86 protein-coding genes, 3 tRNA genes, 1 other RNA gene, 4 pseudogenes, 1 riboswitch and 1 other annotated feature are annotated in these 97,300 nt (G+C 41.6%); of the genes and pseudogenes, 11 read left to right on the top strand and 83 right to left on the bottom strand.

Translation table 11 applies throughout. The features are described from left to right. Positions 1–240: 240 nt before the first annotated feature. From O3670_RS04215 to argF, 7 genes are all read right to left on the bottom strand, one after another. Positions 241–381 carry a FeoB-associated Cys-rich membrane protein gene (locus O3670_RS04215; RefSeq protein ID WP_175057472.1) on the bottom strand — a complete coding sequence of 47 codons (141 nt, stop codon included), beginning with the start codon at positions 379–381 and terminating at the stop codon, positions 241–243. Between the two features lie 17 nt (positions 382–398). Continuing rightward, on the bottom strand, positions 399–2,537 hold the full coding sequence (feoB, locus tag O3670_RS04220; protein ID WP_175057471.1) for a ferrous iron transport protein B: 2,139 nt from the start codon (positions 2,535–2,537) through the stop codon (positions 399–401). Further along, positions 2,534–3,010 (bottom strand): ferrous iron transport protein A, encoded by a 477-nt coding sequence (locus O3670_RS04225; protein ID WP_064523218.1) that lies wholly within the window; start codon positions 3,008–3,010, stop codon positions 2,534–2,536. Before O3670_RS04225 ends, feoB begins: the two co-directional genes overlap by 4 nt. A 171-nt stretch (positions 3,011–3,181) precedes the next feature. Then, positions 3,182–3,916 (bottom strand): amino acid ABC transporter ATP-binding protein, encoded by a 735-nt coding sequence (locus O3670_RS04230; RefSeq protein ID WP_037602114.1) that lies wholly within the window; start codon positions 3,914–3,916, stop codon positions 3,182–3,184. Beyond that, positions 3,916–4,596 carry an amino acid ABC transporter permease gene (locus tag O3670_RS04235; protein ID WP_002890385.1) on the bottom strand — a complete coding sequence of 227 codons (681 nt, stop codon included), beginning with the start codon at positions 4,594–4,596 and terminating at the stop codon, positions 3,916–3,918. The genes O3670_RS04230 and O3670_RS04235 overlap by 1 nt, the downstream gene beginning before the upstream one ends. Before the next feature lie 314 nt (positions 4,597–4,910). Then, positions 4,911–5,141, bottom strand: a complete 231-nt coding sequence (locus O3670_RS04240) for a DUF1797 family protein (RefSeq protein ID WP_002885970.1) — start codon at positions 5,139–5,141, stop codon at positions 4,911–4,913. A 68-nt stretch (positions 5,142–5,209) separates the two neighbouring features. Next, positions 5,210–6,190, bottom strand: coding sequence for an ornithine carbamoyltransferase (gene argF, locus O3670_RS04245; protein WP_021144495.1), 981 nt, complete (start codon positions 6,188–6,190; stop codon positions 5,210–5,212). 242 nt (positions 6,191–6,432) lie between these two features. Here argF and O3670_RS04250 point away from each other — a divergent pair, with 242 nt between their 5' ends. From O3670_RS04250 to O3670_RS04260, 3 genes are all read left to right on the top strand, one after another. Next, positions 6,433–8,703, top strand: a complete 2,271-nt coding sequence (locus O3670_RS04250) for an ATP-dependent Clp protease ATP-binding subunit (RefSeq protein ID WP_037602112.1) — start codon at positions 6,433–6,435, stop codon at positions 8,701–8,703. Positions 8,704–8,845: 142 nt separating this feature from the next. Next, positions 8,846–9,304, top strand: coding sequence for an NUDIX hydrolase (locus O3670_RS04255; RefSeq protein ID WP_037602110.1), 459 nt, complete (start codon positions 8,846–8,848; stop codon positions 9,302–9,304). A 9-nt stretch (positions 9,305–9,313) separates the two neighbouring features. After that, positions 9,314–9,616 (top strand): DUF1827 family protein, encoded by a 303-nt coding sequence (locus tag O3670_RS04260; protein WP_002885967.1) that lies wholly within the window; start codon positions 9,314–9,316, stop codon positions 9,614–9,616. A gap of 45 nt (positions 9,617–9,661) precedes the next feature. Here O3670_RS04260 and O3670_RS04265 read toward each other — a convergent pair whose 3' ends face one another. From O3670_RS04265 to parE, 13 genes and pseudogenes are all read right to left on the bottom strand, one after another. After that, the gene (locus O3670_RS04265; protein WP_037602108.1) at positions 9,662–10,624 is read right to left on the bottom strand and encodes a Gfo/Idh/MocA family protein; all 963 of its coding nucleotides are present in this window, start codon (positions 10,622–10,624) and stop codon (positions 9,662–9,664) included. Between the two features lie 79 nt (positions 10,625–10,703). Continuing rightward, the gene (locus tag O3670_RS04270; protein ID WP_037602105.1) at positions 10,704–11,387 is read right to left on the bottom strand and encodes a TVP38/TMEM64 family protein; all 684 of its coding nucleotides are present in this window, start codon (positions 11,385–11,387) and stop codon (positions 10,704–10,706) included. Positions 11,388–11,470: 83 nt separating this feature from the next. After that, positions 11,471–12,091, bottom strand: coding sequence for a DUF3862 domain-containing protein (locus tag O3670_RS04275; RefSeq protein WP_037602103.1), 621 nt, complete (start codon positions 12,089–12,091; stop codon positions 11,471–11,473). Between the two features lie 45 nt (positions 12,092–12,136). Then, positions 12,137–12,486: a transfer-messenger RNA gene (gene ssrA, locus O3670_RS04280) on the bottom strand. Positions 12,487–12,735: 249 nt separating this feature from the next. Continuing rightward, a tRNA-Arg gene (locus O3670_RS04285) sits at positions 12,736–12,807 on the bottom strand. Between the two features lie 69 nt (positions 12,808–12,876). Beyond that, positions 12,877–14,079: a 30S ribosomal protein S1 gene (gene rpsA, locus O3670_RS04290; RefSeq protein WP_003094841.1), complete on the bottom strand. Its 1,203-nt coding sequence runs from the start codon at positions 14,077–14,079 to the stop codon at positions 12,877–12,879. A 120-nt stretch (positions 14,080–14,199) separates the two neighbouring features. After that, a tRNA-Gln gene (locus O3670_RS04295) sits at positions 14,200–14,271 on the bottom strand. A 68-nt stretch (positions 14,272–14,339) separates the two neighbouring features. Further along, a tRNA-Tyr gene (locus tag O3670_RS04300) sits at positions 14,340–14,420 on the bottom strand. Positions 14,421–14,480: 60 nt separating this feature from the next. Beyond that, positions 14,481–14,711 (bottom strand): DUF2969 domain-containing protein, encoded by a 231-nt coding sequence (locus tag O3670_RS04305; protein ID WP_002890369.1) that lies wholly within the window; start codon positions 14,709–14,711, stop codon positions 14,481–14,483. 118 nt (positions 14,712–14,829) lie between these two features. Next, positions 14,830–15,861: pseudogene (locus tag O3670_RS04310) on the bottom strand (branched-chain amino acid aminotransferase); the annotation flags it as partial. 156 nt (positions 15,862–16,017) lie between these two features. Continuing rightward, a complete protein-coding gene (gene parC, locus O3670_RS04315) occupies positions 16,018–18,474 on the bottom strand; it encodes a DNA topoisomerase IV subunit A (RefSeq protein WP_021144501.1) in 2,457 nt (818 codons plus the stop codon). A gap of 618 nt (positions 18,475–19,092) precedes the next feature. Next, entirely contained in the window at positions 19,093–19,641 is a 549-nt protein-coding gene (locus O3670_RS04320; RefSeq protein WP_037602101.1) for a hypothetical protein, read from the bottom strand. Between the two features lie 155 nt (positions 19,642–19,796). Next, entirely contained in the window at positions 19,797–21,746 is a 1,950-nt protein-coding gene (parE, locus tag O3670_RS04325; RefSeq protein ID WP_013990942.1) for a DNA topoisomerase IV subunit B, read from the bottom strand. 137 nt (positions 21,747–21,883) lie between these two features. Here parE and plsY point away from each other — a divergent pair, with 137 nt between their 5' ends. Next, positions 21,884–22,525 (top strand): glycerol-3-phosphate 1-O-acyltransferase PlsY, encoded by a 642-nt coding sequence (plsY, locus tag O3670_RS04330; RefSeq protein ID WP_002886068.1) that lies wholly within the window; start codon positions 21,884–21,886, stop codon positions 22,523–22,525. 117 nt (positions 22,526–22,642) lie between these two features. Here the strand turns inward: plsY and O3670_RS04335 are convergent, their stop codons facing one another. The 9 genes and pseudogenes from O3670_RS04335 to O3670_RS04375 all read right to left on the bottom strand — a co-directional run bounded on the left by O3670_RS04335 (position 22,643) and on the right by O3670_RS04375 (position 29,429). Beyond that, a complete protein-coding gene (locus tag O3670_RS04335; RefSeq protein ID WP_002885939.1) occupies positions 22,643–23,020 on the bottom strand; it encodes a helix-hairpin-helix domain-containing protein in 378 nt (125 codons plus the stop codon). Positions 23,021–23,094: 74 nt separating this feature from the next. Then, a complete protein-coding gene (locus O3670_RS04340; protein ID WP_002886199.1) occupies positions 23,095–23,349 on the bottom strand; it encodes a DUF1912 family protein in 255 nt (84 codons plus the stop codon). 112 nt (positions 23,350–23,461) lie between these two features. Then, positions 23,462–24,412, bottom strand: coding sequence for a homocysteine S-methyltransferase (mmuM, locus tag O3670_RS04345; protein ID WP_070839780.1), 951 nt, complete (start codon positions 24,410–24,412; stop codon positions 23,462–23,464). A gap of 11 nt (positions 24,413–24,423) precedes the next feature. Further along, positions 24,424–25,799 (bottom strand): annotated as a pseudogene (locus tag O3670_RS04350) (amino acid permease). 129 nt (positions 25,800–25,928) lie between these two features. Then, on the bottom strand, positions 25,929–26,528 hold the full coding sequence (yihA, locus tag O3670_RS04355) for a ribosome biogenesis GTP-binding protein YihA/YsxC (RefSeq protein WP_002885996.1): 600 nt from the start codon (positions 26,526–26,528) through the stop codon (positions 25,929–25,931). Between the two features lie 9 nt (positions 26,529–26,537). Then, entirely contained in the window at positions 26,538–27,764 is a 1,227-nt protein-coding gene (gene clpX / locus O3670_RS04360; protein ID WP_073950797.1) for an ATP-dependent Clp protease ATP-binding subunit ClpX, read from the bottom strand. A gap of 17 nt (positions 27,765–27,781) precedes the next feature. Next, a complete protein-coding gene (locus tag O3670_RS04365; RefSeq protein WP_002886174.1) occupies positions 27,782–27,952 on the bottom strand; it encodes a hypothetical protein in 171 nt (56 codons plus the stop codon). A gap of 4 nt (positions 27,953–27,956) precedes the next feature. Next, positions 27,957–28,460, bottom strand: coding sequence for a dihydrofolate reductase (locus O3670_RS04370; protein WP_073687512.1), 504 nt, complete (start codon positions 28,458–28,460; stop codon positions 27,957–27,959). Positions 28,461–28,568: 108 nt separating this feature from the next. Beyond that, positions 28,569–29,429, bottom strand: coding sequence for a thymidylate synthase (locus tag O3670_RS04375; RefSeq protein WP_371595831.1), 861 nt, complete (start codon positions 29,427–29,429; stop codon positions 28,569–28,571). Between the two features lie 462 nt (positions 29,430–29,891). Here O3670_RS04375 and O3670_RS04380 point away from each other — a divergent pair, with 462 nt between their 5' ends. The 5 genes from O3670_RS04380 (at position 29,892) to O3670_RS04400 (ending at position 33,865) form a co-directional block, all read left to right on the top strand. Next, entirely contained in the window at positions 29,892–31,058 is a 1,167-nt protein-coding gene (locus O3670_RS04380) for a hydroxymethylglutaryl-CoA synthase (RefSeq protein WP_175061128.1), read from the top strand. Position 31,059: 1 nt separating this feature from the next. Further along, positions 31,060–32,331 (top strand): hydroxymethylglutaryl-CoA reductase, degradative, encoded by a 1,272-nt coding sequence (locus O3670_RS04385; protein ID WP_195968699.1) that lies wholly within the window; start codon positions 31,060–31,062, stop codon positions 32,329–32,331. A 168-nt stretch (positions 32,332–32,499) separates the two neighbouring features. Beyond that, positions 32,500–32,949: a DUF1836 domain-containing protein gene (locus tag O3670_RS04390; RefSeq protein ID WP_371595832.1), complete on the top strand. Its 450-nt coding sequence runs from the start codon at positions 32,500–32,502 to the stop codon at positions 32,947–32,949. Further along, positions 32,942–33,619: a PAQR family membrane homeostasis protein TrhA gene (gene trhA / locus O3670_RS04395; protein WP_201061101.1), complete on the top strand. Its 678-nt coding sequence runs from the start codon at positions 32,942–32,944 to the stop codon at positions 33,617–33,619. Before O3670_RS04390 ends, trhA begins: the two co-directional genes overlap by 8 nt. A 54-nt stretch (positions 33,620–33,673) precedes the next feature. Further along, the gene (locus O3670_RS04400) at positions 33,674–33,865 is read left to right on the top strand and encodes a PspC domain-containing protein (protein WP_002886147.1); all 192 of its coding nucleotides are present in this window, start codon (positions 33,674–33,676) and stop codon (positions 33,863–33,865) included. A 72-nt stretch (positions 33,866–33,937) separates the two neighbouring features. On the opposite strand, the gene O3670_RS04405 is transcribed toward O3670_RS04400, so the two are convergent. The 28 genes from O3670_RS04405 to O3670_RS04540 form a co-directional block, all read right to left on the bottom strand. Then, positions 33,938–34,996: a DUF3114 domain-containing protein gene (locus tag O3670_RS04405; RefSeq protein ID WP_073686449.1), complete on the bottom strand. Its 1,059-nt coding sequence runs from the start codon at positions 34,994–34,996 to the stop codon at positions 33,938–33,940. Positions 34,997–35,025: 29 nt separating this feature from the next. After that, positions 35,026–35,964, bottom strand: a complete 939-nt coding sequence (locus tag O3670_RS04410; RefSeq protein ID WP_371595833.1) for an alpha/beta fold hydrolase — start codon at positions 35,962–35,964, stop codon at positions 35,026–35,028. 48 nt (positions 35,965–36,012) lie between these two features. Next, positions 36,013–37,959, bottom strand: a complete 1,947-nt coding sequence (gene thrS, locus O3670_RS04415; protein WP_002890325.1) for a threonine--tRNA ligase — start codon at positions 37,957–37,959, stop codon at positions 36,013–36,015. Positions 37,960–38,003: 44 nt separating this feature from the next. After that, a complete protein-coding gene (locus tag O3670_RS04420; RefSeq protein ID WP_013990953.1) occupies positions 38,004–38,399 on the bottom strand; it encodes a hypothetical protein in 396 nt (131 codons plus the stop codon). Positions 38,400–38,857: 458 nt separating this feature from the next. Further along, entirely contained in the window at positions 38,858–40,180 is a 1,323-nt protein-coding gene (locus tag O3670_RS04425; RefSeq protein WP_013990954.1) for a glycosyltransferase family 4 protein, read from the bottom strand. After that, a complete protein-coding gene (locus tag O3670_RS04430) occupies positions 40,181–41,179 on the bottom strand; it encodes an LTA glycolipid anchor biosynthesis glycosyltransferase, IagA/BgsA family (RefSeq protein WP_004182965.1) in 999 nt (332 codons plus the stop codon). It abuts the gene before it with no gap. Between the two features lie 130 nt (positions 41,180–41,309). Continuing rightward, positions 41,310–44,336 carry a Spy0128 family protein gene (locus tag O3670_RS04435; protein WP_371595834.1) on the bottom strand — a complete coding sequence of 1,009 codons (3,027 nt, stop codon included), beginning with the start codon at positions 44,334–44,336 and terminating at the stop codon, positions 41,310–41,312. A gap of 392 nt (positions 44,337–44,728) precedes the next feature. Further along, entirely contained in the window at positions 44,729–45,421 is a 693-nt protein-coding gene (locus tag O3670_RS04440) for a 5'-methylthioadenosine/adenosylhomocysteine nucleosidase (protein WP_037602073.1), read from the bottom strand. Between the two features lie 66 nt (positions 45,422–45,487). Next, complete coding sequence (macP, locus tag O3670_RS04445; protein WP_037602071.1) at positions 45,488–45,748, bottom strand: cell wall synthase accessory phosphoprotein MacP; 261 nt, start codon at positions 45,746–45,748, stop codon at positions 45,488–45,490. Positions 45,749–45,751: 3 nt separating this feature from the next. Continuing rightward, complete coding sequence (locus O3670_RS04450) at positions 45,752–46,300, bottom strand: NUDIX domain-containing protein (RefSeq protein ID WP_037602068.1); 549 nt, start codon at positions 46,298–46,300, stop codon at positions 45,752–45,754. A gap of 75 nt (positions 46,301–46,375) precedes the next feature. Next, positions 46,376–47,758, bottom strand: a complete 1,383-nt coding sequence (gene glmU / locus O3670_RS04455; protein WP_037602066.1) for a bifunctional UDP-N-acetylglucosamine diphosphorylase/glucosamine-1-phosphate N-acetyltransferase GlmU — start codon at positions 47,756–47,758, stop codon at positions 46,376–46,378. A gap of 284 nt (positions 47,759–48,042) precedes the next feature. Further along, a complete protein-coding gene (mgtA, locus tag O3670_RS04460; RefSeq protein WP_037602064.1) occupies positions 48,043–50,703 on the bottom strand; it encodes a magnesium-translocating P-type ATPase in 2,661 nt (886 codons plus the stop codon). 224 nt (positions 50,704–50,927) lie between these two features. After that, a riboswitch (M-box (ykoK) riboswitch) is annotated at positions 50,928–51,083 on the bottom strand. A 455-nt stretch (positions 51,084–51,538) separates the two neighbouring features. Further along, positions 51,539–52,543, bottom strand: a complete 1,005-nt coding sequence (gene fni / locus O3670_RS04465; RefSeq protein WP_037602062.1) for a type 2 isopentenyl-diphosphate Delta-isomerase — start codon at positions 52,541–52,543, stop codon at positions 51,539–51,541. 48 nt (positions 52,544–52,591) lie between these two features. Next, complete coding sequence (locus tag O3670_RS04470) at positions 52,592–53,587, bottom strand: phosphomevalonate kinase (RefSeq protein WP_371595835.1); 996 nt, start codon at positions 53,585–53,587, stop codon at positions 52,592–52,594. Continuing rightward, positions 53,580–54,524: a diphosphomevalonate decarboxylase gene (gene mvaD / locus O3670_RS04475; protein ID WP_004182973.1), complete on the bottom strand. Its 945-nt coding sequence runs from the start codon at positions 54,522–54,524 to the stop codon at positions 53,580–53,582. The genes O3670_RS04470 and mvaD overlap by 8 nt, the downstream gene beginning before the upstream one ends. Then, entirely contained in the window at positions 54,506–55,384 is an 879-nt protein-coding gene (gene mvk / locus O3670_RS04480) for a mevalonate kinase (protein WP_037601538.1), read from the bottom strand. Before mvk ends, mvaD begins: the two co-directional genes overlap by 19 nt. Positions 55,385–55,625: 241 nt before the next feature. Further along, entirely contained in the window at positions 55,626–56,942 is a 1,317-nt protein-coding gene (locus tag O3670_RS04485; RefSeq protein WP_060972453.1) for an FAD-containing oxidoreductase, read from the bottom strand. Between the two features lie 141 nt (positions 56,943–57,083). Then, complete coding sequence (locus tag O3670_RS04490) at positions 57,084–57,884, bottom strand: alpha/beta fold hydrolase (RefSeq protein ID WP_155123835.1); 801 nt, start codon at positions 57,882–57,884, stop codon at positions 57,084–57,086. Between the two features lie 36 nt (positions 57,885–57,920). Next, the gene (locus O3670_RS04495) at positions 57,921–58,283 is read right to left on the bottom strand and encodes a hypothetical protein (RefSeq protein ID WP_195914466.1); all 363 of its coding nucleotides are present in this window, start codon (positions 58,281–58,283) and stop codon (positions 57,921–57,923) included. Positions 58,284–58,504: 221 nt separating this feature from the next. Beyond that, the gene (ald, locus tag O3670_RS04500; RefSeq protein WP_155123833.1) at positions 58,505–59,617 is read right to left on the bottom strand and encodes an alanine dehydrogenase; all 1,113 of its coding nucleotides are present in this window, start codon (positions 59,615–59,617) and stop codon (positions 58,505–58,507) included. A gap of 461 nt (positions 59,618–60,078) precedes the next feature. Beyond that, a complete protein-coding gene (locus O3670_RS04505; protein WP_371595836.1) occupies positions 60,079–61,224 on the bottom strand; it encodes an amidohydrolase in 1,146 nt (381 codons plus the stop codon). Between the two features lie 248 nt (positions 61,225–61,472). Continuing rightward, the gene (locus O3670_RS04510) at positions 61,473–62,192 is read right to left on the bottom strand and encodes a 16S rRNA pseudouridine(516) synthase (RefSeq protein ID WP_155211657.1); all 720 of its coding nucleotides are present in this window, start codon (positions 62,190–62,192) and stop codon (positions 61,473–61,475) included. 129 nt (positions 62,193–62,321) lie between these two features. Next, entirely contained in the window at positions 62,322–63,005 is a 684-nt protein-coding gene (locus O3670_RS04515) for a VIT1/CCC1 transporter family protein (protein ID WP_002890291.1), read from the bottom strand. A 90-nt stretch (positions 63,006–63,095) separates the two neighbouring features. Further along, on the bottom strand, positions 63,096–63,866 hold the full coding sequence (locus O3670_RS04520) for a nucleoside phosphorylase (RefSeq protein WP_070654931.1): 771 nt from the start codon (positions 63,864–63,866) through the stop codon (positions 63,096–63,098). 79 nt (positions 63,867–63,945) lie between these two features. Continuing rightward, a complete protein-coding gene (locus O3670_RS04525) occupies positions 63,946–64,440 on the bottom strand; it encodes a DUF6773 family protein (protein ID WP_014621324.1) in 495 nt (164 codons plus the stop codon). Positions 64,441–64,453: 13 nt separating this feature from the next. Further along, positions 64,454–64,651 (bottom strand): helix-turn-helix transcriptional regulator, encoded by a 198-nt coding sequence (locus O3670_RS04530; protein WP_002885991.1) that lies wholly within the window; start codon positions 64,649–64,651, stop codon positions 64,454–64,456. A 175-nt stretch (positions 64,652–64,826) separates the two neighbouring features. Further along, positions 64,827–65,810, bottom strand: coding sequence for an oxygen-dependent tRNA uridine(34) hydroxylase TrhO (gene trhO / locus O3670_RS04535; protein WP_195914462.1), 984 nt, complete (start codon positions 65,808–65,810; stop codon positions 64,827–64,829). A gap of 189 nt (positions 65,811–65,999) precedes the next feature. Further along, positions 66,000–66,701, bottom strand: a complete 702-nt coding sequence (locus tag O3670_RS04540) for a glucosamine-6-phosphate deaminase (protein ID WP_371595837.1) — start codon at positions 66,699–66,701, stop codon at positions 66,000–66,002. A gap of 152 nt (positions 66,702–66,853) precedes the next feature. Between O3670_RS04540 and queA the strand changes: the two genes are divergently transcribed. Further along, positions 66,854–67,897 carry a tRNA preQ1(34) S-adenosylmethionine ribosyltransferase-isomerase QueA gene (gene queA, locus O3670_RS04545; protein WP_060973333.1) on the top strand — a complete coding sequence of 348 codons (1,044 nt, stop codon included), beginning with the start codon at positions 66,854–66,856 and terminating at the stop codon, positions 67,895–67,897. Positions 67,898–67,994: 97 nt separating this feature from the next. Here the strand turns inward: queA and O3670_RS04550 are convergent, their stop codons facing one another. The 26 genes and pseudogenes from O3670_RS04550 to O3670_RS04675 form a co-directional block, all read right to left on the bottom strand. Next, positions 67,995–69,782, bottom strand: a complete 1,788-nt coding sequence (locus O3670_RS04550; protein ID WP_371595838.1) for an ABC transporter ATP-binding protein — start codon at positions 69,780–69,782, stop codon at positions 67,995–67,997. Positions 69,783–69,794: 12 nt separating this feature from the next. After that, positions 69,795–71,531, bottom strand: a complete 1,737-nt coding sequence (locus O3670_RS04555; RefSeq protein ID WP_371595839.1) for an ABC transporter ATP-binding protein — start codon at positions 71,529–71,531, stop codon at positions 69,795–69,797. Between the two features lie 197 nt (positions 71,532–71,728). After that, a pseudogene (locus O3670_RS04560) lies at positions 71,729–71,884 on the bottom strand (LysR family transcriptional regulator); the annotation flags it as partial. A gap of 9 nt (positions 71,885–71,893) precedes the next feature. Next, a complete protein-coding gene (locus O3670_RS04565; RefSeq protein ID WP_371595840.1) occupies positions 71,894–73,447 on the bottom strand; it encodes a BCCT family transporter in 1,554 nt (517 codons plus the stop codon). Between the two features lie 116 nt (positions 73,448–73,563). After that, positions 73,564–73,686, bottom strand: a complete 123-nt coding sequence (locus O3670_RS04570) for a hypothetical protein (RefSeq protein ID WP_002269975.1) — start codon at positions 73,684–73,686, stop codon at positions 73,564–73,566. Positions 73,687–73,884: 198 nt separating this feature from the next. Continuing rightward, complete coding sequence (gene rplL / locus O3670_RS04575; protein ID WP_004183006.1) at positions 73,885–74,253, bottom strand: 50S ribosomal protein L7/L12; 369 nt, start codon at positions 74,251–74,253, stop codon at positions 73,885–73,887. 74 nt (positions 74,254–74,327) lie between these two features. Then, complete coding sequence (gene rplJ / locus O3670_RS04580; protein ID WP_003095623.1) at positions 74,328–74,831, bottom strand: 50S ribosomal protein L10; 504 nt, start codon at positions 74,829–74,831, stop codon at positions 74,328–74,330. 31 nt (positions 74,832–74,862) lie between these two features. Then, positions 74,863–74,999 (bottom strand) — a sequence feature (ribosomal protein L10 leader region). Positions 75,000–75,121: 122 nt separating this feature from the next. Next, complete coding sequence (locus tag O3670_RS04585; protein WP_037602019.1) at positions 75,122–76,330, bottom strand: ABC transporter permease; 1,209 nt, start codon at positions 76,328–76,330, stop codon at positions 75,122–75,124. Positions 76,331–76,339: 9 nt separating this feature from the next. Continuing rightward, the gene (locus O3670_RS04590; protein WP_263426207.1) at positions 76,340–77,026 is read right to left on the bottom strand and encodes an ABC transporter ATP-binding protein; all 687 of its coding nucleotides are present in this window, start codon (positions 77,024–77,026) and stop codon (positions 76,340–76,342) included. A 10-nt stretch (positions 77,027–77,036) separates the two neighbouring features. Continuing rightward, complete coding sequence (locus tag O3670_RS04595; RefSeq protein ID WP_371595841.1) at positions 77,037–78,290, bottom strand: efflux RND transporter periplasmic adaptor subunit; 1,254 nt, start codon at positions 78,288–78,290, stop codon at positions 77,037–77,039. Between the two features lie 64 nt (positions 78,291–78,354). Beyond that, the gene (locus tag O3670_RS04600) at positions 78,355–79,110 is read right to left on the bottom strand and encodes a class I SAM-dependent methyltransferase (RefSeq protein WP_175062759.1); all 756 of its coding nucleotides are present in this window, start codon (positions 79,108–79,110) and stop codon (positions 78,355–78,357) included. A gap of 367 nt (positions 79,111–79,477) precedes the next feature. Next, positions 79,478–82,657 (bottom strand): carbamoyl-phosphate synthase large subunit, encoded by a 3,180-nt coding sequence (carB, locus tag O3670_RS04605; protein WP_371595842.1) that lies wholly within the window; start codon positions 82,655–82,657, stop codon positions 79,478–79,480. Between the two features lie 230 nt (positions 82,658–82,887). Continuing rightward, complete coding sequence (locus O3670_RS04610) at positions 82,888–83,976, bottom strand: carbamoyl phosphate synthase small subunit (RefSeq protein WP_002890257.1); 1,089 nt, start codon at positions 83,974–83,976, stop codon at positions 82,888–82,890. Positions 83,977–84,139: 163 nt separating this feature from the next. Beyond that, positions 84,140–85,066 (bottom strand): aspartate carbamoyltransferase catalytic subunit, encoded by a 927-nt coding sequence (locus O3670_RS04615; protein WP_175057447.1) that lies wholly within the window; start codon positions 85,064–85,066, stop codon positions 84,140–84,142. Between the two features lie 24 nt (positions 85,067–85,090). Next, positions 85,091–86,368 carry a uracil-xanthine permease family protein gene (locus O3670_RS04620; protein WP_048676126.1) on the bottom strand — a complete coding sequence of 426 codons (1,278 nt, stop codon included), beginning with the start codon at positions 86,366–86,368 and terminating at the stop codon, positions 85,091–85,093. A 532-nt stretch (positions 86,369–86,900) separates the two neighbouring features. Then, the gene (pyrR, locus tag O3670_RS04625; RefSeq protein WP_002890254.1) at positions 86,901–87,422 is read right to left on the bottom strand and encodes a bifunctional pyr operon transcriptional regulator/uracil phosphoribosyltransferase PyrR; all 522 of its coding nucleotides are present in this window, start codon (positions 87,420–87,422) and stop codon (positions 86,901–86,903) included. Between the two features lie 220 nt (positions 87,423–87,642). Beyond that, positions 87,643–88,533: an RluA family pseudouridine synthase gene (locus tag O3670_RS04630; RefSeq protein WP_002886027.1), complete on the bottom strand. Its 891-nt coding sequence runs from the start codon at positions 88,531–88,533 to the stop codon at positions 87,643–87,645. Beyond that, a complete protein-coding gene (lspA, locus tag O3670_RS04635; protein ID WP_037602007.1) occupies positions 88,517–88,978 on the bottom strand; it encodes a signal peptidase II in 462 nt (153 codons plus the stop codon). Before lspA ends, O3670_RS04630 begins: the two co-directional genes overlap by 17 nt. A gap of 8 nt (positions 88,979–88,986) precedes the next feature. After that, entirely contained in the window at positions 88,987–89,892 is a 906-nt protein-coding gene (locus tag O3670_RS04640; RefSeq protein ID WP_164332291.1) for a LysR family transcriptional regulator, read from the bottom strand. A gap of 115 nt (positions 89,893–90,007) precedes the next feature. Beyond that, positions 90,008–91,246, bottom strand: a complete 1,239-nt coding sequence (locus O3670_RS04645; RefSeq protein ID WP_371595843.1) for a CD20-like domain-containing protein — start codon at positions 91,244–91,246, stop codon at positions 90,008–90,010. Between the two features lie 327 nt (positions 91,247–91,573). Then, positions 91,574–92,152, bottom strand: a complete 579-nt coding sequence (locus tag O3670_RS04650; RefSeq protein ID WP_107373361.1) for a hypothetical protein — start codon at positions 92,150–92,152, stop codon at positions 91,574–91,576. Continuing rightward, a complete protein-coding gene (locus O3670_RS04655; protein WP_037602000.1) occupies positions 92,145–92,885 on the bottom strand; it encodes a hypothetical protein in 741 nt (246 codons plus the stop codon). Before O3670_RS04655 ends, O3670_RS04650 begins: the two co-directional genes overlap by 8 nt. Beyond that, positions 92,882–93,775 (bottom strand): ABC transporter ATP-binding protein, encoded by an 894-nt coding sequence (locus O3670_RS04660; RefSeq protein WP_038675501.1) that lies wholly within the window; start codon positions 93,773–93,775, stop codon positions 92,882–92,884. The genes O3670_RS04655 and O3670_RS04660 overlap by 4 nt, the downstream gene beginning before the upstream one ends. 76 nt (positions 93,776–93,851) lie before the next feature. Continuing rightward, positions 93,852–93,965 (bottom strand): annotated as a pseudogene (locus O3670_RS04665) (immunity protein YezG family protein); the annotation flags it as partial. A 79-nt stretch (positions 93,966–94,044) separates the two neighbouring features. Next, complete coding sequence (locus O3670_RS04670; protein ID WP_371595844.1) at positions 94,045–94,551, bottom strand: hypothetical protein; 507 nt, start codon at positions 94,549–94,551, stop codon at positions 94,045–94,047. 334 nt (positions 94,552–94,885) lie between these two features. Continuing rightward, entirely contained in the window at positions 94,886–96,256 is a 1,371-nt protein-coding gene (locus O3670_RS04675; RefSeq protein ID WP_371595845.1) for a sulfite exporter TauE/SafE family protein, read from the bottom strand. A gap of 287 nt (positions 96,257–96,543) precedes the next feature. On the opposite strand from O3670_RS04675, the gene O3670_RS04680 reads away from it, so the two are divergent. After that, the coding region (locus O3670_RS04680) for a peptidylprolyl isomerase (protein WP_155212875.1) at positions 96,544–97,300 on the top strand (757 nt) is incomplete at its 3' end.

A 97,300-nucleotide genomic window follows, 5' to 3' on the forward strand; every position in this document is an offset into this window, starting at 1 on the left:
CCATTTGACGTAGACCTGTCGCAAATTCTCCCCAAACATTGCCATCACACCAGGTCCCATGAATTAGGACAATCTCTCTGTTCAAAACCATTCCTTATACATCTCCCTTTTTTGTTAAAAATTTAGATTATTTATCTATCTTATAGTATCATACTTCCAACCTACATACCTTTATACATTTCTTACAATCGTAAGAAAATGGTCTCTTATTCATTTAAGAGACCATTTTTCTATATATTATTAGCGATTAGCCTTATACATTTCTTCCTTAACCGGACAAGAACACTCACAATCGCCACAAGAACCTTTTCCTTTGATATAGTGACGGATGCCAAGGCCAGCCAAAGCAAAAATAATGAAGGCAATGATAAACGTTGACATAACAATTCCTCCTAAACCTAAATATGGGCTTCTTGAAGATTATCCAAACTAATGATTTGATCCTTAATCTGACGTGGTTTACGAACCACAAAATAAATCATGGTCACTAACAGCAAGAAAGCAACAAAAGTCCAAATTGTCATTGACTTGCCGTATAGGATAACTTGGCCAAACTGATAAAGAATTAAACTCACACAATAAGCTAGGCCTGTTTGAAAACCGATAGCACCAACCGTCCATTTAAGATTGGCCATTTCACGCTTAATAGCTCCAATAGCTGCAAAACATGGGGCACAAAGTAAATTAAAGACTAAGAAGGAATAAGCTGCTAGGGAAGAATAATCTCCTCGTAAAGCCTCAGCTAAACCAGCTTCACTGCTATTATGATAGAGAATACCAAAGGTGGCAACAACAGTCTCCTTGGCAGCTAAGCCTGTAAGAGCCGCAACTGTTGCCTTCCAATTTCCAAATCCAAGCGGATCAAAAATCCAAGACAAACTCCTACCGAGAGTCGCCAAAATGCTGGCTTCCGTATCTACCGTATGTAGCGTAAAGTTGTAGTTAGACATAAACCAGATAAGAACCGTTAAACTGAAAATGATGGTTCCCGCACGTTTGACAAAACTCATAGCCTTACCAAAGGCATAGCGCAAAACTGACATGGCTTTAGGCCAATGGTAAGCAGGCAATTCCATTATAAACGGACTGGTTAGGCCACCCAAAAAACTCGTCTTTTTGAGGGCAATACCTGATAAGATAATGGTAGCCATCCCAATAAAATAAGTACTTGGTGCTACTAATGAGTTACTAGGGAAGAAAGCTCCAGCAATCAAGGCAATTATTTCCAACTTGGCCGAACAAGGCATGAAGGTTGCCGTCATAATGGTAATGCGACGGTCCCTTTCATTTTCAATAGTTCGACTAGACATAACCGCTGGAACCCCGCAACCTGTCGAAATCAGCATGGGAATAAAGGATTTTCCAGAAAGCCCAAAACGTCGGAAAATACGGTCCATAACAAAGGCAATACGACTCATATATCCAATGTCCTCAAGCACACCCAAACAGATAAAGAGCACAAAAATTTGAGGAAGGAATCCTAGTACTGTCCCAATCCCAGCGACGATACCATCAATAATCAAAGACTTAAGCCAGTCCTGAACTTGAAGAAAGTCAAGACCAGAAGTTACCAAATCTGGAACATACTTACCAAAAAGCACATCGTTAGCCCAGTCTGTCCACATGGTTCCAACAGTTTGGATAGATAAGAAATAAACCAAATACATAACTGCTGCGAAAATTGGTAAAGCCAAAATACGGTTGGTAACAATCCTATCAATCTTATCTGACAAGGTCAGGGCAAAATCTTCCGTATGACTTTGAGCCATCTGACAAACACGTTCAATAAAGGCATAACGCTCATTAATGACAATTGACTCCGCATCTTCTGTGAAAATTTCCTCAGTGATACGAATGATATCTTTGATTTCTTTTCGTTGGAATGGGGACAAGTCTAGCTCAGCCTCAACTAAAGCATCATGTTCAAAGAGTTTAATGGCATAAAAACGCGCAGACCTTTGTGGCACCGAATTTCCCAAGACTTCCAAAATTTGTGAGATGGCAGCTTCTAACTTATCGTCATAAATTGGAAAGGCAATGTCAGCAACTGTAGAGGTTGTCGTATGAGCTGCCTTCTTCACTGCCTGATCGACACCAGTTTGTTTGAGAGCACTAGTAGCTACTACTGGGACGCCTAGATGATAAGATAATTTATCAATATTTATCTGTTTTCCCTGAGCCTCCAAAACATCACTCATGTTAAGTGCTAAAGTGACTGGAATACCTGTCTCAATCAACTGCGTTGTCAGATAAAGGTTACGCTCCAAATTAGTCGCATCAACCACATTTAGAATACTTTCGGCCCTTTGGCTCAACAAATAGTCACGAGCTACCTTTTCTTCAGGGCTATAGGGTGACATTGAGTAAATCCCTGGTAAATCCTGGATTTCTAAATCCTTATTCTTTTTGACCAGACCACTTTTTCGTTCTACAGTAACACCCGGCCAGTTACCAACACGCTGATTGGTCCCTGTTATCAGGTTGAATAAACTGGTTTTACCACTATTAGGATTACCTATTAATGCAATTTCTGTCATTTTTCCTCTCCCTCGTCCAGCATGACCACACTAATCATTTGCGCTTCCGACTTGCGTAGGGTTAATTCATACCCTCTCAAGCTAATTTCTAGAGGATCTCCCAAAGGAGCTACCTTACGCAATAAGACCCGAGTACGCTTTGTAATTCCCATATCCATAAGACGCCGTTTGGTCTCATTTGCTGAAAAAATATCAGTAACGATAGCCGAACGTCCAACTGGTAATTCAGAAAGAGGTATCTTTTCCTGATCTTCCTCCGCAGGTGCCAAATCAATCTTATCTAGAATCGAAGCATCAAAGGCTAAGCGACTCCCCTTTACGATAATAATAGCACTGTTCTTGGTCTTAGTTACCACCTCAATCATTTCACCGGCAGCCAGCCCTAGGTTAGATAAGTGCAAAAGACTATCCTTAGGGAGGTTAATGCCAAGAATCCGGTAAGGCGTTTTTAAGGCCGCATCATATATGAGCATATTTCTTGACCTACTTTATTATTTTTGATATGGCATCATTATAGCATATTTATCCATTTTTTCCGCAATATTATCCTAAACAAGAATGATTCTAGAAAAGCAGAACACAAAAAGAAAAGGCCAGAAAAGTTCCAGCCTTCACAAACAATGTATACATACTTAATGAATATCTTACAAAACCTTACTCAAGAAATCCTTAGTACGATCTTCCTTAGTATTGTCGAAAATCTCTTGTGGTGTACCTTCTTCGACAATAACACCGCCATCCATAAAGATAACACGATCAGCCACCTCATAAGCAAAGCCCATTTCGTGGGTAACAATTGCCATTGTCATCCCTGATTTAGCAAGGTCCTGCATAACTGCAAGAACTTCACCAACCATTTCTGGATCAAGGGCTGATGTTGGTTCGTCAAACAAGAGAACGTCTGGATCCATAGCCAAACCACGTGCGATTGCAATACGTTGTTGCTGACCACCAGATAGACTTGTTGGGTAGGCATCTGCCTTATCTTTCAAGCCAACCTTTTCTAAAAGTTCCATAGCTTTCGCGTCTGCATCAGCTTTTGAAACACCCTTGGTTTTAATCGGTGACAAGGTGATATTTTCCTTAACTGTCATGTTAGGGAAGAGGTTAAACTGTTGGAAAACCATTCCCATTTTTTCACGCATTTTGAAAATATCGTTATTCTTATCTGTAATATCCACACCTTCAAAAGAAATAACGCCTTTTGTAGGTTTCTCAAGCAAGTTCATTGAGCGTAGGAAGGTTGATTTTCCTGATCCTGAAGGACCAATGATAACCACTACTTCACCCTTTTTAATATCTAGATCAATCCCTTTGAGAACTTCATTCTTACCAAAATACTTGTGAAGATTTTTAATCTCAATAATTGTTTCTGCCATTATTTACGTCCCTCCCCAAGTCGTTGTTCCATTTGTTTCAAGAGTGCCGTCATAGCTGTTGTTACAATCAAATAATAGAAGGCTGCGAACAAGAGCGGCGTCAAAGTCAAGTAGGTCGTTGTTGCAACAGTTTGTGCACCATTCCACAATTCCATAACCCCGATAGTTTGTAAGAGCGAACTATCCTTGATAATAGTGACAAACTCGTTACCTAAGGCAGGCAAGATATTTTTAATAGCTTGAGGCAAGACCACATAACGCATGGTATTCCATGGACGGATACCAAGTGAGTAGGCTGCTTCAATCTGACCTTTAGGAATAGACTCGATACCTGCACGTACGCTCTCAGAAATATAAGCACCACTGTTCAAAGAAAGGACGATAATACCCGGAACGATACGTGACAAATCAAGGTTTAAAATCCCAAACTGCACAGTTGGAAGGTTCATGTGGATGAGGTTAAAAGCAATCATAATCTGCACAACCATAGGAGTCCCACGGAAAACCCAAACATAAAGGCTTACTAGCCATTCCAAAGGTTTGATTCCAGAACGCTTGGCCAAGGATACCAAAACCCCGAGGATGGTTCCGAAGAAGACCACGCAGACCGAAATCATAATTGTTACTAAGACACCATAGTTAAAGTAAGACCAAAACTGCGGTAGAAATGAAAAATTCATCTAGATACTCCTTACTAATATTCTTCAATATTATATCAGAAGACTGTATAAAAATAAAGTATTTTCTTATAAATGCGATATTTCAGTATAAAAACTAAGTTATAGACATCGCTATCAAATCTCTCAAGCAAGACACCTCAAGTCCTCCTAAGATGACATCTTCCCAAAAGGTTTGTCAATGATTTCAAATACTGCCTATTTTGGTAACCCATACAAGCATTACCCGATGCTTTCATCCTGATAAAAATGCCTGAAACTATCGAGTTTCAGGCATTTTGAATTTTTGGAACCTTGTAAAGTCCCCAAATGATTTATTAGTAAAGCAAATCGTAGATTTCCATTGCAATCAAGTCGATGCTATCAAATGAATAAGATTCACGTGCTTCAACGTCACGCAATGTGAAAACTGGACCATTTTCAGGATCGTTGCTAAATGATACTTCGGCAACAACCACTCCTTCACGTTCAAAATTACGTTTCAAATTACCACCATCAGCCGCCATCATTTCAAGACGGTTAATGATTCTCACCAAATGTGATTCCATGTTATTTCTCCTATTAATTGTGTATTTCTTACTTATTTTATCACACTTATGGGAAAAATGGGGGAATTTTAAATATTTTTCAAGGAATTGTACATAATGGCCTTGATAGAATGCATACGATTCTCAGCTTCTTGGAAGATGATATCACTGTATTTTTGGAAGACTTGATCGGTGATTTCTAACTCTGCCAAACCGTATTTGTCATAGATTTCTTGCCCAATTTGAGTATTGAGATCATGAAAAGCTGGGAGACAGTGCATAACGATGACATCTGGATTTTCCGTCTTGGCAAGTAGGTCTGCATTAATTTGATAAGGCAGGAGTAAATCAATACGAGATTTAAAGTCTACTTCTTCACCCATAGATACCCAGACATCCGTATAAAGCATATCCACTCCCTTGACCTCTGAAATATCATCTGTAATGGTTAAATCGGCACCATTATTATGTTTCTGAGCTAGGGCTACAATCTCATCTTCGGGTTGCAGCACCTCTGGGGCAATAATCTTGACATTAACGCCTAAAATAGCCGAAGTGACCAAAAGTGAGTTGGCCATATTATTTCTACCATCTCCAATATAGGCGATGGTCAAACCTTCCAAACTACCAAAACGCTCCTTCAAAGTCATGAAATCCGCAATCATTTGCGTTGGATGCCAGGTATCCGTCAAACCATTCCAGACCGGAACACCTGAGTACTTAGCCAACTCTTCGACATCTTCTTGCTTAAAACCACGGTATTCGATTCCTTCAAACATAGAACCAAGCACCTTGGCTGTATCAACTACAGATTCTTTTTTACCTAACTGAATGTCTCCAGCACCAAGGTAGGTCACATTCATACCTAGGTCCTGACCAGCCACTGTAAAAGCTGAGCGAGTTCTGGTAGATGTTTTTTCAAAAATCAGGGCAATATTTAAGCCATCTAAATATTTATGCGGAATTCTTTCCTTCTTTAGCTGTTTAAATTTTATAGATAAATCGATTAACTCCTCAAGTTCCTGCTTGGTAAAGTCGATTTCTTTCAAAAATGATTTAGCTTGTGTCATAGGTATCTCTCTTTCGTTCTGAATAATATAAAAATATTATATAATATTTATACATTTTAGACAAGCGTTTTTGAATTAAAATTCAATGTTAGCACTCTTGTTAAGAGAGTGCCAAACCTAGATGCTTTTTACTTGCAATCTACCTTCCGCATGCTATAATGGAGTCATAGATTTGACCTTTTTTGACCAAGATTGTTTTCAATAAAGATCTTTCCCAATTCAGATAGAAAAGAGGTACTGATATGCTCTGTCAAAACTGTAACCTTAATGAAGCTAGTATTCATTTGTATACCAATGTAAATGGTAATCAGCAACAAGTTGACCTCTGTCAAAATTGTTATAAAATCATGAAATCCGATCCAGAGAACCCCCTCAATCAATTCAATCAAACAGGAGGTTCCAACTTCTTCGACGATTTCTTCAGCGACCTAAATAACTTCCGTTCTTCTAACGGCGATCTTCCCAATACACCTCCAACACAAGAAGGAGGTAACCGAGGAAACGGTGGCAATACACAGGGGCCAGGCCGTCCAGGAGGACCACGCCAACAAGCTCCTCAACAGCCACAAGGTCTTCTTGAAGAGTTCGGCATTAACATCACTGACATCGCTCGTCGTGGAGATATTGATCCTGTCATTGGTCGTGACGAGGAAATCATTCGTGTCATCGAAATCCTTAACCGCCGTACCAAGAACAACCCCGTCCTCATCGGTGAACCCGGTGTCGGTAAGACTGCTGTCGTTGAAGGCCTAGCTCAAAAAATTGTAGACGGTAGCGTGCCACAAAAACTCCAAGGCAAACAAGTCATCCGTCTTGATGTGGTCAGTCTGGTTCAAGGGACTGGTATCCGTGGCCAATTTGAAGAACGCATGCAAAAACTCATGGAAGAAATTCGTCAACGTCAGGATGTTATCCTATTTATTGATGAAATCCATGAAATTGTGGGAGCTGGTAATGCTGGTGATGGCAATATGGATGCTGGAAACATCCTAAAACCTGCCCTTGCTCGTGGAGAACTTCAACTGGTCGGAGCAACAACACTCAACGAATACCGCATCATCGAAAAAGATGCTGCCCTAGAGCGTCGTATGCAACCAGTTAAGGTTGACGAACCAACGGTTGAGGAAACCATCACTATTTTGCGTGGGATTCAGCCTAAATATCAAGACTACCACCACGTCAAATATACGGACGAAGCGATTACTGCAGCTGCAGAATTGTCCAACCGCTACATTCAAGACCGTTTCTTGCCAGACAAGGCCATCGACCTTCTCGATGAAGCAGGTTCTAAGATGAACTTGACCCTCAACTTTGTTGATCCTAAAGATATCGACAAACGTTTGATTGAGGCTGAAAACCTCAAGGCTCAAGCTACTCGTGACGAAGACTTTGAAAAAGCTGCCTATTTCCGTGATCAAATTGCCAAATACAAGGAAATGCAAAAACAAACCATCAAAGACCAAGATATGCCTGTCATCACAGAAAAACATATCGAAGCCATTGTGGAACAAAAAACCAATATTCCTGTCGGTGATTTGAAAGAAAAAGAACAATCACAACTTCTTAGTCTTGCTGATGATCTTAAATCACATGTTATCGGACAAGATGCTGCAGTTGATAAGATTGCTAAAGCTATCCGCCGTAATCGTGTTGGATTGGGTGCTCCAAACCGCCCAATTGGTAGCTTCCTCTTCGTAGGTCCTACAGGAGTTGGTAAAACTGAGCTCTCTAAACAATTGGCTATTGAACTCTTTGGTTCAGCTGACAGTATGATTCGTTTCGACATGTCAGAATACATGGAAAAACACGCTGTTGCTAAATTGGTTGGTGCTCCTCCAGGATATGTTGGTTACGACGAAGCTGGTCAGTTGACTGAAAAAGTTCGACGTAATCCTTATTCACTTATTCTTTTAGATGAGGTTGAAAAAGCTCACCCAGACGTTCTTCACATGTTCCTCCAAGTACTTGACGACGGTCGCTTGACTGATGGTCAAGGGCGCACTGTAAGCTTCAAGGATACCATCATCATCATGACATCAAATGCTGGTACTGGTAAAGTTGAAGCTAGCGTTGGCTTTGGAGCTACTCGTGAAAATCGTACCAATTCTGTTCTTAACCAACTTGGAGATTTCTTCAGTCCTGAATTCATGAACCGCTTTGACGGTATTATCGAATTCTCTGCCCTTAGCAAAGAAAATCTTCTTACTATCGTGGACCTCATGCTTGATAATGTCAACCAACGCTTGGCTAACAACGGTATCCACCTCAGTGTAACTGAGAAAGTTAAGGAAAAATTGGTTGACCTTGGTTACGATCCTAAGATGGGTGCTCGACCACTACGTCGTACCATCCAAGATCACATTGAAGATGCTATTACCGACTTCTACCTTGAAAATCCAAACGAAAAAGATCTCAAGGCAGTCATGACTTCAAAAGGCCACATTACCATTAAGTCTGCTAAAAAAGCCGATAAAGCTACTCAAAAAGCTGAGGCAACAAAAGAATCTGATTAAACAAATAAACCAAGTCATTACGACTTGGTTTATTTATCTTTTCATTTCCTATTTTCAAATTTATCCCTAATTCTGCCTAAATCAATAGGAAAATGAGCAAAATTTTAGTATAATATAGGCAAATAAACGTAAGGAGCAACTCATGAATCCAACATTTGGTGACAAGGTTGAGGGAGCTCATTATCAAACACGTTACGGTGTTTATGCTGTGATTCCTAACCAAGAAAAGACAAAGATTATTTTAGTCCAGGCTCCTAACGGAGCTTGGTTTCTCCCAGGTGGGGAAATCGAAGCAGGCGAGGATCACTATAGCGCACTAGAACGCGAGTTAATTGAAGAACTTGGGTTTATAGCCACTTTAGGCCAGTACTATGGCCAGGCTGATGAATACTTCTATTCAAGCCACCGTGACACTTACTATTACAATCCAGCCTATATTTATGAAGTTGTAGATTTTTCAAAAATTGGCAAACCTCTCGAAGATTTCAATAACCTGGCCTGGTTTCCAATTGATGAAGCCATTGCTAAACTTAAACGTGGCAGCCATAAATGGGGAATCGAACAATGGAAAGCAAACAACATAACAACTGGCAAATCTTAGGAGGAAACTATGAAACTCATTAATACGACCCGTACACACCAAGAACTCGTTCAAAACCAACTAGACAACACGGATGCCTTTCTCGTAGAGACCTACTCTGCTGGGAATACTGATGTTGTCTTTACACAAGCACCTAAGCATTATGAACTCTTGATTTCAAATAAACATCGTGCTGTTAAAGACAACGAATTAGAAGTTATCCGTGAATTCTTCCTCAAACGAAAAATCGACAAAGATATCGTTTTGATGGACAAACTTAGAACAGTACACACTGACAAATTGATTGAGATTTCATTCCCAACAACTGTATAAGACAGAACAAGCAATGGCTAACACCACTGCTTGTTTTTTAGTATGTCACAAAGCTTTCGAAGCTTGATCTAGAACTTCCATAACCTGACGACTATGTTCCAACTGCTGGGCAACACTGTCAAAATCCTTGGTCGCCATCATCTTTTCAAAAGCCACAAATTCATCATGCATACGATGTTGAGGACTATTGAGATTGGCGACTCTCTCTTTCTGACCATTGAGAGTGACTCCAATTTCAGGAAGACTGTTGGTTGCACCAAAAATAGTAATAGCTCCCTTATCCCCTTGAATAGTTGAACGAATCTCCGCACTACAGTCTTTAGCTCCAATGGCAACAGCCTTAAAGTTACCATAGTCCAAAACTAGAATTCCTGACGTATCCACTCCTCGCTCCACATTAGGTAGATATTCCACACGATTAGGCTTACCAAAAAGGCCAACAAGAAGGTGAATATTATAGATATTAAGATCTCTAAGTGCTCCCCCACCCATTTCAGAGTTGAAGACAGGAGCAATTTCCCCATGTTTGAAGGCATCGTAACGTGATGAATATTGGGAATAATTGATATTCACAATCTTAATATCCCCAATATCAGACAAGGCTTCCTTAATCGCTGTAAAATTAGCCAGATATTGATTGGTAATAGCCTCCATCAAGAGAAGCTTTTTTTCTTGAGCAAGCTTAGCTAGCTCTTCAAACTCTTCTAAATGAAGGGTGAAGGGTTTCTCACAGATAACATGCTTTCCGGCCAAAAGTGCTTTCTTAGCATAGTCATAGTGGGTATGATTGGGCGTTCCGACATAAATCGTATCAACTTCTGGATTAGACAAAATTAACTCATAATCACTAGTCGCCTGAGATAAGCCATATTGTTTAGCTAGGGCTTCTGCCTTATCGAGCGATCGTGGTGTCGACATTATAGCCTTCAGCTCAATTTCCTCAATAGTCGTTAACACAGGAAGGACCTCTGTCACAATCATTCCTGTCCCTAATAATGCAAGTTTCATCAACTTACCTCCTTAATTTCTAATCTCTCTTTACAATGAACCAAGACTATGGACAAACGCATGTGTGTTAAATTCTTCTTTAGTTACTTGAATGAAGCTCATTTTTTTCCTTCCTAAAATGGATAAAGTAAATGACGAGTGAGATAAAGAGCAAGATGGCAAGTACTGCCACTAATGGTATTCGAATCGGACGGATATTAAGCAACAAATCTCCACTAACTGCATAATCAATCGAGACTGGCGTCACTCCAATAAGGGTTGCCAAAATCCTCGTCCTTGTGGGTAAATTCATCTGAACACAAGCATAATTGACCAGAGCTGATGGTATAAAAGGAATAGAGAAGGCTAAAGAAATCCCAATAAAACGATGCTTAAAGTTTTCAATATAGTTTAGGAGTTTCTCCATACGTTTGGACTTCTCTGGCTTTTCAAGTCTTCTCAGAATTTCAAAACTAGTCAAATTTCCAAAAGTATTACCAATAATATTCATCGGAATCGCAAGCAAAGGGCCATAGAGTAGCCCAACAAAAATACAAAAAATAGAACTTGAAACTCCAGGAATAGCTGATGACAGAATCATAAGACTAATAAGGATAAGTGCATTTTGGAAATTAGCCTGCTTAAAAACTTCTCTTAAAAAGGCTTGATCATGCTTAGCGTTGATCCATTCCTTGATTAAGGGGATGAAGTTATTTAAAAGAGGCCATAAGAACACCAGTATTAAACCTGCTATCCCTATAAAAAATAGTCTTTTTTTGGTCATTACATCTCCACAATTTTAATCACTCCTTTTATTATAACAAAAAAAATGCCTTCATTGATTTAGAAAGGCATTTTTTACTGTGATTACTTGTTAATCAAATTTGCTTGTGACTTGTTTTCCAAGGCACCATTTTTAAAGTTAAGGGTAAGGCTACCTGTTTCACCCTTCTTAGCGACAAGGTTTGATGACCAAAGAGCCTGTGTCATTGTTGCATCTGAAGAGACAGCGATTGAATAAACATCCGGTGTGCCAAGCGTTTTGACAGCATCATCATAGCTAGTTCCATTTTTGAGGTTTTCATACATCTTCAGTGTGATTTTGGGATCACGGACGTAAGAAAAGTTTGAAATTGACTTAACGACAGTACTATTGTTAAAGAGTTTCACTGTAACCACAACATTGTCATACTGCCAATTATAAACATCAAGCTTAGCATCTCCTGCTTGCTCTTGACCAGTTGATGAGGGTTCACCAAACCAGCCCTTCAAGCTATCAAGATTTGAGCCTCCTGAGAATTCTTGAGAAGCATTTGCCATGGTGATTTTATCAAAGTTCTGGCGAACATTCCCATGCTTAACAGTTAAAATCTTTGAAGCCTCATTATCCAGAGATCCCTTCGACTCAGTTTTAGACGAAGATTTTCCACAAGCAGCTAGAGTAAAAAGTGAGAGACCTAAAACGGTCAAAGACAAAAGTTTTTTCATAATAAATTCCTATTTACACAAATAAAAGGCTGACGCCTCAAGTATTTATGGAGCCGGTGGGAGTCGAACCCACGTCCAAACACCTGCCAACATATTCGTCTACAACCATAGGTTATGTCTTTCTTTTAACAGATAGACGACACATAACTCAAGCCTTCTATCTGCGAGCCTATAAATCTCTTTTCAACCAGCTAGGCAATGGTCAAACGTAGCTTATAAATCAATAAAACCTCTAAACAAACATAAGCAATCTGCTAGAAGTCACGCGAGCAGGTGTTTAGGCTGCTACAGCGTAAGAATTAGTATTTTTTGCAGTTATATTTAACTGAGCGTTTACGTCGCCACACGAGTCGCAGAATATGCCTCATAATGCCTGTCGAATCCGTAACGACCCCAATATGAGATACTGAGTATTATAGCAAATTTTTTAATAAATTGCAAAAGATTAGCCAAACTCTCTCCCCAATAAATCAACTATGGAGAGGTTAATACGTTAGTTTTCTTTGATTTTAGGACAAGCTAAAAGCTTTTTTCTGTATGCTTGTCTTTTCCCTTTCAATGATAAAAGATTTTATGAAATACTTTCACTAAAACTTACCGACTAAAAAACGTTGAGAGAACTAATCTTTCAACGTTTTTCTTTTTGCACCCTAAGGGAATCGAACCCCTATCTCAAGAACCGGAATCTTACGTGATATCCATTACACTAAGGGTGCTAACAGTATACTATTATAGCATACTCTAAAATAGAAAAAAAGACATGTTTCCATGCCTCTTTTTTTATCTTACAATTCGATATCTCCGAAAAGATCCGCCATTGAGAATCCAGATTGAGTTTCTGGAAGTTCGTAATCACGTTTTTCTTGACGTTTTGGACGACGTGGACGTGATTGACGTTTTTCGTTGTTTTCACCTTCAGCGTTAGCTGGACGTTCTTCAAGAGCTTTGATAGAAAGTGATACACGTTCTGCATCAGCGTTTACTTCAAGAACTTTAACAGTAACGTCTTGACCTACTGAAAGAACATCTTTTGGATTTTCAACACGTTTGTGTGAAATTTGTGAGATGTGAACAAGTCCATCGATACCTGGCAATACTTCAACGAAAGCACCGAAGTCAGTCAAGCGTTTAACTTTACCTTCGATAACATCACCAGCAGCAAGTTTTTGTTCAACGCCATCCCATGGTCCAGGTGTTGTTGCTTTAAGTGAAAGTGATACACGTCCTGCTTCTTCGTCGATAGCAAGAACTTTAACTTCAACTTCATCACCTACAGATACAACTGATTTAGGTGAAACGTTACGTTCGTGAGACAATTCAGTCACGTGAACAAGTCCGTCAACACCACCAAGGTCGATGAAAGCACCGAAGCTTGTCAAACGAGCAACTTTACCAGTTACGATTGAACCAACTTCAAGTTTAGAGAAGACTTCTTTACGAGCTTCTGCAGCTTCTGCTTCAACAACTTCACGACGTGAAAGGATGAAACGGTTTTCAGCTGGATCAACTTCTTTAATTTTAGCGTCAAATTCTTGACCTACAAATTGTTCAGTGTTACGAACAAAACGAGTATCGATCATTGAAGCTGGAATAAATCCACGAAGACCTTCAAATTCAACAGAAAGTCCGCCTTTAACAGCGCGTGTTCCTTTAACAGTAACAACTTCTTCTTCACGACCAACAAGTTTATCCCAAGCTTTGCGAGCTTCCAAGCGTTTTTTAGATACAAGGTAAGTTACAGTATCAGTATCTTTACCAACAACTTGACGAAGAACAAGCACTTCAAGTGTTTCACCAACTTTAACAAGGTCTGCAACGTTTGCGTCACGGTCGTTTGTCAATTCACGACGTGTCAAAACACCTTCGATACCAGTTCCTTCGATAACAACATTTGCTTGATCATTATCTACTGAGATAACTTCAGCTGTTACAACGTCACCTGTGTTAACTTCGCTAACACTGTTTAGCAATTCTTCAAATTCGTTCATTCTAAAAAGATCCTCCAACAAGAGCCAGCCAATTCTGACCCTTGATAACAATATATTTTTAAAGGTACCCGCAAAGACAATGGTTAACATAGACGGTGCCAATGCACCCGATACCTTTTACTGGGGTAGCTGGATTCGAACCAACGCATGAGGGAGTCAAAGTCCCTTGCCTTACCGCTTGGCTATACCCCAATAGCAAAATGCTATAAAAAAACATCTAAGTACTTGATATCGACTATCCCGATTCAGTTTCTTAGACATGGAGAGAGAGGGATTCGAACCCCCGAACCCGAAGGAGCGGATTTACAGTCCGCCGCGTTTAGCCTCTTCGCTATCTCTCCTTAAGAACAAGAAATAGTATATCACAGTTTCTTGACCAAAGCAAGCCTTTACTTTGGATTTTAATGATTAAGATTGTACGATTCAATAATGGCAGCTACTGCATCATCCATTTTTTTGTGGAAACCTGCAACATTTTCCTTGTCAACAACGGCAAACTTACCATCAATTTCCACAATTTGTCCAATCACTTTCTTGCCAACAAGAAGTTCAAAACCTTCGATGGTTGCTTTGTTGACGACTACTTTAGCATCATTAATTTGGATTTCAATTTTTTTATCTTTTTTACTCATAGATTTATACCCGATCCTTGGCTCGAGCCATCCTTTCTTAATGTATCTTCTTAATTCTACCGAAAAAGAAAAAAGCTTGCAAGAGCAAGCCTTAAAATAATCGTTTATCTATTAGGAATTAGTCAACTTTGACAATCCATCCTTCTGGTGCTTCAACATCACCAAATTGGATACCTGTCAACTCATCATAAAGTTTACGTGTTACAGGACCTACTTCTGTTTCTGAGTAGAAGACATGGAAGTCATCACCATGTTGTACCCCACCAATTGGTGAGATAACGGCAGCTGTACCACAGGCACCTGCTTCGACAAATTTATCCAATTCAGAAATCTTAACATCACCTTGGATAGCTTTCATGCCAAAGCGATTTTCAGCCAAGTAAAGCAATGAGAACTTGGTGATAGATGGCAAGATAGATGGGCTGAGTGGTGTAACGAATTCGTTATCGGCTGTGATACCAAAGAAGTTTGCAGAACCCACTTCTTCAATCTTAGTGTGAGTTGCTGGATCAAGGTAGATCACATCTGAGAAGTTACGATCATGTGCAATCTTACCTGGCAACATACTTGCTGCGTAGTTACCACCCACCTTAGCAGCACCTGTACCATGTGGAGCAGCACGGTCATAATCATCTTGGATAAGGAAGTTTGTTGGAGCCAAACCACCTTTGAAGTAGTTACCTACTGGCATAGCAAAAATGGTAAAGATATACTCATCTGCTGGATGCACACCAATGATATCACCAACCCCAATCAACAATGGACGGAGATAAAGTGTTGCACCTGTACCATATGGTGGAACATATTCTTCATTTGCACGTACAACTTGTTTACATGCATCTACAAATTTGTCAACGGGAACTTGTGGCATCAAAAGACGATCCGCAGTACGTTGCAAACGTTTAGCATTTTCATCTGGACGGAACAATTGAATAGAGCCATCTTTAGTACGGTAAGCCTTGAGGCCTTCAAAAGCTTCTTGACCATAGTGAAGGGCTGGAGATGCTTCTGAAATATGCAAAGTCGCATCCTCAGTCAATTGCCCCTCATCCCATTTACCGTCTTTGTAATATGAGATATAACGGAATGGAAGTTTACTGTAATTAAATCCTAGATTTTCCCAGTCTAAATCAACTGTCATGTGTATATCCTCTTTTCTGTTACTATGTGCTTTCTAGTATAGTCCTTTTCATTGAAAATTTCAAGGTTATGTTGCAAAATTCTGACAATTCTTTTTAAAACACTTATTTTGCCCATCAAAGAAAAAAACTCTGCCCTCTAATAAGAGAACAAAGCTTTCTTATCTTTATCTTTCAATAATCTTGGCAGAAAAGACTTCTTTGTCTGCTAATCCTTCAATGAAGCTACCGTTGCTAGTACGGTCTGAAAGATTTAGAAGGGACAAGTCAACCTCTGCCGTTTCACCTGTTGTAGCTGTTACAAGCAAGGTCTGAGGAGTCTCTTCCACTGGTGTTGCTAGAAGATCTATCTCGCCACCAGCATTTTCCGTAAAGACTGGACCCGCAGTGAAGACACGGTGTGGTTTCGTCTTAAGCTCACGAAGAACTTGGAGACCTCGACCAGCTCGCTTAGCCTGTGGAATATCTGCTGTAGCTACACGTTTGAGACTAGCTCTTTGTGTCAGAAGGTAGAAACTTTGAGTATTTGCTACAAAAACAGCCTGAACGGTATCATCATCCTTAAGATTGATTGTCTTAACACCTGCTGCCTTGGCACCAACTACTGGCACTTCGTCCGCGTTAAAGCGAAGGGCATAACCCTTTTGAGTGATAATCATGATATCATCCAATTGAATTGGCGTAACCGTAACAATAAAATCACTATCATCCTTGAGTTTAGCGTATTTAACCGACTTAGACTTGTAGGTACGCCATGGCGTAAATTCCTTGCGTTCGAAACGTTTAATCTGACCCAGCTTGGTAGCTGCTAGGTAAGTACCTGTTTCAAAATCATCCAGGATTTCTGCGTAAAGCACTTCTTCATCCTTAGATAAATTGGTGATAGTTTGTGATAAATGCTCTCCCAAATCCTTCCAACGAATGTCTGGTAACTCATGGATTGGACGATAAATCACATTGGCCTGATTAGTGAAAATCAAGAGGTGTTGTGTCGTCTTAGCTTGCTGAACCAAAATCAAATCATCATCATCACGTTTTCCGACTTCGTCAATCGTTGAAGCATTGAAAGAACGTGGGCTTGTACGTTTGACATAACCACCACGAGTGATGCTGACATAGGTTTCTTCTTCAACAATCAAACTTGCAGTATCAATTTCAATGGTCTTGGTTTCTGCTTGCAACTCTGAACGACGGTCATTACCGAATTTCTTCTTAATGTCACGGAGTTCACGTTTCATGACATTAAACATGGTACGCTCATCACCAATGATAGCAGCCAAGGTCGCAATCTGCTCACGTAAATCAGCTTCCTCATTTTGGAGGGTGACGATATCCGTATTGGTCAAACGATAAAGTTGCAAGGTCACAATAGCTTCGGCTTGTTCTTCTGAAAAATCATAGCTGACCTTAAGATTTTCCTTAGCATCAGCCTTATTTTCAGAAGCTCGGATAAGAGCGATAACCTCATCCAAAATAGAAATAACACGGATCAAACCTTCGACAATATGAAGACGTTTTTCAGCTTTTTCCTTGTCAAATTTTGAACGAGCAACAATAATATCACGACGGTGGGCAATATAGCTAGATAAAATCTTTTGCAAGCCTACTTGACGTGGGGTGAAATTATCAATAGCCACCATGTTGAAATTGTAGTTGACCTGAAGATCCGTATATTTCAAAAGATAGTTAAGAATAGTTTGGCTGTCAGCATCCTTCTTAAGTTCAATAGCAATACGCAACCCAGTACGGTCAGACTCATCACGAACTTCTGCAATGCCTGGAACCTTGTTATTGACTCGAACATCATCGATTTTTTTAACAAGAACTGCCTTATTGACATCGTAAGGAATTTCAGTAACGATGATTTGTTCCTTGCCACCTTTGAGTTGTTCAATTTCAGTACGTGAGCGCACAACGACGCGGCCCTTACCAGTTTCGTAGGCCTTACGAATCTCATCCTTGCCCTGAATGATAGCCCCTGTTGGGAAATCTGGACCAGGCAAGAATTCCATCAATTTATCCAGTTTAGCAGATGGGTGATCAATCATGTAGACAACGGCATCGATGACCTCTGACAGATTATGCGGTGGAATATCTGTGGCATAACCAGCAGAAATCCCTGTAGCCCCATTAACCAAGAGGTTTGGAAAGGCGGCAGGTAATACGGTTGGTTCCTTCTCTGTATCATCAAAGTTCCAAGCCCAAGGAACGGTGTTTTTATCAATATCTTGAAGAAGGTAGCCAGCAATCTCTGACAAGCGCGCCTCTGTATAACGCATAGCCGCTGGTGGATCACCATCCATAGAACCGTTGTTACCGTGCATTTCAACTAAGATTTCACGATTCTTCCAGTCCTGGGACATACGCACCATGGCGTCATAAATGGAACTATCGCCATGTGGGTGAAAATTACCCATAATGTTACCCACCGACTTGGCAGATTTACGATAGCCCTTGTCATGGGTATTGCCATCCTTATTCATGGAATAAAGAATACGACGTTGAACGGGTTTCAAACCGTCACGAATGTCAGGAAGCGCACGCTCCTGAATAATGTATTTGGAGTAGCGTCCAAAACGCTCCCCCATGATGTCCTCAAGGGACATGTTTTGAATATTAGACATAAGATTTCTCTTTATTTTTTAGTTTAAGTAATGATTTGAAATAATGTGAAAGACAAATAGTAACTTTCCTACCTAACTGCCACGCTTCATAATGTCTTTCCTTGACTTTGCAACTGTAGAAGAATGGTTTTCACCTTCCTAATTTCTATTTCACCAACCACAAATTGAACGACTGTACTTATCACAATTAAAATGAAAAATACACAAGATAGTGTCAATGAAGTAGAAAGTTCCCCAAAGAATAAGATAAAGTTTAAGAGTGATAAACAAGTCATTAAAGAGGCGTTGATTACGAGAACAGTAGCTAGCGGTATACGAAACAATCTATAATGATAGATACTTTTGAAAAGTGATGTGATACTACACGCAACACTTAAAGGAGTAAAAACATACACATTATAGAAAGCAAATAACAAACCCGAATAGGTTCTATCTGAGAAGGGATTATCTATCAAAGATAGAAGGAAGGTTATCACAACTAGTATAGGCAGGGTTAAAAAGCGTGTTTTTATTGGTCTCTTTTTATAAACGCTTAAATAAGCTATTGCTCCCCCACAAACAGGAAAGACTACTTGAGAATAGTGAAGTAAAAAACTTAATACCTTAGATAACATAGGTCTACCTCACATTGTCTTTTCCTGACTCAACCATATAATCTTTATTTTTTTCGTTTTCCTTTCTCCCTATTATAGTTTGAGCAATACCACTTGCCGCTAGGAGGATAAAAATAAGGTACATGGATGAATTTGGGAGAAATTCCAAAGCCCCTTGTAAGAAAAGTAGGTTGAGGAAAGCCAGTAATGTGGCGAAAAAACTATTAATCGCTAATAAGATTGAATAATTGGTTTGAAAGCGTGTTAAATGTAGAAGACTCTTTATAAAAGCTATTAGTGAGAATGGTACATAAAACACTGAAAAGACCATCAGGTAGTAAAAAACAAATAATAAGCCTGAGTATGGACTACCCAAATAATAATAGAGGGGGTTATCCAGCACGAAGATTATGAGGGAGACTATAGATAAGAGAAAGAGGATCAAAAAGCGTGTTTTTATAGGACGTATACCATAAAAAAATAAGTATATAGCAGAAACAATAACCATAAGAATAATAGCCGGAATAGCTACATCTGCATGGTAAGCTAGGTAATCGATAACATTAAAATCCATTTTTCTACCTCCATTGATTTCTAGTCAATGACACTGCAAATAGTTAATAAACGATGTAGAAAATAATCAACTTGTTTCTTTATAATCCCAAGTTTCTATTGATTGTAAACGCTCTCCCTAGTTCTATCTTATTACATTCCCTTCTGGCCTGCAACCTAAAATGCGCCACTTTCTTCCAAGGTAAATTTAACGTTATCTTCAATCCATTGACGGCGTGGTGCTGCCTTATCTCCCATAAGAACAGAGACACGACGTTCGGCACGCGCTAGGTCGTCAATCGTCACTCGGATAAGGGTTCTTGTCTCTGGATCCATGGTTGTTTCCCAAAGCTGGTCAGCATTCATCTCACCAAGCCCCTTGTAACGTTGGAGAATAGCTCCACGACCAAATTTTTGACGAAGTTCCTCAAGTTCCCCATCCGTCCAAGCATATTCGACAACTTCCTTCTTGCCTTTCCCTTTAGACATCTTGTAAAGAGGAGGCAAAGCGATATAAACGTGTCCCGCTTCAACCAACGGACGCATATAACGATAGAAGAAAGTGAGCAAGAGGGTCTGGATGTGAGCCCCATCGGTATCGGCATCGGTCATGATGATAATCTTGTCGTAGTTAATATCGTCAAGGTTAAAATCAGCTCCAACACCTGCACCAATGGTGTAAATCATGGTATTGATCTCTTCATTTTTGAGAATGTCAGCCATTTTAGCTTTCTCAGTGTTTAGGACCTTACCTCGAAGAGGCAGGATAGCCTGGAATTTACGATCACGGCCTTGTTTGGCTGATCCACCGGCAGAATCCCCTTCGACTAGATAAAGTTCATTTTTCTTAGCATTTTTAGACTGGGCTGGCGTCAATTTTCCTGACAAAAGACCCTTGTCTTTTTTATTTTTCTTCCCGTTTCGACTGGCATCACGCGCTTTTCGGGCAGCTTCACGGGCATCACGAGCCTTGATAGCCTTACGCACCAAGTTAGAAGCTAAGTCCCCATTTTCCATAAGGAAGTAAGTCAAATGCTCTGAAACAATACTATCAACAATCGGACGAGCTAAAGGAGATCCCAGTTTGTCCTTGGTTTGTCCTTCAAACTGAAGGTGTTCTTCAGGAACCAAAAGCGAGATAACTGCTGATAATCCCTCACGGTAATCTGACCCTTCAAGGTTCTTATCCTTTTCTTTGAGAAGTCCCGTCTTACGCGCATAATCGTTAAGAGCCTTGGTAATGGCAGACTTGAAGCCTGTTTCGTGGGTGCCTCCGTCCTTAGTACGGACATTATTGACAAAGGAAAGGATATTGTCAGAGTAACCGTCATTATACTGAAGGGCTAATTCCAAGTGAAATTCTTGTTGATCTCCATCAATATAGATGACTGGTGTCAGCGTTTCCTTGTCCTCATTCAAGTAAGACACAAAGTCTTGAACCCCATTTTCATAGTGGAATTCTTCACGAACTTCTTCTTCGCCACGCAAGTCAGTCAATGTCATAGTGACATTCTTAAGAAGAAAGGCTGATTCTTTGAGACGCTCTGAGATAGTGTTAAATTTAAAGTCAGTTGTTGAAAAGATGCTCGCATCAGGCATAAAGGTAACTTTTGTACCTGTCTTAGACTTAGGCGCTTTACCAATCTTTTCAAGCCCTGTTACAGGGTGACCACCATTTTCAAAACGTTGGCGATAAACACTACCGTCACGGGTAATTTCTACCTCAAGCCAACTAGACAGCGCATTAACAACTGAGGAACCCACACCGTGAAGACCTCCAGAAGTCTTATAACCACCCTGTCCAAATTTACCACCAGCGTGGAGAACAGTGAAAATAACTTCAACTGTTGGTTTACCCATGGCATGCATACCTGTCGGCATCCCACGTCCAGAGTCAGAAACAGAAACGGAACCATCCTTATTTAGGGTAACAGCGATAACATCACCAAAACCAGAAAGAGCTTCATCGACCGCATTGTCGACAATCTCCCAAACGAGGTGGTGAAGTCCTGTTCCATCTGTTGAGCCAATGTACATTCCAGGGCGCTTGCGAACCGCATCCAACCCTTCTAGTACCTGAATGGCATCATCATTATAATTATTTACATTAATTTCTTTTTTAGCCAAGAGTGACCTCCAAAATTTTCATCCTTATTATTTTATAAGTTTTCAGAAGAATTTGCAAAAGAAATCAAGAAAGTCCAAAAGATATCTTAAGGCTGACTGACTTTGTCAATTACTAGGCTGTATGCTATAATTATCTCATGAAAATCTTATTGTTAATCCTAATCGCCTACTTGCTAGGTTCCATTCAGACCGGCCTCTGGATTGGGAAACTATTCTTCCATATCAATCTTCGTGAGCATGGCTCTGGAAATACTGGAACAACCAATACCTTTCGTGTTCTAGGTAAGACTGCTGGTACCATCACCTTCTTGGTGGATATGTTCAAGGGTACCTTGGCTGTTCTTCTTCCTATCTGGCTTGGTGTTACAGAGGTTTCACCTCTAGTCATTGGTTTCTTTGCCATTATCGGACATGTTTTTCCAATCTTTGCTGGATTTAAAGGTGGGAAGGCCGTTGCGACAAGTGCCGGGGTGCTTCTTGGTTTCGCCCCACTCTACTGTGTCTTCCTACTCTTGGTCTTTGCCCTAACACTCTATCTAACCAGCATGATCTCATTTTCTAGTGTCACTGCTGCAATTGTTGGACTGATTACCTTGGCTGTGTTTCCAGCCATCCACTTCTTGCTAGATGGCTATGACCTTATTTTCACTGGGGTCCTTACCATCATGGCTTTGATTATTATCTTCCGCCACACTGAAAATATGGGGCGAATCCGTAGGCATCAAGAAAACTTGGTACCTTTTGGACTTAATTTAACCAAACAAAATCCAAATAAATAATACAGATCTATCAACCACTAGCAAAAAGCTAGTGGTTTTCTTGTTCTCCTTATCAAACAATGCTTTCCAAGTCAAAGAATAAAGATCCGAAGTCTACACCTCGGATCTTTTTTAGGCTTAAGCTTTAAAGCTAACTCCATTTTCTTTCAATTTTTTAACTGTCGCAGGTCCGACACCCTTGAGGGCAAGAACTTCTTCTTCAGTCACAGTAGCAAAAGCCTCTGCTGAAGTCAAACCTTCATTGTAAAGAGTCTCTACAAGGTTTGAACGAAGGCCTTCAACTTCTGGAAGTTCTGCAAAAGCTTCAAGACTAAGGTCTTTAGCTGCTACTTCTTCCTTAGCAACTGTCTTAGTTTCAGCAACAGGTTGTGGTGCTACTGGTGGGACTGGTGGAACAGGCGCAACTGGTGGGACAGGGGCTTTAACATTATTGAAAAGTCCTTGTTTTTTCAAACGGTGTTTAAAAGCTTTCTTTTTATTTTTTACTTTAGCCATGTTTAGTATTCTCCTATTTTAATCGACGACACCTTTCCATAAAGTACTGTCGCCATTTTCTTTTTCATCCTCTATTAATAGTGACGTTCCCCGAACAAGCCATCTGGCATATCATGGAAACCTTTGCCAGCACGATAGTTGGCAAACTTGCCAATTAGGAAATTGTAAGCATCCAATTTGGCTTCATAACGGTAACTTGCATCACGTGCACGCTCATCGCCATCTTCTTCCCAGATTTTCTTGCTAGCGGCCAAGGCCGTTTCGTTTACTTTAACTTGGGTAACAACCCAGGCTTCGAAGTCTTTTAGAAATTCTTGTTCGTAGGTCATATTTTCCTCTTCATTTTAAAAACCAGCTTAACGCTGGCTTCATTTTCTACTAATAGTGTGTAGAGCTCATAGCCTTACAGTCTCCTATTATAACAAATAATTAGAAATTTGACTAGGTTCTAAACTCTGCATATAAGGCTTTAATGTCATTTGGACGTGTGCGGCAGCAACCACCTAAAATCTTAACCCCAAACTGATCATGCCAATCCTTGCTGTGTTCCACTAAGGTCAGAGCATCCTTATCCTTAGGTTTCCAAGTCTGCGTACTACCATCATAAACCTCACCTGAGTTGGGGTAAGTAATGAGGGCTTTTCCAGTATTTTTAAGAATAGCAAGAGCCTGATTATAGAGCAGAGGCGAACTACAGTTGATTCCTAGAGCCAAGATTTGGTCTGACTGGGAAACAAGCTGGGCAATCTCATCTAGAGAAGTCCCATCACTGATAGTGCCTGGTTCTTGGACTGTAAAACTGATATAAGCTTCTGCTTCTGGAAATTCTTCAGCCAGAAGTTCAATCAAAGCTTGTGCTTCCAGACGATTAGGAATGGTTTCCAAAGCCAACAAATCGACACCCTGATTTAGGAGAATTTGAATGCGAGGGCGATGAAACTCCTTAAGTTCCTTGATAGTTATCCGACCATAATCACCAGTGTACTCAGAACCATTGGCCAAATAGGCTGCGTAAGGACCGACATCACCAGAAATCAATGGATAAGGACGCTTAGCTTTCTCACTGTCATCCAAAGTTGCCCAGACCTTATCGCGTGCATTCTTTGCCAACTGAACTGTCAAGGCAATAATCTGCTCCGCTTCTTTCTCAGTAAGTCCAGCGTCTATCAAGCCTGGTAAGGTTGCCTGATAAGACGATGTGGTAATCAAATCAGACCCAGCAGCTACATAGGTTTCATGGATTTTTTGAATAACTTCTGGCTTGTCAAGCAGGTACTTGGCTGACCAGAGTTTCCCAGAAATATCATAACCCAAGCTCTCCATCTCTGTTCCCAGAGCCCCATGAAGAATGAGGGGAGATTTATTCTCTAAATAGTCTTTAAATATTGCCATGCAAGGCCTCCTTACCATTTCTTAAAACGAAGGTAGTGATAGAGGTAACAGAAAATCATGAAAGGAATACCGAAGTAAAGTCCCGCACGTTGTGAACTATCCCAAGCAATCCCATACACAGAAATGGCCAAGAGAACAATTGTGATATAAGGGAGGATTGGATTAAACGGTGTCTTATAGTCTAACTCGTCCTCAGAATGCTCTAGCTTCCACTGTTTACGGAAGTTGATTTGTGCCAAAGGAATGGAGAGCCAGACAATAACAACTGCAAAACCAGCGATTGATACCAGAGCTAGATAAACCGTAGCTGCAGCATAGATACTTGAAAAGAGAGTTAAAACTGCTCCGGCCATGGAAATCAAAAGGGCTGTCATTGGAATGCCATGCTTATTGATTTTCACTACTTTTTTATTGAGCATTCCCTCATTGGCCAAAGACCAAAGCATACGGCTTGACGCATAGAGTCCCGAATTCCCAGCAGAAAGAAAAGCTGTCAAGATTACAAAGTTCATGATGTCCGCCGCAAATGGAATCCCCATCTTGTCAAAGACATCAACGAAAGGTGCTGAGGATACCCCTGCTTCTTTCATGGGAAGAAGTGAAGCCAAGACCACAATAGTCAAGACAAAGAAAATCACCAAGCGTCCAACAGTTGTCTTAATAGCTCGTGGAACAGCCTCTTTAGGATTATCTGTTTCTCCAGCTGCAATACCGATTAACTCTGTTCCCGAAAAGGCGTAATTAACGTTCAACATGACTGACACCATGGCAAGACCTCCATTTGGAAAGAGGCCATTAGCCGTCAAATGCTTAAACATAATAGCTTCACGGTGCCCATCAAAGCTGACCAAACCAAACATAGCCCCCAGACCTAGGATGATGAAAACCAGAATAGCAATGACTTTTATTGACGAGAAGAAAGATTCCGCTTCCGCAAAAGACCTTACGCTCAGAGCATTAATTCCAAAAATCACCAAGGCAAAGAATGCCGCAAACATCCAAGCCGGAACTGATGGAAACCAACGTTGCATCAGCATGGCCGCACCCAGAAATTCTGTTCCCAAGGCTACCGTCCAACAAATCCAATAAAGCCAAGCTACCGTAAATCCGGTTCCCGGACTGATAAATTTAGTGGCATAGGTGTGAAAGGATCCCGTTCTGGCATAGCAACAGCTAGCTCACCTAATGAAAGCATGACTAAGTAAACAACGATAGCCCCCACAAGATAAGATAGTATCGCACCAAGAGGGCCTGCTTGAGCAATCGTATAGCCTGAGCTAAGAAAGAGACCGGTACCAATGACACCACCTAGCGAGAGCATAAAGAGGTGACGTGAGGTCATCTTCCGTTGAAACTGACCTTCATTTTCATAATTATGGTTTTCCATAGATTCCTCCAATAGATGTGATAAAACAAGCTTATCACAATATCATCCCCTTGGATAATAGGTGGAAACTATCAAAGAGATAGACAAAAACTATCGCAAGAAAAAAACTCGGATTTCTCCGAGCTCTTTTTATAATTCTGCTAAAATCGTATCCCATGCTTCATCATAACCGTCACGAGTGACAGATGAAAAGACGATGAAATGATCATTTTTATCGAAATTGAGTTTTTTCTTAATAATTGATTCGTGCTTATTCCATTTTCCGCGAGGAATCTTGTCAGCCTTAGTCGCTACAACGATGACCGGAATTTCATAATACTTGAGAAATTCATACATTTGGATATCGTCTTGAGTTGGTTCATGTCGGAGGTCAACCAAGCTAACAACGACACGAAGATTATCTCGAGTCACGAGGTACTCCTCAATCATTTTGCCCCATTTGGCACGTTCTTTTTTAGACACACGGGCATAACCGTAACCTGGCACATCCACAAAACGAAGCTTATCGTCAATATTGTAGAAATTAAGCAACTGAGTTTTCCCTGGTTTCCCAGAAGTACGTGCTAGGTTTTTACGACCAAGAAGTGTATTGATAAAGCTTGATTTACCAACATTCGAGCGTCCTGCTAGGGCAACCTCAGGGAGGTCATCTTGGGGATAGTGGCTCTTATTCGCCGCACTGAGCAAAATCTCAGCATTGTGCGTATTTAGGACTTGTTCTTCAGCCATAGAACCTCCTTATGCTGTTTCCAAAACTGGAGCAGCTGTGCCGTCAACGGCTTCTTTTGTAATACGAACCTTAGTCACATCTTCCTGACTCGGAATTTCAAACATGACATCCATCATGACTTCCTCAATGATAGAGCGAAGGCCACGCGCACCGGTCTTACGTTCAATTGCCTTACTTGCAATAGCTTCAAGAGCATCCTGGTCAAACTCCAGTTCAACCCCATCATAAGACAAGAGGGTTTGGTACTGTTTAACCAAGGCATTTCTAGGCTCTGTCAAGATACGAACCAAGTCGTCAACCGTTAACTGTTCAAGGGCCGCAAGGACTGGCAAACGTCCGATAAACTCAGGGATAAGACCGAATTTTTGAATATCTTCAGCCACAATTTCTTGCATGTATGATGAGTCATCATCAATTGCCTTATTATTTTGACCAAAACCAATGATTTTCTCACCAAGACGTTGCTTAACGATATCTTCGATACCATCAAAAGCACCACCAACGATAAAGAGAATATTCTTAGTATCAATTTGAATCATCTCTTGGTTAGGGTGTTTACGACCACCTTGAGGGGGAACGCTGGCTACTGTTCCTTCGATAATCTTCAAGAGGGCTTGTTGAACCCCTTCACCAGAAACGTCACGAGTGATTGATACATTTTCACCCTTTTTAGCAATCTTATCAATCTCGTCAACATAGATGATACCACGTTCCGCACGTTCGATATTGAAGTCTGCCGCTTGGATCAGTTTGAGGAGGATATTTTCCACGTCCTCACCCACATAACCTGCCTCTGTCAATGATGTTGCATCCGCAATCGCAAATGGAACATTCAAGCTACGAGCCAAGGTCTGAGCCAAGAAAGTCTTCCCTGAACCAGTTGGTCCAATCATGAGAATATTTGATTTTTGCAAATCCACTTCATTGTCTTCACGACTTTCTGTGAAATTGATACGTTTATAGTGATTGTAAACAGCTACCGCCAAGGCACGTTTGGCACGGTCCTGCCCCACGACATAGTTGTTCAAAATATCTAAAAGTTCTTTTGGCTTCGGAGTTTCAGCCAAGTCAGCCAAAACTTCTTCTGCCATTTCCTCACGAATGATTTCTTGTGACAAGGCCACACATTCGTTACAGATAAAGACGCCATTCCCAGCGATAATTTTCTTTACTTCTTCTTGGTTTTTGCCACAAAATGAACAATAAACCATTTCTTCATTACGATTTCCAGCCATTTATTCCTCACTCTTTTCTAAAATAGGGTGCCATAGAAGGCGTGAATAGTATTGACAAGGTTAGTAAAAGCATTTAAAAAGAGAAAAACTGCTAACCCATAACGTTTCTTGCGAAAGGCAGGAATGGCAGAGAGGACACAAAGCACTCCCAATAATGCAGTAAATAACCCAAAAACACTACGTTGCATGAACCTAGTCTCCTTCTTTTTCATAGCGACTTATGCTAAAGTCGTAGGCATTTTTATCATCCTTGACCACGCGGTCACGTGATACCTCTTTAAATGCCGTCATATCTAGTTGTGGAAAATACGTGTCTCCCTCTAAATCAGCCTCAATAGTTGTCTTGATGAGTGCATCATAATGTCCATCAAAAGCCTTGTAGACACCCGCACCACCAGCAATATAGAGGTCCTTATCTTGCTGTTCGAACCAAGCCAGAGCTTCCTCAACACTCGTAACGGTCGTCACACCCTCACAGTCGAAGTCCTTATCTCGTGTCAAAATCAAGGTTTCACGTCCTGGTAGGCAACGACGGTTCATGCCATCAAAGGTCACACGTCCCATGAGAATTGCTGAGCCCATGGTCGTTTTCTTGAAATGTGCCAGTTCAGCAGGCAAGTGCCAAGGCATGGTGTGATTCTTCCCAATAACATGGTTATGAGCTTCCGCCCAAATAGCAATGAGTTGTTTAGACACAGTATTTCCTTTTCTTTTTAAGTTTACAATCCATTCTAACAAAAAAAGAGAAAAAGAGCTTGGAAAAAACTTTGCCAGCTCTTTATGGGCTTAAATCATAAGCAATTATTAAATTGCTAAGTCAAATTTGAGTTGAGGTTTAACAGGCTCATAGTCAACCAATTCAAAATCTTCTGGTTTGATATCAAAGAAATTCGTTCCATCAGGAACATTGAGGACCAAGCGTGGTTGGCAATCAGACGGCTGACGCTTGAGGAGTTCTTCGGCTTGCTCAAATTGATTGTCATAAATATGGAGGTTGTTGATAAAATAAAAGAATTTACCAACTTTCCAACCAAAGTGCTTGGCAATCATCATCTGAAGGGCCACATACTGCATGGCATTAATATGATGAGCTACCAACATATCGTTAGAACGTTGCGTCAAAGTAGCATCCAAATAAATGTCCTCACCCACACGACGAACATCAAACATGGTTTGGAAGGCACAAGGCTGAAGTCCTGCTGTCTCCTCAAAGGCCTCGTAATCCCAAAGGGAGATGACATTACGGCGATTCCACGGATTGGCCTCCAACTGAGCCAACAAACGGTTAATAATATCGTGCTTCTTAACGACCGCCCCATAACGCTGACCAATCGAACGCTTGTCCCCATTATTGGCAGGTACGCCTTCAACTTCCCAGTCATTCCAATAATGCACATTATACTTGTCTTCAAGGACTTCTAGGCTATTTGACTGGTCTTGGTAAATCCAAAGCACTTCTTTGATAGCAGATTTGATAGCAATAGGACGAAGAGTGGTAATAGGAAACTCTCCCTTGCTCAAATCATATTCTGCAAAAGACCCTGTGATGTATTTGGAATTGGCTGTTGTGCCATCCTTGTATTTAGGACGTGCTTGCTCCGACCAAACACCCTCTTCCATGATCTTAGTGATATTTTCTTTAAATATAGTGTCTGCTTTTGTCATAATTTTCCTCTTTATTCAATTGAAAACAAAGTATTTTTTGAGACCTTCCCTAAGTGATTACGGACGTCTGCGAACTTCCAAGACTAATTTTTGAGCCTATGGTCTCAAAAATTCCGAGTGTCTGTAAACAAAACACTTTATTTACAGACACTTATCTCACAGCGGAAAGTCTCACTTAACGCTCGCAATGATTTCAATATATAACAACAATTTTACTTTTCTAACATAGCTAAAAAACTAGTAGAGTGCCACTTCAATTTTACCTTATTCTAGTGCAAATGAGAAATATAAGCTATGGCAATACCCAAAGTAAGTCGTTTAAAATCCCCTAGTTCCTATCAAAAAATGAGATATAACTAACTATCAAAGTTTTTTCAAGGCGAAAGCGCTCTTTTATGGTAAAATCACTATAGATTAGTATCTTCTGGATACGCTACAATGAAGAAAAAAAGGAAACATCATATGTCTATTGGAATTGATAAGATTGGTTTTGCGACCAGTCAATATGTTCTAAACATGGCTGATCTCGCTCTTGCCCGTGGGGCGGAGCCTGAAAAATTCAGCAAGGGGCTGATGCTTGATGCAACCAGTATTACGCCGATTACAGAAGATATCGTGACGCTTGCCTCTGATGCGGCGGCTGATATTTTAAATGACGACGATAAAAAAGCTATCGATATGGTCATCGTGGCTACTGAGTCTTCTATCGACCAGTCCAAGGCTGCTGCTGTCTATGTTCACAGCCTCTTAGGTATTCAACCTTTTGCCCGTTCTTTTGAAATGAAGGAAGCTTGTTACGCTGCAACAGCTGGGCTTAACTATGCGAAGTTGCATGTGGCAGCCCACCCAGATAGCAAGGTGTTGGTTATCGCTAGTGATATTGCCCGCTATGGTGTCGGATCTTCTGGGGAGTCAACTCAAGGAGCTGGTGCTGTAGCTATGCTAGTCAGTCAGAATCCACGTATTTTGGAGCTTGCTGATGATAATGTGGCACAAACTCGTGATGTCATGGACTTCTGGCGTCCAAACTACAGTTCAACGCCTTATGTTCAAGGCATCTATTCAACCAAACAGTACCTTGACAGTTTGAAGACAACTTGGGCAGCTTATCAAGAACGCCATCAGGCTGACTTTGCTGATTTTGCCGCTTTTTGTCTCCACCTTCCTTATCCTAAGTTAGCTCTTAAGGGACTTAACAAGATTATTCCAAAAGATTTGAATCCAGAGAACAAAGAGCGTCTGACAAACAACTTCGACGCTTCAATTACCTATAGTCGTCAAATTGGAAATATCTATACAGGGTCACTCTATCTTGGACTTCTTTCTTTACTTGAACAGTCGCAAGACCTTAAAGCCGGAGATAAGATCGGCTTCTTCTCTTACGGTTCTGGAGCTGTTTCTGAAATTTTCTCAGGACGTCTGGTTAAAGGTTACAAAGACCTGCTTCGTTCGGACCGCCTAGATACCTTTGCCAAGCGTCAACACTTGAGCGTTGCTGATTATGAAAAACTTTTCTATGAGGAGGCGCAGTTGGATGACACTGGTTCTACTCAATTCGCTGATTACCAAACCGGAGCTTTCCGTTTAGCTGAAATCTCTGAACACCAACGTATCTACAAAGGAAATTAATATGACTAAACTCTCTTGGACTGGTTTTTCCAAGAAGACACCGCAAGAACGTAAAGAGCATTTGAAAACGAATGCTCTTTTGTCACAGGAAAATCAAGATCTTCTGGATAAGGACCAACAACTTACCCTTGAAACAGCCAATCAAATGGCTGAAAATGTCATTGGTCGATTCACACTCCCCTTTGCCATTTGCCCAGATGTATTGGTAGATGGTGTGACTTATCAGGTTCCCATGGTTACCGAAGAACCTTCAGTTGTGGCTGCTGCTTCCTACGCTAGCAAGCTCATTAAGCGTTCTGGTGGTTTCACGACTACGATTCATGACCGTAAGATGATTGGACAAGTTGCCCTCTTTGACGTTCCTGATAAGGATGATGCTTCAAGAAAAATTCAAGCAGCCAGTCAGGACCTTATAGAGGTTGCCAAAGAGGCTCACCCTTCTATTGTTAAGCGTGGGGGTGGCCCTCGCAAGCTCTGGACTGAGACTAAAGGAGACTTCCTCATTGTCTATTTAGCCGTTGATACCCAAGAAGCCATGGGAGCCAATATGGTCAACACCATGATGGAAGCCCTGGTACCAGAATTGGAAAACCTGTCAGAAGGGCAAAGCCTCATGGCTATTCTCTCAAATCTAGCCACTGAGAGTCTTGTGACGGCGACTTGTCGTCTTAGCACGCGCTTCCTCAGTCGTAATAAGGAAGAGGCACATGACCTGGCTAAGAAAATGGAGATGGCCAGCCAACTGGCTCAGGTGGACCCCTACCGAGCTGCTACCCATAATAAGGGAATCTTCAATGGTATCGATGCCCTAGTTATCGCGACCGGAAATGATTGGCGAGCCGTTGAGGCCGGTAGCCATGCCTATGCAAGCAAGGATGGTAATTACCGTGGTCTGTCCACATGGACTTATGATCAGGAGACTCAGGAACTGGTAGGTGAATTAACCCTCCCCATGCCAATCGCAACCCGTGGCGGTTCTATCGGACTTAACCCTAGTGCTTCTATCGCCCATGACTTGCTTAATCACCCAGATGCCAAGACCCTAGCCAGTATCATCGTCTCTCTTGGTTTGGCACAAAATCTAGCTGCTCTCAAAGCTCTGACTTCAACAGGAATACAGGCAGGACATATGAAACTCCAAGCCAAATCTCTGGCCTTGTTAGCTGGAGCTAGTCCTGAAGAAATGCCTCAAGTTTTGGCTGAACTTCTCAAGGCCAAACATATGAACCAGGAAACTGCACAAGCCATTTTGGAGAAACTCAGAACTCCATAAAAATTGATTCTGAAGCAGTTAGAAAATTACTTGTTCTATCGTATAAAAACAAAGATGTTGGAAATGTTATCCCAACATCTTTTTCATATCTCACAAGTTCTGACTTGACTTGAATTTCTATAATGTTATAATCTAGTTATGAAAACTAGATAAAGAGGTTTTTATAACTTGACAACACAACAATACCCACTCTGGGAAGAATTACCAGAGATTGAACTCTATTTGGATCAGGTTTTGCTCTATGTCAATCAGGTCACCCAAAGTACTTTGGGACCAAACGACAAGGGGCTAACTGCCTCTATGGTCAATAATTATGTCAAACATGGCCATGTCGCAAAACCCATCAAAAAAAAATATAATGCTGCTCAGGTAGCTAGACTTATTATCATCACTAGTCTAAAGACCGTTTTTGAGATTTCTGAGATTGCTAAAACCTTGGAAATCCTACGAACAGATGCTGAAAGTCAAAAGACCTACTACAATGACTTTGTAGCCTGTATGAATGGTCAGTTTCCCCAAGAAGCTCCGCAAGTCATACTCTCAGCCTGTCAGACGCTTCAATGTTACCGAGCTACCCATCAACTTTTGAACGACCTTGAAGGAGGAAATAATGTCTAATACCGCTACTTTTAATGCTTCTCCCAACCTCAAACTCAGTAAAAAACTTAGCTTTGGTGAGGAAGTGGCCAACAGCGTAACACATGCCGTCGGCGCTGTGGCCATGCTAGTCTTACTGCCAATTACTGCTGTTCATGCCAACAACGGCTATGGTATGACTGCTGCTGTTGGGATGTCTGTTTTCGTTATCAGCCTATTCCTCATGTTTTTGAGTTCTGCCATCTATCACGCCATGGATTACAACTCACCCCACAAGATGGTTTTGAGAATTATCGACCATAGCATGATTTATATCGCCATTGCTGGAAGCTACACCCCTGTTGCCCTCTCACTGGTTGGCGGTTGGCTAGGCTATAGCATCATCATCCTCCAATGGGGAACAACAATTTTTGGAATTCTCTACAAAATTTTTGCTAAAAAAATCAATGAAAAGTTCTCCCTCTTCCTCTATCTGATGATGGGATGGTTGGTTATCTTCATTATCCCAGCTATCGTCACTAAGACTGGACCAGCCTTTTGGGGTCTCATGCTTGCTGGAGGATTGTCTTACACGATTGGTGCAGCTTTCTACGCTAAGAAAAAACCGTACTTCCATATGATTTGGCACCTCTTCATCATGTTGGCTTCAGCTCTTCAATATATGGGTATCGTCTATTTCATGCTTCCTTAAAGTCAAAGACATCAAGGTGTTATGGTATAATAAGGAAGTACGGAGGTAAATCATATGAAAAAAGAACTCAGAAGAGATCCAAACAACAAAATTATTGCCGGTGTTTGTTCTGGTATCGCTAAATATCTTGACATTGACCCTGTCATTATTCGCCTTATTTGGGCTGCAGCGATCTTCTTATTTGGAACAGGTTTTCTTTTCTACATCATTTGCTGGATTATTATCCCAGAAGAAAGCAAGTGGTAAGCTGTAATTGAATATACAAAAAGTGATACAGATCTAAATTCTTACCATTTAGGTCCATATCACTTTCTTTTTTTATTTTCTCAAGCGGAAAATCAAATAGCTGACGTTAACTAGGAGTAAAACACTCCAAAGAATAAGGAAAGGAATATTTCCTCGGACAGCATTGTGCCAAATACCTAGGGCGTATAAGGCCATAAATACTAGTGATCCTAGAACTGCTGTTCCTTTATTGTTTTGTGGTTGTTTAGACATATGAACCTCCTTTGATTGCTTTTTTTGAACCGGTTTAAAGCCATAAACCAGGGCAAGAAAAAGTCTGGCTTGGCGTTTGACATCATTTGCCAAAGACCTATGAGACTGGGCATAGATGCCTTTTGGATTGTAGAAAGATTTATCAAACTGTTCAGGTACTTGCTGTCCCCAACGTTTTTTCAATTTGTTGGGTGAACGATAGCCCCTAGTCATCCGATTACGAAAATCAGGGTCATGTGGTTGGACCGGCTCCACATCCAGTTGCCAGTGGCGTTTGAGATTACCATAGTTAAAACTAGCACCATTAACCACTCCACTTTCTGTCACCTGCTCCGCATCGACCTCATTGAGAAAATTTCCCTGACTATCCAAAATAAACTCGATCCGATTATAGAGAAGAATTTTTAGATTAACACTTGGAATCCCATCAGGATAAACCGCCTTGCCACCACAGATAGAAATCTTTTGGTGCAAACGTCCCTGATCAAACATGGTGAAAGGCTTCCATCTCAGATAGACAGCCAAAGCTTCTTTATCTGTCATCCCTGGCTTTTTATAATGCGTTCGCACATACTGTGCCTGTTGACTAGAAATCAGGTAACGTAGCTGATGGATTTGTCTCTCAATAGAGGCATTCTTAGACAAACTATCACCAGGAAAAGCCAGGTCTACCAATTTAACGACATCCTTCCATAAGGAATCATGCGGTGCCAAGTCAGGATCAAAATAAGATAAAAGGTGTTGGGTTTCTTCAAGCTCTCCCGATAAATCCTCTGGCATCCCTATATAAGCTAACAATAGCTTTAGTACTTGCAATGGTTGGCAGTCCCTTTTCCAGTCCTCCCATAAGTGTCGAAAGGCTTTTGAACCAATGAGCATCACATCTCTCCTCGATAATATATGTAAATTTAATCAGTCGTCTTTTTGATGAACTCCTCTATCTTTGCTGCTACCTCTTTGGTCGGATAGTGATAAAGATAATGCGGAGAATCATAAAAAGTCACTTCGATATTTTTCTGGTCCTTTGCAAAGCTAGTCGCATAATGCCGCCAGTCCTTCTGGCTAAAACCAGTACCCCCACCATTCGATACCATTAGTAAGGTTGGGATTTGCGAATCAATGCTAGAGGCAACCTTTTTAGCATTTTTCTTAACAGATAGGCTTTCATTTAACATAGCTTGTGACAGTATTTGACGATAAGCTATTCGTTGATAGAGGCGTCGATCACTGCTACTTAGATTTTCATTAGGCACATATAAGCGACTCGGTATATACCTTAAAAGACCTAATTGACTTCCCAAACGAGCCATACGTAAAATCTGGGAATGCATTCTCAATTGCGAATAACTCTCTGGTAGAGCCCAATCTAAGCCGATGACTGCCTGTATTTCACTTGGATATTTTTCTTGCCACAAAAGCGTTTCTAAGGAAGCCATCGAATGAGAAAGAATAATATAAGGACCTGATACTTGTGCCTTGGCTAGGGCTTGACGTGTCTCAGAAAGAACCTCAGACACCTCTCTGGACTTAGATGTGTCCTCACTATAACCATAGCCAGCTCTCTCTACAACGACTATCTTATACTGCTTAGAAAGCCCATCATACAAGTCTTTAAAATCTAGAATGGGAGAGGCCGTTCCAGCACCAGATAGAAAAACTAAGGTTTGTGGACCATTTCCCTTCACAAAGACGCTCATGTCATGGCCATTCACAGACACCATTTGCCCCATAGGGTTGAGAGAAGCCTTCTCTCTTTGTAAGTCCAATCTATGATAGATAAAGCTAGCCAGTAACAAGACTAGAACTGCTCCCATCAGAAATAAAAGTCTTTTCATAAAAACATGCATGGTTTATCCTACTAAAAAGTCAGTTAGCTTAGCTAACCGACCCTTTTTTTATTCGGCATCTGGGCGTGATTTGCGAGCGATATCAGCAAGGATATTTTCTACAAATTCTGACACAGCTTCTGTATGTGTTTGTTTTTGTCCATAACGACGAACGTTAACAGTTCCGTCTTCCATTTCCTTATCACCAACAATCAATTGATAAGGGATTTTTTGTGTTTGAGACGCACGAATCTTGTATTGCATTTTCTCGTTACGTTCATCCACTTCAACACGGATACCACGGTCACGAAGTTGTTTAGCAACTTCCCAAGCGTAATCTGTGTGGGCTTCGTTTGAAACTGGGATAACAGTTACTTGTTGAGGTGCCAACCAAGTTGGGAAGGCTCCTTTATAGTTTTCAATAAGGATAGCTGTAAAGCGTTCCATTGTTGAGATAACCCCACGGTGAATCATAACTGGACGGTGTTCTTCCCCATCAGCTCCGATGTATTTAAGGTCAAAGCGTTCTGGAAGCAAGAAGTCCAATTGGATAGTAGAAAGTGTTTCTTCATTACCAAGGGCAGTCTTCACTTGGATATCAAGTTTTGGACCGTAGAAGGCAGCTTCACCTTCTGCTTCAAAGTAGTCGAGTTCCATGTCATCCATGGCTGATTTCAACATGCTTTGAGCATTTTCCCACATTTCATCATTGTCAAAGTATTTGTGAGTATCTTTAGGGTCGCGGTATGACAAACGGAAACGATAGTCAGTCAAGTTGAAATCTTCGTAAACGTCGATAATCAATTGAAGCGTACGTTGGAACTCATCTTTGATTTGTTCAGGTGTTACGAAAGTATGACCGTCATTAAGTGACATTTCACGCACACGTTGAAGTCCTGTAAGGGCACCTGATTTTTCATAACGGTGCATCATACCAATTTCAGCGATACGGATAGGCAATTCGCGGTAAGAATGCACATGGTGTTTGTAAACTTCGATGTGGTGAGGACAGTTCATTGGACGAAGAACAAAGGCTTCACCATCTCCCATATCCATTGTTGGGAACATATCTTCACGGTAGTGATCCCAGTGACCTGAAGTCTTGTATAGCTCAACTGAGGCAATTGGTGGAGTGTAGACGTGTTGGTAGCCTGCTGCTACTTCCTTGTCCACGATGTAGCGTTCCAAGACACGACGGATTGTCGCACCGTTTGGCAACCAGAATGGAAGACCTTGACCAACCTCTTGAGAAATCATGAACAAATCAAGTTCTTTACCAAGTTTACGGTGGTCGCGTTCTTTAGCTTCTTCAAGGCGTTTAAGGTAAGCCTTGAGATCTTTTTTATCGAACCAAGCTGTACCGTAGATACGTTGCATCATAGCATTGTCGCTATTTCCACGCCAGTAAGCACCTGCAACATTCAAAAGGTGGAAGACTTGGATACGACCAGTTGATGGCACGTGTGGGCCACGGCAAAGGTCAACATACTCACCTTGACGGTAAATAGTCAAACCACCTTCGTCTTCTGAGTGTTCTTCAATCAATTCCAATTTATATGGGTCATTTTTGAAGATTTCACGCGCTTCGTCTTTAGTCACTTCTTCACGGATTGATGGGAAGTTTTCCTTAACGATTTTCTTCATTTCTTCTTCGATACGAGGAAGGTCTTCGTTAGAAATTTGACCAGCTTCATTGTCTGTATCGTAGTAGAAACCATCTTCGATCGCTGGACCAACACCCAAATGAATATCTGGGAAAAGGCGACGAGCTGCTTGGGCAAACAAGTGAGCCGCTGAGTGACGCAAGATTGGAAGGGCATCTTCGTGATCAGGTGTCACGATTTCGATGCTTCCATCTTCAGTGATCGCACGAGTTGTGTCAATCAATTTACCGTTAAATTTACCAGCAAGTGCTTTCTTAGCCAAAGAGTTGCTGATAGATTGTGCAATTTCAAAAGTTGTAACGCCAGATTCGAATTCACGAACAGCGCCATCTGGGAAAGTAATGTTAATCATAATTAAGATGTCAGAGCTCTAAAGGATGAGCCCCTTCTTCCTTTCTATTTAATGTTTTTGTTGTAATAGTTTGTTTCTAGGATGCTTTGCAATTCCGTCTTATGCCAACCCGCTCCAATCAATATCTTGTTGACATTAAAGTCTAGCTCCCTGCCATCATTTAGAAAAATGCGAAGTTTATAACCAATAAACAAGCGTTTTTTAAACTGATAAGACTTAATCGTCTCTTCAGGAAATTTGGCGATAATATCTCCTAATTTTCCTAAAAGAGTAAGAGAAATAATCAAAACCTCTGTTTCTGTAAAAACAATTAGGAAATACTCAAAAGTTGACCTACCGATTCTCCTAGTAGCATAGATAGCGTGCATGGTCTCAGCAAGACTAGCATCCACACCGTGGTCAATCAGGTAGGCCTTGATAGCTTCATATTTGAACCCCATAAAATTCTCCCTCAACTAAAAAGATAGTGTCACCCCGTTCTAAACAATCCTTTTAGTAATCAAAGAGAAAATATTCAGTCACAAAGTAAAGCTTTTCTATCTAAACTAGACATTCTAAAAATTGTAAAGCATACCAAACAATACAAAAAGCGACATCCTAAAAAGGACGTCGCAACGTGGTTCCACCTTAGTTCATGTACGACAAAAAACGAGTCTGTCCTACACCTCTGATTGGCTCTAACGTGGCCACCGTTTTATGTTTGCATAAAAAGTTAATCGAGTAGTCCCAATCATGTCCTCTGCGTGATTTCCAGCACCACACGCTCTCTGAAAGATTTCCCATGACTGATATGTCTCTATGCGTTATTATAGCATGAAACTGTAATTTTTCAAGCTAATTATCTCTTTTATTAATCAATTCTAAGATTTTATCTGACTAGGAAAATCTGGTAGCTTTCCTAATCCAAAAGTTTCGTGATATTTCTGATTTTCTTGACCTGTTTGGCTGATCCTTTAAGGATACGAACAGAGCCATTAACAGGCAAGGTAATAGCCTTAGTCGGCAAATAAGTTACCATACGCGTCAAGCGTTTCATGGTACTGTCTTCACCATTCAAGTCATTGTGGAAATCCTTAGAAATCGTAAGGTCCAAGTAATACTCATAGACACGTTTTCCGAAGTTTTCCGCAGAAATTTCATAAAGCTTGTCAGCCCACTTAGTTTCGTCTTTTTCTGGTGTTGCAATGGCAGCTTCCAAAATGGCCCCGGCTAAATCATTATCATGATAATAGAGCGTTCCAAACATCTGGTCTGTAATCACATTATCCAAATAAGGATTTCCGTGGGCAATGATAGGGGTACCGCTAGCCAAGGCTTCCAGATAGGTCAAGCCCTGAGTCTCACTGGTTGATGCCGAAATGAAGAAATCAGCAGACTTATAATAAAGTGCTGTCTCACTAGGCGCAATCATACCAGTGAAAACCACCTTGTCCTGAATACCAAGTTTTTTGGCTTGAGACTTAAGATCTGGTAGGTAAGGACCGTCACCAGCCACAACCAAACGCACCTTGTCGTCTTCCTCCAAAACAGAAGGGAGAGCAGCCAGTACAGCCTGGATGTTTTTCTCATAGGACACACGAGAAAGGCTCAACAACATAGTCTCATCAGAGGCGATACCAAGCTTAGTTCTCAAGTCCGTCACATCATCTTCAGTAATCTCTGGACGTTGGAACTTTTCAAGTTCAATTCCAGTTGGAATGACACGTTTTTCAGCTGCAACCTTGTACTTGAGCAAAAGGTCATAAACAATCTCACTCGGACAGATGACTCCATCTAAATCGCTCATAAAGCCACGAACAATGTACTTAACCATACTTGGACGGATAACCATACCTTTGGCAATATAGCGGACATAGTCTTCATACTGAGTATGGTAGGTATGCACAACAGGAATCCTAAGTTCGCGTGCAATGGCAATCCCTAGCAGACCTAATGAAAACTCTGTCTGCGTATGAATAATATCAAGCTTATATTGTTTAGCAATCTCTAGTGCCTTGGAAAAGCCACGATAAGCTACACGGCGATCCTTAAAAGCAAAGAAAGGCACACTCGGAATACGGACAATCTGCCAGTCTTCATAGCGGTCAACATCTCTATCAGTGGTGGTAAAGATAAAGACTGTATGTCCCATTTTTTCCAACTGCGTCTTCAGCGTGCGAATACTGGTCGCAACACCTGATACCTGTGGAAAATAGGTATCTGTAAACAATCCGATACGCATTTAAATCTCCAATACTTCTTTGTAGGCTTCAACAAGCTTTTGGGCGACATCATCAATCGAGCGACTTTCTGCAACCTTATAGCCTTCTTCACGTTTGTCCACTTTACCATCGATAATATCTTGCAAGGCTACTACAAATTCGTCCACGTTGTGCCCAAATGAGGCCGACTTGTCATCAACCCAACCTTCATAAACAGGAATATCACGCAAAACTACATGCTGGTGACTAGCAAAGGCTTCTAGCACCACAATCCCTTCAGTTTCCTCGTAAGATGGGAAAAAGAAGGCATTAGCACCACTCATAGCCCCCTGGAAGACGGCTCCCTTGAAATAACCTGGGAAGCTGACATTATCAGGATGCTTACCATTGACAATGTCTCGAATCTTCTTAGGAATCAACCATTTGCTGATGCTACCTAACCAAATAAAACGAACATGAGGCATCTTTTCGGCCACCTTGACGAAGTCTTCAATTCCCTTGCGTTGGAAATAAAGCCCCGCACAAATAACCACTGGCTGTCCTTCCTCGATACCAAAGTAGTCTCGGAAAACTTCTTCCTTACGTGGATCCTTACCGTATTTTTTCAAATCAATCCCATTTGAAACAGCAATGATTGGTGTGGTAACTCCGTAAGACTGAATCAATTTTTTGGAATACTCAGATGGCGTAATCACGTAATCGGCCTTTTGGTACATGTGGGCCAAATATTTTCCAAAAAGTGGGGCCAAAAGGTTAGAACCGATGAATGAATTCTCAAAGTCCTCACGTGTCGAATGACCATGCATGATGACCTTCTTGCCACGGCGTTTTGCAGCATGCAACAACATCAAGCTGCGTGGCCCATAAGTATTAATATGAACGACATCGTAATCACCCAAGATGTCCGTTGTATAGGGAATCCCCGCCAAGTCCAAGGCATGCATCTGATGGTGGAGAGCCCGTCCGATTCCTGATTTTTCAAGAACCGATTTTCCTTCAAGATAAAGTAGAACTTTCATACTCTTCATTATAGCTTAATTTAGTAGAAATTTCATCTTGCAGTTGGCTTTATCTTGATTTCTCATTTAATGAGATGGGTGGCCAAATACTAAAAAAGATCGAGAATACTCGATCTTTTAGGTCATCATCTTAAACGTCTTTACGGCGACGATGGCTATATGCTACACCCATGACTGCTGCCACTTCTGCTGCCACACCAAGGGCAAGCAAGGCAGTATCGTTAGCTTGACCAGTCTCTGGAAGTTGAGGTCCTGATTTCTCAGAGGATTGAACTGGCTTAGCTGGTTTTGGAGTCACCGGTGGAGTAGGCGGAGTTGGTGGTGTTGGCGGAACCACTGGTGGTTTAGGTGGGACACTTGGTGGTGTCGGTGGTGTTGGCGGTGTAGGAGGTTTTGGAGGAATGTAACTATTGTTAAATTCTGTATCCAAAGGAAGAAGGACAGCTGCTACAAGCAGATTTTCCTTTTCACCTACAGTCTTAGTAACGGTCACCTGGAACTTAGCCACCATGTTATCATAAACCACGTCAGCTTCATTGCCCTTGACTTCTTCAACAGTGTAGTAGTAAACACCTGGTTTGTCGTAGACAATATTTTCAAAACTAATGTTTCCTTGTGCATTATTGGTCACTGTTTGGATAACATTACCCTTGTCGTCCTTGAGGACGAAACTGAACTCACCATCTTTGAGGTTGCGACCTGTAAGAACCTTGGTCAATTCGAATTTGGCCTTAGCTGGTTGCACGTCTTTCACATAGTTATTGAAAACAGTATCTTTTGGATTAGCGACTGTTGATACCAAAGCATCACCATCTCGTGTCACTGTAATCCAGACAGTCGCTTTCATACCATCATAGATGATATCTTCGTTAGTTCCCTTAACTTCTTCAACAGTATAAGTGTAAGTTCCTGCCTTATCAAAGTGAAGTTCACTAAAGGCAACACGACCATCAGCTGTATTACCAACTGTTTCGACAATATGACCGGCACTATCTTTGAGAACAAATTGGAACTCATTAGCAGTCAAAGTTTGGTTGACACCTGCCTTAGTCAATTCCTTACTGAACTGAATAGCGGCTTTAGCTGGAGTCACAAACTTATTGTTAAAGATAGTGTCTTTAGGATTAACCACGGTTGAAACAAGGGCGTCGCCATCACGTGTTACCGTGATAGAAACAGCAGCTTTCATGCTGTCATAAACAATTGCATCATCCTTACCTGCAAGTTCTTCAACAGTGTAGTTGTAGGTACCAACCTTGTTAAAGGTCAACTCACTAAAGGCAACCTGACCGTCAGCTGTATTTCCAACAGTCTCAAGGACTTTTCCAAAACGGTCTTTAAGGACAAATTGGAATTGATCTGCTTTTAGATCTTGTTTAACGCCTGCCTTGGTCAATTCCTTACCAAATGCAATTTTGGCCTTGGCTGGTGTTACTAATTTATTGTTAAAGATAACGTCTTCTGGATAGACAACCTTGGCAACCAATTTAACTTGGTTATCTACAGTTTCACGAACAACCTGAATAGTGATATTGGCTTCGAGTTTGTCGTATACCACATCTTCGTCATTTCCTGGAACTTCAGTCACACGATAATGATAGACGCCTGGCTTGCTAAGTGAGAGATCTGAAAAGACAATTTTACCCTTGGCATCATTAGTGGTTTCCCCTAACTCAACAGGATTGGCACCATCAGTCACATCAAGGAGTTTGAATGTAAACTCTTTATCTTTGAGGTCTCTACCGGTCAATTCCTTCTCAAGTTCAAGATTGAAATGAGCGAGGTTATCCCCGATGGCATCTCCACGACCTCCAACCAAGCGAATGGTTGACTTGTAAGAATCAGAAACAACATCGGCATGAAGCTTAATGCGGTTGACAGGGTTGGTTGCTTCTTCAACAGGTTGTGTCAAACGGGTTTGATACCAAACATAAACCATGCGGTCTAACTGATTAAGTTTAAGCTCAAAATGGGTGTCGTCATAAGAGAAACTCTTAATCAGGTCCATAGCTGATCCCTTGTCAATCCAAGGATCTGCCGAATCAATGTAGCGGAGTTGCAAAGAACCGTCCACAAATCGTTGATTGTCAGACCAAGTGTCAATCAATCTCAAGTTGTTAAGAACACGACGTGAGTAGTTAAGACGCATCTGCCAATTCAAAAGCGTAGGATCATTCTTGTCTTGACTACCCCACTTAGAAATAACCTCTTGACCTGGAGGAGGTGACTGCACTTTACCCACTGAAACATGAATGATACGTCCCTCAAAATCAAGAGTGAGATGTTCCCCTTCATCTACTTCTTCAGAATAAAGGGTATCCAACTCCAAACTCATGAGCTTATTGTTGGGATGTGTTTGGAAATAGTTATTAAAGGTCGTTGTGACACGATTCTTCTCAGGATCAATTTGAGCCAGACCTACAATTTGATTGTCTGGATTATAGACATTGATATCGTAGCTAGTACGGAAACGCAACTGCTCAGGCAAATTAAAAATGACCTGATCCCCTTCATTGATAGTCATATCATCAGGGAAAGGAATATTGTGGTAGACAACCTTGCTAGTAGCGTACTTACTATTTCCGTTCGGAAATTCTATTTCCACATCAGGATTTTGAACAGTGATTTCAGTTCCTGTCTTTGTCACCTTGACATCCGCTGGGATCGGACGACTTAGGTTGGTAACCTTAAGTCCGAAATTATCAGACGAAGCGGAACTCGTATTGTTTGCTGCAGCGAGGTCGCTAGCGCTAGCTTCTCGTGTTTCATTGACTGTAACAGGTTTCTCACTGAGCCCCTCACTAGTCTTATCTTGTGATGAACTTGTTTGCTCAGAGCTTGCAACCGTTTGCTCTTGAAGCGCAACTTCACTAGAAACAGCAGTTACTAAGATAGCACTGGTACTTTCTGCTTGAACGGTAGGTTCAGCTGTCACTTCTTGACTTGAGGCACTAGTGCTTGTCCTTTGGCCCCCACCATCAGACTCACTGGCTTCCTCAAGTACACTCGTCGCTGGTTGGCCTTTAGGCTCTTCAGCTTGATCTGCTTTGGCGGTACTTACACCAAAAACTGCAGACGAAAGTAAGACCGAAGCAACGCCCACCGTAAACTTACGGATTGAGAAACGCTGCCTCGAATCACCGAATCGGTTATTCATGATTCTATCCTCCCATTTTTACAAATCTTAACATTTTTGCAACCCTTTTCATTCTGAATTATACACTATTTTCAGAACTTTGCAAGATAATTATTTACCCCTTTGGAGGTTTTGTAAAGCTTTCTAAGATATCAATAGATAGTGAAATTTTCAAACCCTTATATTATAAGCTTTCTTTCGGAGTCTCTCTTTTAATATTGTTTTTCTTTCTCATTTTATTGACATAATTTTAATTAAATTTCCGTCTGAAAAATGCTAAAATTCAGATTTTTTCTTTAAAAAATGAGAAGGTTTTCTTATTTAAAAGCAGAAAAAAACTGCCATTCTTAAAGGAATAACAGTCGTCTTTAAATTTATTAAGAAAATGAGCATAAACACTCATTTAAAGTATTTTAGGCAAGCTCTTTGAGAAACTCCACTAAGATAGCAGCTGATTGTTTCCCCGCCTGAATAATGAATTCGTCAAAAGTAATATTAGCGTCATGGGCTGCTGTATCACTCATAGCACGAACAACGATGAAAGATTTCTTGACACTGTGTGCAGCTTGAGCAATTGCTGCTCCCTCCATCTCTACAGCCAAGACTTCTGGAAAATGCCCCTTAATAATATCAATCTTGTCTTGACCTGCAATGAAGCTATCACCAGTCGCAATAAGACCAATTTTAGAGTCGATAGAGGCTTGAGCCAAAACCTTTTCAAAAGTCTCTACAAAGCTAGGGTCACTTTCAAAGTAGAGTGGTTGCATAGACATTTGCCCATAGTCATAGCCAAATGCTGTCAAGTCAACATCGTGATAGGCCAATTTTGATGCCACAACGACATCTCCAATTTTAAGTCCAGGTGCTACTGCTCCTGCAGAACCAGTGTTAATGAGGGCATCAACGCCAAAGTGGTCTGCCAAAACAGCCACAGACATGGCTGACATAACCTTACCAACACCTGATTGCACCAAAACGACGTCGTGTTTTCCCAAGCGTCCTGTGTAGTAGGTATTGCCAAGAACAGTTTCTTCAACCTTATTTTCCAATTGCTCCACTAGAAGCACTAACTCCTGCTCCATGGCAGCGATAATTCCAATTTTCATATAGTTCCTTTTCAGCTTGTAATCTTGTCTGAATCAGTAGACAGAGCTATCTGACTCATAGACTTATTAGAAATAAAAGACAGCAATGAAGAGAATAATCAAGAGGACGACAACCCAAAAGAGGATGCGATTAAGCTTGTGTTGGAATTGATTGCGTTTAGCATTCTCAATCCGACGGCTCTTGTAAGCAGAGGGCTGATAATTAGCTTCATAGTCCTCATCATAGAACTCTTGATCATAGTCCTCATAATAAGGATGTTCCTCTAAATCGATTTCCCCACGCTTAGCCTGCTCAATGACATCGTCAGTCAAAAGTGGCTTACTCATAACTTATTTTCCTCCAAAATGAAGTGCATAGTATTGGAGAGCGATGATGGTTTTAGCATCTTGAATTGCACCTGAAGCTACGAGTTCCATACATTCCGCATAAGTCAACTCATAGATTTCAAGAAACTCATCTTCGTCAAGTGGGCGTGGATTTTCAACAGGCTTGAGGTTTGTAGCCACATAGAGCTTGATTTTTTCATTACAGAAACCAATGGCTGTGTAAAACTCATGAATCAATTTAAGTTCACCCTTATACTGAGTCTCCTCTTCAAGTTCACGCGCTGCTGCAGCCATCTCTTCACCAGCTTCACCGACTTCCAGTTTACCCGCAGGAATCTCGTAAGAAACTGCCTCAATAGCCTTGCGGTATTGCTTGACGATGATGATTTTTCCTTCTGGGGTAACCGCTAAAACAGCTACTGCTCCCTTGTGAAAGATGAGTTCACGACCAGCTGTCTTACCGTCTGGCAAGAGGACTTCGTCTACTGCAACTTCAAAAATATGTCCCTTAAATTTTGACTCACGTTTAAGTGTTTTTTCTTCAAACTCCATGACTTGACTCCTTTAATCTATGACCCCAATCTAAATCATCTCTCCAATAGAAGTAAGACTTAGATAGGCTTAAGCCTACTTATGTTGGCTTGGGTGGTGAGGTTTCTTAATGGCATAGCCTTCTTTATTGACCTGACGGCCACGTCCAATGGCTACGCTGTCCGCTGGCACATCATCTGTAATAGTTGAACCAGCTGCTGTGAGGGCGTTATCCCCAATTTCAAGCGGTGCAATCAAGGTTGAATTGCTTCCGATAAAGACGTTGTTAGCAATTTGGGTCTTGAATTTATGTTGACCATCATAGTTAACGGTAATTGTTCCAGCACCAAAGTTAACGTCAGAACCAACTTCCGCATTACCAATGTAGGTCAAGTGACCAGCCTTAGTATTTTCACCGATGGTAGAACCCTTAACCTCGACGAAGTTACCGATATGAACGCCTTCTTTGAGAATTGAATCCGGACGAACATGGGCAAATGGACCAACAGTAACACCTTCTTCAACCACTGAGTGCTCAATCATAGAGTTAGTGATAACAGTATTGGCACCGATAGTTGAATCAACAATATAAGTCCCATTGGTAAGCACTGACTCTGCACCGACTTTAGTTTGCCCTTTAAGCGTAACATTGGCTTCAATGACAACGTCTGGCTCAATTTCCACATCCACATCGATATAAGTAGCGTTTGGATTTTGGAAAGTAACACCATTAACCATGTGAGCTTGGTTGATGCGACGACGCATAACATCTTCTGCCGTAGCCAAGGCAACACGGTCGTTAACCCCGAGACTTTCTTCAAAGTCACGAAGAGTGAAGGCACCTACTTTTTCACCATTCTCACGGAAAATAGAAATAACATCAGTCAAATAGTATTCCCCTTGAGCGTTGTTAGTGTTGATATTTTTAAGTGCTTCGAAGAGACGTTTATTGTCAAAGACATAAGTCCCTGTATTGATTTCTTTGACCTGTTGTTCGAATTCGTTGGCATCTTTTTGCTCAACAATCTTAGTCACTTCGCCATTTTCGTTACGGATAATACGACCATAACCAAACGGATTGTCCGCAGTTGCAGTCAAGATAGTGGCAACATTTTTGTGATTAACATGGAAATCAATAAGGTTTTTAAGGCTTTCACCGGTAATCAAAGGCGTGTCACCGGCGATAACAAGCGTTTGCCCTTCAAGTCCAGCCAACTCTTCTTCAGCCATCATTACTGCGTGACCAGTCCCCAACTGCTCAGTTTGCATAGTGAAGGCAGATTGACCGTCCAAAACCTCACGAACAAGCTCAGCCTTGTGACCAATAACAGTAACGTTTTTAGCTGGTTCGATAGCTGAAACTGCACGGAAGACATGCTCAAGCATAGTGATGCCTGAAACCTTGTGCAATACTTTTGGAAGATCTGATTTCATGCGAGTTCCTTTACCCGCAGCAAGGATAATAGCGTAATTACTCATTTTCTTTTTCCTTCTTAAGATTTATTTGTGATGGTTTCCTTCGAGGCGGTCTTAGCCTTGAGCCCCAAATCTCAGGACCTCAACCTCCCACTGGGATAGCCTACGAAAGAAAGGGGCCTTGAAAACATAGTCTCTCATTTCTTAGAAAAGATGTCCTCATAACAGACGTTTTTTAGGGCCTCTGATTATCTATAATCGCCCTATTATACCATAAATGAAAAGGTTTTGGCAGAATGAAAGGTAATGAAAAAAGAGCTGACGCTCTTTTTCTAAGAATAGTTATCCTATAACCATTCTTTGTATTTCTTAATATAGATATGCTTCACAAAGGTAACACTAAGCATATACAAAGTAATGATGATAAACAAGAGAATGAAATAGAGACCGTTTAGATGGCTGAGTTTTAAGAGACTAGCCAATGGACTGTATGGAAGAGAAGTCACAAAGAAAGCAGCAAATAAGGTTGTCACAACAACTGATAGTGCTGGGTGACTTTGAATAAATGGTAGTTTTGGTGAACGTAACATGTGGATAACCATGGTTTGAGACCACATAGATTCGATAAACCAACCTGTTTGGAAAATAATGATAAAGGCTGCTGCTTCTGGTGAACCATGAACATAGCCATGCCCCAAAATCATTGGCACAATGATGAAATAGAGCAAGATATATGTCAAAATATCAAATACGGACGAAATAGGTCCTATCCAAGCCATGAAACGCATGATTGATTTGGCTTCCCAGATATGTGGCTCTTTAAGAAATTCCTTGTCCACATTGTCAAATGGAAGGGCGATACAAGAGATATCATAGACAAGATTTAGGACAATCAAATGCACAGGTGCCATTGGTAGGAATGGTAAGAAAATGCTGGCAAAGAGGAGAGAAAAGATATTCCCGAAATTTGAAGAAACGGTCATCTTGATATATTTGGTCATATTAGCATAGACCTTCCGTCCTTCAACCAAACCTTTTTCCAAGACCATTAAATCCTTATCAAGCAAGATAACATCTGCAGTTTCTTTGGCGATATCAACAGCTGTATCCACAGAAATCCCCACATCTGACACCTTCATGGATGGGGCATCGTTGATACCATCACCCATATAGCCTACCTTATGCCCATTTTCCTTAAGGCTTAGGATAATTCGTGCCTTTTGGTCTGGGGATAACTTAGCAAAGACTGTTGTCGTTTCCACAGCCTTAGCCAAATCTTGATCTGACATGGTATCAAGATCACTTCCAAGTAGAATGTGCGTCACATCTAGACCAACTTTTTCACAGACAGCCTGTGTCACCTTATCATTGTCTCCAGTCAAAATTTTTGTGGTCACACCATATTCCGCCAAAGCCTTGATAGCAGGTGCTGCTGATGGTTTTGGTGGGTCAAGGAAGGCAAGATATCCCGTCAAAATCATATCACTTTCATCTTCGACACTAAAGACGTCATTTTCATTAAGCTGTGATTTGTAGCTAACACCGAGAACACGCAAACCTTGTTCATTCAACTGTGCAACTTCCGCAAGGACTTCCTCACGAACATCGTCAGTCAATGGGATAATGTCTCCCTTGTATTCCACATAGTTAGAAACAGAGAGCATTTCTTCAAGGGCACCTTTTGTCACCATGCTAACAAATCCATCAGTGTCTTGAACAATGACACTCATGCGACGACGTTCAAAATCAAAAGGTAGCTCATCAATCTTGTGGAAGGTCTGGTCAAGGTCACGAACGATGTCATGTTTCTTAGCTTCTCTTTCAGTTCGGCTAATAATGGCACGGTCCATAAGATTTTTTAAGCCAGTTTGGAAATAAGAATTAAGATAGGCTCTCCGAAGTACTGATAGGTCAAGGTCACCATGGATATCAAGAGGGTACTCAAGAACGATTTCATCCTGAGTCAGGGTTCCTGTCTTATCCGTACAAAGGATGTCGATAGCCCCTAGGTCTTGAATAGCATTAAGTTTTTTGATGACCACCTTTTCCTTGGCCATAATAATAGAACCCTTGGCAAGACTGGCTGTGATAATCATCGGCAACATTTCTGGGGTCAAACCGACTCCCACACTAAGGGCAAAGACGCCGGCTTCAAGCCAGTCCCCATCTGTTAAACCGTTAATCACAAAAACAACAGGAACCATAACTAACATGAGTCGAATCAAGAGCCAAGAAATGGAATTCATCTCACGTTCAAATGAAGTTGGTTCGTCATAAGTATTGATGGTCTGCTCAATTGCTCCCATCATGGTTTCATCACCAACAACTAAAACCAAGGCAGTTGCACGACCAGAGATAACATTAGTTCCCATGAAAGCAAGGCTCTCACTTTCAAGCAGGCTCTCTAGATTTTGACCATCTGCTTTAGCCAGACAAGCTTTTTCCACAGCATCGCTTTCACCTGTCAAGCCAGACTGTTGAACAAAGAAATCACGAGAATCTAGTAAGACCACATCAGCCGGAATCATATCTCCCGCACTTAGTTTGACCACATCTCCAACCACAATTTCATCAATTGGGATTTCTTGCTCACTGCCATCTCGAAGTATTGTTGCTGTATTGACAATCATGCGAGACAAATTACTGGCAGCCTTGTCGCTACGAAGTTCTTGAATAAAACGGATACCACCAGATATCAAAACTAGAGTGACAATGATGATAGAAGTCGTTGGGTCTTCTTCACCCGGTTTAGCAAGCCAGACATTGGTGATAAAGGAAACCAGAGCAATGACTAAGAGAATAACAGTAAAGGGATTGATGATAGATTCATAAATCTTTTTGATGATAGAATCCTCTTGTCCTTTAGTTATGACATTTTCCCCATAAAGGTCACGGTTTTCTTCTACTTGGTCTTCCTTCAAGCCATCCAAATGAGTCTTGTAGCGAGTAAGGGTTGTTTCAAGTGGCTCTTGAAGAGCAGCAATAAGTCTTTCTTTATTTGTTGACATTGGAATCTCCTTATTTAATCAGGAGCCAATCACTTATGGAGTCCCTAAGACACTAATCAGCGATTGACTGGTTAGGTACGGTTCGGGGTGATCGTCGATTAGTCTCATAGGTTTCTCCTTTCATTTTTTTACATAGTGGGTGGACCTCAGACAAAAGAAAAGAGTCCTACCCATATACAGGTAAGACTCTATAAACTCGAGGTTGATTTTTTAATAGATTCTGTCAAAAAATGGACCGTTCAAGCTTTAGCTCCGCAAGGCGATGAAATGAGCTTAGTCTTGACCTTGGCGATCAGGACTGTTGACCAACGAGTAGTGTCTCCACTGCTTTGCGGTAGTCATCCGTATCCTTGTGGTAGCCTCACCTACCGTATTTCACTGAAAATAATACTCCTAAGGCGGTAACTTGTCAAGGGGAAAAGTTACTTTTTTGCTTGAGTGGGTAATAAAAAAAGAGCTTCCGCTCTTTTTTGTAAGATATTCTTTTGTAAAATGGATTTTTTTAGACTTTCCTTAAGTGAGTAGGGACGTCAGCGAACTTCTTCGAAGCTCCATGACTAATTTTTGAGCCCCTTCACTTTTTAATTTCTAGGCTCAGGCTAAAACAGTTCCCCAAACTGTTTTACTCTCAAAAATTCCGAGTTCTAGAAATACTTGTATTTCTAGAACTTTTCTCACAGCGAAAAGTCTCGTTAAGTGCTCGCTAGAAACAAATCAAATCAAGAATGTTATTATTTATCCTTGACCGGTGTTAAAATGATGTCTCCATAATATCATCGCCTAGAGAAATTGTTTTATCATCTTTAAAAATTAAAAAAGAGCACTTGGATCTTTCCTACTTTCTTTGCTTGATATAAGTCCCTTGTAGCTTACCATGTAAGATGTAATCCACAGATTTGAGCTCATCAACAGTTCGACAATCAAGGGTACACATGATGAGACGAAGGTCGTCCTTCCAGCCATTAACGATAGCTACAACCTTATCCACAGGGTAACGTTCCACCAATTCAAGAACTGTTCGCGAGAGGCCAACGCCTTTTGCTCCAAGGACCAAGCATTTGACCATATCAAGTGGGTTTCGCACGCCACCTGAGGCTAGGATTTCCACAGCTTCACGAAGGTCTTGGGCTTGCAAGAGGGTCTGAACGGTGCTTTGTCCCCAGTCATTGAGGTAATCTCGGTTACCGCCTCTACTATTTTCAATATAGGCGAAGCTAGTCCCACCACGACCTGAGATATCCACAGTTTTGATGCCCTGAGACATGGCGTAACGAATGGTTTCCACATCCATACCAAAGCCGACCTCCTTAAGCACAAGAGGAACCTCTATTTTCTGTGCATAAGCCGCCACATTTTCCTTCCAGGTATGGAAAATACGCTCTCCCTCAGGCATGAGAAGCTCCTGCATAAGATTAACATGGAGCTGTAAAAAGACTGGGTTCATAGCTTCCACCGTCTTAATGCCCAGGTCCACAGACTTATCCACACCGATATTAGTTGCTAGGTCTAAGTCTGGAAACTCTTGGCGATAGTCAAAGGATTCTGGTGCTTCCCCCTTTAGAGCAGCACTGTAGGAACCCGTCACCATGAGAATACCTGTTCGACTGGCCACCTCAGCTAGTTTTCGATTGACAGCCCCACCCTTGGCAGAACCACCTGTCATGGCATTGATATAAAAGGGAAAATTCCAATCTCGTCCCGCAAAATGTGTGGACAAGTCAATCTGATCTAAATCATAAGTCGGTAGAGACTTGTGGATAAGTTCCATATCGTCAAAACTATTGTAGGGCGACTGGTACTTAAGGGCATAACGGATGTGATCGTCTTTACGATTTGTCATAGGTTATTTCTTTACTTTCTTGCGTGATAATGTCTACTTAGCTGACCCCTAAACCTCATACAAAAGCTCTATATCTTCCTGCTGCCAGCGATTAACTAGGCTATCTCGGCTAGCTTGGTCAAAGGCAAAGGCAATACCACAGTCACCACCACCTGCTCCAGAAGACTTAGCAATGGCATCTAGGCCTTGCTCAGCTTCTTTGAGTTTTTTCAGCTTGGCCACATAAATATCTGGACTAACTGATTCCAACTGGTCACTGACAGTTTGAAGGCTGCTCTTAAGTAAATTCTTATTTCCTGTTTCCAGTGCCTTGAGGGCATCTTGGACGGCAACTTCTGTTTCACTTAAATACTTGCTTGATATGCGAGATTTAGCCATTTTAACCATATCTTTTGAAATAGCAGCTTGCTTGGTCCACCCCACCAAAAAGTGAGCTTTGAGAACTGGCACTACAGGACTGATACGATAGCCCCAGTCTTTTTCCAAAAGCTCTGTTAGAGTTATTTGGTCTATAAGCTCTGCTATTTTTTCACGGTCAAAGGAACGATAGGAAATCAAATCCTCGTATACGATACAAGCTAAATCTCCCATAGAACCATTATCTCCCTGCTTGAGGAGGGTGTAACTAGCTAGCTTAAAGAGAATGTCTTTGGATAAGTCTTTCTGAAGGGCTGCTGCCAAGGCCTTGAGGGTCAATACCACAACAGAACCCGAAGAACCGATACCAAATTTAACCCCATCTCGTTCCAACTTTCCAGTGATGGAAAGGTCCAGAGCGGGTAACTTCTCACCACAAAAGGCCTCAAAAGTATTCAAGGCCTCTTGAATGAGGGCGTAATTTGCGTCTGGCTCACGGCCCACACTATAGTCAAACATATCTGAAGACAGCTGTGTGCTTGGTGCTTCCTTGACCTCTGCTGACATGAAAATAGGAATAAATTGGATTAGGGCTGTCTGCCCAGCTGTTAAGACTGAGTATTCTCCAGCAATGTAGAGTTTCCCACCTGTTTTTACTGTGACCTGATTGACCGACTGCTTAGGCATCTGGCAACTCCTTAGTGCGTGAAACAATGACCTGATAGTCCTTACTGAAGTGGTCTGCTAGGCGGTCTAGGTCTTCTTCCAGACAGAGCACCTTAACATTTGGTCCTGCATCCATAGTAAAGTAACACTGCTCACCAGAGGCACGGAGGGCCCTAACCTCGTCCATAGCCTGATATGAGGCTTCCGTTAAATATGAAAATGGTGGGTTAGCCGTGCTTGTGGTTTGGTGCATACGAAGGGCATTGGCTTCAGTGAGCTCACCCACCGCTTGGAAATCATTAGCCTTGAGGTAGTCTAACATATCCTTGTAATCCTGCTCAGACTGTTTAATCCACTCTGGGAAAGAGGTCGATGTTTCGGTGCACAATTTCATACCGTCCCGGCTTGATACAGGTTTCTTTTGATCTGTCAAAACCAGCATAATCATGGCCAATTTAAGGTCTGTTTCAACCGGGTAAACCTCACCACTATCCTTGTCCCAGGCTGTCAATGGTCCAAAGAAAGAACGTGATGATGAGCCTGAAGCAAACTTGGCAATTTGAGCTAATTCAGACTGCGTTTTTCCGACTTGGAAGAGCTCGTTAGCTGCTTTAACTAGGGCAGAAAGTCCTGAGGAACTTGAGGATAGACCCGCTGCTGTTGGCATGTTGTTCCAAGTTTCAATCTTGACATGTTGGTTTGGATTAGTACGGAAGAGATCTAAAACCTTGCTGGCCTTGGTTGTTTCTTTTTCCCCTTGGAGCTCATCATCGATATACATGACATCACCAGTCGCATCCTCAGGCAGAAAAGATAACTTGGTTTCCGTATACATATTTTCCAAAGTCAGTGAGATACTACTGGTTGAAGGAATCATACGCTCCGCATCCGCCTTACCCCAGTATTTGACAATAGCAATATTTGCGTACGATTTGACGCTTACAGGCTTTCTATCCACGTGTTTACGGCTCCTTTTTCTTGAAGTTTTTTAGCAATCGTTCGGGCTTGGTCTTTAGTACTTGTCAGGGCAATAATACAGCCACCAAGTCCTCCGCCTGACATCTTGGCTCCCAGTGCACCATGCTCCAGAGCAGTTACTACTAGAAGATCCGACAAATCACAAGACACCCCTAAAGATTTAAGGTGATTATGGGCTTGAGACATGAGCTGACCAAGAAGCTTTTGATCCTTGGCTTTGAGGGCACGTTCTGCCTTCTTACTTAATTCGCCCAGTTGGTTGAGATCTGACAAGGCATCTAAACCAATGGCTTCAACCTTTTCCACGGCCTCACGGGTATTTCCATGGATTCCCGTATCAGCAATGACCAGATAGGCACCTAAATTAACCTCGATTTCCCTGAAACCGATATTACGCGTAAAGCTAATGGCTTGGTCACTCAAGCAGGTCTTGGCATCTAAACCACTAGGTTTACTATGGGCAATGGTCTCCGCCTGATGAACTAGCATTTCCAAGGTCTCCTGGCTAAGCTCCTGATTAAAATAATCAAAGACCGCTCGAATTGCCGCAATGGCTACAGCCGCAGACGACCCCATACCACGCTTTTCAGGGACACTAGACTTAATAGCATAGCTGATAGGCTGATTCTTGATTTTCAGATAATTAAGAGCTGAAAAAATCGCCGTCGTCAAGGGATCTTGAGCCTTGAGCGTCAAAGGAGTCTTAGCCGCCTGAATCTGACAGACAACCTCAATATCCTTAAGAGGGAGGGCAAGGGCAGGATGACCATAAACGACCGAGTGCTCCCCCATCAAAATAATCTTACTGTGAGCCTTGCCCACTCCTACTTTCTTAGTCATAAATTACACACACTCACAGACGAATTTGCAGGCGAGTATCTTTCTAGATTTTTCATACAGATTCTAGTGGTGACTCAAGGTCAATCAAGCATTCAAAGGAGACAGAGAGCACCAATCTAAGGAATTTTCTTATAGCACTTCTATCTTATCATCAAAGCGCAAAAAAAGCGACATCTAACCTAGAGTGTCGCTTTGTATGGATGATATACTCACAAAAAAGAGCCTCTCGGCTCTTTTCATTTTAAATCGCAAACAAATCGTTTAGGTTCTCAGCCATAGTTGGGTGAGTAAAGATTTGTTTAGCCAAATCTGTATATGGAATGTGATGATTCATCGCTAGGGTAATTAGATTGATAATTTCATGAGATTCTTGACCAAAGAGGGTCACTCCCAAAATTTCCTTAGTTTCAGGATTTACCACAGCTTTGAAGGCACCACGCAAATCGCCATTAACATGACCACGAGGCATGCCAGCAACTGGAAGTTCCTTGACAGCAACTGGTCCACCTGCTGCTCTGGCTTGATCTTCAGTAAGACCAACTTGTGCCAAAGGTGGGTTGAGGAACATGGCAGTTGGAACTGCTCCACGTGTTTCAAGGTTATAGCTACCATCCCCTGTCAAGTAATTAAAGACAATACGGAAATCATCTAGTGAAATGTAAGTGAATTGGAGACCACCATTAACATCACCCACCGCAAAGACACCAGGAACACTTGTTTCTAAATGCTTATTAACCTGAATACCGCCACGTTCTGTCAAGGCAATATCTGTATTTTCCAAGTGAAGGGGTTCGATATTAGGCTTGCGTCCTGTCGCATAGAGGAGAGCATCAAAACGAAACTCACCTTTGTCAGTAACAACGACAACTTCATCACCGTCATTCTTAACTTCAGAAGTTTTAACACCTTGCTCAAAGACAATGCCGTCCTCTTCCATGTATTCCTTGGCCAACTTAGCAATAGATGGCTCCACACGTGGCAAGAAGCTAGTCGCAGCATCCAAGACAGTCACTTGGCTTCCCAAACGGTTAAAAAGGCCAGCAAATTCAAGACCGATATTACCACCACCTAGGACACCCAGACGTTTTGGCAAGGCTTCAAGGGTTTGAATACCAGTTGAATCGTAGACATGCTCAGTTGTTGTCAAGCCAGGAATAGGCAAGACATTAGATACAGCACCAGTATTGATAACAATAGTCTCAGCTGTAAGCTCTTGGCGGTCATCACCAGCCACTACTTCAATAACCTTATTTGACACAAAATGTGCCTCTGCATCAATGACATCAACGCCATTGTCTGCCAACATTTTATAATTCTTAGCATTAAGACGACCAGTCACTGCACCACGTTCCTTCATGGTGTCGTCAAATGACCAGCCCTTCTCAGCCGCAACAATCATAGTCTTGGTTGGGATACACGCAATATTAATGCAAGTACCACCATACATGGCTTTACTGCGCTCGATGACAGCAACTTTCTTACCAGCTGCATTCATCTTAGCAGCCAGAGTTTTACCGGCTTTACCGAAACCGATAACAATCAAATCATAGTTTAACATTTCTGTATCCTCCTATCTATTGCCATTCTATCATTTAATTTTTCAGACTGCACATATCTGAACTGAAAATAAAAAGAGGCTACAAGCTCCACTGTAACCCCTTTCTCATTCTATTTTAATAGATTTCCATAAGTCCACTACCTAAGTGTTTTCTCGCAGAAATTCTAATATCATTTTATTAAATTGCTTACTTTCAATAAAGGCTGCGTGCCCCAGTTTGCTAAATTCATAATAGGAAGCATTTGGAATGCCATTTGCCAGCTCCCTGGCGCCATCCACACCCAGAACTAAATCGTTTTTGGCTCCCAGAACAAGGGTCGGACAAGTGATTTTATCAAGCGAACTATAGCAATCAAAGGCTAGAATTGACTTGGCTAAACAGACAAAGCGATGGCGTTTTTCCTTGCTTACAGACTTCAAAAATAATCTGTTAATCACATATAATTTCTTTAAAACAGGTGACGAAAATGATTTACTCATGGAATCCATATTGAGCTTATCCATATCACCATTTTCTGCCATCTCTATCCACCCTCCTATGGTTTCTCTACTGATGGCATTATTGCGAGAGAGTGTCAGAGCTAATACTAGTTTCTTCACCTCTTGAGGATATTTGATAGCAAATAGCTGAGCAATCATGCCTCCCTGTGATATGCCTATGATAGAGGCATTAGCAATATGTAATTCTTGCAAGGACTGATAGAGGTCATCCGCCATATCCTCAATAGAAACGCCTTCTTCGATGTGGTCCCTTCTATCAAAAATATAGACCTTGTACTCCTTAGCGTATTGATAAAATAGTGAGTAAATAGTCAGGTTGGACATATCACCTAATCGTTGCAAACTTAATCCCGTAATGATAATAAGAGTTTTGTCTCCCTTACCAAAAGTGACATAATCTACACCTGGGTCCGACAAATGATTTCTTTGAATGGTAAACATTATCTACACACTTTCTATTGTAAGATTTAAGTAGTATCATGCGTCTGGGGCATTATTTGATGCCATGATGATAATACTTACCAAGACAACAAAGGTAACTTGCCAAAGAGTGAAGGCCATGAAATCCCCACCTTTAAAAATAAGTAGGTCACAAACTAAAATAGCCAATAGCACAGCATTTTTTCTAAAAAGTTGGTCACAATTTTTCCAAAAAGTTTCAAAAGAAATATTAGCTCCTATCTTACGAACAAGCCTCACATGATAAATAATCTCAACTAGAGATGCTACAGTTACTGTGGTTAGCAGTTTGGTCAAAGAGACATCCATACGAAAACCAAAATAAAAGACGACAAGCTGCGAGAAAACAATTGCTGTGATCACACGAATATGGTTGGCCACGATAAAACCTCCTAATGGCAAGCATTATAGATACTCATTACTCCCCTTAATATTTCTACTCATTATAGCATAAAATAAGACCAAAATTAGAAAAAATCCATCCTTTGCAACTACTCACCCCTCAACTAGCAAAAAAATGATTCACTTCTTGTCTCAGACCACAAAAAAAGAGCCAACCAAATCATGGTGCGACTCCTCTTTGTTTATGCTAAATAATCTATTTATGCCAATTCATCAATTGATGTATACTCTCTGTCTAAGCCCTTTGCAACCGGTTTGCTAGTAATATGACCTTGGTAGGTTGTAACCCCTTGACGAAGACCTTCGTCGTCGTTAATGGCTTTTCTGAATCCTTTTCCTGCAAGGGCTTCAATATAAGGCAATGTGACATTGGTAAGGGCAATGGTTGATGTACGTGCCACAGCTCCTGGGATATTGGCAACAGCATAGTGAAGGACACCATGTGTTTCATAAACAGGCTCATCGTGAGTAGTCACACGATCCGCAGTTTCAACAACCCCACCTTGGTCAACGGCAACGTCAACAATAACAGAACCTGGACGCATTTGTTTAACCATATCGTCTGTAACGAGTTTCGGCGCTTTTGCCCCTGGGATAAGAACTGCACCGATAACCACGTCAGCATCTCGGACACTCGCTTCAATATTGAGTGGATTTGACATAAGTGTTTGAATTTGGCTACCAAAGACCTCTTCAAGGACAGACAAACGTTTGGCACTGATATCAAGGATAGTCACTTGAGCCCCAAGTCCAAGGGCAATGCGGGCTGCATGTGTCCCTACGACACCACCCCCGATAATAGTTACTTTACCTTTAGGAACTCCAGGCACACCACCTAGGAGAACACCAGAGCCACCTTCTTGTTTGGTCAAGAAATGTGCACCGATTTGAACGGCCATACGTCCTGCTACTTCACTCATTGGAACCAAAAGTGGTAGGTGACCTTCTTGGCTACGTACTGTTTCATAGGCCACACCTGTTGTCTTAGCATTGACCATAGCATCTGCCAATTCTGGCGCTGCTGCCATGTGCAAGTAAGTAAAAAGTAAAAGGTCCTCACGAAGGAAGCCATATTCTTCAGCAAGTGGCTCCTTAACTTTAACAACAAGTTCTGCTGCCCATGCTTCTGCAGCAGTTGCAACGATTTTAGCACCTTGATTGGCATAATCTGCATCCGCAAAACCAGAGCCAAGGCCTGCATTTGTTTCGATTAACACGACATGTCCCTTAGCTACAAGACTTTGCACACCAGCAGGCGTTAGAGCCACACGGTTCTCGTTATTTTTGATTTCTTTTGGAATACCAATTAACATACGTTTCTCCTTATTCGGAAGTTATAAGGTCAACCATCAAAAAGATGACTTGACCACTTCCTATCTATTTTTGAAATGATAACGCTTTCATTTTATCTAAAAAACTCAAAAATAGCAAGTGAAAAATCTTCCCTCCCTTTCTAAGTCCTGAAATCTTGCTTCTAAAATACGACAAAAGAACCCAACCAATCGGCTGGGTTCTTAAGTGTAAACTAAATGATCAAAAGAATATTTTTCCTTAGGCACGTCCTCCTTTTCAATATCAAAAGTAGTACCAATTTAAAGTCCTTAAGCTTTATTTAAAACTCTTAACAAAATAATCAAAGAGTCCTTGGTCTTTTAAGAACTTATGTCCCAAGAGAAACTCAGCATGCCACTGAACACCTATAAATGGGGCGTCAGTGAAGCTCTCAACTCCCTAACAAGTTTTTCATTACTGGTAATACCGATTAAGGGAATGGTCATTTGCCTTTCTCCTTAAAATAGTCAAGTAGGAAAAGGGCGTTTTCCACATAGTAATTAACAGCTACTGGCAAGGCCTCATCTTTCACAAGGAAATCATCATGATGCCAGTCTGGTGCATTTTCTTCACCATTAGAGCCGATAAAGGCAAAGACTCCTGGTATTTCCTTTTGATAGGCCGCAAAGTCTTCGCCCCCTGTTGATGGCAAAGTTTCAATCACTTCTGCAAAGGCCTTAGAATTTTCAAAGATGAGTGGTGTGAGTGTCTGGTCATTGTAGGTCACGTAAGGTGAATTGCCCCAAGTAATGTCAACTTGAGCACCAAACTGGTCTGCTGTCGCCCGAACGACCTTTTCAAAGCGGGCAATGACATCTTCACGAACCTTAGGCTCAAAGGTACGAATCGTTCCTTCGAAAAAGCCCGCTGCTGGAAGAACATTCCAAGTATTTCCAACTTCGATATGAGTAACTGACAATACTGCTGATTCAAAGGGCGATACCGTACGAGCAACAATCTGTTGTAAATTGTTGATGATGGTCGTAGTGACCAAGACCGTATCCACACCCAAATCAGGACGGGCAGCATGGGACGAAACACCTTTAACATCAACCCTAAACTGCTCCACACCTGCCATGATAGCTCCCGAACGAAGACCAATCTGACCAGGTTTCAAGTGAGGATTATTGTGATAACCGATGATAGCTGACACACCGTCAAGACCACCCGCTTCAATGACCTGATAGGCCCCTTGGAAATTTTCCTCGGCCGGTTGGAAAATCAAGCGAACAGTCCCCTTAAGCTCGGCTTCTCTTTCTTTTAAAAGCTGAGCAGCTCCGAGAAGAGAGGTCTGGTGAAAATCATGACCACAAGCATGCATGGCCCCATTGTCGCTGGCATAAGGAAGTCCTGTCTTTTCCTTGATCGGTAGGGCATCAATATCAGCACGCAAAGCAATAATCGGATGACCTGACCCAATCTCAGCGATAAGTCCCGTCTTCAAGGGATAATTTAAAGGCTCAATACCTAGATTTCTCAAATAGCCTTTCAAAAAGACTGTCGTCTCGTGCTCCTCCTCAGAAACCTCTGGATGTTGGTGAATCTGATGACGTGTCTTTGCTAAATGATCGTAAAATGCTTCTGTCATAATGAACCTCCCTCTCTGATTAGACTTGGTCATTGCTCCTGACTTACTTCAGTTCTCAATCGAATTGATACCATCATACCACCAGAAACAAGGCTTGAGAAATTAAAAAAACTTATGGAATGCCATAAGTTTCACTTATACCCCTAGAAAAGACCGTCGTTATGGGCCTTACAGTATTAAGGGTCATGATAGAGGGAACCTATCATGAGATTGAAAGTTCCTATCGCACTTTAAACCACATAGGGCTACTAGCCAAGATAAGTACGTAAGATTGCTTTTTCCGCTTCCGTTAACGCCCGGTAGGAACCTACTACCATCCCTTCATTAAGCTTAAACTCTCCAAAAGAAATACGCTTAAGATAGGTTACCTTGACGCCATAAGCCAAAAACATCTTTTTCACTTGATGAAACTTGCCTTCCGAAATCGTAATTCTAGCACAGCTCTTGTCACTCGCAGAACTTAAAACTTCCAGCTGAGCTGATTGACAAACAGTACCATCCTCAAAGACAACACCGGATTCAAAAAATGCAGGTGCATCAGGCCCAAGAACATCATTGACCTCAACATAATAAGTCTTAGCCACATGATAACGTGGGTGAAGCATGGCAAATCCCAAGGGACCATTGTTAGTAATCAGCACCAAGCCTTCCGTATCTCTATCCAATCGGCCCACAGGATAAAGACCGTCTCTCTTATCTTCAGGCTTTATCAAATCAATGACTGTCTGGTGTTCCTTGTCCTTTCGAGCTGACACTACTCCTGCTGGTTTATTCATGAGATAGTAAACTTCTGGCGTATGCTCCAGTTCCTTACCAGAAACCGTGATGGTTTGAAGACTAGCATCCACATTAAGATTATCTCGATCCGCCAAGACACCGTCTACATAAACTTGACGACTACGAATGAGCTTCTTGACCTGATTGCGGGAACCAAAGCCTGCCTGTCCTAATAATTTGTCTAAACGCATAACCTTATTGTATCACGGATAGGCCTGGTCTAGCAGACTAAAAAAGGAGGACATAAGAAAGGTCTCAAAAGAACGCTCGATAAAACAAAAAGTCTACCTTAAAAGATAGACTTATTACATTATTAACACTTACACATTTACATGGAAGATATGCCCAACCAAGAAGGTCACAAGCATGGTCAAGAGTCCTACTGTCAAGTTACGCAACATCGCTTGTTTAACAGGTGCTTTTCCGAGCTTGGCACTGATATAACCAGTCAAGAGTAAGGTAAGGGCAACCACGACCACTGTTACAGGAATACGGTAAGGCTCTGGGAACAGCATGATAGCTAGGGCTGGTGGCAAGGAACCAACTGAAAAGGCCAGAAAACTAGATACAGCAGCATGCCATGGATTGGTAATTTCATCTAAATCCACCCCATATTTTTCCTCAACTAAGACCTTAATCGGATTCTTATTGAAGGCTTGATTAACCTTAACTTCAGCTGCCGTTTCACAATCCCCCTGACTGAGGAAGGTTTGATACAAACTCTCTCTAGCTGCCTCAGGAGAGCGGTCCAAGAGGGCTTGTTCCTTAGCGATAGCAGCTTCTTCAGTATCTTTTTGCGTTGACACACTGACATATTCGCCACCTGCCATCGAAAAGGCACCGGCAAAAATCGCTGACAAGGCAGAAATCAAGATGAACCAAATGTTAGATGTCGCACTGGCCACACCGATAACCACTCCTGCAATGGAAATGATGCCATCATTGGCACCCAAAACACCAGCTCTCAAAATATTTAAACGTTCTGCAAAATTCTTATCTTCCAATTTTCTTACTCCTTATTTAGAATGATTCTAAAAAGTATTATAACAGTTATTTAGAATGATTACAAATAAGAAGTTTAAAAAGTAGAATTTTTAAGGTTTACTCCAGTCACACGCAAACTCCAAAGCTAATAAAGCCACCTTATCTTTTTCATCTAAATCCTCATGACTAGATAAGGTTCGGATATCCCATTTTTCTTCAGAGAGGTGGTCTGCCGCATAGAAGAAATGGCAGAGCTCAAAGCCTCTATAAGCTGCTAAAGCTGCCACTGCTGAACATTCCATATCCACACAGATGGCTCCTGCTTCCTTTCGTCGCTTCATCTTGTCGATGGTTTCCCGGTACGGTGCATCTGTCGTCCACACTTTTCCTGACTGATAGGAAACCTTGTGGCTTTCCAGAAAGGCTTGGAAGATCGGAAGGGTTTTCTTGTTTACTTCCACTTCATCACTAGCTGGAAGATAGTGGTAACTGGTCCCCTCGTCGCGAAGAGCAGCTATTGGAATGATGATGGAGGTCGCTTCGATATCTCGATCTAAAACTCCACAGGTCCCAAAAAGAACGAGCTTTTCCATCCCAAATTGAATTAGGTCCTCAATAATCCCCACACAGGAAGATGCCCCAACGGGTGCATTAAAGGCACCAATCTGTTGGTCTCCAATAGTGATCCCATAGACCACGACTTCAAAATTAGCCATAGAGGTTCTTGCAATGACCTCATGGTCATAATTCTCAAGGAGGCGAGCAAAAGTTACTCTTGAAAAGCAAGAGATGACAACTTTGGGAAATCCTTCAATTGGTTCGTGTAAGTCTTGTGGATTGATAATCGCTTGTCTATTATCATCAAATTCAGTTAGTAGCATACGTGACCTCCTTAGGTTTTAGGACCCATTATAACACAAAAAAATCAGACCAAAAAGAACGGTCTGATTCTATCACTATTTATTCTTCATTCTCCAAATCGTCCAGCTGTTTTTCAAGACGTCTTCTCTCATATCTTCCCAGTGCTGTGAGAGCCCAATTCATAAAAAAGACAAAGGGAATATACAAAATATAAGTAAGTGGCCAAGCCATGAGATATCTAGGATCCAGGGGATTATTATGATAGACATTGTGGTTAAACTGATAGTTAGCTGACATTATCATAAGAGTGATAAGCGCAGTCACCAGTAAACAACCTAAGACTGTCATTCCGGAACCCCCAAATGTGTTAACACTAAGTCGTTCAGATCTATAAATAGACCAAATCCATGCTATAAACAATGGGAAGGCTAAGTAATTAGAGGTAATAACCCCCTTGTTAAAGAAGGAACTATAGACCAAGCACGCAAGCGTCCCAGCAATCATTATGTAAAAACATTCTGCACCAACTTTATTATTTAGAGCTTTTTCTCGTTCATCTGTAACTTTATTATTAACAAGCTTAAATTTCATCATCTTTACTTCCTTCCTAAATCTCCCAAAACAGTTGATCCAAAGTCCTGTCCAGTGTTTTGCAAATGGCAATGCATAAACCTAGGCTGGGATTGTACTTTCCAGCTTCAATCAAGCCTATGGTTTGTCTTGTTGCACCTACCGCTTCTGCCAAGTCACCCTGGGTCATATCATGCTCTGCTCGAGCTGCTTTTAAGCGTAAATTCTTTGCCACATGCCCTCTCCTTTTCATCTTATCTGATATTATCGTCGACATTGATTAGGTTCACCATCTGTTTTCATCTTAATTATACACTATATATTTCCATTTGCAATATATATCTGTTATTATTTTAGAAATAAATTGCAAAAAAAACCAAGATTTCTCTCAGCTTCTTAACTATTTAAACTTAAGCAGGTGTTACATCCAAGCTTTCACCAATAGCCGCAAGGCGTGAGACAACTTCTTCTTGGTTCAAACCATTTTCAGAGACATAACGGTTGCGTGGGTGAACACGACATTCATGTGAGCAGCCACGGAGGTATTTGTCTTCATTTTCCTCTGAAGCAAGGATACGACGGTTACAGAATGGGTTACCACAGTTGACATAGCGTTCGCAAGGCGTACCATCGAACCAATCCTTACCGACAACGACAGGATCTACATGGTTGATGTCAACGGCAATACGCTCGTCAAAGACATACATCTTACCATCCCAAAGCTCCCCTTGAACCTCTGGATCTTTTCCGTAAGTCGCGATACCACCATGCAATTGACCAACATCTTTGTAGCCTTCACGAACCATCCAACCTGAGAATTTCTCACAGCGGACACCACCAGTACAGTACACAACCACGCGCTTGTCCATGAACTCTTCTTTATGGTCGCGGACCCATTGTGGCAATTCACGGAAGTTGCGGATGTCTGGACGAATGGCTCCACGGAAGTGACCAAGGTCATACTCATAGTCATTACGTGTGTCAAGGACAACTGTGTCCTCATCTAAAAGGGCGTCTTTAAACTCTTTTGGTGACAAGTAAGCACCCGTTGTTTCAAGCGGATTGATGTCGCTGTCAAAGTTATCATCCTCTAAACCAAGGTGAACGATTTCCTTCTTGTAACGCACAAACATCTTCTTGAAGGCTTGCTCCTCTTCCTCATCAATCTTGAACCAAAGGTCTTCCATCCCTGGAAGGCTGTGAACGTAGTCCATGTATTTTTGAGTGGTTTCGTAGTCCCCAGAAACCGTTCCATTGATTCCCTCGTCAGCGACCAAGATGCGTCCTTTCAGACCGATTGACTTACAGAAAGCCAAGTGGTCAGCCGCAAATTGCTCAGCGTTTTCGATGGGAAGGTATTTATAATAAAGCAATACTCGAATAGGTTTTGCCATTGTATGTCCTCTTTCTTTATGAAATATCTATATCTGTTGTTTGATAGTCAAAGTCAACTTAACTATTATAGCGCTATCAAAGAGGGCCAGGCAATTGATTTGCTCGGAAGTGACTTTTCACAAAAGAAAAAGGTTGAGTGCCAAATGCCTCAACCTGAGTTTCCTAAGATTGTTTTTCAAAAGATAGCATTACAATTTCGCAGCAGCAGCCTCATCCAAGATGAGGGTCACGTCTGGATGATGTTGCAAGACACTGGCTGGGACTTCCTCTGTCACTGGCCCCTTAACCATCTTGAAAATGGCATCTGCCTTCTTGTCGCCATAGGCAAACAAAATGATCTTCTTGGCAGCCATAATGGAGGCAATCCCCATTGAAATAGCCTTTGTAGGGACTTGGTCTCGACTGGCAAAGAAACGGCTATTGGCTTCAATGGTGCTGTCCGTCAAGTCAACCACATGGGTTTGACTATCAAAAGACGTACCTGGCTCATTAAATCCAATATGCCCATTACTTCCGATACCTAAGATTTGCAAGTAAATGACATGTTGGGACAAGATGTCATCGTAATCCTTGGCCGCCTGTTCTAAATCTTCAGCCATGCCGTCAGGTAAGAAGCTCTCTTTAAATGGCTTAGCATCAAAGAGTTGAGCCTTCATAAAGGCATGGTAGCTCTGCTCATGGTCTGGTGCTAGTCCGACGTATTCATCCAAATTAACGCTGTAAAGTTCCGAAAAATCCACGTCACTCTCAACCATCTCTTGGTAAAGGGCGATAGGTGAACTACCTGTCGCCAATCCCAATGTCTGAGCACCCGCTGCAAGGCTCTCTTTAAGAAGATCAAAGGCAACTTGGCCTCCCTCAACTTGATTTTTAACTAAAATCTTTTTCATTCTATTCACCTCGATATTGGTATATACCATTTTTTCTTTATTATCTCTTTTTTTAACCTTTTTGTCAAGCGCTTTCACTCGACAAGTTTAATGACGGTCGTCCTATATCGTGCTATAATAAAAAGGCTGAACATTTTTAAACGAGGAAACCAATGAATACTAACGATTTTGATTTTGAACTACCAGAGGAACTAATTGCCCAAACCCCATTGGAACAACGTGATGCCTCTAAACTCTTAGTCATTGACCCTGTAACCAAGGAAATGACTGATACCCACTTTGACCACATCATCGACCAGCTTAACCCTGGCGATGCCTTGGTCATGAACAATACGCGCGTGCTTCCTGCCCGCCTCTACGGTGAAAAGCCTGATACCCACGGCCATGTGGAATTTCTCCTTTTGAAAAATACCCAAGGGGATCAATGGGAAGTTTTGGCTAAGCCTGCGAAACGCCTTAAAGTAGGCGCTAAGGTCAGTTTTGGTGATGGCCGTTTGACTGCCACTGTCACTGAGGAACTAGATCACGGTGGTCGAATCGTAGAATTTAGCTACGACGGTATCTTCCTTGAGGTATTGGAAAGTTTGGGCGAGATGCCATTGCCACCTTATATCCATGAAAAATTGGAAGACCGTGACCGTTACCAAACGGTCTATGCCAAGGAAAATGGCTCTGCCGCTGCACCAACAGCTGGTCTCCATTTCACACCTGAATTGCTTCAAAAGATTGAAGCCAAAGGCGTAAAATTGGTCTACCTCACCCTCCACGTTGGATTGGGAACCTTCCGACCTGTTTCTGTTGAGAATGTCGACGAACATGAGATGCACTCAGAGTTTTACACCCTCAGTCAAGACGCTGCCGATACCCTCAATAGCGTCAAAGCCGCTGGAGGCCGCATCATTGCAGTAGGAACTACTTCAATACGAACACTTGAGACAATCGGCAATAAATACGATGGTCAACTCCAAGCCGACTCAGGCTGGACCAATATCTTTATCAAACCAGGCTACCAATTTACAGTCGTAGACGCCTTCTCAACCAACTTCCACCTCCCAAAATCAACCTTGGTGATGTTGGTTTCAGCCTTTGCTGGTCGTGAATTCGTCCTTGATGCCTATAAACACGCCGTCCAAGAACGCTACCGCTTCTTCAGTTTCGGAGATGCCATGTTCGTCACACGACCTGCTGAGAAATAAATATTAATTTTGAGGCTTCTCTCACTGGGGAAGTCTCTTTTATTGCTCGTTAAAATCAGCAAAAATCCACCAGTTATGAACTGATGGATTATTTTGTTTATTTCTCTGCAAACTGGCTATTATACAAATCGTAATAGAAGCCTTTATCTGCAAGAAGGGATTCATGGTTCCCTTGTTCGATGATTTGACCATCTTTAAGGACCAAAATCTTGTCTGCCTCTTGGATAGTTGACAGACGGTGAGCAATGACAAAGCTTGTTCGACCCTGCATGAGAGTTTTCATGGCTTTTTGAATCAAGAGTTCCAAACGGGTATCAACTGATGAGGTTGCCTCGTCCAAAATCAAAATTTTCGGATCAGCCAAAAGCGCACGCGCAATGGTCAAAAGTTGCTTTTGTCCCAGTGAAATGTTACTTGATTCCTGGTTCATTTCCATGTTGTAACCGCCAGGTAGCGTACGGATAAAGTGGTCCACATTGGCAGCCTTAGCGGCTTCAACAATTTCTTCATCAGTTGCCTCAAGATTACCAAAACGAAGATTTTCCTTGATAGTTCCTTCAAAGAGCCAAGCATCCTGAAGCACCATACCAAACTGTTTACGATAATCCTGACGTGATAAGTTACGAATATCATGACCATCAACCGAGATAGAACCAGCCGTCACATCATAGAAACGCATGAGAAGATTGATAATCGTTGATTTTCCAGCACCAGTTGGGCCGACAATAGCGACCATTTCGCCAGGATTGACTTCAAGATTAAAGTCACGAATCAAAGGTTTATCAGCCACATACTGGAAGTCTACATGCTTAAAGCTAACCTGACCGGTCAAATCTCCTTCAAGCACTTCAGTAGCATCATTAGCCTCGTCTGGTTCATCCATCAGTTGGAAAATACGGTCCAAAGAAGACTTAGCACTCTGCAATTGTCCAGCTAACTGAGTCAAGTTCTGAATAGGTTGATTAATCTGCCAAACGTACTGAACAAAGGCCTGCATATTACCAATCGTCAAGCGACCAGCCAAAACTTGCAAACCACCTAGAACAGCGACAATGAGATAGGTCAAGTCAGATAAACCATTAAGTACAGGCATCATGAGGCCTGAAATGAAATTGGCCTTAAAACCTACCTTCTGAAGGTCTTCCGTAATCTCTTTAAAGTCGTCTAAAGATTTATCCTCACGGCCAAAAAGTTTAAGCACATTGAAACCAGTCAGATTTTCCTGAACAAAACCGTTAAGAGTACCTAGGGCATCAGCCTGCTGCTTAAAGTAAGGTTGAGACTTACTCATAATGAAGCGAGCACCAAAGAAAGTAATGGGAATAGTGACGACAACCACAGCTCCCAACTGAAGATTAAGGTAAAGCACTGTTCCAATAACTAAGACTAGAGTAAAGACGGCATTAACAATCTGCAAGAATGACTGCTGCAAGGCATTAGATACTGTCTCAACGTCACTAGTAAAGCGGCCCAAGAGGTCCCCAAACTGGTGCTTATCAAAGTATGACACTGAGGTACGATTGATTTTATCGGTCATCTCATTTCGCATATCTTGAACCGTTGCTTGCACAGCATTGGTCATAAAATAGTTGGAATAGTAAGAAGCCAACTCATAGATGAGACCACGCAAGAGATAAAAGACCAGAACTATACCAACATAGGAAACGTTGATATGGGCACCTTCCACACCCTTGACCATGTCCAGTGTATTTTTAGTCAGTTCCGTAATAGCTAATCCAATGACTACAGGTTCAAGGACACTCATGATGACACTAACAATTTTCAAGAAAATGGCTAGGTAAAGTGGGAAACGATAAGCCTGCAAGTATGACCAAAGACGGCCAAAACTTGAGGAATGATTTGTTTTCTTTTTATTATTCTTCATTTTGACCTCCTTCTAGTCTTCCGTAAGACTCTTTTGATTCAATTGTGAATTAGCAATTTCACGGTAAATCTCATTGCTTTCCATAAGCTCTTCATGACGGCCACGACCAACGATTTCACCTTCATCCAAAACAATGATTTGATCAGCATCCATGATAGTTCCCACACGTTGGGCTACAATCAGGACTGTCGCATCTTGAGTCACTTCTTTTAGACGACGGCGCAAGGTCGCATCAGTCTTGTAGTCCAAGGCAGAGAAGGAATCATCAAAGATATAAAGATCAGGACGTTTAACCACCGCACGTGCAATTGACAAACGCTGCTTCTGTCCACCAGAAAGGTTGCTACCACCCTCAGCCAAATGAGAATCATAGCGTTCTTCCTTACTTTCGATAAATTCCTTGGCTTGAGCCACATCAGTAGCTTGATTCAATTCTTCATGACTGGCATTTTCCTTACCATAACGGATATTTTCACCGATAGTCCCTGTAAAGAGTAGGGCTTTTTGTGGAATAAAGCCAATCTTACGACGAAGAGCCTTAAGATTGTAATCACGGACATCTACACCATCAACAAGAATGCGTCCAAGTGTTACATCATAAAAGCGTGGAATCAACTGTACAAGTGATGATTTTCCTGAACCCGTAGACCCAATAAAGGCAATGGTTTCACCAGGTTTTGCCTTGAAAGAAATGTTGTGTAGGACAGGACTTTCAGTTTCACCAGGATAGGCAAAGGTCACATTGTCAAACTCCAAATATCCCTTAGTCTCGGTTTCTGTCACGCCATCTTCATTTGGATTGATAGAAATCGGCATGTCCATAATTTCCTGCAGACGTTCACTAGATACCGCCGTACGAGGATACATGGTAAAGAGATTGGCTAGGAAAAGGAAGGACAATAGTGCATGGAAGCTGTACTCAATAAAGGCAACCAAGTCACCGATTGCTAAAGTCCCAGAACCTAATGGCTCAAGAGCAAACCAAACAATTGCCACAATCATGGCTATGATGATTTGCACAAAAAGTGGCTCGGTCAAACCAGTCAATTTGAAAAGTTTGTTTGAATTATCCGCATAGACAGCATTTTCAGAAGCGAACTTCTTCTCTTGAAAATCTTCTCTAGCAAAAGCACGGATGACACGAAGTCCAGTCAGATTTTCACGAGCATACTGGTTAATCTTGTCGAGAGTTGCCTGTTGTTTTTCAGAAAGCGGACGCGTTTTTACCGCCACATACCATACTACTACGGCTAGGAAAGGCAAGGAGATTGCCACAATCCAAGCCAAAGATGGACTTGTCGTCAAAATCAAAAAGACACTGGAAACCATCATCAAAGGAGTGATAACCCCTAGCTTAAGAACCTGATCCGCAAACTGCATAAGCACAAAAGCATCTGATGTAATACGAGTCACCAAAGAGGATACCCCAATCTGCTCATACTCGTGGTGGGAATACTCCTGAAGCTTAGCATAAATGTCATTACGCATGACTTGCACCATAGTAGTGGTCAACTTACCAACTGCATAGGACAGAAGTATACGACCAACAATCCCAGTCAAAACTACACCAAACATGACCCAAGCATAAGCGTAAAGCTTATCAACATCACCACGGTTTATTCCCTCATCAATCATTCTGGCAAGAACCGTCGGCAAACCCAAGTTAGCAATAACAAATAAAATGGCTGCCGTAAAATTCATTGCTAGCCACTTAGGATAACGTCTGAGATAAGACCAAATATAAGCCATAAATTTCTCCTTTTCTTTTTAGCATTTACCATGCCTTTAGGATTTTTATAGTTATTTACAACCACTAAAGCCATAAAAGACACAGAAAAAGGGCGTGACAAGCACGCACATCACCTACATTCTAACAAATGAAAATATTAAAAGCAATAGAAAAAACCAGAGCTGATGCCCTGGTTTTCTTTATTAAGCGACTTGATATGTTCACGGATAAAAAGAGGTTCACCAAGTTCCTGCTCCAAATCTTTTAACTGACGACTGAGTGTCGGCTAAGTAATCATCAGCTTCTCAGCTGCCTTGGAGATACTCCCCTCCTCAGCAATAGTAATAAAATAACGAAGCACTCTTAACTCCATGCCATCCTCCTAATTTTCCTCATAAGATTTAAACGGTTGATTCTTCTCAGGATATCGGTCTGGTGTAATGGCGAGTCCCATTTGCTCTTTTTCGTGATATAACTCTTTCATAAGCGACCACATCATCAACACTAGTACTATAGAAAATGGAAAAGCGACAATAATGAGCGTGTTTTGTAAAGCTGTCAATCCACCAGAAAACATGAGTGCAATAGCAATCAAGGCCAGCATGACACCCCAAATCACCTTTTTACGATTACTTGGATTTAGATTGCCATCTTCAGACAACATGGCCAAAACATAGGTGGCAGAATCCGCCGAGGTCACAAAGAAGGTTAAAACTAAAATAATTGCCAGGAGTGAAAGGACACTTCCCAGAGGATATTCATTAAAAGAGGCAAAAAGAATTTCTTCTGTGGCAAAACGTATCAAATTAACCCCCGAATCTTGTAGTGAAGTAGATAAGGTACCAAAAGCAGAAAACCAGATAAAACTAAGGACTGTTGGTGCCAAAAGCACTACTGTCAAAAATTCGCGAATAGTCCGACCTTTTGAGATACGGGCAATAAAGACGCCCACAAAAGGTGACCAGGAAATCCACCATGCCCAGTAAAAAATGGTCCATTGGTTAATCCAAGTCCGCTTGGTCTCATCAAAAGCCGCCGCCCGAAAACTCATACGGAAGAAGTTTTGAAAATAAAGGCCGATAGAGTCTGTCATGGTGTCAAATATCTTAACCGTTGGCCCCAAAACTATGACTCCAGCAAGCAAGACAATAGCTAAAATCAAGTTTGTATTAGATAGGATTTTAACACCCTTTCCTAAACCTGATAAGGCAGAAATAAGAAAAAGAATTGTCGCAATGATGATAATGATGACTTGCACAAGACTATTATTAGGAATACCAAAGACATAGGAGAGACCACCATTGATTTGTGAGGCACCAAAGCCGAGCGTTGTCGCTACCCCAATCACTGTCGCAATAATGGTGATGGTATCGATAATGGTTGCTATTGGTCCGTCCGCATATTTTCCAAAAAGAGGCTTAAAGACGACTGAGAGCTGATATTTCTCCCGTTTACGAAAGCCAAAATAAGCCAAAGACAATCCCACCAGGGCATAGACCGCCCAAGCATGAAATCCCCAGTGAAAAAAAGTAAAACGAAAAGCATCTGCGAGAGCATCCGCACTGCCTATTTCTGCATTGGGCGTCGAGATAGCAAAGTGACTCAAAGGCTCTGCTGCCCCATAAAAGACCAGACCAATCCCCATTCCAGCAGAAAACATCATAGCAATCCATGACGTCGTCGAATGCTCTGGCCGACTCGTGGGATTACCCAAGCGAATCTGCCCTATCGGACTTACAATTAAAAAGACACAAAAAATTAAAATCCCCGTAACCAATAACAAGTAAAACCAGCCAACACTAGTTGTTAAGAGATTTTTTAAGTAAAAACTAATATTTTGAAACTGCTGGGGAACAAAGAGCCCTAACAAGACTAAAATAAATATGATGACGAGTGAAAGCTGAAAAACTTTTGTTATTTTAGAATACTTCACCATTTTACCTCCTTATGTGTTCTTAGTTATAGAAAGTTTTTGAGAAAACTTAAAATTCTATATGGTTTCATTGTAACACAATTGTTTAATTTATACATATAACAACCGAATTCATCAAATCAGATTAAACCTGTTTGTTCCATTTCATTTACCAGTTGAGTTGCTTTTAGATTATCAACTCCCATGATGGTCATGATATGGCTCTTCACGATTTGACGTGATGACTGTTCTTCCTTTTGCATAATTACCTCCAAAACGCAAAAAAAGGGGTAGACAATCTAGTGTCTACCCCCCGAAAGTTTATTAAAACAAAAATCCTGCCAAAGAATTTTTGGCAGGAAACCAAATCAATTTATCAGTTTCTCATAATCGCTTATCGTAAAAAAAACCAGAGCTTATACCCTGGTTTTCTTTATTAAGCGACTTGAGTCGTTACCTTATTATTTAAGAGTAACTGAAGCTCCAGCTTCTTCAAGTTTAGCTTTGATTTCTTCAGCTTCAGCTGCAGCAACACCTTCTTTAATAACTGATGGTGCACCGTCAACGATAGCTTTAGCTTCTTTAAGACCTTCGCCTGTGATTTCACGTACAACTTTGATAACGCCAACTTTTTTGTCGCCTGCAGATGTCAATTCAACGTCGAATGAATCTTTAGCAGCACCAGCGTCAGCAGCACCAGCTGCAGCAGCAGCTACAGGAGCAGCAGCAGTTACGCCAAACTCTTCTTCGATAGCTTTTACAAGGTCGTTCAATTCAAGGATTGAAGCTTCTTTAATTTCAGCAATAATGTTTTCAATGTTCAATGCCATTGTGATTTCCTCCAAATGTGTTTTTTAATATAGTGTTTTAAACGTAGCTTAGGCTACGAGTTGTGAAGATGGGCTTATGCAGCACCGTCTTCTTTGCTTTCTGCAACCGCTTTGACAGCGTATGCAACATTGCGCACTGGCGCTTGAAGTACAGAAAGGAGCATAGAAAGCATACCTTCTTTGTTTGGAAGTGATGCAAGAGCGTTGATTTCTTCGACTGAAGTGAACGCACCGTCAACAACACCACCTTTGATTTCAAGAGCTTCTGCGTCTTTAGCAAATTCGCTAATAACTTTTGCTGGTGCGATAACATCTTCGTTTGAGAATGCTACTGCAGATGGACCAACAAAAAGTTCTTTAAGGTCTTCAAGACCTGCTTCTTCAGCTGCACGGCTCAAGATAGAGTTTTTGATAACTTTAAATTCAACGCCTGATTCACGAAGATTACGACGAAGAACTGTATCTTGGTCAACTGTAAGTCCACGAGAGTCAACAACAACGATAGATGCTGCTGCTTTCATTTTCTCAGCGACGATAGCAACCTGTTCAGCTTTCTTAGCAATAATAGCTTCACTCATTAGTAGTTTTACCTCCGTTTTTATTTTTGGGCTAGGCACAAAAAAATCGTACCTAAACCTAGACACGAAAGTACAATACGTTACAAAAAAATAGTTACGTTTTGTGCCTCGGTTGGATGTTTACGAGTCTTGCTCCCCAACTGTCTTAGGTCAGTTTTTTCAAACCTTATTTATAATATCATGACCTAAATCAGACGTCAAGAAAAAAATGCAATTTTTTTATTTTTTTCTCTATCTTTTTTCGAAGACCATAAAACCTCTCAAAATCTAAAGATTTCAAGAGGTTATTTCTAATCATACCTAAGGGCTTCGATAGGATCGAGTTTCGAAGCTTTATTAGCCGGTAGGAGGCCAAAGATAATCCCTACAGCTGCTGAGAAGGCTATGCTTCCCATGGCTACACCAAGAGAAACCGTCGCTTTAAGGTCCATGGCATTCCCAATTGGTCCAACAACTAGGGCTGCAAAGCCTAGCCCAATCAAACCTCCCAGAATAGTCAGAACCATCGACTCAATCAAAAACTGGGTCAAGATTTTACGACGTGTAGCACCTAAAGCCTTACGAAGACCAATCTCTCGTGTCCGCTCAGTTACCGAAACCAACATGATGTTCATAACACCGATTCCGCCAACTAATAATGAAATCCCAGCAATAGCTCCGACAACGGTGGTAATGGTTCCAAAGATCGTATTCACCTGATCTAGGGTCGAACTCATATCTGCCGCCTTATATTCTCCATTGTCATCTTGGGCCAACTGGGTCAAGCGTTTAGCAGCATCCTTAGCAACGCTACTACTATTTTTCACATCGGTCACATGGAAAAAAATCTGGCCAATAGCATCAGTGTTATTTTCAGCCGCTAACTGGGTATTGGCCACAAGAGCTGTTCCAATTTCACCATAGGCACCGATTGCTGTGTCTTTATTCTTATAAACACCAATCACACGATAATCATTGTTCCCAATAGTAACCACTTGGTTAAGGGCATCCCCATTCGTCTCAAAGAGTTTTTTAGCCACCATCTGATCAATGACAATAACTCGTGAAAAGTTTTTATAATCATTGTCTTGCAAGGAACGTCCTGTCAACATCTCTAACTTTTTAGCTTTAAAGTAGCCCTGACTGGCACCTGTGATATTAACATTCTTAACAGTCTTTTTTTGTAGGGAGATAGAGGAAGTTAGGCTGTTAGTCACAAAATAACTATCAATACCAGGCGTCTGCCTAGCCACTTGCTCCAACCAAACTTCTTTAACCGGTTTGGTAGGTTGTGCCAAATCTGCATAGGCAGGATCTAGCTCCTCACCCTTGGCTTCATAGTAGACTTGAACTGTATCCTTGTCACCAGTCACACTATCGGTAACACTCTGACGCATTCCATTTCCTAGCCCCATGATAAGTACTACCGCAGCAACACCAATGATGATTCCCAACATGGTCAGGAAGGACCTCATCTTGTGTGAACGGATAGAACTAAGAGCAAATTTCCAATTTTCCATTCTTACCTCCTAGTCAATCCGAACGCTATCAGTCGTGTCTTGAGTGATTTCACCATCACGAATGACAATCTTACGTCGGGCATAGTCTGCAATCTCTGGCTCATGAGTAACCATGATGATAGTCTTTCCTTCACGGTTCAGCTGGGTTAAGAGCTCCATAATCTGCATCCCTGTCTTGGTATCAAGAGCACCCGTAGGTTCATCCGCTAAAATGATTGCCGGATCGTTAGACAGTGCACGCGCGATGGCAACCCTCTGCTTCTGTCCACCAGACAACTCTGACGGTAGGTGATGGCTACGGTCTGACAAGCCGACTTTTTCCAAGAATTGTTGCGCCCTTTGTTTGCGTTCGCGTGGAGATTTCCCTGCATAAATCAAGGGAAGCTCTACGTTCTTTTGGGCACTTAACTTTGGCAAGAGAAAAAACTGTTGAAAGATAAAGCCAATCTGGTCATTTCTTACCTTGGCTAGGCGATTTTCAGAGAGTTCAGCCACATCCTCGCCCTCGAGTTGATAGGAACCTGTAGTCGGTTGATCAAGAAGACCGATAATATTCATAAGGGTTGATTTCCCTGATCCAGAAGGGCCCATGATTGCCACAAAGTCCCCTTCTTCTACCGATAAGTCAATCCCCTTAAGGACCTGCAAGGACTCTTGACCATTTTTGAAAGACTTGGTGATCCCCTTTAAAACCATAAGAGCTGGCTTAGTCACTAGACCTCACCTCTTCTCCACTAGTGTCTTTTGATTGTTTGCTATCAGCATCCGTCACATCTTTTAGGGTTTCGCCATCCTTAAAGGATTTATCTGCCTTGGTAATAACTTTTTGACCTTCTTTAAGTCCTGAAGCAATTTCCTGTTGCTTGGCATCCGCATTGCCAAGTTTGACCTTGACTTGCTTGATTTTCTGAGTTTCATCATCGTAAACCCAGACATAGTTGTCAGAGCCTTTCTTAGTCACAGCAGTTACAGGAACCAACAAGGCATCATCATCTTTTGTCACTTCAAGTGATACATTAAAACCTTGCTTCAGTTTTCCGATTGGACTGGTCAATTGAACCTTGTATTCATACTGAGAACCTGATTGACCTGAGTTGCCAGATGTCCCCGTTGACTGGTTAGCATTTTGCTTAGGATAATTGGAAACATAGCTGACCTTCCCTGTCCAAGTTTGGTCTGGGTATACTTTGGAAGTAATCTTGACCTTTTGCCCCACTGAAATATTTGGAATGTCATATTCTGTTAAGGTCCCTTGAATCTCAAATTGGCCTTCACTTGTCACATGAACTAGGGTTTGGCTCTCTTTTGAAGCAGGGTCCACAGAGTCCGCAACTTCTACGACTGTTCCATTAGCATCTGAAACAATCACTGTTTGGTTGAGAACATCTTGTGCCTTTTCTAGCTCTGATGCTGCATTGGCAATGGCATCATTATAATCTTGCAAAGTTTGGTAATTACTTGCCTCAGTTTGCTGACGCTGTTGAGGACTAACAGTAGTTGTCGAATCATCCTCATCCGAATCACTACTTGTTTGTGCTGAAGCCGCAGGAGCCGTCCCATACTGTTGGAAATAATTACGGTCACGAACTGCCTTATTGTAGGCACGACTAGCCGTATCATAAGCCGCTTGGGCTGAGGTGCTGTCGTATTGGACCAGTTGCTGACCTACACTAACTTCCTCACCCACAGAGACTGTCACAGTGGCATTGCGTCCAATGGTATTGTCAAAATAAACATACTGTTCCGACTGAGCCTTCACCATACCAGTCAGAAGGGTCGACGAGGCCAGCTGCCCCTTAGTTACCTTACTTGCTGTAGGGGACTCAGAAGCCTTATCATTCTTGCCACCACCTGCAAAAAGGTTAAAGCCTAGGACCAAAAGGACAAGGAAGCCAATTCCTCCAATGATCCAAACTCTTTTTCTATTTTTAAATAACTTTGGACTGATTTTCTTTCGCATATGTCTCTCTTTTCTTTTTTGTATCACATGGATAAAACAATTGTAATACTTTTAACTTTCAGTGTCAATGACCTTCGCTTACATCCATGACACCATAATGCAGCTTTTGATTGGGCCGAACCTGGCGCTCAAAACCAAGTTCTTCAAAAACGGTATCTCGAAAATGTGCCTTGATGATAATTTTTTCCCGTGCAACACGTTTAGCTTCTTTTAGCCATTCTTCTGTCAGACGGCTACCATTGGCCAGAGGCTTGATAGCCTCTAGATTTTCCGATTCCTTGATGATCTCTGAAAACATAGGATCGGCATAGATGATATCAAAGGAATTGTCAGCTTGAACCTTCAAAAAAGACAAGCTATCGCTCTTAATAGCTTTAATAGAACGCATGGCCTTTTCAAGCTGCTTGTCATCTGTCTGATACGTGGCCAGGCCTCGAGAAACCACCTGAAAAATCACATCTTGACTCTCAAGGGCTGTCACCCTATTTCCCGTTGCTGCCATCACTAGGCTATCAGAAGCCAGACCCATGGTCGTGTCAAGAATAGCCTTGGAAGACTTACCTAAAAGACTGACTAAAGCGTCATGGGGAGCCTTAATCCTGAGAGCGGCCGTATCTGGATGGAAGGTCAACTCACTAGCATCCGAATTGATAAAAGACAATCTGTCTTTATATAGGAGATAGAAAGGTCCAAAGCGCTCTAGACATTTTGCCAAGGACAACTTGCGACGAGGCTGGTAGTCAGCTCCTAGCTCGTGAGCTAATTCTTGGGCACGCGCAATCAAGGTCTCGTTTTCCCGTAAAGATGTCGTAATAATCATGTTTCTAGTATAGCAGAATTTAAGTAGTCTAAACCATGGTCTTAGCTTTCATTTTTAACTTTCTAGCTTACATTTGTGTAAGAAAAAAAACCAGCAAGGCTGAGATTCAGTACATAATTAAACTATTTTTAAATGTGAAATAGATTTTGCGAACCTAGTCAGGTTAGACCGAGACTTTTGGCAGTGATGAAAACGCCTGAAGCAAGTAGTCTCAGGCGTTCGGAAGTTTTGAGACGTTCGGTTCAAAACTTAGTCATGGAACTACGAAGAAGATCGCTGATGTCCGCCATCACCCAAGAAAAGTCTCAAAAGAAAACTGTGTCTTCAATAAAAAAAGTCCCAGCAATGCTGAGACTCAATATTATGATTAGATAGCTTCTGTTGTAAAGCTACGGCTTTCAAGCACACGCACCATGGCATCTGCTGTATCAAGCGCTGTGAAGAGTGGGATTCCTGCTTCAATAGCAGAGCTACGAATTGCTGCTCCATCTTCGTCATAAGTACGTTTGTTACCAACCGTATTGATAATAGCTTGCGCTTTACCTGTACGAACAAGGGCTGGAATGTCGTTGTCGTCATTTTCACCTAATTTGTTAACAAGCGTTGCGTGAACTCCATGTTCATTCAAGAACTTAGCTGTTCCTTCAGTTGCGTAGATACCGTAACCGATAGCATCGAAACGACGAGCCAAATCAAGGGCTTCTTCTTTCGTATCATCATGAATAGTAAAGATGACATTACCAAAGGTTGGCAAGTGGAGGTAAGAAGCTTCAAAGGCTTTATAGAGGGCTTTTTCAAGAGTCGCATCTGTCCCCATAACTTCACCAGTTGATTTCATTTCAGGTCCAAGGAGACTATCTACCTTAGCCAATTTTGTGAATGAGAAGACTGGTGCTTTAACATGGACATGATTGCTTTCTGGGTAAAGACCATCTTTGTAACCTTGTTCAGCCAATGATTTACCAAGAATCAAGTTTGTAGCAACTTGTGCCATTGGGATATCAGTCACTTTAGACAAGAATGGTACCGTACGGCTGGCACGTGGGTTGACCTCGATAACATAGACAGTTTCGTCCTTAATAACGAACTGAATGTTCATCATACCAATACAGTTAAGACCGATAGCCAAGCGTTTAGTGTAATCAGCGATAGTCTCTTGGATTTTCTTAGAGAGAGTTTGTGGAGGGTAAACTGCCATTGAGTCCCCTGAGTGAACCCCTGCACGTTCGATGTGTTCCATAATACCTGGAATCAAGACATCCTTACCATCAGAGATGGCATCCACTTCACACTCACGTCCAATGATATAGCTATCAACAAGGACTGGGTGGTCTGGACTTGCCTTAACGGCTGTACGCATGTAAGAACGAAGGTCATCTTCATTTTCAACGATTTCCATGGCACGTCCACCCAAAACGTATGATGGACGAACAAGAACTGGGAAGCCAATCTTACGAGCTGCTTCAACCGCTTCTTCTTCATTTGTCGCTGTTTGTCCTGGTGGTTGTGGGATATCAAGATCTTTAAGGGCTTGTTCAAAGAGGTCACGGTCTTCGGCACGGTCAAGGTCAGCAACCTGTGTACCCAAGATTTTCACACCAGCTTTAGACAATGGCTCTGCTAAGTTGATGGCTGTTTGACCACCAAACTGAACCACGACACCCTTAGGTTGTTCCAATTCGATAACGTTCATCACGTCTTCGAAGGTCAATGGTTCGAAGTAAAGTTTATCTGAAACTGAGAAGTCTGTTGAAACCGTCTCAGGGTTAGAGTTCATGATGATGGCTTCGTAACCTGCAGCCTGGATAGCTTTCACAGAGTGAACTGTCGCATAGTCGAACTCAACCCCTTGTCCAATACGGATAGGTCCTGAACCAAGAACGATGACAGATTCTTTATCAGATTTGATTGATTCATTTTCCCACTCGTAAGTTGAGTAGAAATATGGTGTTGATGACTCGAACTCAGCCGCACAGGTATCAACCATCTTGTAAACAGGAACAATGTTATTTTCCAAACGTGTCGCACGAACTTGGTCAGCTGTTTGATTCCAAAGATTAGCAATCTTACGATCAGAGAAACCGTTACGTTTAGCTTCTTTCAAAACATCAACATCGCCTACGTGAGTAGCCAATTCTTGTTCCAATTCGAAGATATGGAGCAATTTGTCGAGGAAGAAGATATCAATCTTAGTCAACTCTGACAATTCTTCAATAGTATAACCACGACGGATGGCTTCAGAAAGGTAGAAGAGACGGTCGTCTTGAGCTTTGACAATCTTTTCAACCAAGGCGTCGTCTGTGACGTCCGCAAGCTCAGGCATTTCATTGTGGTAAACACCGATTTCAAGTGAACGGCAGGCTTTAAGAAGTGACTCTTCGATGTTACGACCGATAGCCATAACTTCACCAGTTGCTTTCATTTGAGTACCAAGACGACGTTCCCCGTGTTCAAATTTATCAAATGGGAAACGCGGAATCTTAGCAACCACATAGTCAAGAGCTGGTTCAAACATGGCATAAGTTGTACCAGTGACTGGGTTAATCATTTCATCAAGTGTCAAACCAACAGCAATCTTGGCTGCCAATTTGGCGATTGGGTAACCAGTTGCTTTTGAGGCAAGGGCTGATGAACGAGACACACGTGGGTTTACTTCGATAACATAGTACTTGAAGCTATTAGGGTCAAGAGCCAACTGTACGTTACAACCACCCTCAATTTTAAGGGCACGAATAATCTTCAAGCTGGCATCACGAAGCATTTGGTTTTCAATATCTGACAAGGTTTGCGTTGGAGCAAATACAATTGAGTCCCCTGTGTGGATACCAACTGGGTCAAAGTTTTCCATGTTACATACCACAAGAGCATTGTCTGCGGCATCACGCATAACTTCGTATTCGATTTCTTTGAAACCAGCGATAGAACGTTCAATCAAACATTGGGTTACTGGTGACAATTTCAATCCATTTTCAGCGATTTCACGAAGTTCTTCTTCATTGGCACACATACCTCCACCAGTACCACCAAGGGTAAAGGCTGGACGAACGATAACTGGGTAGCCAATCTCTGACGCAAAGGCAACTGCTTCTTCAACCGTATTTACAATCTCTGATTCTGGAATTGGTTGTTCCAAATCTTCCATCAATTGTTTGAAGAGGTCACGGTCTTCGGCTTGGTCAATGGCAGACAATTTTGTTCCCAAAAGCTCTACTCCAAGCTCATCAAGAATGCCAGCTTTTGACAATTCCATTGCCATATTCAAACCAGTCTGTCCACCAAGAGTTGGCAAGAGAGCATCCGGACGCTCTTTACGAAGAATACGTGTGACAAACTCAAGCGTAATTGGTTCAATGTAAACCTTGTCTGCGATTTCTTTATCAGTCATGATAGTCGCAGGGTTAGAGTTAACAAGAACAACACTGTAGCCTTCTTCTTTCAAGGCCAAGCAGGCTTGCGTACCAGCGTAGTCGAACTCAGCAGCCTGACCAATGATGATAGGACCAGACCCGATAACCATAATTTTTTTAATATCAGAACGTTTAGGCATAATTTATGATACAAAGCCCGTTAAGGACCCAGTGAAAATAGGAAACGTGACGACGACGCCTAAGCATCTAGTCACCGTTTATCTTTTTCACACAGTCCTTAGGGCGTGTTCACTTCCGTGAACCTGTATCTTCTCCTTTCTATTTGACAACTCTCTGGTTGTCATTAAATAAGGTAGTAGACTGGGGCGAACAAGAGTCACACCCCACTATAGTCACTAGACAGTTGCAATTAACGACGTGCTTTTTCAGCTTGGAAAGCATCAATCAATTCCAAGAACTCATCGAAGAGATAGCTCGCATCGTGTGGACCAGGTGCTGCATCTGGGTGGAATTGCACTGAGAATGCAGGGAAGTCACGGTGACGAACACCTTCAACTGACTTATCGTTAATTTCTTCGTGTGTTACCATGAGGCAATCTGGAAGTGTCTCACGGTCAATGGCATAACCATGGTTTTGGCTGGTGAAGTCAACACGACCAGTCGCAATTTCACGAACCGCATGGTTAAATCCACGGTGACCAAACTTCATCTTGTAGGCCTTGGCACCATTCGCCAAACTAAACAACTGATGACCCATACAGATACCAAAAATTGGAATTTTGCCTTGAATGCCACGAATCATATCAAGTGCATACGGTACATCTTCAGGGTTACCTGGACCATTTGACAACATCACACCATCTGGATTAAGATGGAGAATTTCTTCAGCAGTGATATCATGTGGCACAACAGTCACGTTACAGTCACGTTTTGAAAACTCACGCAAGATAGAGTGCTTGAGACCAAAGTCAACCAAAACGATATTTTTACCAACACCTGGTGCTGGGTAGGCTGTCTTAGTTGATACCTGCTCAATATTGTTGGTTGGCAAAACAGTCGCACGCAATTGATCTTGCAAGTGCTCGATACTGTCACCAGGATTAGCCAAAGTCGCTTTCATGGTACCGTGTTGACGGATAATCTTAGTCAAGGCACGTGTATCAATACCAGAGATACCAGGGATGTTTTTTGCTTTCAAAAACTCATCCAAGGTCATTTGGTTACGCCAGTTGCTGGCACGACGGCTAGCCTCTGACACAACAACACCCTTGGTCGTTGGCTTAATTGACTCATAGTCGTCACGGTTAACACCGTAGTTACCAACAAGTGGATAAGTAAAAGTCAAAATTTGACCATTGTAAGACTGGTCTGTGATAGATTCTTGATAACCTGTCATACCAGTATTAAAGACGATTTCTCCCGTCACATCCACATCAGCACCGAAGGCCTGACCTTCAAAAATAGTGCCGTCTTCCAAAATAAGTAAACGTTTTGCCATTATAGTAAATTGTTCCTTTCACTAAGATACAAAGGGCGTTAAACATCTGAATGAAAATCAAACCTAACAAAGAAGCTCTAGCCTCTAGGAAGATTTGTCTCTTTTCAAAGATTTAGCCCATGTTCTTTTTCGTCTGATTCTCTCAGGAATCGGTTAACGTAGTTTACGCTTTGCCATTTAAAATAGCTTCAATAATTGCCATACGGACAAAGACCCCGTTTTGCATCTGAGCAACGATACGAGCCTTAGGCGCCTCAACCAGACTATCAGCAATCTCCACATCACGATTAACCGGAGCAGGATGCATGATAATCGCCTGATCAGCTAACTTGGCATAACGTTCTTCAGTCAAACCATAGAGAGCATGGTAGTCTTCTTTTGAAAATCCTTTATCGTCCCCATGACGTTCGTGCTGAACACGAAGCAACATGAGCACATCCAAGTCCTCAATGACGTCGTCAATAGCCACATGCTGACCATAGACATCGAACGCATTCGAGTACCACTCTGCAGGACCAGCAAAATAAAGCTGAGCACCCAAACGCTTGAGAATCTGCATATTGGACTTAGCGACACGCGAATGCGTAATGTCACCTGCAATACAAATCTTAAGATTTTCAAAGGTTCCGAACTCTTCGTAAATGGTCATCAAGTCAAGCAAACACTGACTTGGGTGTTGCCCTGAACCATCACCACCATTGACAATAGAGGTCTGAATAGTCCTACTATCAATCAACTGCTTGTAGTAATCGACTTCCGAGTGGCGAACCACACAGATGTCAACGCCCAAGGCAGACATGGTCAAAATGGTATCATAGAGGGTCTCACCCTTATTTACCGAGCTAGTTCCAGCATCGAACTCAATCACATCCAAGCCAAGTTTTTTCTCAGCCACTTCGAAGGACTTGTGTGTTCGTGTTGAATTTTCAAAAAAGAGATTGGCAGCGAAATACTGTCGATCCAGCTGGAAATCAGCTCTGCCATTTTTAAAATCTCCACCTCGACGAATCAGGCCCAAGACCTCTTCATTCGTGAGGGTTTCCATGGTCACCAAATGCTTCAGTGACACTTTTCCATCTGCAATCGCCATAGTTTTTCCTTTTAAATTGATTGACTAATCTTTGCTACCTTTTTTAGGATCTGGCAAAATTTGATAAAGCAAGATACCAAGAATGGTTGAGCTTGCCACACCCGTGATTTGAAGACCACCAAGGTCAATCATCAAACCACCGATACCAGATACCAAGATAACACTAGCAATCAAGAGATTCTTTTTATTATCAAAATCAATCTTATGTTCAACTAAAATTTTCAAACCGCTAGCAGCGATAACCCCAAAGAGGGCAATAGATAATCCCCCTAATACAGGAGTTGGAATAGAATGCAAGAGTGCTGATAACTTACCAATAAAGCTCATCAAGACCGCAATCACTGCTGCGCCCGCAATAACGTAAACTGAGTAGACCTTACTGAGGGCCATAACCCCAATATTTTCACCATAAGAAGTTACCGGAGGAGCTCCAAAGAAGCCAGCGATAATCTGTGCCAAACCATCACCAGTAAGGGTACGGTCAAGACCTGGATCTTTAAAGTAATCACGCTCAGTCAAACTGTTTAGAACCATGACGTGACCAAAGTGTTCAGTCATCGTCACAAAGGCAATCGGAGCCATGGTCAAAATCGCACTTGGATAGAGCTTGAAGCTATAATCCACAAATGGAATGTCAAAGTTTGGAACCTGAATCCAATGTGCCGCTGCTACCTCTGAGAAATTGATAAAGCTATGTCCTGTCAGCAAACCAAGAACCGCTGAGAAAATATAGCCCACAATTAAACCAAGTAAAATTGGGATAACACCGATAATCTTCTTGCCATACATGTTAAAGAGGATAACCGCAAAGAGGGTCACCATCGAAATCAAGAGAGCATAGATACTATAGCTTTTATTTAAAGTTGTTGCATCATTGACTGCATTAGCCGCAAGGTTCAAACCAATCACCATGATAATAGGGCCAACCACAATTGGTGGAAGGACCTTATCAATCCAGTCTTTACCCGCATACTTAACAATCAGAGCCACAAGCAAGTAAACCAAACCACCTGCCATGGCACCTTGAGCCACTGCCGCAATGCCATCAGTCTTCATAAGTGTCTGCATAGCCGCAATATAGGCAAAACTAGAGCCCATGTAAGCTGGAATTTTGTACTTGGTCACCGTCAAGTGAGCTAAAGTTCCCAAACCAGATGAGAAAAGAGCAATAGCGGGATCAATCCCAACCAAAATCGGCACAAGCACCGTCGCACCAAACATGGCAAACAAGTGCTGGAATGACAAACCAACCAATAAACCAGGTTTTGGCATATCATTCACATCATATTTTACGTTATTCACGATATCAAAGGACTCCTTAAAATAAGATACTAAGGGCGTATAAAGAGCAAAGTAAAATTAGGAAATCTGACGCCGAAGCTTTAGCTTCTAGGAAGATTTATCTATTTTACACAGCTCTTAGCCCGTGTTCAGTTAAATAAGATACAAAGGGACGTTTTGGCTAAGCCAAACATTTCTGTAGAAAAATAGGAAGTCGACAAGGCACTCCAAAGAGTGCTAGGAGACTTATCTTTTTCCTAAGAAATGAGTCCCGTGTTCAATTAATAAGATACAAAGCCCGTCTATAGCCTAAAGCAAAAATAGGAAATACGATGACGGAGCACCAGCTCCTAAGAGTATTTATCTTTTTTTGCACAAGGCTTAGGGCGTGTTCAATTAACAAGATACAAAGGGCGTATAAAGAGCAAAGTAAAATTAGGAAATCTGACGCCGAAGCTTTAGCTTCTAGGAAGATTTATCTATTTTACACAGCTCTTAGCCCGTGTTCAATTAACAAGATACAAAGGGCGTTTCACCCTATCTGTCAGCCAACTTAGCTTGGATCAATAATGTTGACGCTATCTTTGCCATCAACTTCTGTCACCAAAACTTCGATTTCTTCTGACTCACTTGTTGGGATATTTTTACCAACATAGTCCGCACGGATTGGCAATTCACGGTGACCACGGTCAACCAAGACAGCCAAACCAACACGCGCCGGACGCCCATGGCTAACGATATTGTCAATAGCTGCACGGATAGTACGACCTGTGTAAAGCACATCATCCACAAGGATAACATCCGTTCCATCAATTTCAATAGGGAAAACAGATGTGTCTTGTTCAGCCTTAACATCATCACGGAAAGCCTTAGTATCAAGCTCAATCAATGGCACATCAAGGTTTTCCAACTGTTTCAAGCGCTCTTGGATACGCTGAGCAATATAAACACCACGTGTCTTAATACCAGCCAAGACAATCTTGTCGAGATTTTTGTTACGCTCAATAATCTCATAAGTGATACGTGTAATGGCACGTTTCATGGTTACGTCATCGACGATCTCTTTTTTCTTCATAAAAAGAACCTTTCTAAATACAAAAAAATCCCCTCGAAAACAAGGAGATACACAAAAATATGAGTACAGTTCACCCGTACACTTCTCATGGCTCCTTGCCTGCCTCTCTGGACAGTGATTAAAGGACTTATTTAATTAGGTAAATTATAGCAAATTTCAGACTCTTTTACAAGAAAAAAACGGACGCCTCTCCCAAGAAAGACTATCCGTTTAATAACTGTTAAGCTTCTCTCAACTTCTCCAAGGTTTCCTTGAAAATAGCAGGTTCTTCCGCTGTAAATTCGACCAATTCTCCAGTCGTAGGATGCGTGAAACCAAGGGTCTTGGCATGTAGAAATTGGCCATGGCCCTTGAGTGTCTTACGTGGCCCATAAAGAGGATCTCCCGCCACCGGGTGACCGATATAAGCCATGTGCACACGAATCTGGTGCGTGCGACCTGTTTCCAGTTGCAACTCTACCAACGTATAGTTGCCAAAACGTTCAAGAACGGTAAATCGTGTAACTGCAGGTTTTCCTTTAGCTGTAACCGCCTGCTTCTTGCGGTCCTTGTCTGAGCGCCCAATCGGAGCCTCAATCACGCCTCGATCGTTAGGCAGATTGCCATGCACGATAGCCACATACTTACGAAGGGACTTCTTATCCTTAAGCTCCGCCGCCAAAGCATTGTGAGCCTTATCATTCTTAGCAATCATAAGAAGACCAGACGTGTCCTTGTCGATACGGTGGACAATTCCTGGACGAACCACACCATTGATAGACGAGAGGTCCTTGACATGATACATCAGGGCATTGACCAAGGTACCAGACGTGTGACCAGCTGAGGGATGGACCACCATTCCTTGAGGTTTGTTGACCACTGCCACATCCGCATCTTCGTAGATAATATCCAAAGGAATATCTTCAGCCTTGTATTCCAAGACCTCTTCTTCTGGTAATTCATAGGTGATGACATCACCCTCTTTAACCGCATACTTGGCCTTTGCCGACTTACCATTAACCAAGACTGTCCCAGCCTTGATTGCTTCATTGGCCTGACTACGTGACAATTCTGTCAAATCTGCCAAAGCCTTGTCCAGGCGGTTTCCCGCCTCTTTAATGATGACTTCCATTTTCCTCTTTCCATAAGATTAAAATCAAGAGCAACACGCCCACCGTTAGATAGGAGTCTGCCACGTTAAATATCGCAAAATCAATAAAATCAAGCTGAACCATATCAACCACGTAACCCAAGTGCAGACGGTCAATAAAGTTACCAATACCACCTGAGATAATCAAAACCAAAGATAGCACCAGCCAAAGACTCTTCTGATAATTCTTAACCAGATAAACCAGAGCCGCACCAATCACTAGAACCGTCAAAATCACAAAGAAATATTTCTGATCCTGTAAAATCGAAAAGGCAGCACCACGGTTCTGTAGATAAGTCAAGCTGAAAAGTCCAGGAATAGCCTTGATAACTTGGTTAAGGGCAATATTTGCCACAACCCAATGCTTAACCCACTGATCCAAACCAATCAGAGCTAGAATAGCCAAAGGAATCGCAACCTTACGCATAAATCCTCCTATGGTTTGTATGTATCAAAGTAGTCAAACATAACATTGACAAACTTGAGAGCACAAGACGACAAGTTAATCCCCTTACGACGGACATAAACCATCTTGTTATCCAAATTATCCTCAAGCGGAATCACCGTAATCCCATTCACACTTTGTGCATCCAAGAAGCCAGACCCCGTCGCATAAGCATCCGTACGTTCCAAGATACCGTTCAAAGTCGCACGGTCTGTCACGTTAAACATAAGAGACGAATCTGACGTATCCACAAAGTTCTCAGAATAGTAAAGGTACTCGTCCTTCTCCTGAGTGAAACGCACCGTAGGCAAGGCCGCCAAGTCCTCCATGACCAGACTTTCTTTTTTAGCCAGAGGATGCCCCTTACGGAGATAAATGTGCGTCTTAAACGGAATCAAATCAATAGCCTCAAGCCCAAGCTTGTCCATATTTTGCTGGATTCCCTTGCTATTTTGACGATTCAAATAGATAATCCCAATCTCACTGTGTCCCTTGGCTACCTCATCCAAAATCTGAATGGTCGTAGACTCAAAGACACGGAAATCCTTGTAATCAGGGTAACGCTCTGAAAAAGTCGTAATCAAAGGTGGCAAAAAGTCATAGTGCTGGCTGGCAATCGAATACTGGTTACCCTTTTCAGAAGCATTGAGATAGCGATTTTCAAAACTATCAAAACTGCGTACCACCTCAAGCGCACGCTCATAAAAGGTCATACCCTGACTGGTCAAGACAGCCCCCGTCGTTGTACGGGTGAAAATTTGAAAATTCAACTCCTGCTCCAAATCCTTGATAGCCACTGATAAGCTAGGCTGGCTCACAAAGAGCTTGCTGGCTGCCTCACGGAAGGTTCCGCTGTTGGCAATGGCTACGACATAACGTAGTTGTTGTATGTTCATCTGTGACACTTCTTTCTTGAAAAATCAATCAATTTTATTATACCAGATTTTATCCTCTTTTGTTGATACTAAAAAGCCCAGGCAACCCTGAGCTTGAATGACTAACAAAGTAGTCCTATTCGTCTGATTTATCTGTCAAGAAGTACTCGTTTTCACGTTTGTCATAGTCAAAGGTCAAACGAACAGTATCTACCTTACCACTTTCTGGATTATAATCACGGTAGCTAAGACTCACTGACTGAGTGAGATCGCCCTGTTCAGTTTGTGTCATTTCATGATAAGTGAAGCTAGCCTCTGGGTGTTTTTCAACCACTTCAGAAAGTCGTGTCCCCTTAAGCAAATCAGCTTGTGTACCTACAGACAACTTTTCATAGTCATCTTTTGTCCAGTTGCTATGATAGTCATCGACTTCTTTGACCTTATCATAGTCGAAGGTTGCTGAGGCAGATTTCAAAACATAGACACCGTCTTTTTTCTCAAAAGTCAAACGCACATAGTTGTTTCCATCTGTGTTTTCTTTTCTATAGGTGAGGTCTAGCAAATCTGGTTTATCTTTCTCGTAAGCATCACTATACTCGGCATCAGTCGCCTTACCGTGAGCGTCCAAGACCTCATCCAATGTCAAAGTACCAACCTTCAACTCCTTAAACTGATCCTCAGTCCAGTTAAACTTATAATTCTCGTCAATGTACTGATAAGCTCTGTTGCGACCGTCACTTTGGAACTGTTCAGCATGGTTCATGACATATTTCATCGCTTGATAACCTGCTCCAGCAAGCGAAGTCATGAAGAAGATGATTGACATGACTAGGGCAATAATAGATAGTGCCTTGCGTGTCGATTTCAGACTCAAAACCAAAGTCACAATAGCTAGAATGATAAGGAAGAAGGCAAGGAAAGTAAAGACAAAACCGATAGGAAGTGTCCAAGACAAAACGACAAATAGAATCCCCAAAACTAGGATAATAATTGGTAAAGCAATATTAACAAAAGCATTGTTCTTGGTTACTTTTGGTTTGTAATAAGGGTTTTCCAAAGGTATCTGACTTGTCTTTGGATCTTCTTTTTCTTGCTCTTTCTCCAGATTCAACTCAGGCATGTGATTAGGAGCTTCCTCCTCTAATGTCACCTGAACTTCGTCTAGTTGCGTATCTGCTACTGAGTCAGCAGACACCTCTTCAGTAGTTTCAGAGCTATCCACTTGCTGAGACTCAACCTGCTCAGACACTTGGGCACTTGGTTCCTCCGAAGCGATGACAAAGCCCTCTTTCTTAGCTTCCATAAACTCCTCAGGACTTGGTTTACGACCATTGACGTCCTCAAAGTGACGCACCCATTCTTCTCTAGTTGCCATAGCTGACTCCTTTATCTCTTTTTCTTTATTTTATCATACTTTAATCTGGTCTTAGGAAAATAAGGTCGGATATAAGAGAGAATTTTTTGAGACTGCCTGATGTGCTTTAGTGTCCAGCCATCTCATGAAAATGGACGAAAGACGAAAAAAAACTGTACCCTAAAGTTAGATTTTTCTGTCTAACTTTTGTGGTGCCATTCACTTCTAGTGAATTATAGTATTTTCACTGTCCACTGTAAGTGGGAGTATATCACCTTCACCGTCTCAGAGGATAGGAATTAAAAGAAGATTTCAATAGAAAAAGGACTCTGCATTGAAAAAGAATCCTTAATTTCTTATAATCCCATCAAATAATTTCTTCAAATTCCCAAAACTCACCACTGGAAAGACGAGTCCTGAGTAGAATAAGAGCACGGTGTTTAGAAAATCTACCAAGACTGAAATTCGTTGGAAGCGGATGGTCAGTCGAATCATGACAAGATAATAGCCGAGGAAAATCAGGAAACCAATCAGTACCACGAGCAGTCCTTGGAAACTGATGACCTTCAAAGAAAAGTGAGTTGGTAAACCCTGATGAATCAAAAGCAGAGCAATCCAGAAGATCAAAGACAACCAAACAAAGTAAACCACTGCTCGTTGCAGGTAAATTCTATACACTGATTGCAAAGCATACTGGGTGCCAAAAGATTGCCCAGACCGAATCTCGTACTCCAACTCTTCATTTCCCAAGGAAACCACATGGGTCAAGATAAAATAATAATAGAAATAGGACAACTGAAAGTCAGAATTTCCCCTCAAAAGGCTATAAAAACCAAGAATGAAAATGACGTGGTAGAGGGTGTCAAACAGGGTATCCGCCCAGCGTCTCCTGCGAAAGAGATAAAATCGCTTCACTTCATTATACATGGAACAAACTTCCCTTCTTTTTGGCATAGGTCAAACAAGTTTGAAAGCACAAGTAACCCAATAGCCAGTAAATCAAACCGTATCCCAGTAATAATAAAAGAACGAACCAACTTGGTTGGCGGATAAAACTCACCAAGAGATGAAAAGGCAAGAAACGAGTTAAAGTAGCAATCAAATGACTCGATTGTTCCTGAAAACCAACCAAAAAGAGAATCCCGTAAGCAAGGAGACTAGTAATACTGGAAATTTTTGTAAAGACAAAGGAAAAACTGGCAAAGAGAAAGCCTAGACCATAAAGGGACGCAATAACCACAAAGGACAGAAGAAAGGTAACAAATGTATCGACCCAGTCAGTAGGAAAGGCAATCTGCTGAACCAAGGCAACCAAGCAAAACAAAGGAATGGCCTTGACCAAGTCCAACAAAATCTGTACGATAATTTTGATAAAAAGCATGCCAAATATGCTCCGCCGACTCTGAATCACGTTGATAATGGTGCGGTCTGCAATCTCATCCTCGATAAAATAGGTTGGATGGGTGATACTGTGGCTAGAAAAATACCAAGTAAAAAGCAAGATAAACAGCTCAAAAGTATCTTGCTGGCTGTCAAAATAGGTCAGAAAACCCGTAATTAGAAAGAAAATTCCCAGATTGGCAAAGAGAAGATTGACTTTGAACTGTTTGTATTCACTGAGTTGGCGACTAAACTCTCGCCCAATAGCTGCTAGCATCATTTGAGCACCTCATAAAGCAAATCTTCCAAAGAGGCAGGTTCTCGGGTGAACTGCAAGACTTCTGTTTCTTCCAGCAATAGCCGATAAAGGTCTGGATTTCTGGTCTCTACCGAAATCCCACCGTCAAGCACCTTGTAGTCCAGCTCAGGGAATCTTTGTTTCAGTACACTTTCTGCACTCTTATCTAACAGCAAGTGATAGACTTCATGCTGGTGGACATTGCCAAAAATCTCTTCAAAGGTTCCTTCACGATAAAGCCGCCCCTCCTGAATTACCACCACCCGAGTGCTGACCTTCTCGATAAAACTAGCATCATGACTGGTGATAAAAATACTGGCTTGATGGTGACGAGCATAATCCTGCAAAAGAGTCATCAGCTGTTTTTTTGCCAGCAAATCTAGCCCATTGGTCGGCTCATCCAAACAGAGTACTTTCGGTTTTTGCACCAAGGCTAAGATTAAGGTCAATTTTTGACGGTTGCCCTGGGACAGTTCTGAAACCAGCGTGTCCTTATAAGGGGTAAAAGCCAGCTGGTCACACAAGACATCCACCTCTGCCTTGATATGAGACAAGGCAATCCCATTCAAGCTTAGAAAATATTGGAGATTCTCCATAGCTGTCAAATAACTGTACAACCCCTGCCCGCTCTCCAAGACAAACTTGACCAGCGAGTGGATTTTCTTGGAGCGATTAGAAACGTCATAGACACGAACCTCGCCCTTATCCTGCAAAAAAATCCCTGCCAAGAGCTTGATAAAAGTCGACTTACCGGCACCATTGCCACCAACGATGGAGAAGATTTCACCTGAATCTGCTTGAAAATCAGGAATGTCTAACACCAACTTCTTGTGAAAACTCTTTTGAACTTGTGAAAATGTTATGTTAGTCATTTAAGATTACCCCTTGATTTGGAAGATTCCCTTTAATTTGTTCAATTATTTTTTCAATATCTATAATTTCAGTATTATTAGGAAAATTATATTGCTTTGGAATATAGAGATTGTAGATATACTCATTTTTCCCCTCTTCATTAACACTCTGAGCAATCTCACGAATTTTTTCATTAATTTGTTTTTCCATTTTATCCTCCAATACGGTTTAAAATTGTTTTAACTTCAAGCATTTTGCCATCAATTTCATACATTACTTTAACCACAACTTAGCCCTGTATCCTCCTATACTCCTTCGACTTCTCTCCATACCAATCCTTAGCTGAGTAGCCAAACTGCTCTCTATATTGCTCAGAGTATTTGAAGAGGTAATAACCTCGTAGCAAATCAATGGAAAAGACATAAGTCGCAAAGACAAATATGGCAGGCATGATAGGCATCAACACCGCATCAATGCTCCCTCTAATGTCACTTCCAGTAGAGCGGTCAAAAAGCACCAGTCCAGCTGTAATCCCTGTACCACTTAAAAAGACCAAACCATCCGAAATCTTTTCAGTCACAAGTGCTACCATGGGGCTAAACTCTGTCTGATTTTGAAGAGCTTCTGTCAGTTTACGGGGAACCGTTCGAATCAAGTAATAAATGGAAAGAAGAAACATAGCACCCGATAATATGCTGACAATATTTCGTCGTGTCATCATCATTATACCAGCACATACTGTAAAGATAGCGAGTAAGACTACCATGTAAAAGTAGGTGCAAAATTTTAGTTTCATCGGGCTTCTTCTGTGCTTAATTGAAAAGAAAAGATAGACCAGATACATGACTACATAGAAAAGAATGATTGGCCACTGAATCCAAGAAAATGTTGGATTTTGATCAAGCGTCAATCCTTTTATAAACATGGGTGTGATAATAGAGAAGAAATAAATAACAATTGAAGTGACAAACAAGCCAATAAATCGTTTCCAGCTTCCTTTTTGATTGAGCTTTTCTACGGTCTCCTTAGTGACAAGAGACTGGCTTTGATCGAATGTATAATTTAAAAATCTCAATAGTTTTCTCCTTTTATCAAGAAAAAACAGGAAGGTTTCCCCTCCTGTTCCTTAATTAATCCTCGCCATCTGGACCTGATTTATAAGTAAGGTAGAACGTATCGTCATCTTCTTTAGTATCAAATGACAAGTAAACACTCTTGAGTTTACCATCTCCAGCCTCATAGTCACTATAAGAAATGCTCATTTCTTTTTTGAATTCACCTTGACGAGATGTTGAGATTGTGTATTCTGCACTTGAAGCTTTAGGGTGATCCTTAACGATATCTTCAAGTTTCGTACCGTTTGATGGATCAGTGTAATCACCCTTATTGAGAGCATCAAACTGTTCTTTTGTCCAGTCAGCTTTGTAAGAGCGATCAACTTCAACCTTATCTTGAGGGAATCTACCTGAAGCATATGACAAGATAAATGTACCGTCATATTGTTTCTTAAAGTTTAGGTAAACACTTTCACCATAGTCTTTACCAGAGTAATTCAACTTCATCTCATCGCCAGAGATTTGTGCATCAGAAGCCTTACCATAAGTCTTGATGATAGACTTAACGGTATCCTTACCTGCTTTCAACTTCTTGAACTTAGATTCATTCCAGTCAAATTTAGCATTTTTGTCAATGTAATCGTTGACGTCAGTGCTATCACCTTTTGAATCAGATTTAGAGTCAGATTTTGAATCGCTGTCATCATCTTTCTTGTCAGCGTCATCATCGTCTTTATCAGCAACTTTTGATGTCTTGCTTGAGCTTGTGTTGTCACTAGCGTTTTGAGAGATTTGGAAAATCAAACCGCCAATAGAAACAAAGAGCATGAGACCAGCAACACCTGTTGCAATGATTGAGAGCAATTTCTTGCTTGATTTAAGGCTAAAGACAAGTGAAACAATTGCCACTGCAACTGCGAGGACTGTCAAGATGATGAAGAGCCAAGCAGGACTTACGAACCATGCCAAGATTGCAAAGATTACTGAAAGTGCAATCGCAACGATTGGCAAGATAAGATTGAAAAGAGGTTTATCTGCTGAGCCAGCTGCTGGATTAGGAACTGTTCCAAATCCTTGAGCTGAAGAGATAGGTGCCTTTTCAAACATGCTTGAATCAAATTGTGGGGTTGGTTGTTGCACAGGTGCTTCTGAGAAAGCTTCTGCACCAACTGGTGATTCACTGCTTGCTTGTTCTGCGACAGCATCTTCAGCTGTTTCAGCCACATCTGCGATGTCATCTTGTTCTGTGACTTTTTCAGTAGCAACTGGTTCTGTCGCTACTTCTTCAGCGATAGGTTCATTAGCTGGTGCTTGTACAGATGCTGCTTGAGCAGTCAAAGCGCTAGTATCAAAGTCAGCTGCTTTAGCATCCAAAAATTCTTGGGGGCTAGGCTTACGCCCATGTACCGACTCAAAGAGTTCAGCCCATTCTGCTTTAGTTGACATAAAAATCTCCTTTTATCAAGAAATCTAAACAAGAGATCCCTTCGACTTGGCGAAGTTTTCTATAGTTAGGAGTTAGACACCTCTCTCTGATAAGAGCAAGTAGCATATGTCCCTTAAAAAGTCCGACCTCACTTTACAACTTGAGGCAACCTTTCCCTATATCTAGTCCCATGTTCATTTTCTTGTTGATAGTTCCATTCTACCATATTTAAAGACCTCTGTTAACCGTTTCCCAAAAGGTTTTTTTCTGCTACAATAGTAGGTATAATGCACCAAAGGAGTTATATATGAAAAACATTAAAAAGTACATTCCATTAATTATTGTACTTGTTATCGCCGGACTAGGTTTTGCTTATCGAGAGAACATCTCACGCGCCGTTCGTGGAGATGCCTACGTTGATAACAAGATATTCACTAAACAATTAGAAAAGGCTCAAAAATCTGGAAAAGATGCCTTTCCACAGTTGTCAGACAAGGTTGGTAAGGACGAAGCTGAAGTTATCCTCCACACTTCAAAGGGGGATATCACAGTCAAACTCTTCCCTACACTTGCTCCTAAGGCTTCTGAAAACTTCTTGAAGCATGCCAAGGACAAATACTATGATGGGCTTACCTTCCACCGTGTAATCAAGGACTTCATGATTCAAAGTGGTGACCCTAAGGGTGACGGTACTGGTGGAGAATCTATCTGGAAGAAAGGGTTCGCTGTTGAGCCTACACCATTCCTATACAACATCCGTGGCGCACTTGCTATGGCTAATACTGGTGCTAAAGAGTCAAACGGCAGCCAATTCTACATTGTTCAAAACAAGGATGATCAAAGCAAACAGCTAGGAAATGCTGGCTATCCAAAACCTATCATTGACGCCTACAAAAAAGGTGGTTACCCAGCTGGCGATACTAAATATACCGTCTTTGGTCAAGTCATCAAAGGCATGGATGTCGTTGATACCATTGGCAACCTTGAAGTCGATGACAACAGCAAACCAAAAGAAAATGTAACGGTCAATTCCGTTGAAGTCGTTAAAGACTACAAATTCAAAT

This window comes from Streptococcus sp. 27098_8_74 (genome assembly GCF_041431705.1).
GTDB lineage: Bacteria > Bacillota > Bacilli > Lactobacillales > Streptococcaceae > Streptococcus > Streptococcus salivarius_E.

Bases quoted from the DNA above. Each gene is read 5' to 3' on its own strand.
- O3670_RS04215 (WP_175057472.1), bottom strand. From the start codon at position 381: ATGTCAACGTTTATCATTGCCTTCATTATTTTTGCTTTGGCTGGCCTT.
- feoB (WP_175057471.1), bottom strand. From the start codon at position 2,537: ATGACAGAAATTGCATTAATAGGTAATCCTAATAGTGGTAAAACCAGT.
- O3670_RS04225 (WP_064523218.1), bottom strand. From the start codon at position 3,010: ATGCTCATATATGATGCGGCCTTAAAAACGCCTTACCGGATTCTTGGC.
- O3670_RS04230 (WP_037602114.1), bottom strand. From the start codon at position 3,916: ATGGCAGAAACAATTATTGAGATTAAAAATCTTCACAAGTATTTTGGT.
- O3670_RS04235 (WP_002890385.1), bottom strand. From the start codon at position 4,596: ATGAATTTTTCATTTCTACCGCAGTTTTGGTCTTACTTTAACTATGGT.
- O3670_RS04240 (WP_002885970.1), bottom strand. From the start codon at position 5,141: ATGGAATCACATTTGGTGAGAATCATTAACCGTCTTGAAATGATGGCG.
- argF (WP_021144495.1), bottom strand. From the start codon at position 6,190: ATGACACAAGCTAAATCATTTTTGAAAGAAATCGACTTTACCAAGCAG.
- O3670_RS04250 (WP_037602112.1), top strand. From the start codon at position 6,433: ATGCTCTGTCAAAACTGTAACCTTAATGAAGCTAGTATTCATTTGTAT.
- O3670_RS04255 (WP_037602110.1), top strand. From the start codon at position 8,846: ATGAATCCAACATTTGGTGACAAGGTTGAGGGAGCTCATTATCAAACA.
- O3670_RS04260 (WP_002885967.1), top strand. From the start codon at position 9,314: ATGAAACTCATTAATACGACCCGTACACACCAAGAACTCGTTCAAAAC.
- O3670_RS04265 (WP_037602108.1), bottom strand. From the start codon at position 10,624: ATGAAACTTGCATTATTAGGGACAGGAATGATTGTGACAGAGGTCCTT.
- O3670_RS04270 (WP_037602105.1), bottom strand. From the start codon at position 11,387: ATGACCAAAAAAAGACTATTTTTTATAGGGATAGCAGGTTTAATACTG.
- O3670_RS04275 (WP_037602103.1), bottom strand. From the start codon at position 12,091: ATGAAAAAACTTTTGTCTTTGACCGTTTTAGGTCTCTCACTTTTTACT.
- rpsA (WP_003094841.1), bottom strand. From the start codon at position 14,079: ATGAACGAATTTGAAGAATTGCTAAACAGTGTTAGCGAAGTTAACACA.
- O3670_RS04305 (WP_002890369.1), bottom strand. From the start codon at position 14,711: ATGAGTAAAAAAGATAAAAAAATTGAAATCCAAATTAATGATGCTAAA.
- parC (WP_021144501.1), bottom strand. From the start codon at position 18,474: ATGTCTAATATTCAAAACATGTCCCTTGAGGACATCATGGGGGAGCGT.
- O3670_RS04320 (WP_037602101.1), bottom strand. From the start codon at position 19,641: ATGGATTTTAATGTTATCGATTACCTAGCTTACCATGCAGATGTAGCT.
- plsY (WP_002886068.1), top strand. From the start codon at position 21,884: ATGAAAATCTTATTGTTAATCCTAATCGCCTACTTGCTAGGTTCCATT.
- O3670_RS04335 (WP_002885939.1), bottom strand. From the start codon at position 23,020: ATGGCTAAAGTAAAAAATAAAAAGAAAGCTTTTAAACACCGTTTGAAA.
- O3670_RS04340 (WP_002886199.1), bottom strand. From the start codon at position 23,349: ATGACCTACGAACAAGAATTTCTAAAAGACTTCGAAGCCTGGGTTGTT.
- mmuM (WP_070839780.1), bottom strand. From the start codon at position 24,412: ATGGCAATATTTAAAGACTATTTAGAGAATAAATCTCCCCTCATTCTT.
- yihA (WP_002885996.1), bottom strand. From the start codon at position 26,528: ATGGCTGAAGAACAAGTCCTAAATACGCACAATGCTGAGATTTTGCTC.
- clpX (WP_073950797.1), bottom strand. From the start codon at position 27,764: ATGGCTGGAAATCGTAATGAAGAAATGGTTTATTGTTCATTTTGTGGC.
- O3670_RS04365 (WP_002886174.1), bottom strand. From the start codon at position 27,952: ATGCAACGTAGTGTTTTTGGGTTATTTACTGCATTATTGGGAGTGCTT.
- O3670_RS04375 (WP_371595831.1), bottom strand. From the start codon at position 29,429: ATGACAAAAGCAGACACTATATTTAAAGAAAATATCACTAAGATCATG.
- O3670_RS04380 (WP_175061128.1), top strand. From the start codon at position 29,892: ATGTCTATTGGAATTGATAAGATTGGTTTTGCGACCAGTCAATATGTT.
- O3670_RS04385 (WP_195968699.1), top strand. From the start codon at position 31,060: ATGACTAAACTCTCTTGGACTGGTTTTTCCAAGAAGACACCGCAAGAA.
- trhA (WP_201061101.1), top strand. From the start codon at position 32,942: ATGTCTAATACCGCTACTTTTAATGCTTCTCCCAACCTCAAACTCAGT.
- O3670_RS04400 (WP_002886147.1), top strand. From the start codon at position 33,674: ATGAAAAAAGAACTCAGAAGAGATCCAAACAACAAAATTATTGCCGGT.
- O3670_RS04405 (WP_073686449.1), bottom strand. From the start codon at position 34,996: ATGCTCATTGGTTCAAAAGCCTTTCGACACTTATGGGAGGACTGGAAA.
- O3670_RS04410 (WP_371595833.1), bottom strand. From the start codon at position 35,964: ATGCATGTTTTTATGAAAAGACTTTTATTTCTGATGGGAGCAGTTCTA.
- thrS (WP_002890325.1), bottom strand. From the start codon at position 37,959: ATGATTAACATTACTTTCCCAGATGGCGCTGTTCGTGAATTCGAATCT.
- O3670_RS04420 (WP_013990953.1), bottom strand. From the start codon at position 38,399: ATGGGGTTCAAATATGAAGCTATCAAGGCCTACCTGATTGACCACGGT.
- O3670_RS04425 (WP_013990954.1), bottom strand. From the start codon at position 40,180: ATGCGTATCGGATTGTTTACAGATACCTATTTTCCACAGGTATCAGGT.
- O3670_RS04430 (WP_004182965.1), bottom strand. From the start codon at position 41,179: ATGAAAGTTCTACTTTATCTTGAAGGAAAATCGGTTCTTGAAAAATCA.
- O3670_RS04435 (WP_371595834.1), bottom strand. From the start codon at position 44,336: ATGAATAACCGATTCGGTGATTCGAGGCAGCGTTTCTCAATCCGTAAG.
- O3670_RS04440 (WP_037602073.1), bottom strand. From the start codon at position 45,421: ATGAAAATTGGAATTATCGCTGCCATGGAGCAGGAGTTAGTGCTTCTA.
- macP (WP_037602071.1), bottom strand. From the start codon at position 45,748: ATGAGTAAGCCACTTTTGACTGACGATGTCATTGAGCAGGCTAAGCGT.
- O3670_RS04450 (WP_037602068.1), bottom strand. From the start codon at position 46,300: ATGGAGTTTGAAGAAAAAACACTTAAACGTGAGTCAAAATTTAAGGGA.
- glmU (WP_037602066.1), bottom strand. From the start codon at position 47,758: ATGAGTAATTACGCTATTATCCTTGCTGCGGGTAAAGGAACTCGCATG.
- mgtA (WP_037602064.1), bottom strand. From the start codon at position 50,703: ATGTCAACAAATAAAGAAAGACTTATTGCTGCTCTTCAAGAGCCACTT.
- fni (WP_037602062.1), bottom strand. From the start codon at position 52,543: ATGACAAATCGTAAAGACGATCACATCCGTTATGCCCTTAAGTACCAG.
- O3670_RS04470 (WP_371595835.1), bottom strand. From the start codon at position 53,587: ATGCCTAAGCAGTCGGTCAATCAGGTCACAGTAAAAACAGGTGGGAAA.
- mvk (WP_037601538.1), bottom strand. From the start codon at position 55,384: ATGACTAAGAAAGTAGGAGTGGGCAAGGCTCACAGTAAGATTATTTTG.
- O3670_RS04485 (WP_060972453.1), bottom strand. From the start codon at position 56,942: ATGTTAAACTATGATTTGATTGTTATCGGTTTCGGTAAAGCCGGTAAA.
- O3670_RS04490 (WP_155123835.1), bottom strand. From the start codon at position 57,884: ATGTTTACCATTCAAAGAAATCATTTGTCGGACCCAGGTGTAGATTAT.
- ald (WP_155123833.1), bottom strand. From the start codon at position 59,617: ATGTTAATTGGTATTCCAAAAGAAATCAAAAATAACGAGAACCGTGTG.
- O3670_RS04505 (WP_371595836.1), bottom strand. From the start codon at position 61,224: ATGACAGAAGCATTTTACGATCATTTAGCAAAGACACGTCATCAGATT.
- O3670_RS04510 (WP_155211657.1), bottom strand. From the start codon at position 62,192: ATGCGTTTAGACAAATTATTAGGACAGGCAGGCTTTGGTTCCCGCAAT.
- O3670_RS04520 (WP_070654931.1), bottom strand. From the start codon at position 63,866: ATGCTACTAACTGAATTTGATGATAATAGACAAGCGATTATCAATCCA.
- O3670_RS04525 (WP_014621324.1), bottom strand. From the start codon at position 64,440: ATGATGAAATTTAAGCTTGTTAATAATAAAGTTACAGATGAACGAGAA.
- trhO (WP_195914462.1), bottom strand. From the start codon at position 65,810: ATGGCAAAACCTATTCGAGTATTGCTTTATTATAAATACCTTCCCATC.
- O3670_RS04540 (WP_371595837.1), bottom strand. From the start codon at position 66,701: ATGAAAAAGATTTTAGTTAAAAATCAAGTTGAGGGAGGCCAAGTTGCC.
- queA (WP_060973333.1), top strand. From the start codon at position 66,854: ATGAATACTAACGATTTTGATTTTGAACTACCAGAGGAACTAATTGCC.
- O3670_RS04550 (WP_371595838.1), bottom strand. From the start codon at position 69,782: ATGAAGAATAATAAAAAGAAAACAAATCATTCCTCAAGTTTTGGCCGT.
- O3670_RS04555 (WP_371595839.1), bottom strand. From the start codon at position 71,531: ATGGCTTATATTTGGTCTTATCTCAGACGTTATCCTAAGTGGCTAGCA.
- O3670_RS04565 (WP_371595840.1), bottom strand. From the start codon at position 73,447: ATGGTGAAGTATTCTAAAATAACAAAAGTTTTTCAGCTTTCACTCGTC.
- O3670_RS04570 (WP_002269975.1), bottom strand. From the start codon at position 73,686: ATGCAAAAGGAAGAACAGTCATCACGTCAAATCGTGAAGAGCCATATC.
- rplL (WP_004183006.1), bottom strand. From the start codon at position 74,253: ATGGCATTGAACATTGAAAACATTATTGCTGAAATTAAAGAAGCTTCA.
- rplJ (WP_003095623.1), bottom strand. From the start codon at position 74,831: ATGAGTGAAGCTATTATTGCTAAGAAAGCTGAACAGGTTGCTATCGTC.
- O3670_RS04585 (WP_037602019.1), bottom strand. From the start codon at position 76,330: ATGGAAAATTGGAAATTTGCTCTTAGTTCTATCCGTTCACACAAGATG.
- O3670_RS04590 (WP_263426207.1), bottom strand. From the start codon at position 77,026: ATGGTTTTAAAGGGGATCACCAAGTCTTTCAAAAATGGTCAAGAGTCC.
- O3670_RS04595 (WP_371595841.1), bottom strand. From the start codon at position 78,290: ATGCGAAAGAAAATCAGTCCAAAGTTATTTAAAAATAGAAAAAGAGTT.
- O3670_RS04600 (WP_175062759.1), bottom strand. From the start codon at position 79,110: ATGATTATTACGACATCTTTACGGGAAAACGAGACCTTGATTGCGCGT.
- carB (WP_371595842.1), bottom strand. From the start codon at position 82,657: ATGCCTAAACGTTCTGATATTAAAAAAATTATGGTTATCGGGTCTGGT.
- O3670_RS04610 (WP_002890257.1), bottom strand. From the start codon at position 83,976: ATGGCAAAACGTTTACTTATTTTGGAAGACGGCACTATTTTTGAAGGT.
- O3670_RS04615 (WP_175057447.1), bottom strand. From the start codon at position 85,066: ATGGCGATTGCAGATGGAAAAGTGTCACTGAAGCATTTGGTGACCATG.
- pyrR (WP_002890254.1), bottom strand. From the start codon at position 87,422: ATGAAGAAAAAAGAGATCGTCGATGACGTAACCATGAAACGTGCCATT.
- O3670_RS04630 (WP_002886027.1), bottom strand. From the start codon at position 88,533: ATGGAAGTCATCATTAAAGAGGCGGGAAACCGCCTGGACAAGGCTTTG.
- lspA (WP_037602007.1), bottom strand. From the start codon at position 88,978: ATGCGTAAGGTTGCGATTCCTTTGGCTATTCTAGCTCTGATTGGTTTG.
- O3670_RS04640 (WP_164332291.1), bottom strand. From the start codon at position 89,892: ATGAACATACAACAACTACGTTATGTCGTAGCCATTGCCAACAGCGGA.
- O3670_RS04645 (WP_371595843.1), bottom strand. From the start codon at position 91,246: ATGGCAACTAGAGAAGAATGGGTGCGTCACTTTGAGGACGTCAATGGT.
- O3670_RS04650 (WP_107373361.1), bottom strand. From the start codon at position 92,152: ATGTATAATGAAGTGAAGCGATTTTATCTCTTTCGCAGGAGACGCTGG.
- O3670_RS04655 (WP_037602000.1), bottom strand. From the start codon at position 92,885: ATGATGCTAGCAGCTATTGGGCGAGAGTTTAGTCGCCAACTCAGTGAA.
- O3670_RS04660 (WP_038675501.1), bottom strand. From the start codon at position 93,775: ATGACTAACATAACATTTTCACAAGTTCAAAAGAGTTTTCACAAGAAG.
- O3670_RS04670 (WP_371595844.1), bottom strand. From the start codon at position 94,551: ATGAAACTAAAATTTTGCACCTACTTTTACATGGTAGTCTTACTCGCT.
- O3670_RS04675 (WP_371595845.1), bottom strand. From the start codon at position 96,256: ATGTCAACTAAAGCAGAATGGGCTGAACTCTTTGAGTCGGTACATGGG.